This window comes from Microbacterium sp. P03 (genome assembly GCF_043556235.1).
In the GTDB taxonomy this organism is placed as follows: Bacteria; Actinomycetota; Actinomycetes; order Actinomycetales; family Microbacteriaceae; genus Microbacterium.
On the sequence record NZ_JBIGIM010000002.1, the window covers coordinates 1 to 115343 of the forward strand.

Consider the following 115343-nt stretch of genomic DNA (forward strand, 5'->3'; position numbering starts at 1 on the left):
CCCCCCCCCCCCCCCCCCCCCCCCCCCCCCCCCCCCCCCCCCCCCCCCCCCCCCCCCCCCCCCCCCCCCCCCCCCCCCCCCCCCCCCCCCCCCCCCCGCCGTCGTTCGTGGATCGGCGTCCTATGGTGCCGCGATCAGGTCGGACGTGAGTCGGTAGCCGACCCCGCGCACCGTCTCGATGAAGCGCGGATTGTTCGGGTTGTCGCCGAGCTTGCGTCGGAGGTTCGTCATGTGCGCCTCGATGGCGCGCTTGTCGGCGTCGCCCACGAAGTAGCTCGTGACGTACGATTCGCCGCGCAGCACGAGCGTGAGGTCCGCCTTGCTGCGCACCCGACGCTTGGACTCCAGCAGGGTGGCGAGCAGATCGAACTCGGTGCGGGTGAGATCGACTTCGGACGCGCCGATCGTGACGATACGGGCGTCGGGGTCGAGCAGCAGATCGCGGTGGCCGAGCCAGTGCTCCTGACGCACCGGCGGCGCGGCGTGGGTGACCTGCTCCACGGCGCTTCCCGCGTCCTCGTTCGGCGCCGGGTGCACGATGTACGGCGTCGCCGCCGGTCGCGAGGCGGCCGGCGCCGGGACGGTCTGCGCGATGTATTCGATCGGAGGCTCGGCGAGTGCCGGCTCCTCTTCGTACCGCGGCGCCATGGTGGGCATCTGCGTTGTGACCGGGCGCGGCGAGGGGAACGACGGTCCCACCCGCTCCTGAGCGGGCGGCGGCGGGGTGTTGCTTCGGCGTTGACGTCGAAGGGCCGCATCGATGCGCGCGCGGAGCTCGCGCGGCCGGAACGGCTTCGTGAGGTACTCGTCGGCCCCATTGCCGAGAGCCAGGACGACGTCGGCCTCGGATTCGGACCCGGTGAGCATGATGATGTACGTGTCGCTCTCGGCGCGGATGCGGCGGGCCGCTTCGAAGCCGTCGATGCCCGGCATGTTGACGTCGAGCGTCGTGATGAGCGGCTTGTATGTGAGGACGGCGCGCACGCCGTCAATGCCGTTGCCGACGCTCACCGTCGAGAAGCCCGCGCTCTCGAGCACCTCGGCGAGCAGGTGCCTGATGTCGGGATCGTCCTCGACGATCACGGCGGTCTTGAGCGCGTTCTCGTCCGTGTTCATCTGCGGCCCCCCGGCATTTCGGGTCCCCGAGTATCGGTGGGGCAGGATCGGATGCTGCGGCTGGGGACCGAGGCACGACACTGTCAGCCGACCACGGCTGGGGACCATGGTGTGAGGCTCATGCTACAGGTGCACGGATTGCGAGCGTGTGACGCGGGACGAGGCATCCGCGAGTGTCTTCTCGGGCTGCCCGCCGCCCGTTGCCCTGGTCAGCGGGCCGCGCGCGTGAGCTCGATGGCGGCGTCGGGCCACCAGGTGCCGGCCACAGGTCCGCCGTTGCAGGTGCCGTCGCTTTCGCCCGGGGGCTTGATCCACAGGTTGGTGTCGACGACGTCGTCTCCGATCGACCCGCCCGGCTCGCCGACCTCGCGTCCACGCGGATTGCACCACTCGCCGTTGGAGCCCCGGCCGTTGCGCGATGTGTCGATCACGGCGTGGGCGCCGTCGAGCAGGCCGGCCAGTTCGTGCGCGTATGCCACCTCGTCGTCGGTCGCGTTGTAGTTCGACACGTTGGTGGCGAAGCCGCGGATGTTCTGCAGGCCGACGCCGCGGATGAGTCCGGCCATCTCGCCGGCGCTGAGCCAGTCGGAGTGGCCTCCGTCGAGGTAGGTCCAGATACCGGGGCCCGCGAGGCGGTCTGCGGCACCACGCAACTGAGTGGTGCGGGCATCGACGTTGCCGCATTCTGGCGCGAGGGCGAGGCTGTCGGGCTCGAGGATCACGATGCGCTGCAGGTCGGACGCATTGCGCAGTGCGTCACCGATCTGCTGCGTCCACGTCACGTAGGACGCGTCGTCGAGTCCACCGGCCGACAGGTTGCCGCAGTCGCGTTCAGGCAGCCCGTAGACGACGACCGCCAGCGCAGCATCCTGTTCCCGTGCGTCGGCGGCGAGCGCGGCGATGCGGTTCCAGACTTCGTCGACGGGATCCGCTTCGGGGGTGAGCCAGTAGGCGGTGGGTTGCGAGGCGAGGTACTCGGCGGCGGCCTGGGCATCGGAGCCGCCCGTTGCATCCGCTGCCGCCTGCGTGGCTTTGGAGTCGCTCGGCGCGACGATCGTCGTGCCGGGGGCGGGTGGACGCGTGCCCAGGCTCTGGAATGCGTTCATGACCAGACCTCCGACCAGTGCGAGCGTCACGATCACCGCAACGATCACGACGGCCACCAGCGTGATCCACAGCCAGCGTCGCGATGACGGGCGGCGCGGAGAAGGTCGGCGCGATGCCGGCCGGCCTGTCGGTCGGCGGGGCGCCCTCGCCCCGGGCCGCGGCGGCGGCGTGGGCGACGTCATGTCGAGGGCGCTCCGGCCGGATGCGCGCCGACGCGGGGCGTCGTGCACGTCCTCACAGCGGGATCAGTCCTGGGTGAGACGGTGGCGCCGCACGACCGCGCCCACCGCGAGCGCGATACCGGCGAGCACGAGCGCGCCGCCGCCGGCCCAGAGGCCGAGCAGGGAGTTGCTGTCGAGGCCGGTCGCCGGCAGGCCGCTGCCGTCCGTCGACGCGACCGAAGCGGTCGCGGTGCCGCCGGCGGACGTGGCGGAGATGGCGGCGATGTTGTAGGTGCCGGAGGCGTCCTTCGGCAGTGTGATCGCCGTGGCCGGCAGTGAGCCGTCGGTCGCCGACTCGACCACGCCGCTCGCCGTGGTGACGGCGAACTTGACGAATCCGACGGACGCGCCCGCACCGTTCTCGCCGGTGACCGTGATGGTGACGCTCTCGTTGCTCGAGAACGTGGCGGCCCGGCAGGAGAGCGAGAGCGTGCCGCCCGGCGCGGCGGAGGCGGGGCTGACGGTGCAGGACCCCGACGGCGGGTAGATCGAGTCCGCCTGTGCGGCCACGGGGGCGCTCAGGGCGGCCATGCCGATTGCGGCACCCATCGTGATGTTGCGAATGGTGCGGTTCATGTGGAGGGCCCCCCGGCGCGATGACGTGATGGAACGGTCATGCGATCAAGGCTCAGAGCACGCGCGGGACGCTGCACTGAGCGGCGATGCCCGTGGCCTGATTCTACGGGGTCTCGCAGACGGCGACAAGCGACTGCGTGTCGGTTGTGTTAACAGTCGGCGTGGTCCGCGCGATCATCGTGGTCGAGCTCGGCGCCGTGGTCTGCACCGTCGCGGTGGCGGTCGCGGATGCGCCGGGGACGAGGTCGACCGAGAAGCTCAGGACCTGGCGACCGTCGTGGAAGCCTCCGCCGAAGCCGGGAGTGCCGGTCACGTCGGCGTCCACCAGATCGAAGCCCTCTGGCAGATAGATGTATCCGACCGTGCGGATCGTTCCCGGGGGGACCCCGAACGTGCCCCCTCCGGTGATGTAATCCGGCAGGCTCGCGCTATCGGCCGGGGCGTTGTTGGTGAGTGTCAGCGCGAGCTGCGCCTGCCCGGTGGCGGTGCGGTCCGATGCGGGGACGCAGGTCGTCCACTGCACCTGCGTGTCCACGCCGAGGTAGTAGTCCATCTTCGAGCCTGTGCCGTCGTTGAGATAGACCCCGAAGGTCGAGGCGTCGCGGTCGGTGACGGGAAGTCCGCCGGCGAGGGTCGTATCGGCAAGGAGTGCCTGGTCGTCGTCGCGGGCGCTCCAGATGAGCAGGCGGTCCTCGTCGCCGGCGCGGGCAAGGGCGGTGAGCAGGGTGACGGGGTCGACGTTTCCGCTCGAGAGGGCCGTGAAGATGCCGCTGGCGGCCGCCGCGAAGAACGCGTCCTGATCGGCGGGACGCTCGTAGCGCAGGTACACCTCGTTGAGCAGAAGCTGCACCGCGTTGTCAGGCGTGAGCACGTCACCCGTCGGAAGAGTGACGGGTCCGGTGGCAGCAAGCAGGTAGGACAGGGCGACGGGGTCAATCGAGAGCACGCCGTCGACCTCGAGGCCGTCGTGCTCGCGGGCCCACATGGCGCGTGCGGCCTCAGCCGCCACGGTGAAGTCGGGCACCAGGGTGGTGTTCTGCATCCATTCGCCGGGACGGTCGCCGTACAGCGCGCGCACCTCCTCCGAGAGCGGGATGACCGACTCGGGATATTTCGGGAAGCCCGAGGTGGAGTCCTGCGCCGTCAGGGTCATGGTGCCGCCGTCGGTGTGGATCAGCGCCATCGCGCCGGGGTTGCCGCCCAGCGAGCGCAGTTCGGCGTTGTTCTGGAACAGCACGAGGTAGTCGCGCGGACCGTCGGCTCCGAGCATGGCCGGAAGAAGCGCGGTCGCACGCGCGAGGGCACCGGTGGCGCTCTCCGTCTGAGCCAGCAGGTCGTCCACCTGATTCACCGCATCGCGCAAAGGGGAGACGAGTGGTGCACGATCGATGGCGTCGATGGATGCTGCGGCCTGACCCAGACTGCGGGTGCCGGTGGTCGCGGCATCCTGCACGGATTGGAACGACGTGAGATCGATGCGGCCGTTCTGCGGCCGGAGCGCGTCGACCGAGAAGGTCGAAGCCACCTGCGCGAGCGGAGCGAGGGCGGTGCTCGCGACCTCGTCGAGGGCCCCCGCGACGGTCGAGACGGCGGCGAGCTGGGGTCCGACCCAGGGCAGCCCCTCGGCGGCGCGCCAGATCGGGTCGCTCGTGAGCGCATGCGCCTGCTGCGTGTCGGCGGAGAGATCCGCCAGGGCCGTTGCGACCGTGGTCGGATCGGTGAGGTCGGCCCGCACGGAGGCGGCGCGGGACTGCGCGTCGGTGAGGTGGCCGTAGGCGAGGAAGCCGCGGATGCCCACCCACGCGACCACGAAGATCGACAGCAGCACCAACGCGGCGAGCACCCACGCGAAGACGACGCCGGCGGTGCGCGCCGGGCGAGGCAGGACGGGTTCGGACACTCGACCACCCTATGGGGTGTTTCCCCGCCTTCCCCGGGCGGGCGCTGAGCGCGACCTGCGCAGGTTCTGTTCGACCGCCGGACGCGCCGCGCCCGGGATGCCGGCGAGCTCGACGGGGACGGTCGCGGGCGCCGGTTCGGCCGGTGTCGCCGACGCGTATCCCTGGTACTGGTAGCCGTAGTAGCCCGCGTCGCCACCGCGCCGCGTGACCTTGTTGAGGACGACGCCGAGCGGGCGCGCGTGGGCCTTCTCGAGGTTCAGGAGCGCGTGGTTGAGCATGTCGAACGTCGTGCGACCTGCGGAGGTCACGACCAGCGCGCCGTCTGCGCCGGTGGCCAGGACGGCGGCATCGGTGACCGGCAGCAGAGGCGGGGAGTCGATGATGACGAGCGCTTCGGCCGACAGCGTGTGCACCAGTTCCCGCATGCGCTGCGAGCCGAGCAGCTCGCTGGGGTTCGGGGGGATGCGACCGGCGGGAAGCACGACGAGATTGCGCGCCGAATCGGCAGTGTGCACCACATCGGAGATCTCCGCGCGGGCCGCGAGCACGTCCGTCAGGCCGGCGCCATCGGGCAAGTCGAAGATCTTCGAGACCATGGGTCGCCGAAGGTCGGCGTCGATCAGCACGACCTGCTGACCGGCGGCGGCGAGGCTGCGCGCGAGGTTCGCGGCGACGGTCGATTTACCGTCGCCGGGAAGGGGACTGGTCACCACGATCGCACGCGGCGGGTTGTCGACGTCCATGAACTGCAGGTTCGTGCGCAGTTCGCGCATCGCTTCGGCGACGGCCAGCGAGCTGACGTCGGCCTCCGAGAAGCTGAGCACCTTCCGGCCCGTCGTGAACTCCTTGTCGAGGGGGAGTGTCCCGACCACCGAGACGCCCGTCTCACGCTCGATGTCGCGCGCGTTGCGGATACGGCGGTCGAGCACGTTGCGGACAACCGCGTACCCCATGCCCATGGCCAGGCCGACGAGGGCGCCCAGCGCCAATGACAGGCGCACATTGGGAGAGGACGGAGCGGTGGGGAGTCGGGCGGAATCGCCGGGGATCAGGGTGACGGCGGCCGATCCGGCGGTGCCGTCCCCCTCGATGTCGTCGATCGCCGTCACCATGCCGTCGATCCATGCCTCGGCGAGATCCCGCGCAGCCTCGGGGGAGGCGGCGTCGGCCGCGACGTGGATCACGACCGTGTCGTTGGGATTCGTGACGTCGACCTGACCGACCAGCTGTTCGGGGCTGACGTCGAGTCCGAGGTCGGCGATGGCGTACTCGGCGACTTCGCGCCACGTGCCGATGTCGAGGTAGGAGGTGACCTTGTTGCGGGCGAGCTGGTCACCCACCAGCGAAGCACCGGAGTCGGTCTCGGTGCCGGTTCCGGTCGCGACGACATAACCGCTGGCCGAAGCCGAGTAGACCCTCGGCTGCAGCGCGGTCCACCCGAAGGCGACGGCCACCCCGAGGATCGTGAACACGACGATGCCCATCCAGTGCGCTCGCAGTATGCGCAGATAGTCGCGCAGTTCCATCGGGCCCCCTCTGAGTTCGAGGCGACTCTATCCGCGCGGAGGCGGCCGCTCGGGGCTGATCTCGGTAGCCGGCCGCGAACCTCAGTAGTACTGATGACCGCATCTGCGTAGTGCGCCTCGAACCCCAGTAGTCGACGCGCGCAATCGGGTGGCCGTGCGGTTGTGATCGTCTTTTTCGCTGTGTCAGCCTGGCCGTGGGGTCCGCAGACGTGCCTCGCGACGATCATCGGAAAACTACGGCGTGGGGGAACATGTCCGACAACATCCTGGAGCGCGAAGAGCCGCGCTCCCTCATCGAACGACGCACGATCCTGAAGGGCGCGGCCTGGTCCGTGCCGATCATCCTGGCGACCGCGGCGGTGCCCGCGCATGCGGCCAGCAACGTCGATGTCGGGGCGTTCACGCTCACCGGCACGTGCGGGACGCTGGGCCTCATCGGTCCCGGATTCCTGCTCCAGGCCGGTCCGACCGCGCCGCTCCCCGTGGGCACCGTCGTCACCGTCACCGGTACGGGCGTCGCCAACATCGGCGTCTTCTCGGTCAGCGGCGGGACGGCGAGCGTCGTCGTGCTCACCAACCGCAGCCGTCAGATCACCCTGACGTCCGCGTTGCCTGCGGGGGCCACGATCGCCTTCCGCACGACTCTCAGCATCTCTGTGGCGTTCACCCTGAGTGCCGTGGCCACCCTGCCGGAAGGTTACGTCGCGACAGGAGCGAAGTCGGCCGGCACCGTCAACTCCACGCTCGTCCTCTGCAGCGCGTCGTGATGTGGTCGGGGAGCATCACACGGCTCTGATCGCGACCGACGTGGCGTCGGAGGCGTCCGTCGAATCGAGCCTGTTCGTTCTCGCGATCGGCGAGGTCATCCGGATCGACGTCGCGAGGGTCTCGCCCGCTCAGCGCGCCGCCATCGTGGCCGCGTGGGCCGATGCGGTCTCGCCCGGGGGAGAGACCGCACCGGCCGCGACGGTCGTGGTCGAGGCATCCGACGACCTGCCGTCGATGCTCGCAGACCTCTCGCAGCGCGTGACGCTGGCGGCGATCGCGGCGCGCCGAGGCAGGTCGTGGATGCTGCACGCTGCGGGGATCGCCGACGATCGGGGGAATGTCATCGTGCTCGTCGGCCCCTCGGGGCGGGGGAAGACGACGGCGGCGCTCGCCCTCGGGCGGGCGTACGCCTATCTCTCCGACGAGACCGTGGCGATCGACCGTGACGGCACGGTGTGGCCCTACCGCAAACCGCTCTCGATCATCGAGCGCCCGGACGCCCCGAAGGCGCAGCGCGCTCCCTCGGAGCGTGGGCTGCGGCCCCTGCCGGCGGGTCCTCTTCGATTGGCGGGAATCGTCCTGCTCGACCGAGGGATCGATGCGCCGGATGCCGCGTTCCTGGACGCTCTGCCGCTGGATGCCGCGCTCGCCGACCTGGTCGAGCAGTCCAGTCACCTCACCGCACTTCCCGCGCCGCTGAAGACGATCGCACGACACGTGGTCGAAGTGGGAGCTGTCCACCGCGCGCACTATAAAGAGGCATCGTCGCTTCCGCGGGCGATGGCGACGATCTTCTCGGCCGCCGCGAATGGTGACAGCCCCCGCTGTGGCGCCGAACCGGGTGAGGCACACCGCGACGAGGTCGCCGCGACGCCGGCCGCGGGCCGAGCGACGATCGCTCGAGCGCCCTACATCGACACCATCACCCTCGAAGACACGGGCAGCGTGGCGGTCCTGCAACCTCGCCCGGACGGCACCGGGAAACTGACCGTCCTCGCCGGGATCGCGCGCGCCCTCTGGGCGGCAGCGGCCGATGGTGCGTCGATGGCGCGTTTCCTCTCCGCGGCCGAGGCGGCCTACGGCGCGCCCGATCACCAGGAGTCGGCAGTGCGCCTTGTCGAGGCATCCGTGTTGCAGCTGATCGAAGCCGGCATCTTCGAGGATGCCCGGTGGCGTCGCAGGGAGCGTGTCGCGTGGACGGATGACGGCGATCGCGTCGTGGCGCTGTCGCTGACCGATGCCGCGGCCGCCCCGGTTGCGATGGAAGGCCCTGCCGGGGTCGTGTGGCGATGTCTCGAGGTCGGAGAGGCGCGATACGCGGCGGAGGTCGTCCGCCGTGTGGCGACAATGGCGTCGTTGGAATCGATCGACGTCGACGCCGATGTGCGGGTATTCCTGGGGGCGCTCGCGGAGGCGGGGCTGGCCTCGTCCGAGAGGGTCGGGTGAACCGGTCGCGACGGCGCTGGCGATAAGGTCGACGCAGACGTCGGGCCGAGCGGGTTCTCGCTCCGACCCGACACAGGAACATGCGCGGCACCGTCGCAGCGCTGCGAGCGGAGGCAGCGTGACCGAGCGATCAGAGACGGCCGAGGGATCAGAGAGGGTGGAGGCGGGGAGACCTGTTCTCTGGGCGCCTCCGTCGACGGAAGGCCGAGACCTCCGCGGCAAGGTCATCGCCGGCACCCTGCTCACCCTCTATCTCGTTGCGCTCACGCTGATCGCGCTGTGGCCGGTGCCGATCGACAGCGGGTCTGACGACCTCCTCCGGGCGATCACCCGGCGCCTCCCGTGGGTGACGTATCCGCGGATCGAGTTCGGTGCGAACATCCTGCTCTTCGTCCCGCTCGGCTGGCTGCTGGCCGTCCTGCTCGCGCAGTCGAGGTATCTCGTGCTGCCGATCGCGATCGTCGTCACGGTGGCGATCGAGTGCACGCAGGCGCTGCTGCTGGACCGTCGTACGCCGAGTCTGCTCGACGTCGCGGCCAACACCACCGGGGCGTGCATCGGTCTCATCCTCGCCGCCATCGTCGTCGCCCTCCGTCGACGCCGCGCCTGAGGCGAACTCTCACAGCGGGCTCCGAAGCCCGCCGCCTAGCCTGGCGCCATGACCATTCCGCTGGGCGATACGACCTTCTCCGCCACCGTCGCGCAGATGCGGGCGATGCGAGACGAGTTCCAGCGGTTCCTGCTGGAGTACCAGTTCGGGTTGCGTGAAGTCGAGACGAAGATCGACATCCTCCGGGACGAGTTCCTGCACATGCACGATTACAACCCGATCGAGCACGTGTCCAGCCGGGTGAAGTCCCCGGACAGCATCGCCGAGAAGGTGGCGCGCAAGGGGATCGATGCGGACTTCCCGTCCATCAGGGAGAACATCACCGACGTCGCGGGCATCCGTGTGACGGTGAGCTTCGTGGCCGATGCGTATCGGCTGTTCGATCTGCTCACGCAGCAGGACGACCTCACCGTGCGCGTGGTGAAGGACTACATCGCAGAACCGAAATCCAACGGCTACAAGAGCCTGCACGCGATCGTGGAGGTTCCCGTGTTCCTCTCGACGGGCCGGGTGGAGGTGCCGGTGGAGGTGCAGTTCCGCACGATCGCGATGGACTTCTGGGCGAGCCTCGAGCACAAGATCTACTACAAGTTCGACCGTCAGGTTCCGAACGCGCTCCTGGACAGCCTCAAGGACGCAGCAGAGACCGCCGCCGAGCTGGATGCCCGCATGGAGCGTCTGCACAAAGAAGTGCACGCTCCCCAGGCGGAGCCACGTTCGCACCACATCTGAGCCGACTCGCGACGGTCAGGGGTCGGTCCGAGGCGACCTGCGGCTGCGCACAGCCGCGCCGACGAACGACGGGAGTGCTCGCAGCCCTCGGCCCCAGCGTGCCGCTCTGAGGCGCGTTCGACCGACGACGGTGTCGCGACCTTCCGGGTGCGCGAGCAGCAGGTCGCTGCGCGTGGGCCAGATGGCGCGCCCGATGATGACAGCGCGTTCTCTGCGTCCCGACCGGCGAAGGACGAGCAACCAGAAGTAGGCGGGCTGCGATCCAGCTTCCAGACGCCCACGCCATTCGGTCACTCCGGGCGCGACCGCTTCGCTCGGCGATGGAACCGCCGTGACGCCCATCCTCGTCAGCACCGGCGCGAGTGTCACCACGCTGCCAGTCGCGCGGGCAAGCGCCGCGGCCTCGAGGCGTTCGTCGTCGGTGAACGACGCAGCCGCCAGCTGATCGAGCTCGTCCGCGGGGCGCGCGTGGCTGGGATTGCCGCGCAGGGAATGCAGGCCGAGGATGAGCGCGTTGCCGACCCGATCGGGCACGGCGCACGCTCGGTGGGCGAACGCGACCGGCGCCCGTCGCTGCCAGAGGGTGTCGAACACCGCGCTCGGGTCTGCGAGGAAGCCCGGGTAGTGCGTGTGCACGTCGAGATCGCACGGCCACGCATCATGGACCAGGGTGATCGAATGCGTGGGGCGGCGCGCATCGAGGAACGTCGAGGGGCGACGGTGCCAACCCCTGTCGGTCAGTGCCGCGACGAGCTCGTCGACGCCGGCCGGATCGACCAGCACATCCACGTCGGCCGAGGGTCGCTCCGCGCGCAGGCCCTGCAGGTGCAGCGTGGGTCCCTTGATGAAGAGAACCCGGATGCCTCGTACATCGGCCAGCTCCTGCACCAGGGCGCAGCCCAACTCGATCGCCTCCGCGAGGCGCAGGTCGACGGTGGGCACGGTCATGGTGTCAGGGGCGACCCATGCCGACGTACGTCCACCCGGCGGCGCGCCAGGCGGCGGCATCCATGCAGTTGCGTCCGTCGACGAGGATCCGCCCGGCGGTGAGCGTCGACGCGTGCTCGGGCGACAGGTCGCGGCGCCACTCGTCCCACTCCGTGACCACGATCACGGCGTCCGCGTCGCGGAGCGCCTCGTCGCGGTCTTCGACGTAGGTGAGCTGGGGGTGCGCGCGACGCGCATTCTCGATGGCCGCGGGGTCGGTGACGGTGACGGATGCCCCGAGCCCGTGCAGCCGGACGGCCACATCGAGCGCGGGCGAGTCCCGGATGTCGTCGCTGTGGGGCTTGAAGGCTGCACCCAGGACCGTGATCTTCTTCTCGAAGACCGCTCCGCCGAGTGCGCTGACGGTGATCTCGACCGCGCGCTCGCGGCGTCGCAGGTTGATCGCGTCCACTTCGCGGAGGAAGCCGACAGACTCTCCACGCCCGAGCTCCTCGGCGCGTGCTGAGAAGGCCCGGATGTCCTTCGGGAGGCAGCCCCCGCCGAAGCCGATTCCCGCACCGAGGAATCGTCGGCCGATGCGGGCGTCATGCCCGATGGCGTCGGCCAGCTGGGTCACGTCTGCGCCCGACACTTCCGCGATCTCGGCCATCGCGTTGATGAACGAGATCTTGGTCGCGAGGAAGGCATTTGCTGCGACCTTCACCAGTTCGGCCGTGGCATAGTCCGTGACGATGAAGGGCGTGCCCTTCGCGACAGCCGGATGGTAGACCTCGCGCAGGATGTTCGCGGCCTCGCCGTCGGAATCGGCGTCGGGGACGCCGGCCACGAGACGGTCGGGGTCGATCGTGTCCTGCACAGCCCAGCCCTCGCGGAGGAACTCCGGGTTCCAGACGAGCGTCGCGCCGGTGGCGTGGACGCGCGGCGCGAGTCCGGCCGCAGTTCCGACCGGCACCGTCGATTTGCCCGCGACGATATCGCCAGGACTCAGGTGGGGGAGTAAGCCATCGATGGCCGCATTCACGTACGTCAGGTCGGCCGCGTAGCCGTCCTTCTGCTGCGGGGTGCCCACTCCGACGAAATGCACTTTTGCGCCGGCCGCTGCCGCCATATCGGTCGTGAACGACAGCCGTCCCGATGCGATGCCTTCGGTGAGGATCTCGGTCAGCCCGGGCTCGAAGAACGGCGCCTCGCCGCGCGACAATGACGCGATCTTCCGTTCGTCGACATCGATCCCGACGACCTCGTGCCCGATGGACGCCATCGCCGCGGCATGGACCGCTCCGAGGTATCCGCAGCCGATGACAGAAAGACGCATGAAGCTCCTCGGGGTCGGCGCGGGATGACGAGCCGCGCGGGCACTCTCATTCTGTCGTAAGACGGGAGGGTCATCTGACGCAGGGTTGCCGACGGCCCGCGTTACAGGACTGTCAGGGCCACAGGTCACGAGGGAATGAGGCGAGCAGCGAATCGCCATCGAAGTCCGGCGGGCTCTCCCCACCCATGGAGATCGCCTCCTCGACCGTTTCGGCGGTGGTGTAAGACGTGCGCCCCGTCCCGCTGTAGTAGTCGTCGTATTTGAACGCCGGTTCGGCGTGCGAGCGGATGAGGCGGGCGGGGATCCCGAACGACTCAGCGATGACGATGCCGTGCAAGGACGATCCGCAGACGAATGCGCTGCTCGCGATGTCGCTGATCACGGCGTGAGGGAGCCGGAGCGGGTCGACGACCAGGGGCCCGCGGGCTCTTCGGCGATCGTGGAAATTGGGCACCACGGCCACCTCACGCTGGGGTGCACCGCCCGCGCTTCCGGTGTAATGCTCGCGCGGCCAGAAGCGAGACCAGAGGAGAGCAGGGTCTCCGTAGATTTCCGGTACCGCGGTGCCGGCCCCGACCAGCAGGTCGCGCGTGAAGGGCCCACGCACAGAACGGACGTCCAGGTGCGGCGCACCCCCCGTGTCTTTCGACTTCCCATTCACGCCTGCGCCCCACACCGTGTCGCCAGGCCGCGTCAGCTTCATGATCGAACCCACGGCGACAAGACGTCGGTCGTCAGCGGGTTCGGTAAGCCCGAGTTCCGAGACGATCCGCGCGACCAGGAGCGGTCCGATGAGGTCGCCGAAGTTGTTCAACGGAACCCTCGGGAGTATTCGACCGGCTGGTCCGGGGCGTCGGCGCGTCGGGTTGAAATGAACGATGTCAACGGGAATGGCAGGCCTCCTCAGGCGTTCAGCGCCGGATTCTCCGAGCGACGTCCCAGAGCTCGAGGTAGTCGCGTCGGATGGCGGGGACGAGTAACGAGAGGCCGAGATAGCCCCCAATTGCGACGAGAAGAACTGCGAGTTGCAGCCACTCGTTCCACGATGCGATCAGCGTGTAGGACAGCAGGAGGGAGAGCACCGTCATAGGCATGAAGACCACGATGGGACGAACAGCGATCGCCAGGAGGGGACGGCGTTGTAGTCCCGTCTTCGCCATCGGGAAGACGGTCATCAACAACCAGCTCACCGCCTGTCCGGCGGTCAACGCGATGGCGACTCCGATGGGCCCCCAGACGACGCCCACGCACACGCCTGCGATCATCAACGAGCGTGCGATCACGGTCCATCGGAGTTGCAGACCTGTGAGCGCGCGGGAGAGGAACACCCAGTAGTAGACGAAGCCGATGCCCTGGAACACGCCGCCGATCGCGAGTATTGCAAAGATCGGTTTCGCAGGATCCCATCCCGGTCCGAGCATGATGTCGATCGCTGGAACCGACACCGCGGCAAGCAGCAGGAACGTTCCTCCGAAGCAATAGCTCAACACGAGTTGTGCTCGCTGCACGTAGCTTTCGTACCGGGCATCTGCCTGAAGCTTCGAGAGGATCGGCATCGCGACCTTCGTCATCGGCGCTGCGATCTGCAGAAGGGGAAGCCGGAAGAGCTGGTAGGCGCGGTCGTAAAGTCCCAGTGACGAGGCTCCCCACACCCGACCGATCAGGATGCTGTCGATGTTCGATGTCACGTAGGTCAGCAGCTGCACGCCCAGGGTGTTGATGCCGTAGGTGTACAGCGCTCGCATATCCGCGCCTCGGCGCGGCATGCTCGGCAGCCACCGCGCAGCGATCACCAAGATGATCAGCGTGACGGCAGCGATCACGATCTGCTGCACGACAAGTGCCCAATAGCCCAGCCCGCCGGCGGCGACCGAGACGGCGGCGATCAGTGCCACTGCTGACGCCGCGACGTCTGCGGCTGCCAGCCACGTGAACTTGAGCTTCGTGGACACCTCGGCGCGGAACTGCGCCATGAGAGAGTTCAGAAGGAAGGTGAGCGCGAGCCAACGAGCGATGTCTGTGAGTTCCGGCCTGTCGTAGAACGCCGCGATGAGCGGAGCCGCGAAGAACGAACTGAGGAAGAGGACGAGCCCGACGCCCGTATTCGTCCAGAACAGGTTCGATCGTTGCTGTTGGGTGATCGTCTGCGATTGGATCGCTGCCATTGACAGGCCGAAATCGCCCAGCACTGATGCGACACCGATGATCGCGATCACCATCGCGTAGACGCCGAAGTCACTAGGAGCGATCAGTCTCGTCAGGATGACGACGGACAGCAGCTGGATGAGGAAGCGCGCGAGCTGACCGGCCAGTGTGGCGGCTCCCCCTCGGGCGGCGGCGTTGGCGAGACTCAGAACCCGCTCCCATCGACCATGGCTCGATCGTATCGGGCGAGCCGACAGCGCCGGACCTCGACATGTCTGCGCTGACTCGTGCGTCCCCATTCCATCGGCGACAGGGAGGCGACGTCATGCGCGCTGGACGAATGCCTCACCGCCACCTCATGCTCCGCGGTGTTCATCGCAACGCAGAGGTGAACACCGCGGCGTAGGCATTCGCGACGTGAAGCCAGTCGCGGGTGTCGAGAACAGGGTCGATCGCTCTGTCGTGCGATCGAAGGTCATCCATGGCATCCGCGAGAACCTGATCGGTCAGGGGGCCGTCGTACTCGATGACCCAACCCGCGCCGACTTCTTCGGCAAGCATCGTCGTTGTGCAGCTGCGTGGGACGATGACCGGGCGGGCGAGCGAGAGCGCCACCAGCATGACACCCGAGTTGTGCATCTCGCGGTAAGGGAGGACGAGCGCCTCAGCCGCGGTGACCTCCTTGACCATGTCGGTGTCTGTGACGTACGTCAGTCTCGCGGATATGGGGAACGCTTCCGCTCCGCGATCGATCGCTTCCGACAGGGATGCAACCAGATCAGGCACCGGCTTGCCGACGATCCGAAGTTCGTTCACACCTGCTGGTCTATATGTCACGGTGTCGATGAGCTCGAGAAGTCCTTTATAGGGCTCGATGCGGCCGAGGAACAGCAGCCGGCCGGGGATGCTCTCCTCACGGGGTTCTGCTTCGAACCGGTCTCGGTAGTGCGCGTGTCTGATGAGTGTCGCTCGCTGATCGCTCCCGCGAGGAGTGCACTCGTTCAACACGACGTGCTCCGTCACCTGTCGGTCCAGCGCCGCGAGGAGTCGTTCCTCTTCTTGGTCGCCGGGCGTGTGCGGGGACACGTTGTGGACCGTCCGAACCACCGGCAGTCGTTGAAGGCGCAAACGTGCGAGAAGTATCCGAAACAGCGAGCGCTTGACGAACCGGCGTATCGGCCGCACATCACGGATGAGGTGCTCCGGCCAGTGGAAATGAATCACGTCGTAGGAGCTGAGCAGCACGCGTCTCCAGGAGAAGAAGGAGAAGCTCACACTTTCGGGCGCGAAGTCCACGATCTGGTTGATGAACTTCAGCGTGTCTCCCGGCGCCTCAACCGCCTCTAGTACCCGCACAGTCCGCATTTGACCCCCGCGGTCGTCGTCACCTGGCCTGATGCCCGAGCGGGCAATGGTGACCTCCGGCAACGCTGGCAGGTGTCGTTGTCTACCTTAGCGTGGAGCATTCACGAGCTCCGCGCGCAATCTATCCGTGCGCCCAGCTAGGAGGAGGACGGTCAAGCAGCTCGTGAAGGCAGCGAACTCCGCTCGAGTTATGAGGCTTCTCTCTCGCCCATGGGGGTCGCAAGAACAGCCTGGTGGTGCTCATACAATCTAGTTGTGCAGGTTTTTGTGGACGTAGCGGGTCAGGATGACAATCTGGGCGACTCAGTGCTCCGGAGGGGCCTACTCGACGCACTTCGAGCTTCAGGGACGACGCTGCACGTCCACAGTGGAGACAACTCGGAGAGCTACGTGAGTGGCCTGGAGTTGCCAGACGAGGACGTCCAGTACAGCAGTCGACGTGCCTGGCGGAACGCACTCCTGCAGAGCGTTGGTCGCGAAAAGACGAGTCTTGCAATTGATCCGGGCGAGATCAGGTCGGACGCCGAGATGAACTTTGCCGGCCCTCGGGTAATCGCCGCCGCTGCGGCCGTTCGGTTGCGCGGGGGAGCGGTCATCCACTCGGGTATCGGTCTGCGAGCGGCTAGCCATCCCCGAGATAGGGGCACGCGAGTGCTCGCCCGGCTTTCGTCAGTGACGACATGGCGCGATGAACCGTCCCGTGCTCGCGGTGTTCACGGTTACGTCGCTCCCGATTGGGCGTTCGCGACGGGCCCGTCATCTCCGCGGTTCGGCGATCGATCCTGCATTGCCGTGTCGATGCGAGGGGACCGCTCTGTTCCCAATGAGCGGTGGGTAGAGCTGGTAAACGACCTCGCTGAGTCGACCCAACTTACTCCGGTGATATTTGCGCAGGTGAGACGCGACAACGAATTGGCCTCCTGGATTGCGGCTAGGGTTCCGAGAGCCACTGTCGAGATTTGGCCAGACGAGGTGAATCATCACGACCGGGAAATCTGGGTCAGGAGCCTATTCGCGCGGTCGCTGACAGTCGTGTCGGATCGCGTGCACGCTCTGATCATCGGGGCGACCGAGGGGGCTGTGCCGATCGGACTCACTCGGAACCCCGAGAAGCTCACGCGAACATTGTCTGGCGGTGGTATCACCGGGCACACCTTCGACACCTCTGCCGCGACGACTCACTCCGACGCAATACTCGAAGCGAGTCGGCGCGGAGACGAGATACGTGCATCCGTCCAGTCCTCGCGTGCAAAACTCGACGAGCTGCAGCAGCAGATCCGGCAATTGCTCGCAAGATAGAGACGGGAAGCGCCACCCGTCGCGTCCGTGCAACTGGAGGGTCCGCGAGTCGCCGCGTCGGCGGAACGGGCAGCGGCTGATATCTGCCACGTTGTGCTCAATATGGTTCGGGTCGAGTGCGTCCCACCTCGCGGGTCGCCTAGGTGGCGGCCTTGACAAGAGCGTCCGGTCGCCAGGTCTCCGTGGGAGGGGAGCTCGTTGCTGTGGAACGCAGGCCCGCCGCGAGCAGGAGGAGAACGGGCAGGTACACCGGTACCTGCCCGCCCAATGGTCCGCGCAGGATACCGAACATGACGACCGCCATATAGGGCGCGAAGACCGCGAGCTTCGACATGGGGGCGTGGAGCCACGCTGTGTCTAATCGGGAACTTATGTAGCCGAGCGCCGCCATCCCCGCGACTACGCCGATGAGGCCGAACTGCAGGTACATCTCAGCGTGAATGGGGAGTGAGAGGTTGGTGAATGAGTATCCGGCAAACTCTGCAATAGTTCCTCCGGCCGGCTCCGCCTTCGCGGGCCACACCGAACGCGGTACGAAGAAGAGCGCAGCTGACAACCCCTGGATGCCCCAGGTGATGCCGTGCTCCTCGACGTAGGACATGGTCGTCACAACCTGCTGGAAGCCGTCGAAGTCAGCCGAGGCAAAGGTTGATGCCGTGATGTCCCGAAGTTCAGTTCCTGCGTAACGGAAGGAGTTGGCGAGAGGGTAGATGAGCACCCCGGCGAAGAGCGCGATGGCGACGAAGCTGAAGCCTGCCCGCGTACTCCTGGGCTGAAGTAGGAGTAGGAGGACCGATCCGAACGCGGTCAGCGCAATGAATCTGGACTGGGACAGCGGATTCGCGAAGACGCAGATGCCGACGAATCCAATCATCGACGCAAAGACATATCCCCCGCGGACGAAGCGAATTCCTCGCCAACTCATGCGGATGGCATGGAGAGCGAGCAGCAAGATGCTGATCGAGATCGTCATAGGGAGGATCGTGTAAACCGCATACAGGGGGCCACCTAGATCTGAGTACGTGTTCCCACCTTCACCTAGTACTCCGGCCCGCTCGCTCCGACTCACGAAATAGTTCGAGATGCCAGTCACTCGGATCGCCAGCGGAGCAATGACCGCCAGTATCCCTACCAACAACCCGATCACCCATCCACGCGTGCTCGCTACAGCGCCGGAGTTCCTGATACCCCGGTTGCGCCCAAACCTGTCACCCACCCAGAACGAAGCCACGGCTACCAGGGAGAGAAGCAGTGCGGACGAAACCCGGCCCGAGTCCGAGAGAATGGACGAGTCTGCCCAAGCAACCCTGTTGATGCTGATCTGGACGATCGGTCCAACCCCCAGCCATGCGAACCAGAACGTGTAGAACGCCGCAGCAACGGGGCGAAGACCATGGCTTGCTGACTGTATTGCCCCGATGAGCGCAAGCAGCGCACCCGCGGCTGCAACGACAAGAACCCATACGTCTGCAATGTTCTCAGTGAGCAGGAGAACGCCAGCAAGCGCTAGGCAGGCAAGTGGAGGCACGAAGGGGTTAATGCGCCGATCTACCCCACGGCGCACGCCCGCGACGACGTCATGCAGGGCGTGTCCGCGACCTGTCGGCTCGCCCGTCGAAATGTGAGGTGGTTGCCTTGACGCTTTCATCGGGTACGCGCCTCTCTGGGATCGGCCCGATGTTCGCGGGGAGGTTCCTCAGGTTTCTCGCCCGCGCGACTGAACTTCTTCCTCAACCGCTCGCACGGTCTTTCGACCCAATGTCTCATGCCCCACGAGAGCAACACTGCGAGTGCGATGCCGACGACGGCGCCAAGCGCTCCTCCGATCCACTCTTCCCCGAGGACAAGTGCCCAGCGATGCGTGAGGTAAAGGGAGTAGGAGATGAGCCCAACCCAAGCGATCGGTCTCCAGTTGAGTATTCTTCCGATCCACGAACGTGGAGCGAGGATGACTGGAATGAAGATGCCGAAGGCAGCAATGCCCTGGACCGTGAACCCATAGACGAAAGCCCCCGGGAAGCGGCTCGCAGCCCAGAATACGAGTGCTGAGGAAATCACGATCGCCGGTCCGACCCATGGCGGCCGCGGTAGACGAATCTCGCCGTACATCGGATTGAATCCGATCGCGAGGATGGCGCCCCAAAGGAGGGTATCCACTCTTGTGTCGGTCGCGTAGTACAGGCGGAGGTCACTCGCTCCGTGGGCGTGCAAGAAAACGCGCCATCCGAGGATGAGCACGCATAGTCCCGCCAGAAGCGCCACCTGATGCATGCGGTTAGGGAGCCATTTCCGCATCGCGATATACAGCAATGGGAACACCAAGTAGAAGTGTTCCTCTACGGCAAGCGACCAGAACACGCCAAGACCCGCCGGAACGCCTTCGTGCCCGTTGAAGATGATCCAGTAGTTCGTGAAGAAAAGTGCCGTTGACAGAGTGCCGCCAGCGCTCATCACGTTCGGCAAGACGCCAACGAGGGTGAGGGCGACTACCAGGGCGATCACGATGTACATCGGTGGGAATATTCGAAGGACGCGGCGGAGGTAGAACCCGCCCAGTGATATCCGGTCGAAACGGTCCCATTCGGCTCTCAACAACGTCGTAATGAGGTAACCACTCAGGAAGAAAAAGAGCGCCACGCCCATTCCGCCCTGAACGGGGCCGGGCAGCCCTGCATGGGTCCAGACGACGACAGCGATCGCTGCTGCTCTGAGACCATTCAGTGATGGGATGTGGCCGATCTTCGTAGTGACTACTCCAGCAGAAGGCATGAGATGTTCCTTGCGTGGGTTAGCGGTCGTCGCGGCGACGCCGCGCTAGTTGTTCGACGATCGAAATTCGTTTCCGGGAACCTCACAGGCCAGGGTGCTCCCACTCGGACTTCCTCGACCGCCGATAGATTGCGCGAACAACCGCGGGCGCGTATCTGGCCCCGAGAGCGAACGCCGCAGGCTTGAGAGCACCGCGACGGGCGAGCCGGGCTGACGCGCGAATACCCAGACCACCGTTCACGGTGCGCATCGCTAACGCTGCGGCCGGCGACCGATCGTCGAAGCGCCACACCTCCGTCAGGAGGGGGATCGCGATGGATTTCACCCAGAAGAGGTCGAGTTCGAACCGTTTCACCTGGTGGGTCGGGAGCAACCTGTAACTCAACTCAGCCACCCGGATGAGGTCTAGTGGCTTGGCACGCGACGTCGCTATCGATCCTGCGTGGAAATGGTAGGTGTATACCTGATCGGTGATCGAGACGGCTCGGGTGATGCGGGGAAGCACGGTGATCAGCCCGCACACATCCGATTTCGACGGCAGCGAGGGGAAAACGGTGCCGGCGCTGGTTAGCACGTTCCGGAGGAACAGCTTGTTCCACAACTGGCCCTGTATGTCACCGCGAAAGTAAGCGGTCACGAGATCAGAGGAATCAAGGGTGCCCGCGCGCGGCGGCGCAGGGATCCGACTCGACCGCTCTGTTCCCGAGACGATACGGGTGGCCTGTGCGATCACCAACTCGCTCTGCGTGCGCTCCGCCGCGTCGCACATGACGGCCAGGGACCGGGACGTCCAGCTGTCGTCACCGTCCACCATCCACACGTACTTGCCTCGCGCGTACGACAAGGCGATGTTCCGGGCTTCGGCAACGCCGACGTTACGTTCCACGCGTATCAGCAGAGCAGGGAATGCCAAGTCTGCCAGCTCTGCAAGAACGTGCGCTGTCGTGTCGGTAGAGCCGTCGTCCACGAGGACGAGTTCGAACGAGGGGTGCCTGGTGTCCTCCAGCTGCTTGAAGAGCCCCGGGAGGTAGTCATCAGCATTGTGGACGGCCACAACGATTGTGGCGTGGGGTTCGAATGCCGACTGCCAGGCATCCTCTACGCGACGGTCGACCGCGTCAGAGATGGTGATACGGCTGAGGGCAGATGCTTGGCTCACAGTCTCATCACGCTCGAGGATGGCCTGACACCACGGGCGGGGTCAGCACCAACGAGGTTTCGAAGCTGGCGCGCGGTGTCATCCCACGACTGCTCGGGGGGGCCAGCCACCTGGGGAGTTGCCAGCGCCCGGTTCAGCGCGTGGGCGAGCGAGTTCGGATCGGGCTCGGCGACATGGGGGAAGTCGCCGAATATCGATTCCATGCCACTGTCGGAAGTGACGACGGCAGGGATGCCCAGATAGTGGGCCTCGGCGACGGGCAGGCCGAATCCCTCATCGCTCGACACCAGGGCCACGACAGAAGCACCGGATACGAGCCGCTGATACTCCTCGTCGTCGACGAACCCCGGTAGCACGACGCGGCCGGCAACGCCGTTGCGCTCGGCCCGGTCACTCAGCTCATCGCGGTATTGACCCCGCGCGCCCAGAACAACGAGGCGCACACCGGCGTCGGTGAGTCCAGACAGTGCATCGATGAGCAATTCGGGGCGCTTGTTGTTGTGATGGCCGAACGTCACGATGTATCGGTCGGACGAGTCGTGGTCGAATGCGGGCCAGCTCCGGGCATGGTCCCACCCATTTTCGATGACCACCGTCCGAGCTCCAGGAACGTAAGACTGCGTCTCCTGGGCGGCCTTCTGCGAAATGCACACGTTCACTGCAGCCCGTGCAGCCGAGATCTTCCACATCCGCCGATATGCCCGCTGCGCGACAGGGAATTCGTGCGGGTTCTTGATGTGTCGCCAATCGTGCTGGAAGCAGATTGCGCGGTTGGACGGAGCAAGCGGTGACACGATCGGACTGAGCGAGATCAAGACGTCGGCCTTGGTGCGAGCCCGCAACCAAGCGGTATAGACAGCCTGGCCCCACGCGCGCCACACGAACTTCTCATTGTTCAGTACGGAGACGCGGGCACCGACCTGTTCGAACTCCGACTTCGCCCAGGAACCGCCGACGACCAGGACATCATCCTCGGGAAACTGGTTCAGCCAGGAGTTGACGATCTCCGTCGCATGCAGGCGCATACCGCCGGAGCGCTCGGTCGAGCCGAGGATGTCGAAGATGACCCGCATCAGACGGTCCCGAATTTTCGGTCGAGAGACTTGATCATCGGACGCGTCCACGGAGACAGCAGTCGCGGGTAGCGTGAGTAGAACTTCGCCATGGAGGGGATCTCGCGGCGCCAGGGCGCCCATTCGAATCGGGTCGTCTCACGCGCCCACCCGTGCACCCAGGTGATTTTTCCCGACACGATGCGAGGGATGCCGGAGGCCGCCGCCCGTAGGCCGAGGTCGCTGTCTTCGTAATACACGAAGAACCGCTCATCCCATGGCCCGAGCATCTCGAAATGAGCACGCGTTCCGAGCACAGCGGCCCCCATGAACCATACGACCGGCAGATCTTCTCCAGCCGAGGCGAACCGGCGGTAGGTCGAGGCCGCATCGTCGGAACCGAGCCGATTGCGCAGTTTCTCGGCCAAGAACGGGTATCCGCGCCCGTTCGGCTGCGGGGTCCCGTCCGGGTTGACGAGCTGGGGCGCGACGAGCCCTCCGGTCGAGTCGATGACGTTCTGGAGCGGTAGGAGAGATCCCGGGCGAACGGACACGTCCGGGTTGACGAAGCCGACGTACTGCGAGGATGACGACCGGAAGCCGACGTTGTTCGCTCCTCCGAAACCCAGATTCCCCGGCAGGGCGATCACACGGGCGCCGAGCTCACCGGCAACTGCGGCAGAATCGTCGGTTGACGCATTGTCGACCACGATCCACTCGACGTCCGACGCGGGCTCGTAGCCGGCCCAGTATTCGCGCAATGCCTCCGCGCTGTTGTACGTGACAGTGATGAGCGACCAGGTGGGTGCCATGTCAGTGAGCAGTTCCTTTCGGCGCGATGACGGCCTTGATCGTGCGGAGAAGGATGATGATGTCGCTGATCAACGACCAGTTCTCGACGTAGTAGAGGTCGAGCTTCACGGCATCCGCCCATTCCAGGCTGGAGCGCCCGCTGACCTGCCACAGGCCCGTGATGCCAGGCCGGGTGAGCAGCCGGCGGCGCGCGGCATCCGTGTACAACGCCACCTCGGCCGCGATTTGCGGACGCGGACCCACCAGACTCATGGACCCGCCGAGAACGTTGAAGAACTGCGGCAATTCGTCGAGCGAATATTTCCGGATGAAGCCTCCGACTCCGGTGATGCGCGGGTCGTTCTGCACCTTGAAAAGAGGCGTCTGACTCGTCCCCTGCGCGGCCAGCAACTCCGCCAGCTCTGCTTCAGCGCCGACCCGCATCGACCGGAACTTCAGCATGTGGAACGGCTCTCCCTTCATGCCGATTCGCTGTTGTTTGAAGAAGAGTGGTCCGGAGCTCGATGCTTTCACCGCGATAGCGACCGCCAGCAGCACCGGTGAGAGGAGGACCACGAGAACTGACGAAGCTGCGATGTCGAAACCTCGCTTCACGACGCGCTGCCCGCGAGAGAAGCGCGGTGTCTCGACGTGGATGAGGGGCAGGCCTGAAACGGGACGCGTATGGATGCGCGGTCCCGCGATGTCCATGATGCTGGGCGCGAGGACCAAGTGCTGACGACCCGCCTCGAGGCCCCACGAGAGCTCTTTGACCTTGTAGGGCGGCAGTTCGTCGGTGCTCGTGATCGCCACCGTGTCCGCGTGAGTGGCCACGATCGCACGCTCGACGGCGTCGACACTTCCCATCACCGGGATGTCGGTTCCCTCGATCGTGTCCGCAACTTTTCCAGACGGCACGCATGCCCCGACGACTCGGTATCCGGCGTTGGGTGTGCGACTCAGCTCGCGCGCGATCTGCGCGACGGATTCGGCAGATCCGACCAGGAGAACTTTCGCGGAGTACTTTCCCATGGACCGCTGGGCATTGAGCCACTGCCGCCACAGCCATCGCTCGATGATCAACACCGCGATGCCCAACGGCAAGCTGATGAGAAGGAAACCGCGAGCGACGTCGACTCGAAGGAGGAACGCGCCGATCGCGATGAAGCCGAACACTCGGAAACTCGCGTCTGCCACACGCGCGTACTCCGTCGGACCGGTTCCGATCACCCGATCACTACGCGAATCGATCAGCGCGAGTGCGATCATCCAGATCACGACGAGTACGGCTGAGAACGACCAGTATGTGCTGATGGCAAGACCGGATATCTCGACAGGCTCGATGCCGAGCCAGGCGATCTGTGTACCGTAGACGACCCAGATCAACACGAGCAGGTCTGAGACCCACAGGCGACGCATGTAGCGACGGCGCCAGTTGTCGATCGGCTCCTGGCGGGCCGCGGAAAGGAGGTCTGGTCTCCTCGACGCCCGCGAATCCCGTTGAGAGCTGGCCTCCGACGCGGAATGCCGAGAGTTCTCGACGGACGAAACGTCCGGAACCGGACCCGCATCAAGTTGTGTTTCCGACATGAAGTCGAACAACCTTCCTACTGCCCAAGACGTGCCCCACCGATGAGCGTAGCCGGTCCCTGTAACGGACATGTTGCGGAGGTGTCGCAATCGGGTGCGGCGCCCCGCGCGCCGAGGGGCGCCGGCCGTCACGGGACATCGACTCGAACAACGTCGTTGCCCGACCACACGAAGGCGGCGCCATCTACCACTGCCATTGCCACGGCCGCCGAAGGAGACCCTGGGACGCAACCGAGAGACACCGGCATCCCCACGTCGGCGCCCGTGTGCACGGTGATGTTGAGGCCGTCGCAGTCTGCTGTGGCGGCCGCTACATAGACCGAGGGATCGGCGACGGCCACGGCCGCGACATCCGTCTCGGGCAAGGCGCTCCACCGACCGTCGCGAAGTGCGAAGGCCGTCCCCTCACACACGAGCGCGACCGTGGATCCGGCGGCTCGAAGCCCGCGCGCGTCGACGCACGGCGAATCCACGGAGACTCCTGCGAGGCGTACCGTGCTCGCATCTTCGAGATCGATATAGCGGGCTGCGGGGAGCAGGGTGGGGTACGAGTCCCAGAACTGGCCTTGAGTGTAGGTGCGCAACAGATTCACTCCGCATGACCCCGCGAGGCCGGCGACGGCCTCGGCCTCCGTGCTCTGGAAGGCGTCGAGGCCGCCGATCTGAGCGAGGCCGAGATAGCCGGGCGTCACGCTGCGCCATGTCCTCCCCCCGTCCGTCGAACGATCGATGGTGGGCGCGGCCCCACCACACTCGCCGGCGGTCGCCCTCCACATCGCGCCTCTACCGACCGCCAGGAAGCGCTCGGACGCGCGCGGGACGAGAGGGGGAGACACCGCGGCAGCGGGTGTCGGAGGAGGAGCGGCCGTCTCGACCCCTAAAGAGAAGGTCGGAATCGGTGCGGCCGAGCCACCCCCCACGCCTGCTGGATGCGCACGCTGGTAAGCGGTATACGACAGAAAGCCAACAGCAATGGCGAGGATGACAACAGCAGTGATTGCCACCAATGTGGAGCTCGGCGATCGTTCGAAACGTCGGGCGCCCATGAACGATCAGGGAACGGGAGCCGTCGGTGTGCTGCTGCGGCGGGTGCCCGGCGTGTCGTCGCTGCCGGACGTACGCGGACGCAGATCGTCGGCCGCGTGACTGACGGGGGGCGGATCCCCTTCCGTATCGTCTTCGGCGGCGGGACCCGAGCCGTACGTTCCGTACCCGCCGTAGCCGTACCCGTATCCGTAGGCGTACGCGTCGGGTCCTCGGGTCGGCACCATCGTGAGGACGACTCCGGCCACCTTCGCCCCGACGGTGTTCAGCGCGTCGATCGCGCCGCTGAGCTGGTGGCGGTTCGTGCGACCGGCCGAGACGGCGACGATGGCGCCACTCGTGGCTTTCGCCAGGATGGCGGCGTCCGTCACCGGCAGCAGCGGGGGAGCGTCGCAGAGCACGACGTCGAAGTCGCGTTCCAGCACCTCGAGCAGAGTCTGCATTTGCGACGACCCCAGCAGTTCGCTCGGGTTGGGCGGGATCTTTCCGGCGGGCAGCACGTACAGGCTGCGCTCGCCCCACGGGAGCATGACGTCGCTCACGCGCGCGCGGCCGATGAGGACGTCGGTGAGGCCGGCGCCGCCCTCGATGCCGAGATACTCGGCGACCTTGGGCTTGCGGAGGTCGGCGTCGATGAGGGCGACGCGCTTGCCGGCGTCGGCGAGGGCGATCGCGAGGTTGATCGTGGTCGTGGACTTGCCCTCGCTCGGCACGCTCGACGTGATCACGAAGCTCGCGCGCCCGCCCATGTCGAGGAACTGCAGGTTCGTGCGCAGCGCTCGGAACGACTCGGCGCGCGGACTCATCGGGTCGGCGTGCACGATCAACGGACGCGACTTGGCCTTCGGGTCGAAGGCGATCGCACCGATCAGCGGGCGGTCGGTGACGATCTCGATGTCGCGCGGGTTGCGGATGCGTGTGTCGAGTACCGCGCGCAGAACTGCGAAGCCCAGACCGAGTGCAAGCCCCACGAGCCCTCCGAGCGCCAGGTTGAGGGGAACGTTCGGACTGGACGGTGCCAAGGGGGGGATCGCGTCCTTCACACGCGTGAGCCGCACGGGACTGGTGTCGGTGCCGTTCGGCGTCTCGATCGACTCGACGGCGGATGTGAGGCTCGCGGCCAGCGCGTTGGTGATGTCGGCCGCTGCCACCGGGTCCGGGTCGGTCACCGTGATGGTGATGAGAGTCGTATTCGTTGCGCTCGACGCCGTGACCTTCCGGGTCAGCTCTGACGCGGTGATGCCGAGGTCGAGTTTTGCGATGACGGGGTTCATCACGATGGGCGTGGCGACCAGGTTCGTGTACGTCGTGACCCGGGATTGCGTGAAGTTCGAGCCTTGCTGGAGCTCGGCGATGGTTCCGCCCGCCTGAGACGACACGAAGACGGTGCTGGATGCCTCGTACTGGGGTGTGCGGGTGAGGGAGTAGCCGGCCGCAGCCCCCACGCCGAGCAGGGTGGCGATCACGATGATCAGCCAGTTCTTCCGCAGGATGCGAATGTAGTCGCTGAGCTCCATGCTGCCTCTCCGATGGTCACGCGCCTGGGGTGCGCGTGGTCAAGGCCATCTTGTCACAGCCGATTTACAGCCGAGAGAGGGCACGTTTCGGGCAGGTTACGCGGCCTCCGCCAGGGCGTCGCGGAGGACGCGGACGACTTCGCGGGTGGCCGGCTCGAGCTGCGATGCGGAGAGCTGATAAGTCGACCACGAACGTCGATAGGGGTCGATCACGTCGTCGTCCGTGGGATCGTCAGGCGGCAGCACGAGTCCGCGGCGGGACGCGACGAGCGCGGCCACGGCGCGGACGCGGGACGAGGCATCCGGCCCGGCGCTCTCGGCGGCCTCGCGCAGCAGTTCGTCATCGATGTCAGCCGCAAGACGCGCGAACTCGCGCACCGTGAATGTCGATCGCAGCCGTGAGGGCGCGAGTTCTACGATCGCTCGGCGGTGCTCCCGCGTCATGGCGAGGATGAGGTCGGGGTCGGACAGCTGCGCCTCGGTCAGGTATCGCGATCGGTGCGCGCTGCTGTCTGCCGGATCGACGCCCAACTCGGTCGCCAGCCGGAGCGCCTCGGGTGTCATCGGCGCATCGCGCAGGCCCCGGGTGCCGGCGCTCGCGACGTGCACGTCGAGGTCGGACAGGCGCGTGCGCAGGAGCTGCTCCGCGAGCGGCGAGCGGCAGATGTTGCCCGTGCACACCGTCAGAACCTCGATCACGGGGAGCCTCCTGGGGCTGAGAGAAGCGCGGCAGGTAACGTGGGCGCGTGCCCGACCACTCTATAGACGCCCCGGCGGAGGCTCGCGACGCGCGAGAGGCCCGGTCCGAGTCGAGCGCGGAGCATATCGGCCGCCGAGACTGGCGCCTGGGCGGCCGGACCGTCCGCCGGTGGCGCGAGCGGCTCCTGGCGATCGCGTTCTTCTCTCTGGGGCTCGGGCTGCTCGCGGGCGCGCTGCTGATCTCGATGCTGCCCGTCACGTGGGGCCCGATGGCCGCGACCGGGGTCCTGTGGATCGGGATGCTCGTGCCGGTCGTCTGGGCGTTCACCCGGTCGCGCCCCATCGGCCTCCTGCGGCTCCGCCCCGTCGATCTGCTCTACGGTCTCGCCATCGGCGCAGCTCTGAGGATCGCGCAGGGGTGGATCGAGCTCGCCCTCGGCGAGGACGGCGCGTTGCCGTCATACCCCGTCATCGGGGGAAATCTGCCGTCGGGTTGGCTGTTCACCGACGTGGTGTCTCCCGGACTGATCGCGCCGGTGATCGAGGAATTCTTCTTCCGCGCCGTGCTGCTCGTGGCGTTGTTCACGGTGTTCCGACGTCAGGTCGGTTCGCTCTTCGCGGGGGTGATCGCACTCCTGGGCAGCACGGGCGTCTTCGTGCTCGCCCACGGGCTGCAGCCCAGCGAGGGCGCGGGAGTCGTCGGCCTCATCATGCTCGGCGCGACGTGCTCGGCACTCGTGCTGCTGACGGGCAGAATCTGGGGAGCCGTGCTGGTGCACGCGGTCTTCAATCTGAGTTTCGTCGCCCTCGCGATGGCGGGCACTTTCGCCGCCTGAATGCTCGGCCGTTCATCGACTCTTTACATAGGCGAAATACTGCCGCCTGGCGGTATGGGAAACGAACCCGCTAGCATGGCCGATATGGGAAGCCCTCTGGGGGGGTTTGCCGCCTTTGAACAAAGACGACTCACCGCTTCACCAAACCTTTGGAGATCAATCACCATGTTCAAGAAGACTTTCACGGCGCTGGCCATCGCGGCTGCGATCGGGCTCACCGGTGCTTCTGCCGCCAACGCGGACACCTACCCCGCACCGCCCATCACGATCATCATCAACAACCCGACGATCATCATCGGCGACGTGACGATCATCACGATCAACGGTGTCGGCGACTACGCCACCATCATCTTCAGCACGACGGGCGGCGGCGGCACGCTGTCGTCGGCCGCACTCGCCAACACGGCGTCGTCTTCGGTCACCAAGACCGTTGCCAATGGCTCCGCGAGCACCACGTTCACGGCCAAGGCCGCGGGCACCTACACCGTCACGGCCGCTGCGCCGGATGGCACCGTCCTCGGCAGCCGGACCGTCACGGTCACCACTGCGGCGGCCTCGGGCTCGCTGCCCGCGACCGGTGGCGAGGTTCCGACCATCGCCATCTGGGGCGGCGTCGGCGCTGTTGCGCTCGGTGGCCTGGCTGTCGCCGCGGTGGCTGCCCGCCGCCGCGCGACGACCAGCAGCAACTGATCACACGCTTCATGGCGAAGACCCCGGACACGCGTCCGGGGTCTTCGTCTTTTCTCGCGTCGTTCACGCGACCGACCCCGGCGATTGTCGTCCTGACGGTCGCCTTCGTCGTGGCCGCGGTCGTCGGGACGTCCTTCCCCGGGGTAAGCGTGTTCCTCCCGTCGTGGCCGGCTTGGGTCCTGCGCGCACTCGACATCGCGGTTCTCTCGGCGCCTCTCGTGATCGGTGCCGTGCTCGCCGTCCGCGTGGGGACTCGACCTCACGCGTGGGTGCGCGCTCTGCGCCGATGGAGGGTGGGCGACCTGCTGATCGGCGCGTGCGTCGGGGCGCTCGTCCGCGCCGCCGTCGAGCTGAGTGCACCCACCACGGGATCACTCGAGGGCCCGTTCGTCGAGGAACCGAGTTTCAGCCGCTACGCCACGTTGGCCGTCGTCATCGTGACGGCCGTGCTCCTCAGCCCGGTGATCGAAGAGGTCTTCTTCCGCGGCATCGCCCTGCCCGCCCTCGCGAACGGGCTCCGCGGCGCAGGCCCGACGATCGCCGGCACCGTGGCGCTCGTGCTGACCACCGCGGCCTTCGTCGCGCTGCACCTCCTGCCGCTCGGGGGAAGCGCACCGCTCGGTCTGGTGATCGGAACCATCGGAGTGGGCGTCGGATGCGGCATCCTGACCCTCGTCACCGGGCGCCTCGCCGCGGCGCTGGCCGCGCACATCGTGTTCAACACCATCGGTGTTGTTCTCATGCTCGGCTGAGGAGTGCTTCGACTCGCTTCGCTCGCTCACCGACGGGGGCTGAGGGCGGTCGGTGACCGGAGGGATGAGGCGGCGTTTGGCCGCAGCATCCGCATGCCGTAGGCTTGACCCTTGGTGTCTGCGTCTTGCTGGCGTGACACTACGAACGTGAGCCCTCCACTGGCGTGTTCCGTCGGCCTTCAGGTCGGAGAACCACCCCGGAGCGGGATTCACGAACCTCTCCGTTCGATTCAAGAAAGCAGCACTATTGTGACGCGCACGTACACCCCCAAGGCTGGCGAAGCCCAGCGCGAGTGGCTCATCATCGACGCGACCGACGTCGTCCTGGGCCGTCTCGCCTCCCACGCCGCAACGCTCCTCCGCGGCAAGCACAAGGCGACCTTCGCCCCCCACATGGACATGGGTGACTTCGTCATCATCATCAACGCCGAGAAGGTCGCGCTGACCGGCCAGAAGCTCGAGAAGAAGAAGGCGTACCGCCACTCGGGCTACCCGGGCGGCCTGAAGTCGATCACGTACAGCGACTTCCTCGCCAAGAACCCCGAGCGCGCCGTGGAGAAGGCCGTCCGCGGCATGCTCCCCAAGAACAGCATCGGCGCCCAGCAGCTGAAGAAGCTCAAGGTCTACCGCGGCGCCGAGCACCCCCACGGTGCCCAGCAGCCCACGACCTACACCCTCGACCAGGTCGCCCAGTAAGCGCCGTTCAGAAGATTAAGGACATACTCGTGGCGAACATCGAAGAGACCACCGAAGCTCCCGAGAGCTACTCGACCGAGACCCCCGTCGACCAGGAAGCCGTCGCCGTAGAGCGCCCCGTGCTCAGCGTCCCCGGTGCGGCCGTCGGTCGTCGCAAGCAGGCCATCGCCCGCGTGCGCCTCATTCCCGGCTCGGGCACCATCACGGTCAACGGCCGTGCGTTCGAGGAGTACTTCCCGAACAAGCTGCACCAGCAGCTGATCACCGACCCGTTCACCGTGCTCAACCTCACGGGTGCCTACGACGTCATCGTGCGCATCTCGGGCGGTGGCCCCTCGGGCCAGGCCGGTGCACTGCGCCTCGGTATCGCACGCTCGCTGAACCAGATCGACGAAGAGCACAACCGCGCCACCCTGAAGAAGGCCGGCTTCCTCTCGCGTGACGCCCGCGTCATCGAGCGCAAGAAGGCCGGTCTCAAGAAGGCCCGCAAGGCGCCTCAGTACTCGAAGCGCTGATCGGTACCGCTCCGATGCCGCTGTTCGGCACGGACGGCGTGCGGGGGCTGGCCAACGGCCCCCTCACCGCCGATCTCGCACTCACCCTGGCCCAGGCGACCGCCGTCGTCCTGGGCCAGGGCCGTACCGCCGAGGCCCGCAAGGCCTCAGGCCGCCGGCTCACCGCCGTGGTCGCACGCGACCCCCGTGTGTCCGGCGAATTCCTCGCCGCGGCGGTCTGCGCCGGTCTGGCGTCGTCCGGCGTCGACGTCCTCGAAGCCGGGGTTCTGCCGACCCCCGCGCTCGCGTTCCTGATCTCCGACCACGACGCCGACTTCGGCGTGATGGTCTCGGCGTCCCACAACCCCGCGCCCGACAACGGCATCAAGATCTTCGCGCGCGGAGGGGTCAAGCTCCCGGACGAAGTCGAGCGGCGCATTGAAGAGGCGCTCTCCGGACCCAAACTGCAGCCCACCGGCGCGGGCGTGGGCCGCATCCGCCGGTTCTCCGACGCCGAGGACCGCTACGTCCTGCACCTCCTCGCCTCGCTGCCCAACCGCTTGAGCGGTCTGCACGTCGTGCTCGACTGCGCGCACGGCGCGGCATCCGGAGTCTCACCCGAGACGTTCCGCGACGCGGGCGCCGAGGTCACGGTGATCGGCGCGGACCCCGACGGCTGGAACATCAACGACGGAGTCGGGTCGACGCACCTCTCCGTGCTCTCCGAAGCGGTGTTGAAGGCCGGCGCCGACATCGGTATCGCGCACGACGGCGACGCCGACCGATGCTTGGCCGTGGATGCCACGGGCAAGGTCATCGACGGAGACCAGATCATGGCCATCCTCGCGGTGGCGATGAAGGAGCGGGGGCACCTCGTCTCGGACACGCTGGTCGCGACCGTCATGAGCAACCTCGGACTGCACCGCGCGATGGAATCGCACGGCATCACGGTCGAGCAGACCGCAGTCGGCGACCGCTACGTGCTGGAGCGCATGAACGAGGGCGGCTTCTCCCTGGGCGGTGAGCAGTCGGGGCACGTCATCATGAGTGAGTTCGCCACGACGGGCGACGGCCTCCTGACCGGCCTGCACCTGGTCGCCGAGATGGCCCGCACGGGCCGCACCGCCGCCGAACTCGCGTCGGTGATGACCGTGTTCCCGCAGGTGCTCATCAACGTCACAGGCGTCGATCGAACGCGCGTCGCAGACCCCGTCGTCGCCGAGGCCGTGGCCGCCGCGACCGCATCGCTGGGCGACACGGGACGGGTGCTGCTGCGGGCATCGGGCACCGAGCCCCTCGTGCGCGTGATGGTGGAGGCCGCCGACGAGGCTGCCGCCCACCGCTATGCCGAGGGGCTCGCCGAGGTCGTGCGGGGGCGGCTGGCGCTCTGACGGGCGACGGTCAGTCGACCGTCTCGAGGTAGCGCAGGAGCACTCCTTCGCGCAGGGCCCACGGGCTCACCTCGAGCGTGTCGACGTTCAGCGCCTTCATCGCCGCGTGCAGCACGACGGCGCCGCCGACGATCTGGAACGTGCGCTCGGGGGTGATGCCCGGGAGCTGCTGGCGCGCCTCGGCGGGCATCGCCGCCATCCGCGGGATCCAGCTCTTCAGGCTCGCACGACTGAGCAGCAGGCGGTCCTCTTCGGCCCACCCCGGCTGCGTCGTCCCCGCCAGCCGCGCGAGCGACCGGATCGTCTTAGACGACCCCACGAAATGATCGGGCGACGGATGCCCCGCCATCGCCTGCTTCACGGGTTCGAGCTGCTCGTCCGCGTGCGCGCGCAGCGCGCGCAGCTGCGTCTCGGTGGGCGGGTCGTCCGGAAGATATCCGACCGTCACGCGCCCGGCTCCGAGCGGGACAGACAGGGCGACGTCGGGAAGCTCGTTCGCCCCGACCGCGACCTCGAGCGATCCGCCTCCGATGTCGAGCATGAGGATCTCGCCCGCCGACCAGCCGAACCAGCGCCGGATCGCGAGGAACGTGTAGCGCGCCTCGCCGGGTCCGTCGAGCACCTGCAGGAGCACCCCGGTCACCTGCTCGATGAGGGCGATGACCTCGGGCCCGTTCGTGGCCTCGCGCAGCGCGGATGTGGCGATCGTCAGGAACGCCTCGACCCCCTCCGCCTCGGCGACCGCGCGAGCCTGGGCCGCGGCATCCGTCAGCGCCCGCACTCCGTCGGCGCTGATCGAGCCGTCGGCCTCGAGGAAGCGCATGAGGCGCAGCACCCGCCGGAACGACGTCGTGGTGACGGGCCGGACGCCCGGTCGAGCCTCGGCGACGAGCAGATTGACCGTGTTCGAGCCGATGTCGAGGACCCCTAAGCGCACGGCTCGACAGTATCGTGCGCGGGCACAGCCTCATGCACGGAGGCGGGCCGAGGCATCCGCACCCGCTACCATGGGCGCGATGCCTGCCGACGACACCGCCACGACCGACGTGGTGCACTCGCTGTACCGCGAGATCGACCGCGCGGAATGGTCGCGCATGGCCGCGGGCGTGACCCAGCCGCTGACCGAGAACGAGATCGTCCAGCTGCGGGGGCTCGGCGACCGCCTCGACATCGCCGAGGTGCGCGAGGTGTACCTGCCGCTGTCGCGACTGCTGTCGCTCTATGCCGAGGCCAACAAGCGGCTCGGGGCGGACACCAGCACGTTCCTCGGCGAGCAGGACACGACCACACCGTTCGTCGTCGCGGTGGCGGGGTCGGTCGCCGTGGGCAAGTCGACCATCGCCCGACTGCTGCGCGAGCTCATGAGCCGGTGGCCCGGCACGCCGCGCGTGGAGTTGGTGACGACCGACGGCTTCCTCTACCCGAACGCCGAGCTGGAGCGGCGCGGGCTGATGGACCGCAAGGGCTTCCCCGAGTCGTACGACCGGCGGGCGCTCGTCGCCTTCATGACCGATGTCAAGAGCGGGGCTCCCGAGGTGCGGGCGCCGTTCTATTCGCACCTGCAGTACGACATCGTCCCCGATGCGCACGTCACCCTGCGTCGCCCCGACGTCGTGATCGTCGAGGGGCTGAACGTGCTGCAGCCCCCGGCGAACCCGAACGACGTCGCCGTCAGCGACCTCTTCGACTTCTCGATCTACGTCGACGCCGAGACCTCGCACATCACCCGGTGGTTCGCCAACCGGTTCCTGGCGTTGAAGGCGAGTGCGTTCAACAGCCCGACCTCGTTCTTCCGCGGGTTCACCCACCTGAGCGACGAGGAGGCCCTCGACCTGGCGATGGGCTTCTGGAACGACATCAACCTGCCGAACCTCGTCGAGAACGTGCTGCCCACCCGGCACCGGGCGACCCTGGTGCTGCAGAAGGGTGAGGCGCACGCCGTCGAGCGGGTGCTGCTGCGCAAGGTGTAGCCCAGCCGCGGCGGGCGGTCCAGGCGCGGCATCCGTTTCGTTCAGGCGTCTCGCATACCCCGCCTCGTAGCATGAAGAGCATGTGTGGAATCGTGGGATACGTCGGCCCCCGGCCGAGTCAGAGCGTGTTGATGGCCGGGCTGGCGCGGCTGGAGTACCGGGGTTACGACTCCGCCGGAGTCGCCGTGATCAACGGCGACGGCACGCTGGGGATGCGCAAGCGCGCCGGCAAGCTGAAGGTGCTGCGCGATGACCTCGCGATCGACCCGCTCGCCGACGGGACGACCGGCATCGGCCACACCCGCTGGGCGACGCACGGCGGTCCGACCGACGCCAACGCCCACCCGCACCTGGCCGACGACGACAAGCTCGCCGTCATCCACAACGGCATCATCGAGAACTTCGCCGAACTGAAGGCCGAGCTGCTCTCGGACGGCTTCACGTTCCACAGCCAGACCGACACCGAGGTCGCCGCGGTGCTGCTCGGCCGCGAATACCGGGCCAACGGGGGAGACCTGGTCGAGGCCTTCCGGACGGTCGCCGCCCGGCTCGAGGGCGCGTTCACGCTGCTCGCGATGCACGAGGAGCATCCCGGCCTGGTCGTCGGCGCCCGCCGCAACTCGCCTCTGGTCATCGGGCTCGGCGAGGGCGAGAACTTCCTCGGATCCGACGTCGCGGCCTTCGTCGAGCACACCCGCCGTGCGCTCGCCATCGGTCAGGACGAGATCGTCGCCATCACTCCGCAGGGCGTCGAGGTCACCGACTTCACGGGCAACGCCGTCGAGGTCGAGCCGTTCGAAGTGACGTGGGATGCCTCGGCCGCAGAGAAGGGCGGATGGTCGAGCTTCATGGCCAAAGAGGTGTCGGAGGAGCCCGAAGCCGTCGCGAACACCCTGCGCGGCCGCATCCGCGACGGTCATGTGGCCATCCCCGAGCTGGACGGCCTGGACGAGCTGTTCCGCGACATCAACCGCGTGATCGTCATCGCCTGCGGCACCGCCGCCTACGCCGGCCTGGTCGGCAAGTACGCGCTCGAGCAGTGGACGCGCGTGCCCGTCGATGTGGAGCTCGCGCACGAGTTCCGCTACCGGGATCCCGTGATCGGCCCCGACACTCTCGTGGTCTCGATCAGCCAGTCGGGCGAGACCATGGACACGCTCATGGCCGTCAAGTACGCCCGCGAGCACGGTGCGCGCACCCTGTCGATCTGCAACACGCAGGGGGCGACGATTCCGCGGGAGTCCGACGCGATCGTCTACACGCACGCCGGCCCCGAGGTCGCGGTCGCGTCGACGAAGGCATTCGTCGCGCAGATCACCGCGCTCTACCTCCTCGCGCTGCACATCGGCGGCATCCGCGGCGCGCTGAGCCCCACCGAGATCGCGCAGAACGTGCTCGAGCTCGAGGCGATCCCGAGCAAGATCTCGCGCATCCTCGAGCGCGAGCAGGACCGCATCGGCCAGCTCGCGCATTGGATGACCGACACCCGCTCGGTGCTGTTCCTGGGCCGCCACGTCGGCTATCCGATCGCCCTGGAGGGCGCGCTCAAGCTGAAGGAGCTCGCCTACATCCACGCCGAAGGCTTCGCCGCGGGGGAGCTCAAGCACGGCCCCATCGCGCTCATCGAGCCCGGCCAGCCGGTCTTCGTCATCGTGCCGTCGCCGCGGGAATCGGCCGAACTGCACAAGAAGGTCGTCTCGAACATCGAGGAGATCCAGGCCCGGGGCGCCCGTGTGATCGTCATCGCCGAGGAAGGCGACGCCGCGGTGCTGCCGCACACCGACGAGGTCATCCACATCCCGCTCGCCGGCCCGCTCTTCGAGCCGCTCCTGGCGGTCGTTCCGCTGCACATCTTCGCGATGGGCCTCGCCACCGCGAAGGGCCTCGACGTCGACCAGCCGCGCAACCTCGCCAAGTCGGTCACTGTCGAGTAGCCGGCGGGATCGCGGGCACCGCGCGATAGTGTGGCGGATGCTGCAACAGAGGCGCGAGGGGAGCGGCCGATGATCGTCGGGATCGGCGTCGACCTGGTCGACATCCCCCGCTTCGAGCGCTCGCTGGAGCGCACGCCGCGCCTGCTCGAGCGGCTCTTCTCGCCCGCGGAACGAGCACTGCCGCCGCGCTCGCTGGCTGCGCGCTACGCAGCCAAGGAAGCGCTCATCAAGGCGCTCGGCGGCTCGGACGGGGTGCACTGGACCGAGATCGAAGTCACGCCCGAGGCATCCGGCCGCCCGTGGTTCACGCTGTCGGGTTCGACCGCCGACACCGTGGGCGAGCGCGGGATCGCCACGCTGCACCTCTCGATGTCGCACGACGGCGGGATCGCCGCCGCATATGTGATCGCGGAGACGGCCGCATGAGCCGTCTGCCTGCCGGGGTCATGCGCGAGGCAACGATCGACGTCGGCGCCATCGCGGCCAACGTCCGTCACCTGCGTCGTCTGACCTCGAGCGAGGTGATCGCGGTGGTGAAAGCCGACGGCTACGGGCACGGAGCCGTGCGCGCGGCCGCCGCGGCCCTCGAGGGCGGCGCGAACCGACTGGGGGTCGCCGACATCGCGGAGGCGCTGCACCTGCGTCGCGCGGGCATCGATGCTCCGATCCTCGCGTGGCTGCATGCCCCCGGCGCCTCGTTCGCCGAAGCAGCGGGCGCCGGTGTCGAGCTGGGCATCTCGGACTTCGACCAGCTGCTGCGGGCGGCGGCCGCGGCATCCGTCGGTCGCGCCGTCGCGGTGCAGCTCAAACTCGAGACGGGGCTGGCCCGCAACGGCATTCCGCCCGAGGACTACGGCATGGTCTTCGCCGAGGCGGCGCGCCTCGAGCGGATCGGCAAGCTGAGGGTGATCGGGGTGTTCAGCCACCTCTCCAACACCAGCGCCGATGAAGACCGGGCGCAGCTGCGGGCATTCCACGAGGCGCTCGCGGCCGCGGCATCTGCCGGCCTCGCGCCGCCGCTGCGGCACATCGCGGCCACGCATTCCGCGATCGCCCTGCCCGAGACGCGTCTGGGATGCGTGCGCACGGGTATCGGCATCTACGGGCTGTCGCCGTTCGCCGACAAGTCCTCCGCGGACCTGGGTCTGCGGCCGGCGATGACCCTGCGCGGATCGGTCGCGGCCGTCCGCCGGGTCGGCCCGGGACACGGCGTCTCGTACGGATACGACCATGTCACCGACAGCGAGACGACGCTGGCCCTGATCCCCCTCGGATACGCCGACGGGGTGCCGCGGCAGGCATCCGGCGTGGGTCCCGTCCATATCAACGGAAAGCGTGTGTCGGTGGCGGGGCGCATCGCCATGGACCAGTTCGTCGTCGACGTCGGCGACCTCCCGGTGGCCGTCGGCGACGAGGCGGTGCTGTTCGGTGATCCGACGCTGGGGTCTCCCTCGGCGACCGATTGGGCCGACGCCGCCGGCACGATCAACTACGAGATCGTGACGCGTATCGGCGCGCGCGTGTCGCGCCGGCAGGTGTCTTCGTGAGCGGGAAGCCCCACGACGGCGCCGGCGTTGCAGAAGGTATGAGCGAGGGACTGGACGAGCTGGTCGGGGAACGCGACATCGAGTCGCCCGCGGCCATGGAGGCGCTGGGCGAGCAGATGGGGCGGATGCTGCACGCCGGTGACCTCGTCGTGCTCACCGGACCGCTCGGCGCGGGCAAGACGACCCTCACGCGGGGCATCGCGGCGGGTCTGGGCGTACGCGGACCCGTGCAGAGCCCGACTTTCGTGATCGCACGGACGCATCCGTCCCTCGTCGAGGGCCCCCCGCTCGTGCACGTGGATGCCTACCGGCTCGGATCCGCACTCGAGCTGGACGATCTGGACATCGATCTGGACAACTCCGTGGTCGTGGTCGAGTGGGGTCGTGGCATGGTCGCGGGGTTGCGCGACCATTGGTGGGAGGTCGAGCTCGAACGTCCCACCGGAGGTCGTGGCGCCGACACGATGTGCGGCGACATCTCCGCGCACACGCTCGCGCTGGACGACGATGCTCCGCGCACCGTGTCGATCAGCCGCGTGTCGATCAGCCGCGCGTCGTAGCCGCGAGGCCTCGACGAGCGGATGTCGCGGCATCCGCTCGTTCCGGTGTGTCGCTCTTCTCGAGACCGGCCACCGTCGTCCGACGGACGCCCGCGAGGGCGGTGAGGACGGCGAAGGCGGCGGTCGGGCGTTCGACGTGGGCGAAGTGGCCGGCGTCGGCCAGCCGCACTTCGCGGAAGCCGGGGATCAGGCGGGCGAACTCGTCGGCGTCGGACGTGGCCGAGAAGACGTCGTTCTCCCCCCGGAGGGAACCGACCGGGCACACGATGCCTCGCCAGGCGTCGGTGTCATAGGCGGCGGCAAGGATGGCGGCGCGGCGGAACGTCGCGGGGCGGGCATCGGCCGCGATCGCGGCGATGACGCTGCGGTGGACTTCCGAGGGGAGGGCGAACAGGGGCGCGGAGAGGCCGCGGAGGACGCCGACCCGGTCGAGCGTGCGCATCACCGCACGGCCGCCGCGCCCGCGACGGCCCCACGTGGACAGGAGGCGCATGGCGAGCAGCATCCCGGCGAGCGCGGGCAGTCGCAGCCCGCCGCGGAGGGGCCGGCGGGCGGCGTCGAGCACCGCCGCGCCACTCGGCGACACCAGAGCGACGCTCGTCGTCTCGCGCGGATGCCGTGCGGCGATGTCGAGGGCGATGACACCGCCGAGGGAATGACCGATCACCCGCCACGACGTGTACCCGAGTGCCCGGGCGAGTTCGGCGACCGCATCGGACATCTCGCCCACGCTGTCGATGAGCGGGAGTTCTCCGCTTTCGCCCCATCCGGGCAGGTCGGGGACGATCAGGTCGTGCAGCGGGGTGGCCATCGAATCGGATGCCGCGATCAGGGGCGTCCACGTCGTCCAGGACCCCGCCGCCCCGTGGAGCAGGATGGTCGCGGAGCGTCCCGCCGGGCGGGTGCGCCTGCGGGGGACGGGTGGGTCCCCGGCGATGCGCTCGGCGTCTTCGCCCTGCGTGACGCGGGCGACCCGTCCGACGCGCGCGACGACGGGCCCGAGCGTGGTCGGCACGACGACGCGGCGAAGACCCAGCTCGCGTTCGCGCGTGATCAGGGCGGGGGTGCGTCGGGTCGTCGTCGGTCTCACACCCCTCATTCGTCGCGGCGGCGCGGACGGTTTGGGCCGGGCGGGTGGGTGCGGACGCCGAAACGGCTCGCCGCCGCGCGACTACCCTGGAACCTGTGATCCTGAGCATCGACACCTCCCTCGGAACCGCGGTCGCCGTGGTCGAGGACGACGGCGTCGTGCGCGCCGAGATCGCGAATGAGAACGCCCTCGGGCACGCAGAGGCGATCGGCCGGATGCTCACGGAGGCGCTGGCCGCGGCATCCGTCGTCGGGGAGACGGCGAGCGACGTCCGCGCCGCGCTCACGACGGTGGCGGCGGGTATGGGGCCCGGCCCCTTCACCGGGCTGCGGGTCGGCATCGCGGCGGCGCGCACGTTCGCGCAGGGACGCGGGATCCGCGTCGTTCCCGTGGTGAGCCACGACGCGATCGCGCTCCAGGTGCTTCTCGCCGACGCCATCCGAGACATCGAGACGCCCCGTTTCGCGGTCGTGACCGATGCGCGGCGCCGGGAGTTCGCGTACTCCGTATACGACGGGCTCGACGACGACGGGCTGCCCGTCCGCGCCGTCGGGCCGGCGCTCGTCCCCCGCGACGACCTCGACGCGCGTCTCGAGGAGCTCGGCGCACGCCGCCACGATGCGACCGCCGTGCCCGCGGCGATGGTCGGGATCGTGGCATCCCGCGCCCTCGCCGCCGATCGAGCGGTCGGCCCGGACGAAGCGCTGTACCTGCGGTCGCCGGACGTGACGCTGTCGGCCGGACCCAAGCGGGTGACCGCATGACCCTGCGCGATGCCGTGCCCGACGACCTCGGCGCCATCATGGCCCTCGAACGGGCATCGTTCCCGACCGATGCGTGGTCGGACGCGATGATGCGCGAAGAGCTGTCCTCTCCGCACGGGTGGTACATCGTCGACGAGGAAGGCCCTCAGCTGCTCGGGTACGCCGGCCTGCGCGCCCCGCGTGGCTCGAAGGACGCCGACGTGCAGACGATCGCGATCGCCGAAGCGGCTCGCGGACAGGGCCGGGGCCGGGTCATCCTGTCGGCGCTCCTGCACGAAGCCGCGCGACGCCGGGTGCGCGAGGTGTTCCTCGAGGTGCGGGCCGACAACCCGGTCGCGCAGGGCCTGTACGCATCGGAGGGTTTCGTCGAGCTCGGGCGGCGTCCGCACTACTACCAGCCCGACGACATCGACGCCGTGGTCATGCGCCTGGTCGTGGCCGACTGGGTCGCGGCGCGGGAACGGACGTCCGAGCCCGGCCCGACGTCCGAGATCGGCCGGAATGCGGAGCATCCTGCGGGCATCGCTCCGACATCGGGCGGATCCCCGGCTTTCGGCGAGCGCCGGCGGGCGAGCGCGGATGCCGCGTCCCCGGCGTCGACGGAGGTACCCGAGTGAACCGCCCCGAGCTGAACCGCACCGAGCCCCTCGTCCTCGGGATCGAGACGAGCTGCGACGAGACCGGGATCGGCATCGTCCGCGGTCGGACGCTGCTGAGCAACACCATCGCCAGCAGCATGGACGAGCACGCCCGTTACGGCGGAGTCGTGCCCGAGGTCGCCGCCCGCGCGCACCTCGAAGCCATGCAGCCCTCGATCGCTGCGGCGCTCGCCGAGGCAGACGTCACGCTGGCGGACATCGACGCGATCGCCGTCACCTCCGGTCCGGGTCTCGCCGGGGCGCTGATGGTCGGCATCGGTGCGGCGAAGGCGCTCGCCGTGTCGCTCGACCGGCCGATCTACGCGGTGAACCACCTCGTGGGGCACATTGCCGCGGACATCCTCGATCCCGCCGGCGACCCGTTGGAGTACCCGACCGTCGCCCTTCTCGTCAGCGGCGGCCACACCTCGTTGCTGCTGGTGCGCGACCTGACGAGCGACGTGGAGCTCCTGGGCGAGACCGTGGACGATGCCGCGGGGGAGGCGTTCGACAAGGTCGCCCGGCTGCTCGGGCTGCCGTATCCGGGCGGACCGGAGATCGATCGGGCGGCACTGACGGGCGACCCCCGGGCGATCCGCTTCCCGCGCGGACTCTCACGGGCGTCCGACATGGACACCCACCGCTACGATTTCTCCTTCTCCGGGCTCAAGACCGCGGTCGCGCGCTGGACGGAGCAGCAGCAGGCGGCCGGCGAACCGGTGCCGGTCGATGACGTCGCCGCGTCCTTCCGAGAGGCCGTCATCGACGTCCTCGTCACGAAGGCGCTCGACGCGTGCGCCCGACACGGAGTGCCTCGCCTGCTGCTCGGCGGCGGCGTGATCGCGAACCGCCGCCTGCGGGAGGTGGCGCACGAGCGCGCGGATGCCGCCGGGGTGGCGCTGCGCATCCCTCCGTTGTCGCTCTGCACCGACAACGGGGCGATGATCGCGGGGCTCGCGGCCGAGCTCATCATGGCGGGGCACCCGCCGTCGACGCTCGCCTTCGGCGCCGATTCGACCCTCCCCGTCACCGAGATCCAGGTCGCCGTGGACGAGGACGCCGTGGGGGTCGCGGGCGCCATCGCCGCGGGTGACGGCGGGCGCGGAGCGGCAGCGTGACAGATCCGGTCGGACCCGCATACGGCGGGGCATCCGTGCCGCGGAACGAACCGCCGTCGCCCGACATCGCGCCGCCGGCTGCCGAGACCGCGCTGCCCGGAGCGCATCGGGGAGGATTCGCGAGACTGCCCACAGCGCCCGTCGAAGTGACCTCCGCGCCCGCCGACGCAGGCGAGCAGCCCTACGCGCCCGTGCAGTGGGCGGTCGCAGAACCGGCGCCCCCGCGCGGCCTGGCCGGCTGGGCACTTGCTTTCGCGGTGGGCGGCCTGGCGTTCGCGCTCTTCGTCGGCTGGGCCTTCCCTCTCGGCCTCGTCGGGATCGTCGTCGCCGTCCTCGCACTGCGACGACCCTTCGAGAGCCGCGCCGTCGCGGTCTGGGCGCTCGTGCTCGGGCTGCTGTCGGTGCTCTACAGCGCGGGTTGGCTGCTGTGGGCCGCCGGCCGTGCCGACATGCTCAGCTGACCCCGACCGCTAGACGCGATCCGCCAGCAGGGCGACGCGTCTGCCGTCGATACGCGTGACGAAAAGGGTGGCGGATGCGTCGCCCGAGAGCTTCAGTGACTTCCGCAGCACCGCCGGGTCGATGTCGACGCCTCGCTTCTTGATCTCGAGCGTGCCGATGCCGCGCTGGCGGAGGGCCCGGGCGAGTGCCTTGACGTCGGCGGGGAGCTGCTCACGGACGCGGAAGGACGAAACGAATGGACTCGTCAGCGCGGCGTCCGACGTGAGGTAGGCGATGCCGTCCGCGACCATCCCCGCCTGCAGCGCCCGCGCGACGTCGCCGATGAGGCGCGCACGGATGACCGCACCGTCGGGCTCGTGGAGGTAGGCGCCGAGTGCGCGGACGGGTTCGTCCGCAGCATCCTTCGCCGCCGTCAGCTCATGCGCGGAGTCGCCCCGGACCACGAGCGCCGCACGACGCACTCCGTCACGGGCGAGCGTTCCCGACCACAGCACGAGTTCGATGGTCGACCCGTCGGCGCTCACCCATTGCGCCTCCACGTGCGGCGGGAGGGCGCTGCGATCGAATCCCGGACCGAGCTTGATGCCGGTCGGCATCCGCTCCGCGAGCGCGAAAGCCCACTCCAGCGACGGCGTGTAGTCCTCGGGACGCACCCGGGAGGTCTCGCTGTGGCCGGCCGTCCGCCGCGCGGGATCGAGCCACACCGCGCCGCGCTCGCCGGGTGCCGCGAATCGTGCGGCCAGATCCACGTCCTCGGCGCGCGCGTGCTGCACGGTGACCGCATCGCCGAAAGGCGCGAGGTTGTACGCGGCGATGGCTGCCGTCACCTCGTCGGCGTCGACCGCGTGCACCCGGAGGCCCAGCGCGGCGAAACCCAGCGCATCGCCGCCGATACCGCACCCGAGGTCGGCGACCGCCGTCACGCCCGCCTCGCGGAACCGGCCCGCATGCCGTGCGGCGATGGACAGCCGGGTCGCCTGCTCGAGGCCGGCGCGGGTGAACAGCATCCGATCCGCGAACTCGGCGAACTTGCCGCGCGCCTTTGCGCGCAGGCGTGCCTGCCCGACCGCCGCCGAGACGAGGGCGGGGGACCGGCCGTCGGCGCGCAGCCGGGAGACGGCTCGCGCGACGTCGTCGGTCGATTCCATCGGGGGGAGGCTGTCGACGAGCCGCAGACCTTCGGGGGTCAGCAGGGCGCCGAGCTCTGCTGCATCCACGCTGCCAGCCTAGCCCGGGCGCTCCGGGTGCCTCACCTCGACGACGTGCGCAGATCGACGCGGAGTTCGCAGACAGGCGGCGCTGCTCTGCGAAGCACGCGGGATTCTGCGAGCTTCGGCGGCGGCGGCGGCGGCGGCGGCGGCGACGGGGATCGGAGAGGCGGTCGGCGGGCGGGAGCGCGGCGGCGGGCGGGCGCCGCGGAAACCCCGGATGCCGCAACCCCTGACCACCGGAAGCCCACGGCTCGATCCCCCTAAGGCCCCCACCCCCGCCCCCGAAAACCCCCTCCCATGGCGCAGCGAAGCCCGGAGACATCCCCGATGTGGTCGTTTGCGTGCGCTCGTAGCGTGAAGCCACACCACAAATACGTCGGGGCCCTTGACCCCGGGATGGGGAAGAACTCATGGCTGACATCGACACCGAAGAATTCAACGACTCGTTCAACACGGGCACGTGGAACTCGGGCAACACCGAGAACACGGCGAACAGCGCGAACCTGGGCGTCGTGGTCGGAGATTCCTTCAACGAGGACAACTCGACCAACGACAGCGGTAACACCGACCTCGGGATCACGGACTCGTGGAACGAGGACAACTCGACGAACGACAGCGGCAACACCACCGTCGATGTCGCCGATTCGTTCAACCAGGACTCCAACGACATCGACACCGACATCACGGACTCGTGGAACGACAACTCCGACAACTCGGTCGACGACCACTCCGACAACTCGATGAACGACTCGGGCAACGACTGGTCGACGCAGACCACGACCGACTCGTTCAACACCTGGACGGATGCCTCGACCGATGACCACTCCGTCAGCGTCGGCATGCGCGAGTACAACACCGGCTTCGGCGATGTGACGCTCGGCGGCGGTTCTGCCGGTGGCGGCAGCGGCGACACGATGATCAACAACCAGAACACGGTGATCGACCAGTCCTTCAACGCCAACGTCGACGGCGGCGTCTGGGGCGGGGGCGGCAGCAGTGCGGTCGTCGCATCGGGTGACGAGGCGTACGCGGCCGGCGGCGACATCAACCTGTCGACCGACGTGGACTACTCCACCAACATCAGCGGCGGCGGCGACGTGAACATCGGCAACGAGACCACTATCACCAACGTCATCGACTCGAACAACAGCTGGGACGAAGAGACCAACTGGGAGGACAGCTCCACGAACACGAGCATCAGCGACTCCTGGAACGACCAGTCGCAGGACTACACCGCGACCGACTCGTTCAACTCGTCGGAGCTGTGGGACACCACGAACGAGGTCAACCTCGACGTCGACGCGATCGTCGACAGCCACGACGCGGCGATCATCGAGGGCTGACCCACTCGCCCGGCCGTCGGTGGATCCGGCGGCCGGGCATCCACCCCACTGAACTCCCCCGCTTCGCGCGGCGAATGGAAAGAGACCGATCATGGCCGATTACACATCCACCGAATTCAACGACTCGTTCGACACCAAGGTGAAGGATTCGTTCAACACCAGCAACACCACGAACACGACCAACCTCGCCGTCGATCTCGACGGCGTCGGAAACACCGACGACTCCGTCAACGGCAGCGGCAACGTCGACACCGAGGTCACCGGGTCGGGCAACACCGACGACTCGGTCAACGGCAGCGGGAACTACGACGTCACGCTCGATGACGTGGGCAACGTCGACTCGCACGACCAGACCTGGTCGGCGGACGGCTCGTTCAACGACAACAGCGACAACTCGACCGACGACAACAGCGACAATTCGATCAACGGTTCGTACAACGACCACTCGTCGGACGTCGTCGAGGGATCGTTCAACTCGCACGTCGACGCGTCGACCGACGACCACTCGATCGAGGTCGGCACCCGCGACTACAGCACCGGATTCGGCAGCCTCGGACTCGGCGGCGGCGCGGGCGGCGACGGTGACCTCTGGGTCAACAACCAGAACACGATCGTCGACCAGTCCGTCAACGGCAACTTCGAGGGATGGGGCGAAGGGTCGTTCGAGGGCAGCTCTGCGGTCGTGGCATCCGGTGATGGATCCATGGCGGCCGGTGGCGACCTGAACCTGAGCCAGAGCGTCGACCGCTCGACCAACATCGACGCCGGCGGCGACGTCAACATGGGCAACGAGACGATGATCACCAACGTGGTGGGCTCGTACAACGACCACACGTCGACGTCCACCTGGACCGACTCGTCGACCAACTCCGACGTCGCGGACTCGTACAACGACATGTCGGAGAGCTACTCGGCCGACTCGTCGTTCAACGAATCGCTGGAGGTCGACACCGCCAGCAGCTGGAACGTGGACGCCGACGTGATCTGGGGCAGCGACGATGCCGCGATCGCGACCGATGTGCCCATGGAGTCCGCGGACTTCGACGGCTCCTGACATCCGATCGGGCGCGCGTTCCGAACAAAACACGTGAGAACACAGACCTCGGGCGAGAGCAGTCCGAGGTCTGTGTTCTTCGTGCGGCGCGATCTCGCACGCACGCCGTGACCGCGGCGGCGACGCGATCCTGATCGGATGCCGCGAACAAGGGAGTTCCTCATGACCGATACCGCCCGTCCTGCGGAGCGCGCAGCCACGGCAGGGGACGACCTCGCGTCCTCCTCGCTGGCTCGCCAGCGATCGCCCATCGTCGCGCTCGTCGACCAGGCCACGGCGTTCTCGACGTCGGTCGGTCGAACGGACCTCGTCCAGAGACTCCAGCAGACCAGATCGCGTTTGATGGATCCCTACGTGCGCGTCATCATCGTCGGGCAGTTCAAGCAGGGCAAGAGCAAGCTCGTGAACGCTCTGGTCAACGCGCCCGCGTGCCCCGTCGACGACGACATCGCCACGAGCGTGCCGACCGCCGTGTCCTTCGCGGCGGAGCCGGCCGCCTTCGCCCTCCTGCGCAAAGACGAGGGCGTGGAGTCGTCGATCGAGCGGGTGCCGATTCCGCTCGCCGACCTCGCCGACTACGTCTCGGAGAGCGGCAATCCCGACAACGAGCGGGATCTGGTCGGCGCCGAGGTCATGCTGCCGCGCGAACTGCTCAAGGGCGGGTTGCGGCTCGTGGACTCCCCGGGAGTGGGCGGCGTCGAGTCGACCCGCTCGGTGAGCACCCTCGCCGCGCTGTCGACGGCCCACGCCGTGCTGCTGGTCTCGGACGCCTCGCAGGAGTACACCGAGCCGGAGGTGCAGTTCCTCCGCCATGCGCTGCGCGTCTCGCCGAACGTGGCGGCGGTGCTGACGAAGACCGACATCTATCCGGCCTGGCGGCACATCGAGCACATCGACCGGTCGCACCTCGGCGACGTCGGCGAGATCCCCATGTTCGCGGTGTCGAGCGATCTGCGCATGCTCGCGGCGCAGGAACAGGACCGCGAACTCAACGAGGAATCCGGCTTCCCCGCGCTCGTCGCGCACCTGCGGCGCGACGTGCTCGGCAAGGCCGAGATCGTCCACCAGCGCGGTGCGGTGCACGACCTCGCGTCGGTCGCCGACCAGCTCGCGATCACCGTGAGCACCGAGCTCAACGCCCTGCTTCATCCCGAGGACACCCCCAGGATGATCGCGCAGCTCGAGGAGGCGAGGACTCGTGCCGACGAGTTCCGCAGCCGTTCTTCGCGGTGGCAAGTGTCGCTCAGTGACGGCATCGCCGACCTCATCGCCGACACCGAGCACGATCTGCGCGACCGCCTCCGGAAGGTGCAGCGCGAAGCCGAGGTCGCGATCGACGAAGGCGATCCGGGCCCCATCTGGGACCAGATCGCCGAATGGCTCGACCAGCGCGTCTCGGCCGCGGTGTCCGAGACCTTCGTGTGGACCAACGAGCGCTCGCGGTGGCTGTCGGAGCGCGTGGCGGAGGAGTTCACGGCGGGGGAGTCGACCATCCCATTCATCGATGTCGGCGACACCGACGGTGTGCTCGCTCCGGTGGAGCAGCTTCAGGGGATGGACGAGGGCAGGCTCGGGGCGGCCGAGAAGATCTATATCGGCGTCCGCGGGTCGTACGGCGGCGTGCTGATGGCGGGGCTCGCCACGAGCCTGGTGGGACTGACGCTGATCAACCCCCTCTCGCTGCTGGTCGGAGTGCTCGTCGGCCGGCGCGCGTACCGGGAGGACATGTCCTCGCGGCTCTCGCGGCGGCAGGCGGAGGCGAAGAATCTCGCACGTCGCCACATCGAGGACGTCGTGTTCCAGGTCGGCAAGCAGCTCAAAGACAGACTGCGACTCGTGCAGCGCGTCGCGCGGGACCACTTCGGCGCGATCGCCGACCAGCTGCATCGTTCGCTCGCCGACTCGGTCCTCGCCGCCAAGCAGGCCGCGACCGTGTACGCCTCCGATCGCGACGGGCGCATCGCAGAACTGCGGGGACAGCTCGCGCGCATCGAGGCGTTGCGGTCGAAGATCCCGGCGCCGGCGGCGCTCGACGCGGGCGTCCCCTCCGCGGGAGCGCTGACCTCCGGGGCGCGCCGATGATGCGTGGCGGCCTCGGCGAGCTGACCGGTCTCCTCGACGGGACGCGGGAGCTGTACGCCGACGACACGTCCGCGATCGCCCAGCTCGACCGCTGGCAGCAGCGGCTGCGCGAGCCGCTCCGCCTCGCCGTCGCGGGCATGGTCAAAGCCGGCAAGTCGACGGTTCTGAACGCGCTGATCGGCGAGCAGATCGCCCCGACGGATGCGGGCGAATGCACCCGGACCGTCACGTGGTACCGCTACGCCCGCACCGCGCGCATCACCGCCCGTCTCGTCGGTGGGGGCGAAGTGCGCCTGCCCGTGACCAGGTCGGACGGCGCGCTGGTGATGGATCTCGGGGGGAGGCAAGCCGAGGACGTCGCCCGCATCGACGTCGAATGGCCTTCCGAGAGCCTCCGCTCGACCGTGCTGATCGACACGCCGGGCATCGCCTCGATATCCGCCGATGTCTCCGAGCGGTCCGTGCGCTTCCTTACACCGACGGATGCCCCGTCCGAAGCCGACGCGATCCTGTATCTGCTCCGGCACATCCATGCTTCCGACGTGTCGTTCCTCGAGGCCTTCCGCGACGCCGCGGCGGGCTCGTCGCAGACGATCAACGCCGTGGCGCTGCTGTCGCGCGCCGACGAGATCGGGTCCGGTCGCATCGACTCCCTGCTGTCGGCTGCGCGCATCGCCAGCCGTTACCGGCAGGACGGCGCTCTGCGCTCGCTGGCACTGGGGTGCATCCCGGTAGCCGGCCTGTTGGCGGAGGGAGCGCGCACTCTGCGCGAGAACGAGTTCTCGGCGTTCCAGGAGCTCGCGGGCTTGGATCGCAGCATCCGCGATCGGATGCTGATCTCCGTCGACCGCTTCACGCGGCCGGGGGAGCAGACCACGCTGAGCGTCCAGCGCCGAGCGGCGCTCCTCGACCGGTTCGGCATCTTCGGCGTGCGCCTGGCCGCGGCACTCGTACGCGGCGGCGCACGCTCGTCGTCCGCGCTGTCGGAACGGATGGTCCAGCAGAGCGGGCTCATCGAGGTTCAACGTTTCGTCGCCGAGCAGTTCCGCTCGCGGGCGACCGCGCTCAAGGCCCGAGTGGTCGTCGAGGGAGTCGAAGCACTCCTGAGGGATGACCCGCGGGCAGGTTCCGACCGCGTCCTGGCCTCTCTCGAGCGGGTGACGGCCAACAGCCACGACCTGCGCGAACTCGATCTCCTTGCGAGCCTGCGCACCAGCGGATCCGATCTCTCGGACGATGATGCCGTCCAGGCCGAGCGCATCGTCGGGGGAGCCGGTACCCCCGCTCTCTCGCGATTGGGGCTGCCGGATCTCGCGACCACCGTGCAGATCCACGATCGCGTCGAAGAGCTTCTCGCGCGGTGGCGGTCTCTTGCGGAGGCCCCCCTGAGCGACCGGCGGACCGTAGAGCTGTGCCGTGTCGTGGTGCGCAGCCTGGAGGGCGCTGCCTCAGAGCTGGGTGTCGGCCGCCGGAGCGATCGGTCCGCGCCGGACGTCGTGCTTGCGGGCGGTCCACCGCAGCGCCTGGGGTAGGACGCTGACCAGAAGTCCTGCCGTCGCCGCGCCGATCTGCAGCAGCATGATCTGCTCGAGGGGCATCCCGCGTTCACCGAACGCGACGAGTTCGCGCGCGATCAGGAAGACGCCGACCTGTGCCAGCAGTGACCCGAACTGCCACCACCGCACGTTCGGCCGCCGGTTCGAGAACGAGACCTGGAACACGATCTGCAGCAGGACGATCGCGACCGTGGGGGCGAAGATCGACCAGAACACGATGTCGGCCGCAGCGGTGTAGGTCTGCTCGGCACGCGTCCCGTCGACGGTGCGGACGAGTTCCGCGATGTCGGGGAGCTGCGCCTGCCGGATGACGAACATGTAGACGATGGCAGCCGCGCCCAGCAGAAGACTGACGATCCAGAACAGCTGGCTGACCCGGACGAAGAACGGCGGTGGCAGCTTGACGAGGACCGGCGGGGCGTCGGTGCTGCGCAGCGGCGGCCGGGCGGGGATCGCGGCGCGCTCGACGCTGCGTCCGCTTCCCTCGTCGGGTTGTGCAACGGCGCCGCCCGTCACGGCGGTCGAGGAGGTGACGGATGCCGCGGCTTCGGGGGCGGCATCCGTCACGGTCTGATCGGTCTGCGTTCCGGCTTCCGCGGCTGTGTCCGCATCAGCCGGCTCGCCGACGGCCCCGGAATCGGAGTGCCGGGAGGGGGTGAACAGGCGCATGGCCTAGAACTGGTCGTCGGCCGCGGGCTCGTCGCCCATGACCGTGTCGGTGCTGCCGTACAGGTCGGTCGAGTCGGCGTCCGACTCGAGCTCGGCGTACTGCGCCGCGGAGTCGACCGGCGCCTCCACGGAGGCAGGTTCGGCATACTCCTCGACGGGGGCCTCCTCGGCGGGGGCTTCCTCGGCGGGGGCTTCATCGATGGGCGCGTCCTCGCCGCCTTCCGCCGGCGCGGCACCGTCGGCCGGCACGACCGTCGGGTCGGCGTCGAGCGAGGGATCGTCGACGACGTCCACGATGACGGTCGAGTCGGTCGTGGTGGTGACGTCGGTGTCCTGGTTCAGCGACCCGTCGACGGTCGTCGTGGTCGAGTCGTCGTTGAACGACCCGTCGACGTCGGTGTCGGTGGAGTCGTCGTCCGTCGTCGCCTCGTCGGTGTCGACGTTCAGCGAGTCCTCGATGACCGACACATCGGTGTCGTTGCCGATGTTGACGTTGCCGTCGGCATCGATGGTCGTCGACTGATCGAGCGTCTTGTCGACGTCCACATCACCGGCGGCGGCGATCGCTTCGTCGCCCGATGCCACCGTGGCTTCGTTGTCGAAGGTCTGCGTGACATCGCCGTCGGCCCAGATGTTCTGGTTGACCGACTGGTCCACGATCGTGTCGCGGTCATCGACCCACTGGAAGTGGGTGGTGACCTGCTTGATCTCACGGACGACGGGATTGTCGTGCGAGTCGTGCGACTCGGAGCGCACGTACACCGCCTTGGGCACGGCGACCTGAACGACCTGGGTGCGCTCGATCACGACCGGGGCCACGGCCGCCACATCCGCCGCAGTGGCGTGGCTGAGTCCGCGGTGCAGCAGCGCGGCATCCGGATCCTCGTCGAACTCCGCGGCGGCGACGGGGTCGCGCAGCAGGCTCAGGATGAATTCGATCAGGGCTTCGGCGACTGTTGCGAGCGTAAGGCTCATGCTCGGCTCCTCAATGTGTAGAACTTCTTCTGACGGTAGGTGGTGGCACGTGCGCCGCGCGTCGGGGTAACCCCCGCATCAGGCGGTGGGGGACTAGGGGTTTGAGGAGGGAGGCGTCATGCCGAGGCCCGCTTGCGGCGCGGCTCGGCGGACGACGTCGACGACTCAGCCGCGCTCTCGTCCCGCTCTTCGGATCCCGCCTCCTCGAGGACGGGCCGCAGCTTGGCGATCAGGTCGGATCTGTTGGTCGCCCCCAGACGGCGGCGGATGCGGGCGATGTGGTGCTCCGCGGTGCGGGGCGAGATGAAGATGGATGCTCCGATCTCGGCGTACGTCTTTCCCTGAACGACCAGGGCCGCCACCTCGAGTTCGCGGGTGCTGAGGTCGCTGTGCGCACGCGGCTGAGCCGACACCGGCGCGGGCCCCGTGTCTTCCAGCGCGGTGGGACGTCCTTCGTCGCGGGGGTGCAGCTGTCGGGCGCACGCGAGGAGGCGCGAGATCTCCCGCCTGTCCTCGGTGCGCGCGGCGCCCTGCCCTGCGAGGCGAGCGCCGTCCCATGCGAGGCCGACCGTGCCGAGGCCGAGCGCGGCGGTCTCGATCGCTTCGACGTCGACGGACCCCGCGAGGACGGCGGTCCACACGCGACCGGCCTGCGCCATCATCGCGGCGAGCCGGTTGTGAGGGGCGGCCGCAACCAGGGCGCGGGCATGGGGAGTGAGGTCGGACGGACGGGCACGCAGGATTCCCTGCTGGATTCCGGCCCAATGCAGGTGGGATGACCACAGGGGCGGTGCCCCGAGTCGCTCGATCTGCGCGCACGCCTGCGTGAAGTGCGGCCGGACGCGGTCGACGTCGCCGACGCGGGCGGCGGCCACGACGAATTCGCCCAGCGGCAGCAGGCTGAACACGTCGAAGCGTGCCCGCAGCAGGCTTTCGCGAGCAGCACGCCAGGCCGACGCGAGCGCCGCCGAGTCGTGGTAGCGCCGCGCGATCGCGACCGACAGTGCGTCGAGCAGCAGCTTCTCGCGAGGATCGAGCGAGCGCGACTCGGGCACGATCGCCTGCAGCGCGGTCTCGACCTCGTGAGCGCGCTCCTGCTGGAGGGCGACCCACGCCCGCCACAGCAGGAGGCGCCGCGACGCCCACGCGCCGCCGTGGCCGCTGTGCACGGCCTGATCGAGCACGGAGTGAGCGACGTCCGGTTCGCCGACGTTCAGCGCGGCGACGGCCGCGATGACGGCGGGGAGCTCCGGTATCGCGTCGGAGCTGCCGGAGGCGCTGTACATCTCGGCCGCGCGCACCAGCTCGTGCAGGGCCTCGTGAGCCGAGCCGGTGAGTGTTTCGCGCATGCCGCGGGTCAGCAGGTCCATCGCGACGGTCAGCGTGGACGGCATCGTCTGCGCGGGCGGAGCCACTGCGTCCGACAGGAGCGCACCGCGGTCCGCCACCGCCAGCGCCACGATCGCGGCGCGAGCCGACGTCTCGGCTGTGCGGGGGACCGAGGAGCGGTAGACCGCGTCGCTCATCGGCATGAGCCCGCGCGCTGCCCAGATCGCCGCGCCCACATCGGCGGCGCGGTCGTGGTCGGGGTGTTCGGCGGCGATCGCGACACCGTCCAGGAAGACGCTCGCCGCGTCGATCCGGCCCAGCGACCACTCCACCTGCGCCTGGCGGATCGCGACCGTCGCGGCGTCCGCGCCGGCGTCGCGTGCGCTGCGGTACAGCTCGCGCGCTCGTACGGGGTCGTTCTGCCGAGCGGCGTCGGCGTGGCTCTGCAGCACGCGGGCCACCCGCGGATCGCGCACACCTCCGAGGAGCTGGCGGACGGATGCCTCGTGGGCGGAGTCGCCCGCGACGGTGGCATACAGCGCGATGACCCGATCGAGCGGCAGCGTGGCACGCACCGCCGCGCGGACGGCCGGAACGGGTTGGCCGCTGCGGAGCAGGAGACCAGCCGCGTAGGCCGACCCGAGCAGAGCGTCGTCGGCCGCGACGGACGGGGAGTGATCGTCGGGGGCGGTGCAGACCGCCTCCACCACGGCGCGCGTCGCCGGGTCCAGGGCGCGCAGGCGGTGCGCGATGACGTCCTGCAGCGCATCGCCGATGGCTCCGTGCGCGCCGTCGCCTGCGCACTCCCCGCTGTCATGGACGGACAGCGACTCGGCGACCAGCCACGACATCCCCCCGGTGAGCGCGAGGATGTCGTCGACGCAGGCGCGAGGCATCCGTCGATCCCGTTCCTCCAGATGCACCTGCACATCGCTGCGGGAGATGTGGCCGAGGACGATCGCCGACTGGGCCCGCTCGAGGGTGTCCGCGATCTGCTGCAGGGTCGGCGGAAGCGGCCCGGGTCGGGTGGCGATGACGACAGCCGCCGCCGGATCGCCCGTGCGGCTCTGCACGGCAGCGATTTGGGCGGGGGTGAGCAGGTGGGCATCGTCGATCATCAGCACCGTCGAGGCGGGAACGGCGGCGATGTCCGACTCGCCGCGCGCCAGCGACGTCGCGGTGCCCTGGGCGGTCAGAGCGCGGCGAAGGTGTCGCATCACGCGCGACTTGCCCGAGCCGGCGGGGCCCACCACCAGCGCCCGGGAGGGGGCGGTGCCGGCGGCGATGCCGTCCACGTGAGCGCGGGCCAGACGTGTCCAGAGCAGGGGAGTGTCGGCGATGCGCAGAGCGGTTTCGGTATTCAGGGACATGAGATCACCGGTCCGTTCCGTCGGCGTCGGTGCGGGGGAACACCACGACGACGTCGTTGTCGGGGGCGGGCGTCAGCAGCGGGGACGAGGGGTTCGTCGTGGTGGGTGCGGGATCGGTGTCGGCCGCCTCGTCGGCCGGGTCACCGGCGGCGGGGTCGTCGACGGTCACCGCGGGACTGTCGCTGACGCTCGGCGATGTTCTTTCGGGCGCACCGGAGTCGCCCAGCGTCTGCGAGACGAAGATACCTCCGGCCAGGACGAGGGCCCCGGCCGAGATACCGGCGACGGTGACGATCCGCCCGATCCGCGACGGGCGCTCCCGCACCGCGTCCTCGGGCGCTTCACGGTCTGCCTCGGGCGCCGCAGGCCGATCCGCCGCCGCGTCGCGTGCCGGCCGGCTGCCGCCGAACAGCACACGCCGTTGTCTGGGCGGGCGCGCCGACGTGCCGTGGTGATGGGCAGTGGATCGGTCGGGATCCCCGATCGAGGGGGAGTCTGATGCCGCGTCGCCGGCAGCTTCGCGTGCGGTCGCGATCTCGGCGCACATCCGTGCGGCCCCGAGGGCCATGATCGCCTTGGGGTCGCTGTCGACGGCGATCGGCCGATCGAATCGTTCGGAGAGCAGCTGTGCGATACGCGGGATGCGCGAGGATCCGCCCGTGAGGAGGACCGCCTCGATCTCCGCCGGAGCGACCTGTGAGCCCGCGATCGCCTCGGCGAGAGCATCCACGGTGTCGACGATGCCCGCTTCGATCATGTCCTCGAACTCGGAGCGGGTCAGCCGGACGGTCACCGAGCGTCCGCCGAGCATCACCGGGATGACCGCCTCGGAATCGAACGAGAGCGATTCCTTGGCCTCGATGCACTCGCGCCGGAGGGCAGTGAGGGCCATCCGCGACTCCCGGTCGTCCCCGAGGTCGGCGGCAGTCAGCCCGGCCGCTTGCACCGCGTGCCGGACCACGACGTCGTCGAGATCGGCGCCGCCGAAAGAGGAGAGGCCCTGTGGCTGCCCGAGCACATCCACATGACCGTTCCCGACGCGCAGCACCGCCGCATCGAAGGTGCCCCCGCCCAGGTCGTAGAGCGCGAGGACTCGTTCACGTGCCAGAGGGCGCTCGGCGACGTAGTGACGGGCCGCGGCCTCCGGCTCGGTGAAGAGTACGGCGTCGCGCCATCCTTCGCGTGAGAGGGCGTCCCGGACCAGCTCGCGCCGATAATCGCCCCACCCGAGCGGGACGGTGACGGCCACCCCGGACGGCTCGCGCCCCTCGCGTTCGGACACGGTGTCGACCACCCAGGCGACGGTCCGCGCGTAGAGCTGCTCGGGGGTGAACCGCTGATCGCCCGCGCGGATCGGAACGTCGTCGCCGATGCGACGCGTGAACTCGCGGACGAGTCGCTCGGGTTGCACGATGCCCCGACGGATCGCGGCATCCGAGAACAGCAACTCGCCCTCCGCGACGAAAACGGCCGTCGGAGCGCTGGCGAGGTGCCTGCCGAGCGGGAAGCCATCGACGTGCACGGCGCGATCGGCGCCGTAGCGGGCTGTGGCGGCGGCGGTGCGGCTCATGCCCACATCGACGGCCAGATAGTACGGCGCTGTCATCATCCGACTCCCCAGTCGATCCTGCTCGCAGGCCGGGCGCCACGGGGGCAGCGCCTTTGCCTACACCAGCGATTCGGCGTCGGCGCGGATTCGGATTGGAGTGCGACCGAGATTGGCACTCGCGTTGCATGAGTGCCAGCTGTTCCCTAGACTGGGGTTAGCACTCTCAGGGTGAGGGTGCTAACCAGTCTTAGTTTCCAGGTTTCAAGAAAGAGGTAGACCGTGTCGGTTTCCACTCAGGTTTCCATCAAGCCGCTCGAGGACCGCATCGTCATCCAGCAGGTCGAGGCGGAGCAGACCACGTCCAGCGGTCTTGTGATCCCCGACACCGCCAAGGAGAAGCCCCAGGAGGGCGAGGTCGTGGCCGTCGGCCCCGGTCGCATCGACGACAACGGCAATCGCGTTCCGATCGACGTCGCCGTCGGCGACCGCGTGATCTACAGCAAGTACGGCGGCACCGAGGTCAAGTTCGGCGCGGACGAGTACCTCGTGCTCTCGGCTCGCGACGTGCTGGCGGTCGTCGTCCGCTGATCGGATCTTTTTCGAGAAGGGCCCGGATGCTTCGGCATCCGGGCCCTTCTTTCGTCCTGAAGGCAGACGGGGTATCCGCCGGTGGCAGGATTGCGCGGCTGAACGGCAGGCGACGGATGCCTCGACCCGGCCTCGACGGCGGTCGTGACCCCGCTCGGTCCTAGGGTGGATGAGTGACCTCGAAGAATGCCGAAACCCCCGCCGCGGCATCCGATGTCCCTTCGAACAGCGAGGCGGAGGCCGCACGCCAGCGCACGCTGGGAGGCGTGTATGCGTTCGGCGCCTACCTCCTGTGGGGCTTCCTCCCGCTCTACTTCGTCATCCTCGCGCCGACCGGCCCCTGGGAGCTCGTCGCGTGGCGCATCCTGTTCTCGCTCGTCTTCTGCGTGCTGCTGCTGACGGTGACGCGGGGGTGGGCGGCCCTCGGGCGTATCGTCCGCAACCGCCGCCTGCTGGGCTGGACGGCCGTCGCAGGCGCGCTCATCTACGTCAACTGGCAGGTCTTCATCATCGGCACCCTCAGTGGGCACGTGATCGAGACGAGCCTGGGGTACTTCATCAATCCGATCGTGACGGTGCTGCTCGGGGTGCTCGTGCTCCGCGAGCGCTTGCGCGTTCCCCAGTGGATCGCGATCGGACTGGCCGCTGTCGCGGTGATCGTGATCGTCGTCGGGTACGGCTCCTTCCCGTGGATCGCCCTCTCGCTCGCGTTCTCGTTCGGTCTCTACGGACTGGTGAAGAAGCGGATCGGGCCCGCGGTCGACGCCGTCAGCGGTCTCTCGCTCGAGACGGTGTGGCTCGCCCCGGTGGCCGTGGTGCAGCTCATCGCGGTGAGCGCGACGACGGGCCTGACGATCGGCAACGTCTCCCTCGGGCACACGATCCTGCTCGTCCTGACCGGGGTCGTCACGGCCGTCCCGCTGCTGCTGTTCGCCGCGGGGGCGCGTCGCGTGCCCCTCACCGTCATCGGGCTGCTGCAGTTCATCGCCCCGATCATGCAGTTCATCTTCGGCGCCTTCGTGCAGGGCGAGCCGATGACACCCGAGAGGTGGGTCGGCTTCGGGCTCGTCTGGCTCGCGCTCATCCTGCTGAGCGCGGATTCCGTCATCTTCTCCCGCCGTGCGCGGGGGGCCTCGGACGTCGCCGCCGTCGTGTGAGCAAGCGCGGCTTCCGGATGCCGCGGACCCAGGCCTCATAACGATTTGACGGCGTTACAAACCGTTAACGAACGGCAACATCGCCGAGACCCTACCGCGGTTAGGTTGGGGACACTGGGCAAACGCATAAGTCTGCCCGCGTTTCTACACAGCAAGGAGCACCATGAGCGTTTTTACCCGAGGTAACGCCTCCCGATCCCGCGTCCGAGCGGTGATCGGCGGTCTCGCCATTGCCGGCGTCAGCGCCCTCGTTCTGGCAGGATGCGCGGGCGGAGGCACCGCCGCCGAGCCCTCCTCGTCCGGAGGAGCACCCGCGGAGGACCTCACCCTGAAGATCGGCACCGTCCTGCCGCAGACCGGCAGCCTCGCATTCCTCGGCCCGCCCGAAGAGGCCGGCGTGCAGTTGGCCATCAACGAGGTCAACGAGGCCGCAGCCGGCGTCACCATCGACGCCACCTTCGGCGACTCGGGCGATGCCGACAACAAGGCGTTCGAGACCACCGTCCCGAAGCTGCAGAGCGAAGGCGTCTCGGCCATGATCGGTGCCGCCTCGTCGGGCGTCACCAAGCTCTTCCTCGACAGCAACGTCAGCGAGGGCATCATCACGTTCTCGCCGGCCAACACGTCGCCCGACTTCACGACGTGGGATGACGACAACCTGTACTGGCGCACGGCTCCCAGCGACTTGCTCCAGGGCGAGGTGCTCGGCAACCTGGTCGCCGAGGACGGTCACAAGAACATCGGCATCATCTACCAGAACGACGCTTACGGCACCGGTCTGTACGGCGTCGTGAAGGACGTCTTCGAGTCCACCGGCGGCACCGTCGTGGCCGAGGCCTCCTACAACGACGGCGACGCATCCTTCGACGCCCAGGTGGCGACGATCGCTGCGGCGAAGCCCGACGCGATCGTCCTGATCACGTTCGACCAGTTCGCGACCATCGCGCCGCTGCTGGTCAACGCGGGTGAGGATGCCGCGAACTTCTACCTCGTCGACGGCAACCTCAAGCAGTGGGGTGCAGACGTCAGCGTCAGCCTCGAGGGCGCGAAGGGCACCACGCCCGGCCCGGTCCTCTCGGACGACTTCCAGGAGCGACTGAACACCGCCTGGACGGCTGAGGGCAACGCCGCGCTGGAGGACTTCTCCTACGCAGCCGAGTCCTACGACGCGGTCGTGCTCCTCGCACTGGCTTCGCTGTCGGCCGGGTCGACCGATGCCGCCGACATCGCCGGCAAGCTGCAGGAAGTCTCGGGTGGAACCGGTGACGGCGAGAAGTGCGAGAACTTCGCCGACTGCGCCGCGATCATCAACGCCGGCAACGTGCCCGACTACGACGGATACTCCGGCGGAGTGGCGTTCGACGACGCGGGCGACCCGACGGAGGCCACGATCGGTGTCTTCCAGTACGGTGCCGACAACACGCACACGCGCATCAACTGAGCGCAACCGCATGACGAAGGGCCCCGGAGCGATCCGGGGCCCTTCTGCGTAGCCCGTCCTCGACCGACGTCGAGAGCCGACGAAAAGGAGGAGCGGATGCCTCGGCATCCGCTCCTCCTTTTTCGTCGTGGACCTACTCGTCCTCGGCGCCGAGGGTGCCCAGGTACAGGCCGATGACCTTGGGATCGTTGAGGAGCTCACGACCGGTGCCGTGGTACGCGTCGCGACCCTGGTCCAGGACATAGCCCCGGTCGCAGATCTGCAGACAGCGGCGGGCGTTCTGCTCGACCATGATCGTCGTCACGCCGGCCTTGTTGATGTCGGAGACGCGGATGAACGCATCGTCCTGGCGCACGGGGGAGAGGCCCGCCGACGGCTCGTCGAGCAGCAGCACGGACGGATCCATCATGAGTGCGCGCGACATCGCCACCATCTGACGCTCGCCGCCCGAGAGCGATCCCGCGCGCTGCTTGAGACGCTTGCCCAGCTCGGCGAAGATGCCGGTGACGAACTCCAGACGCTCGGTGTAGATCTTGGGGTTCTGGTAGAGCCCCATCTGCAGGTTCTCCTCGATCGAGAGCGAGGGGAAGACGTTGTTGGTCTGAGGCACGAATGCGACACCGCGCTTCACGAGCTTGTCGGCCTTGAGGCCCACGATGCTCTCGCCCTTCACGGTGATGTCACCGCCCCGCACCTTCACCAGTCCGAAGATCGCCTTGAGGAGCGTCGACTTGCCGGCACCGTTCGGGCCGATGATGCCGATGAGCTCACCCTGGCGGGCGATGAGATTCGTGTTGTTCAGGATGTTGACGCCGGGCAGGTAGCCGGCGACGAGGTCTTTCACCTCGACGACGACGTCGTCCGTCTTGGCCACGGAGCGCACGCCCGCGTGGTCGACCTCGGCGGGTGCTCCCGATCGGGGGGCGGACTCGCTCATTTCGCCTCTTCCTGCTTCGCGTTCGTGCTGCCACCGGCCTCGGCGATGGACTCGCGCTCGGCCTCCTGGATCTCGGCGAGCAGTTGCTGTGCCTCGGCGTCGACGACGCCCTCATGGCGTCCCGTGATGATGCCGAGGTCGACGTCCTGGTGACTGCCCAGGTAGGCGTCGATGACGGCCTTCTCCTGCATCACCATGTCGGGCGGGCCCTCGGCGACGACGCGTCCCTCGGCCATCACGACCACCCAGTCGGCGATGTGGCGCACCATGTGCATGTCGTGCTCGACGAACAGGACCGTCATCCCGAGTCCCTTGAGGTCGAGGATGTGGTCGAGGAGCGATTGCGTCAGGGCGGGGTTGACACCCGCCATGGGCTCGTCGAGCATCACCAGGGTGGGATCGCTCATCAGTGCACGAGCCATCTCGAGCAGCTTCCGCTGACCGCCGGACAGCGAGGCCGCGAAGTCGGCCTCCTTCGCGTCGAGCTTGAACCGACGGAGCAGGTCGCGGGCCTTGTCTTCGATGTCGGTGTCCTGCGCACGCCAGAAGGCGGGGATGAAGCTCGTCCAGAACCGCTCGCCCCGCTGGCCGGTGGCGCCGAGCTTCATGTTCTCCAGGACGGTCAGGAGCGACAGCGCCTTCGTGAGCTGGAAGGTGCGCACCTGGCCCATGCGCGCCACCTTGAAGGCGGGGATGCCCGAGAGGGTCGTGCCGTCGAAGGACCACGTCCCGGTGTTGGGCTTGTCGAATCCGCAGAGCAGATTGAACAGCGTCGTCTTGCCGGCGCCGTTGGGTCCGATGAGCGCGGTGATCGCGCCGCGCGGGATCTCGAGGTGCTCGACGTCGACCGCCGTGAGGCCGCCGAATCGACGCGTCACGTTGTCGACGACCATGATCGGGTCGACTTTCGCGACCCCCGGAGCGGGTGTCCCCTTGGTCAGGCCGGTGGTCTTCGGTCGGCGGATGCTGGCGGTCGAGGTGGGTACGGGGTCGACCCATTCCTCGCCATCTGGGTTACTTGACAAAGGTCATCTCCCTCTTGTCGCCGAGGATTCCCTGCGGGCGGAAGATCACGAGCAGCATCAGGGCGACGCCGACGAGGATGTAGCGCAGCGTACCGGCCTGGATGTCGGTCATGGGCAGGATGCCCTCACTGGCCAGCTGCGGCAGCAGGTTGCCGAGCAGCGCGAGCACCATCCAGAAGATGATCGCCCCGAGCGACGGTCCGAGGATCGTCGCGGCGCCGCCGAGCAGCAGGATGGTCCAGATGAAGAACGTCAGCGACGTCGTGTAGCTGGAGGGGACGACCGCGGAGGGGAGGACGTAGACGATTCCACCCATCGCGCCGATGACGCCACCCACGACGAGGGCTTGCATCTTGTACGCGAACACGTTCTTGCCGAGCGAGCGGACGGCGTCCTCGTCTTCGCGGATGCCCTTCAGGACGCGACCCCACGGGCTGCGCATGAGCGACCAGACCAGCAGGACGGCGATCACCAGCATCCCCAGTCCGAACACCCGCGTCCACAGCACCGTCTCGTTGGACTCCCACGGGCCGAAGCCGTACGTGCCCGGGGGGAACGGGTTGGCGGCGCGGAAACCGGCGTGGTAGCCGCCGAGGCCGTCGGCGGAGTTGGTCCACTTGTCGAAGACCTGCGTCGTGAAGAGTAGACGCACGATCTCGGCCGCGGCGATCGTCACGATCGCGAGGTAGTCGGCGCGCAGCCTCAGCGTCGGGATTCCCAGGATGATCGCGAACAACGCGGCCAGGATCAGTCCGATGATCATGCCGAGCCACCAGGGCCAGCCGAAGCTCAGCACCGAGATGGCGTAGCCGTAGCCGCCGAGGGCCATGAAGCCCGCCATACCGAAGTTGAGCAGCCCGGCATAGCCGAAGTGCACGGCGAGGCCGGTCGCAGCGAGCGCGTAGGCGATCGTCACGGGGCTCAGCAGATAGCCGAGCGTGTTCGAGAGAATTGATCCCCAATCCATGGCCGCTAACCTAATCTCTCTCTACGGCCCAGCAGACCCTGTGGTCTGACGAGCAGAATCAGAATCAGCACGACGAGCGCGCCGGCGTACTTCAGGTCGGAGGGAATGAACAGCGTCGAGGTCTCCACGACGATGCCGACGATGAGGGATCCGAGAAGAGCGCCGAATGCCGTTCCCAGCCCGCCGAGGGTGATCGCCGCGAAGATGAGCAGCAGCATCTGCGTGCCCATGTCCCACTTCACGCCGGGGCGGAAGTAAGCCCAGAGGATGCCCGAGAGCCCGGCGAGGATGCCGGCGAGCACCCAGACGATGCGCACGACGCGATCGACGTTGATTCCGGATGCCGAGGCCAGCTGAGGATTGTCCGAGATGGCACGCGTCGCCTTGCCCACCCGTGTGCGCAGCAGGAAGTAGGCGACGCCGAGGATGACGACGATGCTCACGCCCATGCTCACCAGGTCGATGTAGGACAGCGAGATCGGGCCGAACTGGATCGGCGCGGGGCTCGCGCCGGGCAGCTGATAGGTCTTGCCTCCGACGAAGAACTGGTAGAGGTACCGCAGGGCCAGGGACAGGCCGATGCTGACGATCATCAGCTGGACGACGCCGATGCCTCGTCGCCGGAGGGGTCGCCACAGTCCCGCGTCGAGCGCCAGCCCCAGCACACCGCCCAAGATCACGGCGATGATGATCCCCAGCCAGAAGGGCATGGCCCAGAACGAGGTGAGCACGAGCGCACTCAGCGCGCCGAAGGTCACCATCTCGCCGTGCGCGAAGTTCGAGAGCCCCGTGGTGCCGTAGATGAGCGACGCCCCCATCGCCGCCAGGGCGAGGAGCAGACCGAAGTTGAGGCCGTTGATGAGGCGCACTGCCAGTTGATCGACGAAGGATTGCGTGACGCGCTCCCCCTCACCGAGGAAGAGATTGACGATCTTCGACCCGGTCAGGCCGAACTCCACCTCCTGCGAGGCGGAATCCCCGTCGACGATCACGCCGTCGGGCAGCGTCGACTCGTCGACCGTCAGCGTGTAGGTCTCCTTCTCGGGGACGTACAGACGCCAGCGACCGTCCGTGTCGGTGACGGTCTTCGCCTCGAACCCGCCGCCGGAGATGGTCAGCGTGACGTCGGGCACGCCCTTCTCGTCGAAGGTGATGACGCCGCCGAAGTAGTAGTCCGTCGCCTCCTGGTCGCCGCCCGGTGTGTCCGGCGCCGCGGCGTACGCGCCGGGGGCGCTCATGAACATCATCGCTGCGGCGAGCAGCGCGCCGAACAGCGCGACCAACCATGGTTGGACCCGCCGAACGCGTGTAGTCGAAGGACTCACGAAACCTCCCAGTCCGCCGTCCGCGCACCGAGCTTCGGGTCGCGGCAGCGCCGATCACGACGGTACGAGCGTAATGTGTCCAACTTGTTTCGCCTACAACACTCTTGTGATTCCGCGCGGCGCGTCGCGGAAGGAGCGCACGGCCCCCTCGAGCTCCCTCGCACGGAATGAATCCGGGGCCGCGCGCCTTAGAATCTGTATCGGAGCGGGCGACCGCACCGGCCGTCGTCGTCCACTCGAGCAAGGCGCCGCGCGCGCAGGAGAACCCACATGGAGCAGCACGATCCCTTCGGCTTCGTCGGACTGACGTACGACGATGTCCTTCTCCTCCCCGGTCACACCGACGTCATCCCCAGCGAGGCCGACACGTCGTCACGGGTGACCCGCCGCATCACGGTCGCCACCCCGCTGCTGGCCGCGGCGATGGACACCGTGACCGAGTCGCGAATGGCCATCGCCATCGCGCGCGAGGGTGGCCTCGGCATCCTGCATCGCAATCTGTCGATCGAGGATCAGGCCGCGCAGGTCGACCGTGTGAAGCGCAGCGAGTCCGGCATGATCACCGACCCGATCACCACGACACCGGATGCCACGATCGACGAGGTCGACACCCTGTGCGCGACGTATCGCATCTCGGGTCTCCCCGTCGTCGACCCCGACGGCGTGCTCGTGGGGATCATCACCAACCGCGACATGCGGTTCGTCTCGGGTTTCGAGCGCCAGACCACCCTCGTGAAGGACGTCATGACGACGGAGGGGCTCATCACAGGTCCCGTCGGCATCAACGCGAACGACGTGATCGCCACTTTCGCGAAGCACCGCGTCGAGAAGCTCCCGCTCATCGACGACGAGGGCAAGCTCGCCGGCCTCATCACGATCAAGGACTTCGACAAGAGCGAGAAGTACCCGCTCGCGACCAAGGACGACCAGGGCCGTCTGCGCGTCGGCGCAGCCATCGGCTTCTTCGGCGACGCGTGGGAGCGCGCCGAGGCGCTGCGCGACGCGGGCGTCGACGTCCTGGTGGTCGACACCGCCAACGGCCAGTCGGCCGGCGTGATCGACATGGTCACCCGTCTGAAGAGCGACCCCACGTTCGCGCACATCGACATCATCGGCGGCAATGTCGCGACCCGCGAGGGCGCGCAGGCGCTCGTCGATGCGGGCGTGGACGCCGTCAAGGTCGGCGTCGGTCCGGGTTCGATCTGCACGACGCGCATCGTCGCGGGCGTCGGCGTGCCACAGGTCACCGCGATCTGGGAGGCCTACCAGGCGACGCGTGAAGCCGGCATCCCCGTGATCGCCGACGGTGGTCTGCAGTACTCCGGCGACATCGCCAAGGCGCTCGTCGCCGGGGCCGACACGGTCATGCTCGGCTCACTCCTCGCCGGCACGGACGAGTCGCCCGGTGAGATCGTCTTCCAGGGCGGGAAGCAGTTCAAGCAGTACCGCGGCATGGGGTCGCTCGGGGCCCTGCAGACGCGAGGAAAGAAGACCTCCTACTCGAAGGACCGGTACTTCCAGGCCGACGTCCCGAGTGACGACAAGCTCATCCCCGAGGGCATCGAGGGCCAGGTCGCCTACCGTGGGCCGGTGTCGGCGGTCGCCTACCAGCTCGTCGGCGGCCTCCGGCAGTCGATGTTCTACGTCGGCGCCCGCACGATCGACGAGCTGAAGGCCAAGGGGCGGTTCGTGCGCATCACGGCGGCGGGTCTCAAGGAATCGCACCCGCACGACGTGCAGATCGTGGTCGAGGCGCCCAACTACAAGCGGTAGCGGTTCCGGGTCGCCTCCTCGCGCCGCCGCGACGGCCGAGGGCCCGCGCTTCGCTCCTGCCCTCCCTCCCCGCATCCTGCGGCCCCTACCGGCATCCCGCCGACCATTTGCGTTCACGAACTTCGCAGACCGGCGCGAATCTCACAGACTTCGGTGCCTGACCCGCGAAGTACGTGCCGATCTGTGATCGTGGCTCGGTCGAGCAGGCTGAGGACGCGGCGCCGGCCCGGGCGCAGCATCCGTTCCTCCACAGCGCTCGGGGCCCCGCGCACTTCGCCCGTGTCGTCGCCCTTCGCGAACATGAACGGGCGCCGTGGACGACCCTCGATGCATGAGCGACGTCCGCGACTGGATCCGAGGTCGGGGCGGGATCGCGCATCGCCACGATGCCGTGCGCGCGGGGCACTCGCTCGCGGCTGTGCGCGCAGTCATGCGGATGGCGGGGGTCGCGGTTCTTCGTCGCGCCTGGATCGCGCTGCCCGAGGCGCCTGCTGACCTCGTCCTCGCAGCACGTGCGGGTGGCAGGGTCGGGTGCATCTCGCTGGCGCGGCGCCGGCAATGGTGGATGCCGGAGGACGTCGAGCATCGGACCCACCTGCACGTGCTGCCCGGATCGGGATCGAGCGGGCACGACAGCACCGAGCCGGTCCACCGTCACTGGACCATTCCTCTCGCTCCGATACCGACTCCTGGCCTGCTCTCCTCGGTGGAGGACGCGTTGTCGCACATCGCGCAATGTCTTCCGTACGACGCGGCACTCGCCGTGTGGGAGTCGGCGATTCGCGTGGAGAAGCTGCACGTCGACGCGATACGGACCATCCCGTGGCGCACCCTCGCGGCGCGCTCGCTCGCCGAAGACGTGCAGGGCCTCGCCGATTCCGGGTTGGAGATGCTCGTTGTGATCCCGCTGCGGAGATCGGGGCTGCGCATTCGTCAGCAGGTCGTCATCGCACGCCGACCGGTCGACGTCCTCGTGGGTGAACGGCTGGTCATCCAGATCGACGGCTACGAGTTCCACTCATCGTCCGCGCAACGCGCGAAGGACATCGCGCATGACGCGGAACTCCGCCTCCGGGGCTACACGGTCCTCAGATTCAGTTACGCGCAGATCGTGCACAACTGGCCGGCTGTGGAGGCAGTCGTCCGGCGTGCGGTGGCGGCGCGCCTCCACGCATCGCGCTGAGCTCAGGCAGAGCTGTGTGCCGGGCGGATGCTGCGGCCGAGGCATCCGCTTCTCCGGTCCGCCCGCTCATCGACGTCAGGGGCACGGGACGCACACGAAGTGCGCAGATCGGCGCGTACTTCGCAGATGGTCGGCGAAAGTCTGTGATGTTCACGCCCATCTGCGAACGTCGTCACGCGCTCAGCGTTGCGCGGCGGATGTGCCGGACGGATGATGCGGCCGAGGCATCCGTCCCTCCGGTCGTCGACACCGCCGGGTAGGCTGGAACGGTGAGCATGGAGATCGAACTGGGGCGCGCCAAGCGTGCACGACGCGCCTACACCTTCGACGACATCGCGGTGGTGCCCTCGCGGCGCACCCGCAACCCGGAGGACGTCTCGACCGCGTGGACGATCGACGCCTTCCAGTTCGCGATCCCCGTGCTCGGGGCGCCGATGGACTCGGTCGTCAGCCCGCGCACGGCCATCATGCTCGGGCAGCTGGGCGGGCTCGGCGTGCTCGACCTCGAGGGCCTGTGGACGCGCTACGACGATCCCGACCCGCTCCTGGCCGAGATCGCCTCGCTCGACACCACTCGCGCGACCCTGCGGATGCAGGAGCTCTACTCCGAGCCGATCAAACCCGAGCTGGTCACCGCCCGCCTCGCCGAGATCCGCGAGGCCGGCGTGGCAGTGGCAGGCTCCCTCACCCCGCAGCGCACCCAGGAGCTGTACGAGACGGTCGTCGCGGCCGGCGTCGACATCTTCGTCATCCGCGGCACCACGGTGTCGGCCGAGCACGTCTCGTCGGCACTGCAGCCGCTGAACCTCAAGAAGTTCATCTACGACCTCGACGTGCCCGTCATCGTGGGCGGCGCGGCGACGTACACGGCCGCACTGCACCTCATGCGCACCGGCGCGGCGGGCGTGCTCGTCGGCTTCGGCGGGGGAGCAGCCTCCACCACCCGCGTCACGCTGGGATTGCACGCGCCGATGGCCACGGCCGTCGCCGACGTCGCCGGTGCTCGCCGCGACTACCTCGACGAATCGGGCGGACGCTACGTGCACGTCATCGCCGACGGCGGCGTGGGAACGTCCGGCGACATCGTCAAGGCGCTCGCGATGGGAGCCGACGCGGTCATGCTCGGGGTGGCGCTGGCGCGGGCGACGGATGCGCCCGGCCTGGGCTACCACTGGGGACCGGAGTCCCACCACCCCAAGCTGCCGCGCGGTCACCGCGTGAAGGTCGACCAGGTCACCGACCTCGAGTCGGTCCTGTACGGTCCCGCCCCCGTGGCGGACGGCACCGCGAACCTGATCGGCGCGCTGAGGAAGTCGATGGCGACGACCGGATACTCCGACCTCAAGGAATTCCAGCGGGTCGAGGTCGTCGTCGCCCCGTACGGCCGGGGATGACCCCCGACCCGCAGACCGGCTCGGGCGACGCAGCCTCGACGGGTTCCGCGACCGGCAGGAAAGGACAGGCGGATGCCGCGGCATCCGTTGCTCCGGTGATCTTCCCGCCCACCCTGCGTGAAGTGATGCTGCGCCCCCGGTGGATCGCAATGCTTCTACTGTGCCTGGTGATCGCCGGGGTGTTCGCGTGGCTGGGGCAGTGGCAGCTCGGCCGGGCCATCACCACCCCCACCACCGAGCCCGGTGCGACTGAGCAGGTGCAGCCGATCGCCGATGTCGTCGCCCCGGGCGATTACCTCGATGGGCCGCTCGTCGGACAGCGCGTCACGGCCTCAGGTACGTGGGTGTCGGACGATTTCCTCGTCGTCGCCTCGCGCTTCAACGACGACGTCGAGGGGTACTGGGTGACCGGGCAGCTTCGCATCACCCCCGGAACGATCGGAGACACGACCCAGCCCACGTCGCTCGCCGTCGCGATCGGGTGGGCGCCCTCCGAGGCCCGAGCGCTCGCAGCGGCGGAGGAGCTGCAGTCGCGCCTCGATTCCGGTGAGGATGCGCAGGTCGAGGTGACCGGCCGCATCATCTCGGACGAAGGTCCCGCGACGCCCCCGCGGGGTGCCGATCCGCTCACGATGACACGGATGTCGCCGGCGGCCCTGCTCAGCCGATGGCACGACGTGCAGGATCTCGACGTCTACCGCCCGTACCTCGCCGCGGAGGTCGCCCCCGGCTCGCTCGAAGACATCGCCTCGCCGGCGCCGAACGAGGGATCGTCGGTCAACTGGCTCAACATCTTCTACGCCATCGAGTGGGCGGTGTTCGCCGGCTTCGCCTTCTACCTCTGGTACCGCCTGGCACGCGATGCCTGGGAGAAGGAAGTCGAAGACCTCGAGGACGCCGACGCGGGCGAAGCGTAGGCGTCGCGCGACGACTCGGGTCGGACGACGCCCGGAACGGCCGCGGGTAGACTCGACTCATGCCCGCATCCCCGAAACTCGCATCGTTTCCGGCGATCCGAGGTGCTCTGAAGTTCTACCAGATCGCGTCGCTGATCACCGGCACCATGCTGCTCCTGTTGGTCGCCGAGATGGTCGTCAAGTACGCCTTCGCCCACGAGCTCTTCCTCGGTGGATCGGGCGGCTTCCTGTGGTTCGCTCCCGTCATCGAGGGGCCGAACGGGACGGAGTCGACCGGCGACGGACTCAACGTGTCGATGTCGATCCTCGTCGCGCACGGATGGTTCTACGTCGTATACCTGTTCGCCTGCTTCCGCGTCTGGAGCCTGATGCGGTGGAAGCTGATGCGCTTCCTGCTGCTCGCACTCGGAGGCATCGTGCCGCTGCTGTCGTTCTTCATGGAGGTGCGCGTCGCCCGAGAGGTGAAGCACTACCTGGAAGAGCGTGAGCGCGCCGCGTCCGCTGCGCAACGCCCCCCTCTGACCGACGCGATCCCGACGGAGAACACCCGGTGACCGAACAGACCGAGACCGACCAGCGACCGGTGCTGGTCGTCGACTTCGGAGCGCAGTACGCGCAGCTCATCGCGCGGCGCGTGCGCGAGGCGGGTGTCTACAGCGAGCTCGTGCCGCACACGGCGACGGCCGCTGAGATCGCGGAGAAGAATCCCGTCGGCATCATCCTCTCCGGGGGCCCGTCGTCGGTCTATGAGCCCGGCGCCCCCTCGCTCGATCCTGGCGTCTTCGAGCTCGGTGTTCCGACCCTCGGCATCTGCTACGGCTTCCAGGTGATGGCGAAGACCCTGGGCGGCGAGGTCGCGAACACCGGGCTGCGCGAGTACGGGGCGACGGATGCCGCGCTCAGCGGCGACGGGGGAGTGCTGCTCGGCGGCCAACCCGTGCAGCAGAACGTGTGGATGAGTCACGGAGACCAGGTCTCGCAGGCTCCAGACGGCTTCACGGTGCTCGCGTCGACGACGGCGACGCCCGTCGCCGCGTTCGCGAACGACGAGCGTCGCCTGTACGGGGTGCAGTGGCATCCGGAGGTCAAGCACACCGACCACGGTCAGCGTGTGATCGAGAACTTCCTGCACAAAGCGGCGGGGCTTCCTGCGGACTGGAACAGCGGCAACGTGATCGCCGAGCAGGTCGCGAAGATCCGCGCGCAGGTCGGCGACAGCCGGGTGATCTGCGGGCTGTCGGGCGGCGTCGACTCGGCGGTCGCGGCGGCGATCGTGCACGAGGCCGTGGGCGACCAGCTGGTCTGCATCTTCGTCGACCACGGACTGCTGCGAAAGAACGAACGCGAACAGGTCGAGCAGGACTACGTCGCCTCGACGGGCGTGCGGCTGGTGACGGTGGACGCCCGGGAGCAGTTCCTGACAGCGCTCGCCGGTGTGAGCGACCCCGAGCAGAAGCGCAAGATCATCGGGCGGGAGTTCATCCGATCGTTCGAGGCGGCGGAGAAGCAGCTCGTCGCCGAGGCGGCGGCCGACGGCGAGCCCATCCGGTTCCTCGTGCAGGGCACGTTGTATCCCGACGTCGTGGAGTCGGGCGGGGGCAGCGGCACCGCCAATATCAAGTCGCACCACAACGTGGGCGGTCTGCCTGAAGACCTCCAGTTCGAGCTCGTCGAGCCGTTGCGCACCCTCTTCAAAGACGAGGTGCGAGCCATCGGACGCGAGCTGGGCCTCCCTGAGGTGATCGTCGGACGTCAGCCGTTTCCGGGGCCCGGTCTCGGCATCAGGATCGTCGGTGAGGTCACCGCTGACCGTCTCGAGATCCTGCGTGAGGCCGACGCCATCGCGCGCGACGAACTGACCCGCGCCGGCCTCGACGACTCGATCTGGCAGTGCCCCGTGGTGCTTCTGGCCGACGTCCGGTCGGTCGGTGTCCAGGGGGACGGGCGCACGTACGGGCACCCGATCGTGCTCCGCCCCGTGTCGTCCGAAGACGCGATGACCGCCGACTGGACCCGCCTGCCGTACGACGTGCTCTCGCGCATCTCCAACCGCATCACGAACGAGGTGCGCGATGTCAATCGCGTGGTGCTCGACGTGACGAGCAAGCCGCCGGGAACCATCGAGTGGGAGTGAGCTGACTGCTGCGCGCGGCGGGCGCGGGGCAGGATAGGCGTATGAGCACGTCGCACCCCCACCCGTTCCCCGAGGCGGAATACGTCATCCTCTCGAGTCGGCTGATCCCCGACCGTGATGGCGGCTACACCTTCGCCACTCTGGCGCGCGCGCGGCAGATGGCGCGCGCCGGTGTCCATGATGGCGCGGGCCCGCTGCTGCTGACCGTCGATCCCGGCACCCCGGCCGAGCACGCGCAGCAGCGTGCGGCATTCGCCGGACGCGACCTCGTGCTCGATCCCACGCGTATGCGCAACCTCTTCGACGAGGCGATCGGCGCGTCCGGCGGTGCCGCACCCTGGCTGATCGAGGCCTCCCACGTCGGCGACGCCGATCCCGCACTCGAATACCGCGAGGTGCCGGATGCCGCGGGCAGACCTGCGATCCGACTCCCGGTCATCGTCGGGGATCCGGACTGGCACATCAGCTCGGCGCCGGTGACCGTCCACCGCGCCGACGGCTCGCTCGCCGGCATCGTGGACGGGTTCGGTGCGCTGTACCGCGCGTGGCTCGATCATGTGGTCGCGGGACTCCGCGGCGGCGACGTCGGACGACCCGTGGTCGTGCTCTGCGAATCCCGCCAGCTCGGCGAGCTGCTCGTCGGGTGGGACGACGCCGACGCGCGCCTGGTCCACACGATCCACACGACGCACCTCGAACCGCCGTTCACCCCCGACGCCACGGTGAACGCCCTGTGGTCCCGCTGGCTGCAGGTCGCCGATCGGTTCGACGCGGTCCTCTGGCCGACGGCCGCGCAGCGCGCGGACGTGCAGAACCGGTTCGGCGCGTCAGAGGTGCACGTCGTGGTTCCGCAGGCGGTGGATGCCGCGGCATCCGTCGTCGCTTCCTCCGACCGCGTCCGCGGACGCGTCGTCATGCTCAATCGCCTGGCGCGCGGCAAGCGCGTCGACCACGCCATCCGTGCCTTCGCGGGTGTCGTCGCCGCCGACCCCGATGCCACGCTCGACGTCTACGGCGACGGCGCGGAACGTGGCGCCCTGCAGAAGCTCATCGACGAGCGGGGCCTCGGGGGCAGCGTGACCCTGCGAGGCGCGACGACGGATCCGGGCGGCGTGCTCAGCGAGGCGTCCGTCTTCCTGTCGACGTCGGCCTTCGAGGGGCAGGGACTGTCGATCGGGGAAGCCCTCGCGCACGGGTGCCCGGTCATCTCCTACGACGTGCGGTACGGGCCGCGGGAAGCGCTCGCTGCCGGCGGGGGGATCCTCGTGCCGGACGGCGACGAGCGGGCACTCACGGCGGCGCTCATCGCGGTGCTGCGCGACCCGGGAGAGCGGGAGCGCCTGTCAGCCGAGGCTCTCGAGTCTGCGCGCAGGCTCGCCTCCGACGAGGTGATGGACGCCCTGGCGGCTGTCGTGCGAGAGAGCCTCTCTCGGCCGGCGCGCCGCTGACCCCTGCCTCAGTCCCGGCCGGGCCACTCCCTGCCCGCCCAGGGATCGTAGTCCGCGACCAGTGGCTCATCGGTCGGACGCTGCTCGTCGGGCACGTGCTGGAGGTTCACCCGCACCCGATACCAGAGGGAGCTCGAGCCGCGCATGCCGTCCAGCATGACGTCGGCGGGGTGCAGGAGCGCCGCGACCTCGGCGTGCCCGGACTTCCACTTCTCCAGCGCGTCGAGCGCCTCGGGTTTGGTTTTGGTGCGCGCGACCTCGATCAGGGGCATGGTGGAGACCCGGCGCCCTGAGCCGTCGTCGCCCTTCGGCGGCTTCTCGGCGGGCCCGAGCTGGTCGGCCAGCGCCAGCAGGCCGTCGAGACTTCCGACGGCACTGTCGATGCCCTCGTGCGGATCGCCGATGTCGGCGAACCGGCTGGGGACGGTGAGGACGGTGAACTCGTCAGGACGCCGTTCGCGCACCTCGTCCCACGCCAGGGGCGTCGAGACGCGGGCGTCGGGCAGGGGTCGGATGGAATACGCGGATGCCACGGTGCGGTCTTTCGCGTTCTGGTTGAAGTCCACGAACACGCTCTCGCCGCGCTCCTCCTTCCACCACCGCGCGGTGGCGAGGCCCGGTGCGCGGTTCTCGACCTCACGGGCGAGCGTCTCAGCGGCGAGACGCACCTGCCGGAAGTCCCATTCGGGGGCGATGCGCACGAGGATGTGCAGACCACGGCTGCCGCTCGTCTTCGGCCAGCCGACGAGCCCGTGGTCGTCGAGCACGTCGCGGACGACCATCGCGACGTCGACGATCTGCGACCATTCCACTCCCGGCATGGGATCGAGGTCGACCCGCAGCTCGTCGGGATGATCGAGGTCGTCGGCGCGCACGGGGTGCGGGTTGAGGTCGAGGCAGCCGAGGTTGATGACCCACGCCAGGCCCGCGGCATCCCGGATCACCGTCTCTTCGGCCGAGGTGCCGCGCGCGTAGTGCAGTGTGGCGGTGTCGATGAAGTCGGGGTGGTTCTCGGGGACGCGCTTCTGGAAGAACGCCTCGGCGCCGATGCCTTTGACGAATCGCTTCAGGACCATCGGCCGGCCGGCCGCTCCGCGGAGCGCTCCCTCGGTCACGCTCAGGTAGTACTGCACGAGGTCGAGCTTGGTCAGCCCCGGCTCGGGGAAGACGACCTTGTCGGGGCTCGAGACGCGCACCTCCTGCCCCTCCACATCGAGGAACACTTCTTTGCGGGCCGCCATGCGTACACCGTATCCCGGGGCGGGGACGTCGGGCCGGGCGGGCGGCGACATGCAGAACGGCCGCCCGGAGAACCGGACGGCCGTTCTGGTGTGGCGGAGGTCAGTTGCTGCCGCGGGCGATGGCCAGGATGCGGAGGATCTCGACATAGAGCCAGATGACCGTGACCATGATGCCGAAGGCTCCGAGCCACGCGTACTGGCGCGGTGCGCCGTTGCGCACGCCCTGCTGGATCTGATCGAAGTCGAGCACCAGCGAGTACGCGGCCATGATGATCACGAAGACGCCGATGAGGACACCCCACGGGATGCCGAACAGGAAGCTGGGCTGGCTCGACAGACCGAAGGCGCCACCGGCGATCGGGACGTTGAAGATCATGAGGCCGATGTTCACGAGCGAGAAGACGAGGTAGCCCACCATGGCCACGAGAAAGATCTTGGTGGCCTTCTTCGACGCGCGGATCTTGCCGCTCGCGAAGAGCGCGAGCGTGACGCCGACGACCACGAGGGTGCCGAGCGTTGCTTGGAAGACGATGCCGCCGTACAGGGCCTCGAAGAACGCCGAGATCCCTCCGATGAACAGACCCTGGAACGCGGCGTACGCGAAGATCAGCGCGGGGCGGATCTTCTTGCGCGACGTGAAGATGACGACCATCGAGAGCACGAAGCCGACGAGGGCGCCGATGATCCACGGCGTGGGGTTGATGGCCTCGGTGATGTTGAGGCCGCCGAAGGTCCAGATCCATCCGACGACGGCGCCGACGAGCAGGATCGCGAACAGGCCCAAGGTCTTGAAGACGGTGTCTTCGACCGTCATGCGGTTGGTCTCGACCGCGCCGGCGGGAGGAGCGGCGAAGGCGCCCTCGAGCTGCGCGTGGGCCGCGGCATCCGTTGCCTGCGCCTGCGCGGCGGACGTCGCGGTGCGGGTGCCGCCGGGGAAGCGCTGACCGGCCTGCGGCTCTTGGAACGCCGGGTTGTTGAATGCGGGGTTGTTGAGGGCCATTGCTCTCACACTCCAAAGTCGGGATTTCTCAGCCTCGTGCTGTACCCCTACGATAGCCGACCGCCGTGTGCGCAGTGGAGATGGTCCTGTGAGTGGGCCATGAGGTCGCCGCGTGACGCTGAGCGTCGCCTACGGCCGCCGATATCCTGGCCACGTGCCCCGTCGATCCCCCCTCGTGATCGGCCACCGCGGCGCCCCGGGATATCGCCCCGAACACTCCCGCGCGTCCTACGAACTGGCGCTCGCGATGGGTGTCGACGCGGTCGAGCCCGACGTCGTCGTGAGCAGGGACGGCGTGCTGGTCGTCCGTCACGAGAACGAGATCTCCGGGACGACGGATGTCGCCACCCGTGCCGAGTTCGCCGGTCGGCGCACGACGAAGTCCGTCGACGGCACGAGCCTGTCGGGGTGGTTCGCGGAGGATTTCACCTGGGAGGAGCTCTCGACCCTGAGATGCCGGGAGCGCCTCCCCGCACTGCGGCCCGGCAGCGCGGATTTCGACGACACCCAGCCCATCCTGCGCCTGCGCGATGTGCTCGACCTCGTGCGGGACGCATCTCCGGCGGGCGCCCGCCGGAGGGGCGTCGTGCTCGAGATCAAGCACGCCACCTATTTCGCGTCGCTGGGCTGGAACGTCGCCGACCTGGTGGCGGCTGAACTGGGCGCCGCGGGCTGGGCGGACGGCACACCGCCGCTCACGATCGAGTCGTTCGAGCCGACGGTGCTCGCCGAGCTCAAGGGACGCGGCATCCCTGGCACGTACGTGTATCTGCTGGAGGCGACCGGTCGTCCGTTCGATCTGGTCATGCGACTCGGCGCCGACGCTCCGACATACGCCGCCACCGCGGAGCCGCGCGGCCTCGATCTCCTCGTCGGGGCGGTGGACGGGATCAGTGTCGACAAGCGCATGATCCTGGCGCCGGATCGGAGGGGACGGGTGACGGGCCCCTCACCCGTCGTCGCGGACGCGCACGAGCGTGGTCTGAGCGTGTTCACCTGGACCTGTCGGCCGGAGAATCGCTTCCTGCTCGGACCCTTCCGGACGAGAGGCGGTCCGGGGGCGTTCGGGGACTACGAGGGCGAGTGGGCGGTGATCCGGGATGCGGGGGTCGACGGTGTCTTCGTCGATCACGCCGATTTCGGGGTCGATTTCTTCCGCGGATGAGGCGCGACGACGCCGGTGAAGAACGCAGCCACGCCCGTGACCCCTCGCGCCCGACGAGATCACGACCTGACGCGAGGGGGCCGGCTCAGCGGATGTGAGCGATTTCCCCAGGTGCCGACACGGTGATAGCCCCAGATCGGTGTGCCGAACACGAAAACCATAACTCCGATATGCCGTTCTTGTCCACCAAATGGGGGACAAGAACGTAAGATTGAAGACGACGCCCCGTCGTGGTCGTCCGGCCCCCGACGCGTTTGTTCTCCCCCGCGCACATCGTCGTCGGGGGCCGTCTTCTTCTTCCGGCCCGTCGCTCAGGTGACCGCCGACTTCTCACGCCGCACCGGCCGCTTCGACGGGATGTCCCGCGAGAAGAGCAGAGACAGCAGAGTGATGAGGATCAGCCCGAAGAAGGCGACCCGCAGCGAGGAGAGCTGGGAGTCGCGGTAGATGGTGGCGAGACTGCTCGCCTCCTGTTCGCTCAGCCCCGCCTGCTCGGCGATGCCGGCGACATCGGAGGCGGGGACGATCGCGACTCCGCGTTCGGTTGCGGTCGCCACAAGCGTCTGCGCCGAGTCGGGCAGCGTGCTGTTCGCGACGCCGGAGGCGAACGACGTCGACAGTGCACCGATCAGGATCGAGCCGATCAGCGCCGTACCGAGCGATGAGCCGAGGTTCTGGAAGACGCCCTGCAGGCCGCCGACCTCGCTGGTCTCCTTCTCGGTGACGGCCGACATGTTCACGTTTCCCAGTTGCGAGGCGAGCAGGCCCAGGGCGCTGCCGGCCAGGAACATCCCCGCGCCGAACAGGATGCTGCGCAGATCCTCGGTCGCCGTCCCCAGGAGCAGCACGGCGCTGACGACGAGGATGAGCTGCCCGAGCCGCACGATCCGCCGCGGCGACCAGATCTGCGACAGGCGCGTGCCGACGATCGAGAACAGGATCAGTGAGATCGACAGTGGGAAGATCCGGATGCCGGTCTGGAGGGCATCGAGCCCGAGCGTCATCTGCAGGTACACGGGCACCATGAAGAAGAGGCCGGCGGTGACGGCGTACTGCGCGCCGAGCACGGAGAGTCCGCTGCGCAGCTGCGCGATCGAGAACATCTCGACGTGCACCAGCGGGGATCGTCCTGCCCGCACCAGCGATTGCTGCCGACGGACGAAGAACAAGAGTAGGGCGGCTCCCAGCACGACGAACCAGGCGGTGAGCGAGATGCCGAGCGGGGCGACCTCCCTGCCGCCGACCACGGGCGAATGCAGCGGAAGGATCCAGCCCCACGTCTTGCTCTGCAGCATTCCGAAGACGACCAGCACGAGTCCGACCGCCGAGAGCAGCACGCTGAGGACGTCGATGCGGGTCGGCTGCGGTGCGGTCGCATCGGTGATGACCCGCGCGCACAAGATGACCGCGATCATGATGACGACCTCCGCCACGAAGACGTACCGCCACGAGAAGTACGTGGTGACGAAGCCGCCGATGAGCGGCCCGGCGGCGACCGCCGCGCCCGACACCGCGCCGATGATCGCGTACGCCGTGATGCGATCCCGACCCGTGTAGTTGTCGGCGACGAGGGCGGCGATCGCCGGGATCACCAGCACCGCGCCGAGCCCCTCGATGACCGACCACCCGACGAACAGGAAGGCGAAGCTGGGGCTGAAGGCCGTCACGAGCGAACCGACCGCGTAGACGCACGATCCGATGACGAACGCGCGCCGCCGGCCCCACACGTCGCCCAGCTTCGCTCCCAGCAGCATGACGGCGGCCATGGTGAGCGTGTAGAACGTGATCGCCGCCTGCATGGCTGCGACGGTCGTGTCCAGATCGATGACGACCGTGGAGATCGACACGTTCATCACGGTGCCGTCCAGCACCATGACGAACTGCGCGAGCCCGAGGACGATGACGACGGCCCATTTCTTCATTCCGCTACCTGCTTTCTCTTGGGTGCGGAGAGGATGCGCGCGATGGCGATCACCAGGAAGAGCTGACCGGTGATGGCCTCGACGACCGCGACGGTCTGCACGCCGGGGGAGACCGGCACGAGATTGCCGTATCCGACCGTGGTGAGCGTCGTGAAGGAGAAGAACAACTGGCTCGTCAGGGAGTCCACCGTGCCGTCGCCGAACACCGGCGACGTCGCGAGCAGCGCGAGCAGGTTGTAGACGAAGGTGAAGGCCATGCCGATCATCACGTACGCGGCGATGGCCGCCAGCAGGGCTTCGACGTCGGCGCGGCGGCGACGGAACTGCTGGGCGAGGATCGCGACGGGAGCGATCAGGAACGCCGCTGCCGATGCCGCGGACAGCACGACATCGAGCACCAGGCCCTGTGAGCCGAGGGCGGCCACGCCGATGGTCGCCGCGCCCGCGACGGCCAGGGTCAGCCATCCTGCTCGCTGCGCCGCGGGCGGCACGTCCGCCACGCGCAGCGTCACGGCTACGGTGACCAGCTGCACGAGGAACGCGGCGGCGCTCGGGTCGGCGCTCGTCTGTACGGCGCACAGCGCGTACGAGACCACGACCAGTGCGAAGACGACGCAGTATCCGCGCACGCCCCGGAGGAGCTGCGAGGGTCGGGGCGGTCGCTGCACGACGTCCTCCGCCCTGTCGAGCCCGACCACGGGATGCGGTCGTTTTCGATGAGCATAGAGCGCAGCATCCGCTCGGCGCACGGTCCGCTCGACGTGCGCACGAGCGAGACCTGACAGAATCCCCTCATGCCGAGCTGGCTCCTGTTCACGATCGTCGTCCTGGTCTTCTCCCTCGTCGCGGCGTGGATCGTGCGGCGCCTGCTCGATGACGAGGTCGGCTGGATCCGCGCGTCGCTGACGGCGCTGGTGGTCTTCGCGCTCGCCTCGCCGGCCGCCGTGTGGTCGCTCACCGAGGCGGACGTGTACCGTGACGGCCGCTTCGTCGTGTCGGGGCCGGTGGCACTCGGCGTCGTCGCGCTCACCGTCGGGTGGATGCTCGCCGCGGTGTTCATCGTGGTGCTCACGCTCGAGTTCCTGTGGCCGTCGCGCCGCTGGCGCAACCCGATCACCGTCGTCCGCGAGGCGCTTCGCCGGCGGGACCGCGCACGGCGCTACGCGCAGATCGTCGCGATCGGCTCGCGACACGGGCTGACGTTCTACGAGAGCCGTCGGAGGGGGAACGAGGGTGAGCTCCCGGCGGCGCTGGTGTCCGCCATGAACGAGGCGGGGGTTACCTTCGTGAAGCTCGGTCAGGTTCTCTCCTCGCGCGAAGACGTGCTGCCGCCTCCGCTGATCGCGGCGCTCTCGACCCTGCAGATGGATTCCACGCCGATCCCGTGGTCCGAGGCCGAGGCGGCGATCGTGCATCAGCTCGGCAGGCCGATCGGAGAGGTGTTCGCCGAGATCGATCCGACGCCGCTGGCCGCGGCATCCGTCGCCCAGGTCCATGCCGCACGACTGATCAGCGGCGAAGAGGTCGTGGTGAAGATCCAGCGCCCTCGGGCGCGCGCGCAGGTGACGACCGATCTCGACATCCTCGACCGCCTCGCGAGGGACGTCGAACGTCGGATGGAGTGGGCGCGCGACTACGGTGCGCATGCCCTCGTCGAGGAGTTCTCGCGGGGCCTGCGGGAGGAGCTGGACTACCGCATCGAGGTCGGCAACAGCAAGATGCTCAGTGCGACCGTCGCGGCCTCCGGATCGTCACGGCTGCGTATCCCGCGGGTGTTCGGCGAGTACTCCACGCCTCAGATGATCGTGCAGGAACGCGTGGTGGGCACGCCCCTCAGCAATGTGCGGCCGGGGGCGTTGACGCCGGAGGAGGCGACGGACGTCGCCAATGCGCTGCTGGATGCCATCGTCGAGCAGGTCGTGGTGCGGGGCATCTTCCACGCCGATCTGCACCCGGGCAACGTCATCCTCGACGCCGGGGCCGACGGGGACGGAGCGGGTGGCGCGACCCGCGGCACCGTGACGCTGATCGACTTCGGCGCGGTCGGCGTCCTCGAGGCCAGCATGCGGCGACTGCTGCTTCCCCTCCTCATCGGCATGGCCAACGAGGACGACATCGCGGTGACCGACATCGTCCTGCTCATCTGCGGTCCGCCGTCGGAGGACTTCGACGCGGTGACGCTGCAGCGCGACCTCGGTGTGATCCTCACGCGGCTGCACAACTCGGCGACGGAGGACAACATCTTCCGGCTGCTGCTGGACGTGCTGCGCAGAAACCGGCTGGCGCTGCCGCCCTCGCTGCTGCTGGTGTTCCGCACGCTCGCCTCGCTTGAGGGGACCCTGCGCAAGCTCGTGCCCGACTACGACATGGTCTCGCGCGCCCTCGAGATCGCACCGGGGATCGCTCGGTCGCTCATCTCGCCGCGGGGCGTCATGCTGACGGCGCAGACGTGGTCGTCGCTCCTCACCGAGCAGATGCTGCGGCTGCCCCGTCGGGTGGAGAACGTCACGCGGGCCCTCGACGAAGGCACCCTGTCGGTGCGGCTGCGCAGTCTCGAGAGCCCTGATGAGCGCGGGTGGATCGATGGGCTGCTCGGTCGGGTGACGACCACGGCGATCGGCATCAGCCTCGTCATCATCGGGGTGGTACTCAGTGTCGACGGCGGCGGACCGCTCGTGACGGACGACGTCGGGGCGTTCTCCCTGCTCGGCAGCCTGGTCGGATTGGGTGGTCTGCTGCTGGTCCTGCGGAGCCTCCGCACGGCGCTCAAGCGCCGCTGACCTCAGGCGCGACGGGTGCCGCCGTAACTCGCCGCGAGGCGCCGGAGACCCTCGTCGATCGACACCTCGGGTGTCCAGGCCAGCGCCCGTCGCGTCTCGGTCTGATCGAACCAGTGGGCGGTCGACAGCTGCTCGGCCAGGAAGCGGGTCATCGGCGGCTCGTCGGCGCCGGGCCGGAGCGCCCAGGCGCGCTCGATGAGCGAGCCTGCGGCCCGGCCGAGCCCGGCGGGCACACTCCATCGCGGCGGCCGTACCCCTGCCGCGAGGCAGATGCCCGCGAGAAGGTCGCCGACCGGGCGCGGCTCACCGTTCGTCAGGACGAACGCGCGGCCGTGGGCGTCGTGCGCTCGGTGCAGAGCGGCGACGATACCGGAGGCGGCATTGTCGACGTAGGTGCTGTCGATCAGCGCGGTGCCTCCGTTCAAGAGGGGCAGCCGCCCCCGCCGTGCACGATCGACGATGCGGTCGACGAGCTGCGTGTCGCCCGGGCCCCACACCAGGTGGGGACGGACGGCGACCACGTGCATCGCCGTCGAATCCCGCGCGAGGCTGAGGAGCTCGGCCTCGGCCTTCGTGCGCGCGTAGTCGCCCCGCGCGCGAACCGGGTCTGCCGGGTCGGCGCCGGCGCCGGCGATCGCAGAACCCGTGTGAGCGACGGAGGGTGAGGAAACCTGCACGAAGCGGGTGACGCCTGCGCGCTCGGCGGCATCCAGCAGAGACCGCGTCCCGTCCACGTTCACGGCGGTGAACTCGCGGGGAGCGCCCGCGAGCGAGACCTTGGCAGCCAGGTGGACGACGCCCTCGGCGCCGTCCACGGCGCGGGCGACGAGGTCGTCGTCGGTGAGGGAGCCGAGCACATCGGTCGCGCCCGTGACACGGGATGGCCGGCGCTGCATCGTGCGCACCTCGTGTCCGGCGCCCACGAGCTCTGCGGCGACGGCGCGCCCGAGGAACCCGGATGCCCCGGTCACGAGCACGATCACGGCGCCGTCGGCTTCCGGCCGGCGAGAATCCCCTCGGCCCACCTCGCGAGGCGCGAGCGGTCGATCTTCGAGTTGTGCCGGATGTCGGTGGGCAGCCGGGGGACGACCAGCACCGCCGCGAGCGGCAACGGCGTGCTCGCGCGGATCTCCGCCGCAAGCTCCGGGCCGGCGAGTGCCGCCCGAGCGGACGGCGGCACGGTTTCGACGATGGCGACGACCTGCTGAAGCCCTCGTGGCCCGATGCCGACGATCGCCGCGCGGCGGACCGCCGGGACGGTCTCGATGTCCTGCTCGGCGCCGACCGGGGCGACCGGCCCGGTCGCGGTCACGATGACATGCGGCAGGCGTCCCTCCACCCAGAGGCGGCCTCGGTCGTCGAGGTGACCGACGTCGCCCGTGCGGTGCCACCGTTCATCGGGTGACCGAGTCTGCGGTGTGTCGCGCTCGGCGGCGCGGTCGGTGGCCCACAGACGGTCGTACCCGGTCTTCAGGTGTCGAGCCGAGACGACGATCTCTCCGAGCACGCCGGGACCGGCGTGGGGGGAGCCGGTCGCGCGTCCATCGTGGTCCAGCGCACTGACGAGGACTCGGTTCGATCCGATGGGAGTACCCACGCACACACCGTCGTCGGGCTCGGTGGCGGCGGATCGGATGCCGCCGAGGGTGATGTCCGTCAGCAGGAGGCACTCGGTCATGCCGTACGGCGTGTGGGCTGTCGCGTTCGGCATGAGCTCGCCCGAGGATTCGAGAAGCGAACGGCCGATCGGCGCCCCCGTCGACAGGAACGTCTGGACGCCACCCAGGGCTTCCCGGTCGCCGGCCGTCAGCTCCCCGGCGGTCGCGACGACGTTCAGGATCGCCGCGGGGGAGAGGAACACGATCCGCGCGTCGGATGCGCGGACCGCCGCGGCGACGGCGGCAGCGGTGAGTGTGCGCGGAGAGGAGACATCCATGTCGGGGGTGACCGAACGGGTGCCGAGCGCCGGCCCCAGGAGCGCGAAGGGGGCGAAGCCCGTCACGAGGCCCGTGTCGGCGGCGATGTCGAAGTGCGCCGCGAGCACGTCCCGCAGTGCAGACAGCTGCGCATGGGTGTACACCACGCCCTTCGCCGGACCGGTCGACCCCGACGTGAAGAGGATGGCCGCCGTGTCTCGCGGTCCGGGTGCGGGCAGGATCTCGTCGGGATCGCCCAGCGCGGCGACCTCACCGAGGCTGTGCGACACTCCCAGGGCGGCGCGGACGGGCGCGGACAACCCCTCGGCGGCGATCCGGACGCCCGGCCAGCCGAGCGCGCGCGCGGCCGCAAGACCACGCGTCTCGCCGATGAGGAAGTCGGGCCGGGCTCCGCGCACGGCGCGGGTGAGGCCACGGACCCCGAGACCGGCGTCGGCCACCACGACGACCGCACCGATCCGCAGGCAGGCGTAGACCACGGCGGTCAGGGTGGGGCCGGGAGGGACGAGGAGTGAGACGCGGTCACCCGGGCGCACTCCGATGCGCGTGAGACCCGAGGCGATGCGTCGCACCCGGTCGTCGAGCCGGCGCCAGCTCACACGCCGCGGCGCCCGACCGGCTCCGGTCGCCATGTCGATCACGGCGGCGTCGTCGTCCTCGCGTCGATCGTCGAGTCGCCGCCACAGAGGGGTGAAGGATGCCTCTTCCTGCCCTTCACCTGCTTCTTCGCCGTGACCGTCTTCGGGCGAGGAGACGTCGGCGTGCGTCAGGCGGTCGGCGTTGTCGTCCAGCCAGGTGAGCACCGTCTCCTGGTACGGGCGGTCTTCGGCCAGGAGGTGACCCGCGCCTTCGAATCGGTGGACGTCGGCATGCGGCATCCGCCCGATCAGGTCGTCGAGGTAGCGGTCGCCGAAGATCGGGTCGCGCGGTCCCCAGAGGAACAGTGCCGGCACCGTCAGTGCGGCGACGCCGGCCGAGATGCGTTCGAGCTCGGCGAAGCTCTCGTGACCGGGCCCGACCGGGATGTCCGCGACGAATCCGCCGATGCCCTGGCGGCGTCGCGCCGTCCGGTAGGGAGCGCGGTACGCGTCCTTCACCGCGGGTGCGAGCGCGGGTGAGGCCAGCGCCAGGGTGGTGTCGAGGAAGGCCGTGCTCCGGACGGTCGACGCCGACAGCATCCCGCGGGCGCCGGCCAGACGCAGCGGCGCCGGGATGGGGACGCCGTCGGGGTGGTGGACGGCGGTGTTCAGCAGAAGGACGCCGGCCAGCAGGTCGGGATGGTCGACGGCCCAGCCGAGGGAGACGACGCCGCCCCAGTCATGGCCGAGCGTGACGACCGGCCCCTCGATGCCGAGTTCGTCGGTGAAGGCGGCCAGGTCGCGCACGCGCTGGGCGAGCGTGCGGTGAGCGCCCCCGGTGACCGAGACGCGCTCGGAGAAGCCCATGTCGAGCTGGTCGACGGCGATCACGCGCCACGCAGGGGCGCCGGCCTGCGCGGTGTCCACCGATCCGGCGACCAGCCTCCGCCAGAGGTAGGACCAGGTGGGGTTCCCGTGGACCGCGAGGATCGTGCCGGTGACCGGGATGCCGCGTTCCGCGAGTGCATCGCGGTTATCCAGGTAGTGCCACTCGTGGCTCGCATCACGATCGCCGCCCACGGGGACGCGCAGGGTACGGCTGAACCGGGGATCGAGCTCGGGGAGGTCTTTCGGTGGAAGTGAGGCTTTCGCCATCACGACGTTGCTCGCGCCGCCGGATGCCGGGTCACCACGCGAGCTCCATCATCGCCGTGTTCAGACCCGACCCCACGCCCATGAGCAGCACGCGGTCTCCGCGACGCAGTGTCGCCTGCTCCTCCACGAGCGTGATCGGAATGGAGGCCGGTCCGACGTTGCCGAACTTCGGGAACGTCGTGGGCACGCGGCTGCGGTCGAGCTTCGCCGCCTTCACGATGGCGTTGGTGTGCACCGAAGAGACCTGGTGGGTGATGTAGCGGTCCATCGACGACCAGTTCCACTCGGTGGACGCTTCCCTCCACGCCGATACGACGAGGTCGAGCCCGCCCTTCAGCAGGGCCTTGGCGTCGGTGAACATGCCGTCGACGCTGCCGACGCACAGTTCGTGGAACTGGGTGGCGGCACGAGTGACCCCGCCCAGGATGCGATGACCGTCGGGGTGCTCGTCGGTGCGGCCGAGCACGGCCGCGGCCGAGCCGGAGCCGAGCGTGAGGGAGGCGAACTCGCTCATGAAGCCGTCGCGGTCGACGTCCTCATGGAGGAGCCGCTCGATCGTGTTGACCTGGATGTCATCGGCGTCTTCGCCGTTGACGACCACGGCGTAGCGGATCTGTCCCGAATCGATCATGCTCGCCGCGAGACTCATGCCGCTCACGAACCCGAGGCACGCGTTCGCCACATCGAAGTTGATGGCTGAACTCGGCAGTCCGAGTCCGTGGTGCAGGCGCACGGCGACGGAGGGCTCGAGGTGCTTGCGGGTGACGGAGGTGTTGATCAGCAGCCCGACCTCCGAGGGGTCGACGCCCGCTTCGGCGAGAGCTCGTCGGCCCGCCGAGACGGTGGCTTCATCGGACGACTCGCCCGCGGCCCAGTTGCGGCGTTCGAGCACGCCGGCCACCCGCTCGAGCAGCGCGCCGGGGAGTTTGAGACGGGCCAGAGCAGCCGAAAGACGCTGCTCGATGTCGATGGACGTCGTCACCCTGCTGGGTAAAGTGCTCGCAACCGACAACAGGGAGACGTTGCCATAACGAGTGGTCGCATTTCCGGCCACGAAACCTCCGTCGAACGAGCCACGGGGCTCGCGATATCAAGGGATCCACCTTACGCCTTCGTCCTGTGGTCGCCGATGCGAGGCCGCACTGTGATATCGCACGCGCCGTTTCCTGGCCTCAGCACACTGATGGTTCGGACGCAACCCCCCGGTGAGGCCGACTCATCCGGCTTAGCGTCGCCGACATGAATGCTTCAGAGATTCGCTGGAATGATGCCGCGCGCGAAAAGATCCTCCAGGACTCCGACCGGGTTCTGCGAGAAGCCGTTCTCGACATCGCGCAGAACGGCGGCGAGCTGTCGTCCGACGAGGCCTTCGCCGAGATCAACAGCCGTATGAAAGGCCGCTTCATCGATTACGAGCCCGGCCCGGACGTCCGCAAGTACGCCGACGCCATCGTCGCGGGCGAGTTCTCCGACTGAGTCGGCGCGAACAGATCAGACGCGACGGCGGGAGTCGAACCCGCCACGCTGCCGGGTATGAGCCGGAGCCCGGGACCGCCCGGATCGCCGCGATGACTCGACGCTATCTCCGGCGACCGACAGCCACGCCCGTGTGACGGAGCGTTGCAGAACATGACGCCGTGTGCCGCGGCATCCGGACGGTGTGGTGGTCGGGGAGGAGCCGACGCCTCGGTCACGATTGAGCGGCGATGGTTCACAATCGCAACATAGGCGACACATAGGGGGCGTAACGTCTGCTCATGGCAACCGATGCGGCACAAGACGCCCCCCAGCGCAGCGAGCTGAAACGCTCGATCACGGGAAAGCAGCTCTACTTCTACGTCGTCGGCGACGTCCTGGGGTCGGGCATCTACGTGCTCGTCGGCCTCGTCGCCGCGGCGGTGGGTGGTGCCTTCTGGATGGCGTTCCTCGTCGGCGTCGCGATCGCCACGGTCACCGGCCTCGCGTACGCGGAGCTCGTCACCAAGTACCCGCAGGCCGCCGGCGCCTCCCTGTACATCAACAAGGCGTTCCGCAGCCCCATCCTCACGTTCTTCATCACCATCTGCATGCTGTCGGCCAACATGGCCGCGGTCGGCTCGCTCGCCTCCGGCTTCGTGCGCTACTTCAGCGGACTCGTGGGAATTCCCGAAGACGCGGTGTGGGCCAGCGCGGGAATCGCCGTCGCGTTCGTCGCGCTCATCACGGTCATCAACCTCATCGGCATCACCGAGTCGGTGGTCGCGAACGTCGTGATGACCTTCATCGAGCTCAGCGGCCTCGTCATCGTCGTGATCATCGGGGTCATCGCCCTCGTCGAGGGCGTGAACGACCCGTCGGTCCTCCTGCAGTTCAGCGTCTCGGGCGGGGGCGGGTCCGAGATCCTCGCGATCCTCGCGGGAGTCTCCCTGGCCTTCTTCGCCATGACCGGCTTCGAGAACGCCGCGAACGTCGCCGAGGAGACGATCGATCCCTCCAAGGCATTCCCGCGCGCCCTCATCGGCGGCATGATGACGGCCGGAGTCGTCTACGTGCTCGTCTCGATGGCCGCTGCGCTCGCGGTGCCGATCGAGACCCTGGCGGGCAACACCCTGCTGGAGGTGATCCGCGCCGACCTCTTTTTCATCCCCGCGTCGATCATGCTGGTCGTCTTCGGCATCATCGCCATGATCGCGATCAGCAACACCGCGCTGGTCACGGTGGTCGCGCAGTCGCGGATCCTCTACGGGATGGCGCGTGCCGACGTCGTGCCGGCCGTGTTCGCCAAAGTGCACCCGGTGCGTCGCAGCCCCTATGTCGCGCTCATCTTCGGCGGACTGGTCGTGGCCGCGCTGCTGCTGATCGGCGCGGCGATCAAGTCGAGTCAGTCGGGGCTGCCGGCAGATGAACAGCTCGATGTCGTCGATCGTCTCGCCACCATCACCGTGGTGTTCCTCCTCTTCATCTACGCGCTCGTGATCGTCGCGTGCCTCAAACTGCGGGGCAAGGACGAGGGGCCCGAGACCTACCGGGCGAACACGCCGCTGCTGTTCTTCGGCATCGTCGGCAACCTGGCCGTCCTCGCCTACACGCTGATCGACGACCCCGAGTCGCTTCTGTGGGTCGCGGGGCTGCTGGCCCTGGGTCTCGTGCTGTACCTGCTCGAGAAGTTCTTCGGCAAGAAACGCCTCCGGCCCGACGGCGCCCAGCCCGGCGACCCCGATGTCATCGCGAGCAAGGAGCTCTGAACCATGCACGTCATCGTCGCCACCGACGGATCGCTCTCATCGCTCGTCGCCGCACGCCAGTTCAAGTGGATCGCCGACTCCCGCGAGATCACGGACGTCACCGTCATCGCGGTCGTGAGCCCGTACGCCGCCGCCCCCTTCGCGAATGAGATCGGACCGGCCCGCTCGTCGAAGATCTCCGACGTCAGCTACTCCGCGGATGCCGAGGTCGCCGTCGACACCGTGGCCGCGGAGTTCGACGGCTGGGGTCCGAAGATCCACAAGCAGGTGCGCAGCGGGTCGCCGGCGCAGGAGATCATCCGCGCTGCGGAAGACCTCGACGCCGACCTCATCTCGATGGCGGCGGGAAGCCGCGGGCTGACGCGCACGATCCTCCTCGGCAGCACAGCCTCCCGCGTGCAGCACTCGGCGCCGTGCCCGGTGCTCGTCTGCCGCCCCACGCCGCACAGCGAGCGCGCGCTGGCCTGACGTGGGCGCGGCGCGCCCGCGGCCCTAGGATCTGTCCATGGCATCGGCGGCGCGACGAGGGATCGTCGTCGCCGTCACGTTCCTGGTGCTCGTCGTTCTGGGCGCCGGCGTGTCTTTCGTCATCGGCGACGCGCTGGGCATCCGGTCCGAACCTGCTCCGCAGATGTCGTCGGCGGCGGTGCCGCCCTCGGCTGCGGCATCCGCGGTCTCCCCTCCGCGGCTCACGGTGGACGCGCCGGAGGGTGTGCGGACACGTCTCGCGATCGAAGAGCTGACGGATGCCACGGCATCGGCGGGCTCGACGACCGGCGTCGCCACGCTCACAGTGACCGCCGGCGGAGGAAGTGACGCAGACGACGGATATACGCTCACGGGCACGTCCGACGCGCTGCGCATCGAGGCAACGAGCGAGACGGGTGCCGTCCGCGGCATCTACGACATCGCCGCACAGATCCGCGCCGGCCGGCCCATCGTCGAGCATCTGGGGGAGTCGGTCACCTCGAAGCTCCCGCTCCGGATGGTCGATCTCGGCGCCGTCGGTGTCGCCGCCGATCCGGCCGAATGGGAGTCGGGCACGAACTACTCGCACGCGTCCGGCGCCTTCGAGGACGCGTACCTCCCCGCCGCGCCGTACATCGACGAGAGGGCACTCGAGGCGGACTACGCGGAGTGGGACGATTTCCTCCGGCACAGCGTCGCGCTCGGATACAACGCCGTCGCATGGCCGGGCTTCATCGAATACGTGACGTTCGCCGGTGCTCCCGGGGGCGGCGTGTACGCCGAGGGCGACGAGCACATCGCTCGCGCTGAGGCGCTCGTGAAGGCGTTCTCCCCGTTCTGGGATCGAGCGCGCGAACTGGGCGTCAAGGTGTACCTGCGCACCGACATGCTGGCACTCACTCCGCAGCTCTCCGACTACTTCGACGCGCGGTTCGGTTCGGCCGACACCTCGAACCCCGAGCTCTGGAGCGTCTACACCTCGGCACTGGAGCAGCTGTACGAGCAGCAGCCCGGTCTCTCCGGCGTGCTGATCCGCGTCGGCGAGGGCGGCAGCATCTACCAGGAACCCGGGTGGGACTACTACTCCGCGCTCGCCGTCCGCAGCGTCTCCGCCGTGCAGACCATGCTCGACGCATTCCTCGCCGGGGCCGAGGCATCCGATCGCGAAGTGATCTTCCGCACGTGGAGCGTCGGCATCGGGGACGTCGGCGACATGCACACCGACCCGGTCTCGTACGACGCGGTGTTCGAGACGGTGTCGTCGCCGCGGCTCATCGTCTCGACGAAGTACACGCTGGGGGATTTCTACAGCTGGCTGCCCCTGAACAACACGTTGGAGATCGGCGATCAGCGGCGCATCATCGAGTTCCAGGCGCGGCGCGAATTCGAGGGCTTCGGGGCTTTCCCGAACGACCTCGGACCCGAGCTGCAGGGGGCGCTGCAGAGCCTGCTCGCGGAGAACCCCCGCATCGAGGGCGTGTGGACCTGGACCCAGGACGGCGGACCGTGGCGAGCCGGGCCGATGTCGCTCTACCTCAAGACCGGGTTCTGGCAGCTCTCCGAGCACAACACCCTGACCGCGGCGGCGCTCGCCCGGGATCCCGCCGCCGACCTGGACGAGATCACACAAGGATGGGCGCGAAGATACTTCTCGGAAGACCCTGCCACGGTGGACGCGATCGTCCGGGCGATGGCGTCGTCGCGCGACGCGATCAGGCAGGGCCTGTACCTGCAGCCCTTCGCCGAGAACCGCGTGTTCGCCGTCGGCCTGGAACCGCCGCCGCAGATGTGGCTGTTCGAATGGGACATCCTGACCGGGGATTCAGCGACCCCCGACACGATGTACTCCATCGTCGGCGACCGCACCGACGAGGCCATCGAGCTCGGTGAGCAGGCCGTCGCGACGGCCGAGGGCATGCGCGACGGTGTTCAGGCGACGGATGCCGCGACCTGGCGGGACCCCGGGATCAGGGCTGCGTTCACCGCTGCGCTGGAGTACGAGGTCGACACCCTCCGGCTGCTCTCGACCTACCGCACGATGTTCCTGCGCCAGGCCCAATGGCACGACGACGGATCTGCGGAGTCGTACGCGCGATGGCAGGGGGCTCGCGACGAGTACGTCGCCCAGGCCGCGGCACATCTGGCCTCGTACGAGGGTGATGTCGCCCACCCGGCGTGGAACCTCACCGCCGCGACGCTGGGCGTCGATCGCGCAGACCGCGACCTGGCGATGTCGTGGTCGGCCCGCATCCTGCTGGTCTTCGCGCTCGCCTGGGTGGTCATCGGGATGCTCTCCGCGCGTACGAGACTGGTCGGACGACCCGGTGCGGGAGCGGCCCGAGCCACCTGGCTCGCCTCGACACGTCCGTGGCGGGCTCGGGAATCGACGCTGGGTATGCGTCCCCTCGATCGCGGGCTCGCCATCATCGTCCCCGGTGCACTGCTGGTCGCGACCCGCGGCGTGCAGACCTCGTTCCTCGCACCCGCACATCTGCTCCTCACGCTCGGCGCGTGGCTGGTCTTCGTCGTGACGATGCTCCTGCTGCTGCGGGGGCGATCGGCGTGGCCGGTCATCACGGCGGTCGCTGGAGTCACGATGCTGCGGTGCATCCTGACCCTGCTCGCCCTGTCGTTCACCGGGCCGGGGGGCTACTGGTTCGGGTTCTGGACCGACCCGGCCCGTCGCACCGCGTACGTATCGCTCGCCGTCGCCGCGTTCCTCTGGACGTTCGTCGCCGCCGGCTGGGCGTACTCGTCTCAGGTGGGCGCGCGTCGCGCGACCGGCTCGGTGCTCGCCGCCGTCGGCGCGGGGCTGGCCGTTCCCGCGGCGATCGTGGCCGTGATCGGGCTGGAGCCGGCATTGACGGTCTGGAACGACCAGATGGGGCTGCTCCCGTGGGGACTCGCGCGGATCCTGGGTATCACGACGTACCTCGAGATCCCCGCGTCGAGCGCCGGGTGGGCCGCAGCCCTCGGGGGGTTCATCTGCGCGGTGGGCCTGGCGATGGCGCTGACCGGCCGGGCCGATTCGTCTGGCGTCGTCGGTCGGCGCAGCGATCGAGGCGAAGAGCCTCGGCTCAGGGGACGGTGACCCCGCCGCGGGTTCCCGACACGATCTCCTTGCCCAGCGGCATGAGCGAGATCGGCACGAGCTTGAAGCTGGCGATGCCCAAGGGGATGCCGATGATCGTGATGCACATCGCCACACCCGTCAGGATGTGGCCGATCGCCAGCCAGATCCCCGCGAGGACGACCCAGATCACGTTGCCGAGGAAGGATCCGACGCCGGCCGTCGACTTCGACACGATCGTCTGGCCGAACGGCCAGAGGGCGTAGCGCCCGATGCGGAACGATGCGATCGCCCACGGGATCGTGATGATCGGGATGCACAGGATGACGCCGGCGAGCATGTAGGCGAGGAACATCCAGAAGCCCGACAGGACCAGCCAGATGACGTTCAGGACGGTGCGCATACGCCCATCCTGGAGCATCGCTCCTGCGAGAACGCCCCTCACCCCCACGGCAGCACTGTCGGCACCCCCGCGTAGACTTGCGTGGTTATGACCGAAGCCTCCACGCCCCTCGTCGTCGGCGGCGATCATGGTCCCCTCGGTGGGGGGCCGGCCGCGGCATCCGCACGTCCTGACGAAGACCTGCTCGCCGGGCTGAACGCGCCGCAGCGGGCCGCCGTCACCTACCGCGGCCCTGCTCTGCTGATCGTGGCGGGGGCGGGCTCGGGCAAGACGAGCGTGCTGACCCGCCGGGTCGCGAGTCTGCTGCGCACGAAAGAGGCGTGGCCCAGCCAGATCCTGGCGATCACGTTCACGAACAAGGCCGCGGGCGAGATGCGCGACCGCGTGCACCAGCTCATCGGCGACCGCGCCCAGGGCATGTGGATCTCGACGTTCCACTCCGCGTGCGTGCGCATCCTGCGCCGTGAAGCAGAGCAGTTCGGGTTCACCAGGTCGTTCACGATCTACGATTCGGGCGACTCGCGCGCGCTCATCAAGCGCCTGGTGAAAGAGCACGAGGCGGATGCCTTCGGTCTCACTCCGGGCGGCGTGCAGAGCCGCATCTCGAAACTCAAGAACGAGCTGTCGGATGCCGAGGCGTACGCGCGCTCGGCGAACATGGAGGACCCCGCCGAGCGGGTGTTCGTCGAGGTCTTCGCCGAGTACCAGCGAGCTCTCCAACGGGCCAACGCGTTCGACTTCGACGACCTCATCGCCCAGACCGTCTTCCTGTTCCGCGCGTTCCCGCACGTGGCGGACGTCTATCGACGGCGCTTCCGTCACATCCTGGTGGACGAGTACCAGGACACCAACCACGCGCAGTACGCGCTGATCCACGAGCTCACCCGAGCACCGGGGTCGGACGCGAAGCCCTTCGAGGCGGCCGGCGGAATGATGATCTTCGAACCCGAGCCTGACCCGGGAGGCGAGGACGCCGCGGCATCACTCACCGTCGTCGGCGACTCCGACCAGTCGATCTACGCGTTCCGTGGCGCCGACATCCGGAACATCACCGAGTTCGAGCGGGACTACCCGGGGGCGAAGGTCGTGCTCCTCGAGCAGAACTACCGGTCTACGCAGAACATCCTCAGCGCGGCCAACGCGGTGATCTCCCACAACTTCGACCGCAAAGACAAGAAGCTGTGGACCGACGTCGGCGCGGGCGAGAAGATCGTCGGGTTCACCGGCTACTCGCAGCACGACGAGGCGCAGTTCATCGCCGACGAGATCGAGAAGCTCCGCAAGACCGGAGTGGCCTATTCCGCCATCGCCGTCTTCTACCGCACGAACTCCCAGTCCCGCGCGCTGGAGGAGATCTTCATCCGCTCGGCGATCTCGTACAAGATCATGGGCGGCACCAAGTTCTACGAGCGCGCCGAGATCAAGGACGCGATGGCGTACCTCGTCGCGATCGCCAACCCGGCCGACGAGATGGCCGTACGTCGCATCCTCAACAAGCCGAGGCGCGGCATCGGCGACGTCACCGAGACCGCCATCGCCCGCTACGCCGCAGACGAGGGCATCACGTTCCGAGACGCGCTCGCCAATTCCTCCGCCCTGGGCGTGGGGCCGAAGATCCAGGCGGCCATCGCCCAGCTGGACGCAGTACTCGTGGAGGCGGCCGCGATCATGCTGCCGCCCTCGGGCGAACTCGCCCCCGCCACCTCCGTGGCCGAAGGGCTCACCGTGCTGCTGAACAAGAGCGGCTACTTCGATGCGCTGCGGCGCAGCAAGGACCCGCAGGACGAAGCGCGCCTCGAGAACCTCGACGAGCTCATCGCGGTGACGCGCGAGTTCGCCCGGAACAACCCCGAGGGCACGATCATCGACTTCCTCACCGAGGTCGCGCTGGTCTCGGATGCCGACGACCTCGAAGATGCGTCGGGCTCGGTGTCGCTGATGACCCTGCACACCGCGAAGGGACTCGAGTACGACGTCGTGTTCCTCACCGGAGTCGAGGAGGATCTCATCCCGCACCGCATCTCGGCGGGCGAGCCCGGCGGGCCGCAGGAGGAGCGCCGGCTCTTCTACGTCGGCATCACGCGCGCCCGCCAGCGCCTCTACCTGTCGCTGGCCATGACGCGCGCCCAGTTCGGCGAGGTGACGGTGGCCATGCCGAGTCGTTTCCTCCAGGAGATCCCGGTCGACATCATCGACTGGCGGCAGTCGCCGGGCGACGTCAACTCCCGCGGCGGTACGCAGTCGCGCGCGCTGAACGCCCGGAGGCCGGGCGGCGGAGGTTCGAGCGGCTCGCGGTACGGTGAGGCGCTCGTGCCCACCTCGACGTCGATCGACCGCTTCCCGAACCGTGTGCCCGCGAGGGTACGAGACAACGGAGATCTCGAGCTGGCGTCGGGCGACCGCATCCGTCACGAGGACTTCGGCGACGGCAAGGTCGACGCCGTCACCGGCGACGGAGCGAAGCGCGTGGCGCACGTGCGGTTCGACAAGGTCGGGCCGAAGAAGCTTCTCATCAAGATCGCACCCATCGAGAAGCTGTAGACGGCTTCGCCCGGTGCCGGGCGTCGATGGGCGCGGGCGACGGGAGCGCGTTCCGTGCGCCGGGTTAGGCTCGGTTCATGGCACTCTTCTCGCGCGGAAAGCGCGCCGCCGACCAGGCAACGACGCCCGACTCGAACGGGTCGGAGGCCACCGAGACGGATGCCGCCGCCACGCCGGCTACGGAATCACCGCTCACCGGTGGTGCCGGTGGAGGCGAGGCATCCGTCGCCACCCCGACGGAGGATCTTCCCACCGTCGGGATCTCGATGTCGTCCTTCCAGGGTGTGGGGGCGGCTCCGGCCGAGACACCCGCGGCGCCGTCGACGCCCGCGCCCCGACCCGCACAGGCGACCCCGCGCACACTCGCGCCGGCGGAGGCTCCCGAAGCGAAGGAGACCGTCCCGGGGCTGCGTGACAACGCACTGCTGAGGCAGGCCCTCGCCGCGCTGTCCGACACCCCGGCGCCCCCCGACGTGGCGAATGTCGCGCGCCAGTTGCTGCAGGGCAGCGTCTTCCTCCGCGTGCACGGCGACGCCCGGACTCTGCTGGCGGAAGGCCAGGACCTTCCCCTCGCGATCGCGACGCAGGGCGACGCGCAGTTCGTGCTCGTCTTCAGCGGTGGCGAGCCGCTGCAGGCAAGCGTGCGCGCCGACGGCCAGACCGACACGTCGGCGATGGGGCAGCCGGTGCTCGCCGTCATCCGGCACGTCCTGGACGGTCCTTTCGCCGGCATGATCCTCGACCACGCGTCGGTGCCCGGGCGCGTGCTGTTGCCGCGTCAGCTGCTGCAGCGCGCCGTCGACGAGGCCGACCCCGAGCTGACCGTCAAGTCGATCCTGGCAGCACCCCGCACGGAGGCGACCGCGAGCGAGATCGTCGCCGCCCTCCCCACGGCCAAGTTGTGGATCGCGGCGGGGAAGCCCGAGGGCAGTGACGCATTCGGCATCGCCGAGTCGCGCACACCTGAGGGGGATCGCTACCTCGAAGTGTTCTCACACCCCCTCGAGATCGTGGCACTGGGCCGGTCCGACTCGCCGCTGCCGGTGACCGCCGCCCAGCTCGGTGGGGCACTGAAGTCCGACGAGGGCATCTCGGGGCTGCTCGTCGACCCGGCCGGACCGTGGATCCGTCTGCAGCGCGATGACCTGCTGCCGGTCATCGCCCTCGCGGGCTGAGGCGGTCGAGGAAGAGGGTCCCACCCCCGATTCGCCTGTTCCCGTCGACCTCGGTGCTCGCGGGGAGGGTTCGCCACCGACGCGAGCCACCGTCGAAGGCAGCATGCTCATCGCCCGGCATGAGCGTGCGGGTGCCGCATCGCGCTCACCGGCCCTAGTGTCGAGACCATGGCGAGCGAGTTCACGATGCTGACCGTGCCCGGGCCCGACGGCGACAGAGAGGTCAGGCTCTCGAGCCCGAGCCGCGTGATCTGGCCCGAGCCGGGCATCACCAAGCTCGAGCTCGCGGAGTACTTCGTCGCGGTGTCGGGTCCGTTCCTCGCCGCCAACGGAAACCGGCCGGTGTCGCTGGAGCGGTTCGGCGACGGCGTCGACGGCGACAGCTTCTTCTCGAAGAATCCGCCCAAGGGGGCCCCCGCGTACGTCGAGGCGGTCACCGTGACCTACAACAGTGGGCGCAGGCATCCGCAGCTCGTCCTCACGGAGCCTGCCGCCGTCGTCTGGGCGGCGCAGATGAACACGCTCGTCTTCCACCCGTGGGCTTCGCTCGCCGGTGACACCGACAACCCCGTGGAGCTCCGAATCGACCTCGACCCGCAACCCGGGACGGACTTCGCGGATGCCGCGGCCGTCGCCCCGGCTCTGCGAGACGTGCTCCGCGAAGCGGGTCTGGAGGCGTGGATCAAGACGAGCGGCAACCGCGGGCTGCACGTCTTCTGCCCGATCGAGCCGACCCACGAGTTCCTCGACGTGCGTCACGCGGTCATCGCCGCGGGACGCGAGCTGGAACGTCGGATGCCGGATCTGGTGACCATGAACTGGTGGAAGGAGGAGCGCGGCGAACGCATCTTCATCGACTTCAACCAGGCCAATCGGGATCGGACGATGGCCGGGGCGTACAGCCCTCGCGCGCTCGCCGCCGCGACCGTCTCGACCCCCATCGGGTGGGACGAGCTGGTCGACGTCGACCCGACCACTTTCACCATCCGGTCGGTGCCGGAGCGACTCGCGACGGTGGGGGACCCCTGGGCGGAGATCGCAACGTCGCCGGGTCGCATCGACACGCTGCTGGGATGGTGGCAGCGAGACCTCGACGACGGTCTGGGCGAACTCCCGTTCCCGCCGGAGTTCCCGAAGATGCCCGGAGAGCCGCCGCGCGTGCAGCCCAGCCGGGCGAAGAAGGACGGCTGAGACCTGTCCGCCGACGCCCCGTCGTCGCGCAGACGGTCAGTCCAGGACGTCGCCGAGGTCGTAGGCCGAGACCGACTCGAGCTGATCGAAGCGGCAGGACGCGGCATCCCGATCGGGTCGCCAGCGGTCGAACTGCACCGTGTGGCGGAACCGGTGTCCCTCGAGCTGGTCGTACCGCACCTCGAGGACGCGCTCGGGGCGCAGGCGCACGAACGAGGAGTCGCGGCCCGCGGCGGAGAAGCGGGACTTCTCACCGTCCCCCGTGAGCGTGTTGCCTGCGGCATCCGTCTCGACCAGTGGGGCGAGTTCGTCGATGAGCTCGAGCCGGCGGGCGTCGCTGAATGCCGAGACCGCTCCGACGTTGTGCAGTTCGCCGTCCTTCGTATGCAGACCGACCAGCAGCGAGCCGACGCCTGCGCCGGACTTGTGGATGCGGTACCCGAGGGCGACCACGTCGGCGGTGCGCGCGTGCTTGATCTTGAACATGGCGCGCTTGTTCGGCGCGTACGGCAGATCGAGCGGCTTGGCCACCACGCCGTCGAGGCCGGCGCCCTCGAACTCGGCGAGCCACCGCTCGGCCAGAGCAGGATCGGTCGTCGTCCGCGTCATGTGCAGCGGATGCGGCACGTCTGTCATGAGCGCTTCGAGCCGCTCCCGCCGCTCGCGGAACGGGGCGTCCTGCAGATCCTCGTCGCCGAGCGCGAGCAGATCGAACGCGATGAACATGGCCGGGGTCTCTTCGGCGAGTCTCTTCACGCGGGATGCTGCGGGGTGGATTCGCTGCGTCAGTGCATCCCACTGCAGCCGCTGCGGATCGCCGAGCGCCACCACGATCTCGCCGTCGAGCAGGCAGGGCCGAGGCAGGAGCCGCGAGAAGGCGTCGACCAGTTCGGGGAAGTAGCGGGTGAGCGGCTTGGCGCCACGGCTGCCGATCTCGACGTCGGCGCCATCCCAGGATATGAGCGCGCGGAAGCCGTCCCACTTCGGTTCGAAGCTCAGTCCGCCCGGAGATTTCTTCGGGTCGGGGATGGCGGGCACGGCCTTGGCGAGCATCGGCGCGGGGATCTCGTAGGGCATGGGTCCATCCTGCCTCCGACGGGCGACACCCGCATCGGCTACGCCTTGGCCAGTTCCTTCTTCTTCGGGCGGGCCCAGCGGACGGGCTTGTTCGGGCCGTCCCAGACCTGGATCACGCCCCAGGCAGCGGCCGTGATCGGCACAGCGAGCACGGCGCCGACGATGCCGCCGAGAACCGTGCCGACTGTCAGGGCGACCAGGATGACGAAGGCGTGCAGCTTCATCGACCGGCCCATCAGGACGGGCTGGAGGAAGTTTCCCTCGAGCTGGTTGACGAGGACGACGACGCCGACCACGAAGAGGGCGTTGACGAGTCCGTTGGAGACCAGGGCGACGAGCGCGGCCAGGATGCCGGCCAGGGTTGCACCCACGATCGGGATGAACGCCAGGAGGAAGACGAGCACGGCGAGAGGGATCGCGAGCGGCACCTGCAGGATGAGAAGACCGATGAGGATGCCGACGGCGTCCACGAAGGCGACGGCGGCGGTGCCGCGCAGGTACGAACCGAAGACGGTGACCGTCTTGTCGCCGATGCGGTGCGCGCGCTCGTAGTTCTCGCCGCGGAAGGGGCGCAGCAGGAACTCCCACATCTGCGGTCCGTCCTTCAGGAAGAAGAAGAGGACGACCACGAGCAGCACTGCACCGGTCACGAAGTTGGCGATGGCGCCGACCCCCGCGAGGGCGCCCGAGCCGAACTGGGAGCTCGTGAGGAAGTCGGTGAGCTGGCCGGTCCACTCCTGAAGCTGATCGCTGCTCGGGGCGAAGGGGAGGGTCTGCACCCACTCGATGACGTGCTGGAAGCCCTCCTGCGCCTGCGACGCGAGATCGCCCCACTGGTTGCGCACGGCGCCGACGATGAGCCAGCCGACGCCGCCGAGGACGACCGCGATCGCCAGCAGTGTGGCGATCGTCGCGAGGATCGACGGCACACCGCGCCGTCGCATCCACGACATCACCGGCGCGAAGGCGCACGCGATGATGAGCGCGAGGGTGAGCGGGATCGTGACGACCGTCAGCTGCTGGATGCCGAGGATGATCGCCGCGGCGACCACCACCACGAGGATGATCTGAAGCGCGCGCACCGACAGGCGGCCGAAGCCGTCGGCCCACAGACTCCAGGGGGCGCGTCCGGCTTTCAATTCGAGGTCGGAGGCCTCGAGCCGAACGCGCGTCGGCTCATCTGAGCGGAAGAATCCCATGGGTCGAGGGTACCGGGGTCGCGCGGATCGCCACTCGAGCCTTGCGGTCGAACCGCGGGTGCCGTATGCGCACCCCCGGGAGGCTCAGACGAAGGCGCTCATCCCCGTGATGTCGCGGCCGATGAGCAGCGCCTGCACGCTCTCGGTGCCCTCGTAGGTGTGGATGGCCTCGATGTCGGCCATGTGCTGCATGACGCCGTTCTCGAGCAGGATGCCGTTGCCGCCGAGCAGATCGCGCGCCGTCGAGGCGATGCGGCGCGCAGCGCGCGTGTTGTGGTACTTCGCCAGCGATGCCTGCGTCGGACGCAGACCGCCCGATGCCTCCAGGTCGGCAAGGTGCCGGCAGAAGAGCTGCATGGCCGTCAGCTCCTCGAGCATCTGAGCGAGTCGCTCCTGCACCATCTGGAACTTCGCGAGCGGTCGGCCGAACTGGGTGCGCTGCTGGGCGTAGGCGAGCGACGCCTCGTAGCAGGCGGTGGCGTGGCCCAGCGCCGACCAGGCGACACCGGAGCGGGTGGAGTACAGCACCACGGAGGCGTCCTTGAAGGAATGCGCGCCCGGGAGCAGCGCATCGTCCCCGACGCGCACGCCGTCCAGGACGATGTGCGCCTGGTGGATGGCACGGAGCGACGCTTTGCCGGTGATGACGGTGCCGGTGTAGCCCGGGGTCTGCTGCTCGATGAGGAAGCAGCGCACGGAGCCGTGCTCGGGCGCGGGCTCATCGTCGATCCGCGCCCAGACGAATGTGACGCCGCCCGATGCGCCGTTGCCGATCCACTTCTTCGCTCCGTCGAGCACCCATCCATCGCCGTCTCGCCGGGCGACGGTCTCGAGCGACACGGAGTCCGACCCGTGGTCGGGTTCGGTGAGCGCGAAAGCCGCGGGCACCTCACCGCGCGCGATGGGCCGGAGCCAGCGGGCCTGCTGCTCGTCGCTTCCGAACAGGGCGAGCGTGCGCAGCGCGAGACCGCCCTGCACCGCCACAACCGTACCCAGCGACCCGTCGCCGCGAGAGATCTCCATGTTCACGAGCCCGGCCGCCAGGGGCGAGAACGGCGTCAGCTCGGGGTGCGAGATGCCGTCGTTGAAGAGGTCGAGCTCGCCCATCCGCATCGCGATCTCGATCGGATACTCCGCGGCATCCCACGCCCGCTGCATCAGCGGGCCGACCTCGTCGACGTACGCCTGTGCGCGCTCCCACACCTCGCGGTCGGTCGAGGGGATGTCGGCGAACACCTGGTAGTAGTCGGTGCCCAGCCGGGCGGTGACGTCGTATCCCTCGACCCGCTGGCCGGGGCGTTCGCGGAAATCGGCGGTCGGGGGAGTGCTCATGATGCTCCTGGAGTGCTCGGGTCGGTCGTCGTCGGCGTGACCCCAGGATACCGCCGGTGCGGTATCGAGTGCCGCGTCTTGTGAGACCCGGTCTCAGCTGTCGAGGCGTGCCCGAAGCTGGCGGGCGACCTCGGCGGCCGGCATCCGTCGCGGGAAGACGGCGATGGCGATGTCATCGGGCTCGGCGGGCGAACCGTCGGGGTGCACCCCGAAGCGCCGCATGGCGTCGTCGAGCGCACGCCGCAGGACCGTGAGGGGGACGCGCCTGGGGCTGCGGATCAACTGGCGCAGCACGTGGTTGTGCACGGCGGTGACCAGCGCCGCGAAGCCGACGGCGTCGAGGGGGTCGAGTCCGGGCAGCGCCTCCCGCAGGTACTCGTCGAAGAGGCGCTCGTAGCGGAAGACGGTCACGATCTCGCGGTCGCGGAGCGCGGGAACCTGGCGGACGACGCGGTAGCGGTGGCGTGCCAGTTCCGGGTCGGCCGCGAAGTGCGAGAAGACCTGCACGGATGCTTCGCAGACGGCTGCCCACGGGTTGTCGTGCGGCATGCCGAGGTAGTCGCGCAGCTGGTCCAGCAGCAGTTCGTGATCGGCGAAGACCACGTCCTCCTTGCCCCCGAACTGGCGGAAGAACGTGGAGCGCGACACCCCGGCGGCCCGCGCGATCTGCTCGACGGACGTCTGGTCGAAGCCGTTCTCGGCGAAGAGATCGATCGCGGCCGCGACCACCGCGGTGCGGGCGGCGGACGGGGAGGGGATCTCGCTCATGGCGCGAGCCTACCGGTGGGGTATCGGCCGTCCGCAGGTGCGGCCCTGCGCTCGGACGGAGACGGCGGACGGCGCTGTCAACCCGTTTGCAGTGACCCGTCGCAGGGAGTGGACTCGCACTCATGCAGCCACACATGCAGCCTCTCTGGAAGAGGGACGCCGTGCCCGTCGCCGGTACCCCGTTCGAGCCGGATGCGCGACGGGACGCGCTCGTGATCGGTGCGGGCATCACCGGCCTGGTGACGGGGCTGCTGCTCGCGCGGGCGGGCCTCGACGTCGCGGTGGTCGAGGCGGGAGACGTCGCGGAGCTGGCGACCGGTGCCAACACCGGCAAGCTGTCCCTTCTGCAGGGAAGCGTCCTCTCGACGCTCAGACGCCATCACCCGGCGTCGCTCGTGCGCGCCTACGTCGACTCGAACCGTGACGGTGCGGAGTGGGTCACCGCCTTCGCCGATGCGGAGGGGGTGCCCTACACGCGACGGATCGCCTACTCGTACGCGCAGTCCGCCGACGGCGTCGGAACGGTGCAGGCCGAAGCTGCTGCGGCGCACGAAGCAGGGCTGGAGGTCAGGCGGGTCTTCCCCGATGCGGCATCGCCCCTGGGCTTCCCGATGGTCGACGCGGTGGCGCTCGACGACCAGGTCGCGATCGATCCGCAGACTCTGGCGACGGCCATCGCCCGCGCGTTCCTGGCCGCGGGGGGAACCCTGCACACGCGCACGCGCGTCACCCGGGTGCGCGCTCTGCCCCACGGCCGGATCGAGACCGACCGCGGAGCCGCATTCGCCGAGAACATCGTGCTCGCCACCGCGACGCCGATCACCGACCGAGGGCTGTACTTCGCCAAGACGCATGGACTCCGTTCCTCCTCCGTGGCGTTCGAGCTGCCCGGCGACGTTCCCGACGGCATGTACCTGTCGGTCGACGGCCCGGTACGTTCCCTCCGGTCGGTGACGCCGCAGGACGGCCCGGCCGGATCCGCGCGACTCATCGTCGGCGGGAACGGGTATCCGGTCGGCCGTACGCTCTCCGAACGAGGCCGCCTCGACGACCTCATCCACTGGACCGCACGCCACTTCCCCGGCGCCGTGCCGGTGGCCGAATGGTCGGCGCAGGACTACGAATCGCACGACCTCATTCCTTTCGTCGGCGCGATGCCCCGCGGCCTCGGGCGCATCCGCTTCGCGACGGGGTACAACAAGTGGGGACTCTCGAACGGACCGGCGGCCGCTCTGCGCCTGACCGCTGAGATCACCGGGGTTCCGCGGAGCGAGTGGCCTGACTGGATGACCACGATCTCGCGACGCATGACGGTGCCTGCCGATATCGGACGCGGCGGACTCGAGAACATGCGGGTCGGCTGGGAAGCGGCATCCGGGTGGATCGAGTCGCAACGTGCGGCGGTGCCCGTCGCGCGCCCCGCCGAGGGCGAGGGCGTGGTCGCCCACCGCGCCGGCCGGCCGGTCGGCATCTCGACGGTCGACGGCCGCACCCGCGCGGTCAGCGCAGTGTGCCCGCACCTGGGAGGGGTGCTGGCCTGGAACGACGCCGAGCGCTCGTGGGACTGTCCGCTGCACGCATCGCGCTTCACCGCGGACGGTACGAGGATCGAGGGACCCGCGGTCTGCGATCTGGCGCGGCTGCCGCGGACGACCGGAGAGACGATCGAGGCCGACGACGTGGAGACCTTCTCGATCTGACACGCGCAGGTCGCGGCATCCCGCCCACGCAGCGGGAACAGCCGACCGGCTTCCCCTCGGGTCTCGTTCGGGGCTCGCGGGCGGGAGTAGTAGGCTGGGGGATTGGTCCGATATCTCGATATCGAGACATTTCCGGCGCCCCGAGCGCCTTCCCCGACCAGTCGCCCCAGCGGAGGATTGCACTGTGGATCTGTACGAGTACCAGGCACGAGACCTTTTCGAGAAGTACGAGGTGCCGGTTCTCGCCGGCATCGTCGCAGACACTCCGGAGGAGGTCCGCGCAGCAGCCGAGAAGATCGGCGGTGTCGTCGTCGTCAAGGCGCAGGTCAAGGCCGGAGGCCGCGGCAAGGCCGGTGGCGTGAAGGTCGCCAAGTCCGCCGACGAGGCGTTCGAGCTCTCGAAGGCGATCTTCGGCCTCGACATCAAGGGCCATATCGTCAAGCGCGTCATGGTGGCGCAGGGCGCCCGCATCGACAAGGAGTTCTACTTCTCGGTGCTGCTGGACCGCGCGAACCGTTCCTACCTGAGCCTCTGCAGCGTCGAGGGCGGCATGGAGATCGAGGAGCTCGCGGTCGAGCGCCCCGAGGCCCTCGCGCGCATCCAGGTCGACCCCCTCACCGGCATCGATCAGGCCAAGGCCCTCGAGATCGCGAAGGCCGGCGGCTTCGACGACGAACTCGCACCGAAGGTCGCCGACGTCTTCGTCAAGCTCTACGACGTCTACACGGGCGAGGATGCCACGCTCGTCGAGGTGAACCCGCTCGTGCTCACGGAGGACGGCGACGTCATCGCCCTCGACGGCAAGGTCTCGCTCGACGAGAACGCCGACTTCCGACACCCGGATCACGAAGAGCTCGAAGACAAGGACGCCGCCGACCCGCTCGAGGCCAAGGCGAAGGCGAACGACCTGAACTACGTCAAGCTCGACGGCCAGGTCGGCGTCATCGGAAACGGCGCGGGTCTGGTGATGTCGACCCTCGACGTGGTCGCCTACGCCGGTGAGCGACACGGCGGGGTCAAGCCCGCGAACTTCCTCGACATCGGCGGCGGGGCGTCGGCGGCGGTCATGGCCGCGGGCCTGGACGTCATCCTCGGCGACGAGCAGGTCAAGAGCGTCTTCGTCAACGTGTTCGGCGGCATCACCGCGTGCGACGCCGTCGCGAACGGCATCGTGGGCGCCCTGCAGACGCTCGGCGACACGGCTTCCAAGCCGCTCGTCGTGCGACTCGACGGCAACAAGGTGGAAGAGGGCCGCGCCATCCTGCGCGAAGCCAACCACCCGCTCGTCACCCTGGCCGAGACCATGGACGAGGGCGCCGACAAGGCCGCCGAGCTCGCGAACGCCTGATCAGGCTCGAGAAAAGGATTCTGAAGCAATGTCGATCTTCCTCAACAAGGACTCCAAGGTCATCGTCCAGGGCATCACCGGCGGCGAAGGCACCAAGCACACGGCCCTCATGCTCAAAGCCGGCACCCAGGTCGTCGGTGGCGTGAACGCCCGCAAGGCCGGCACCACCGTCTCGCACACCGCCGCCGACGGCTCCACGGTCGAACTGCCCGTCTTCGCATCGGTCGCGGAGGCCATCGAGAAGACCGGAGCGGACGTGTCGATCGCGTTCGTGCCGCCCGCCTTCACGAAAGACGCGATGGTCGAGGCCATCGACGCCGAGATTCCGCTGCTCGTCGTGATCACCGAGGGCGTTCCCGTCGGCGACACCGCGGAGGCGTGGGCCTACACGCAGTCCAAGGGCAACAAGACCCGCATCATCGGCCCGAACTGCCCCGGCATCATCACGCCGGGTGAGTCGCTCGTCGGCATCACCCCGGCGAACATCACCGGCAAGGGTCCGATCGGACTCGTGTCGAAGTCGGGCACCCTGACCTACCAGATGATGTACGAGCTGCGCGAGATCGGCTTCTCGAGCGCGATCGGCATCGGCGGCGACCCCGTCATCGGCACGACGCACATCGACGCGCTCGCCGCGTTCGAGGCCGACCCCGAGACGAAGGCGATCGTCATGATCGGCGAGATCGGCGGCGACGCCGAAGAGCGCGCGGCCGACTACATCAAGGCTCACGTCACCAAGCCGGTCGTCGGCTACGTCGCGGGCTTCACGGCCCCCGAGGGCAAGACCATGGGTCACGCCGGTGCGATCGTCTCCGGCTCGGCAGGTACTGCGCAGGCCAAGAAGGAGGCCCTGGAGGCCGCCGGCGTCAAGGTCGGCAAGACCCCCAGCGAGACCGCCGAGCTCATGCGCGAGATCATTTCGGCTCTGTAGCCGGACGCTTTTCGAGAGGGGCGGATGCTGCGGCATCCGCCCCTCTCTGCGTTTCCCCGCCCGGACGCGCGCCGGACCCGTCATCTGCGTGCCGCTGACCGCAGGCATAGGGTGAAGTCATGCCGCTCACCGGAGAATACAAGCCCAGCACCAACGCGTGGGCCCGTACCCAGGCCGAGAAGTTCGAGGCTTCGGGGGGCACGGAGGAGAACACGCTCCGCGGCGTCCCGATCATCGTGCTGACGACGGTCGGCGCGAAGTCCGGCGGGCTCCGCAAGACGGCCCTCATGCGCGTCGAGCACGATGGCCGCTACCTCGCCGTGGCTTCCAAGGGCGGGACGCCCGAGCCGCCCGCCTGGTACTGGAACATCGTCGCCGAGCCGCACGTCGAGCTGCAGGACGGTGCGCTCACGCGCGACTACACGGCGCGCGAGCTCCAGGGCGACGAGCGCGCCGAGTGGTGGCAGCGCGCGACGGCGGTCTGGCCCGACTACGACGAGTACCAGAAGAAGACCGACCGGCAGATCGCGATCTTCCTCCTCGATCCGTTCGACGAGTGACACCCTGATCCCAGGCTGAGCGGATGCTGCGCCGGGCGTGGCCGCCGGGGAAGGCGTCCTCCCGGTAGGTAGGGTCGATGAGGCATGAATCGCCTCCTCATCACCCTCCTCACCGCTTTCGACGCCGCCATCGCGGCCGCCGCAGGCATCGCGGTCGTGCTCGCGCCGCTCACACTGCTCTGGGTCTTCGGACTCGGCGGTCAGGCGGACTGGGCGGCGCTCTGGCCGGTGGCGGCGACGATCTGGCAGTTCGGTCACCTCGTCCCGCTGGCGATCACCCTGCCGGATGACTACCTGGCCGCCACCGGGATCACCGCGGACGCGGCATCCTTCACCCTGTCGTTGGCACCCCTGGCCTTCGCGGCCTTCACGGTCATCTTCGCCGCGCGTTCCGGTGCGCGTTCCTCCCGGGCCGATGGCTGGGTGACCGGGGTGCTCGTGGGCACCGGCTCGTTCGCCGCGCTGGCGGCGCTGATCGCCTGGACCTCCTCGACGGCCGTCGCGACGGTCGAGACGTGGCAGGCGGTGCTCTTCCCGACGCTGCTGTTCGCCATCCCCGCCCTGGCAGGCGCGATCGTCACGGAGTGGCGGGAGGCGGGGGCCGGTGTGATCGCCCGTGCTCGCGACCGCATCGAGCGACAGCTCCACGGCTGGGGCGAGGTACCGGGGCTCGCCGTGCGCGGTGCCGCCGTCGTGATCGCCGGGCTGACGGCCGTCGGAGCGCTCGGGGTCGCCGTGGCGCTCGTGGGGGGAGGCGCGCAGATCATCGCCCTCTTCGAGGCGGGGCACGTGGATGTGATCGGCGCGACGGTGACGACGCTCGCGCAGCTCGCCTACCTCCCCACACTGATCGTGTGGGCCCTCTCCTACGTCATCGGGCCCGGGTTCGCGATCGGTCCCGGCACGGTCGTATCGCCCGCCGGCACGCAGGTCGGCGTGCTCCCCGGCATCCCCGTGCTCGGTGCACTTCCCGGGTCCATCTCGCCGTGGATGCTGCTGCTTGCTCTGTTTCCGGTCGCGCTCGGCGCCTTCGCCGGATGGGTCGTCCGCTCCCGTCTGCTGCAGGTCCCTGCCATCGAGCCCGGCTCGACGGCGCGTCCCGGCGCATCGGTGCCGTGGGCCACGGCCGCGCTCGACGGGCTCCTCGCCCCGACCGCCGTCGAGCCGGCCGCCGCATCCCCGCAGGCCGCGCACGAGGAGAAGGACTCCGTCGACGAGCCCATCGGCGCCCGACTCACGATCGCGGTCGGCATCGCCGTCATCGTCGCGGGGGCCGTGGCGCTGCTGGCGTGGTTCGCGTCCGGCTCGATCGGTCCCGGCACGCTGTCGGCGGTCGGCCCGAGCGTGGGTCCGGTCGCTCTCGCGGTGGGGCTGGAGGTACTCCTGGGCGCCTCGATCCTGCTGCTCTCGCCGCGCCCCCGCCGTCGGCGCGACCGTCGGCGCGACCAGGGCCTGACGGAGAGCTCGTGGGATGACGCGATCGCGCGTTCGTCGACGGATGCCTCGGTCATCACGTACGCGGAGCGATGGACGTCCACTCCCTACGACGCGGACCACGCGCCGGCGGAGAAGGACGCGGCTGCCGAGGTCGACCCGGGGGTGCGGGCGACCGACCGGACGACGAAGAAGAGCCGCACGAACGCTCCGAAGAAGGGACGCACCGCCCGGAAGGACCCCGGCGGTGCGAGGAAGGGTGCTGACCGTGCCGCGGACGCCGCGGCTGAGGCCGCGCCCGAGTCCGTGCCCGTGCCCGTCCCCGAAGAACCGCCTCCGCCCCTCGTCCCCCGCGAATCCCAGCCCGGTGACGCCCCGGCCCCCCGTCGTCCCGCGCCGCTGCCCCCGGTAGACTGACCGCGTGCTCACGGTCGCGGTCCTCATCTCCGGAGCCGGCTCCAATCTGAGGGCCCTCCTCGAGGCGGCCGCCGAGGCCGACTTCCCCGCCCGGGTGATCGTCGTCGGAGCCGATCGCGAGGCCGACGGCTTCGCGCACGCCGAGGCATACGGCATCCCCACCTTTCTCGTCCCGTGGCGCGAGTTCGAGTCGCGCGACGAATGGGGCGCCGAGGTGGGAGCGCAGCTCGAGGTCTGGAAGCCCGACCTCGTCGTGCTGAGCGGCCTCATGCGACTGCTGCCGTCGGGACTGGTCGATGCGTGGGCCCCTCGCATCATCAACACCCACCCCGCATACCTGCCGGAGTTCCCCGGTGCGCACGGAGTGCGCGACGCGCTCGCCGCCGACGCGACCCGCACCGGGGCGAGCGTGATCATCGTCGACAACGGCATCGACAGCGGCCCGATCCTCGCCCAGGAACGAGTGCCCGTGCTCGCCGGCGACGACGAGCACAGCCTGCATGAGCGCATCAAGCCGGTCGAGCGTCGGCTGCTGATCGACGTCGTGCGCCGCATCGCCACCGGCGAGCTCGACCTCGCGGCGCAGACCGCCCCCACCACGTCCTAGAGCCCCTTCCCGCCCCGATCCGTCAGGAGCCCCCATGGCCGGTCCCCGCCACGATCCGTCCCTCTACCGCGACCGCGACGTCGTGCCGATCCGCCGCGCGCTCGTCTCGGTGAGCGACAAGACCGACCTGCTGCGCCTCGCCGAGGCGCTCGCCGCGGCCGACGTCGAGATCGTGTCGACCGGTTCGACGGCTGCCACCATTCGCGACGCCGGTCACGCGGTCACCGACGTGTCGGCTGTCACGGGCTTCCCCGAATCCCTCGACGGGCGAGTCAAGACGCTCCACCCCGGCGTGCACGCGGGGCTGCTGGCAGACCTCCGCCTCGAAGACCACGAGCGGCAGCTGCAGGAGCTCGGCATCGAGCCCTTCGAGCTCGTGGTGGTGAACCTCTACCCGTTCGTCGAGACGGTCGCCTCCGGTGCCGAAGGCGACGACGTCGTCGAGCAGATCGACATCGGCGGGCCCGCGATGGTGCGAGCATCCGCCAAGAACTTCGCCAACGTCGCGATCGTCGTCTCTCCCGAGTCCTACCCTTCGGTGATCGAGGCGGTGGCAGCGGGCGGCACGACGCTCAAACAGCGCCGCGAGCTGGCGGCGCGCGCGTTCGCGCATACGGCGGTCTACGACCGGGCGGTCGCGACCTGGTTCGCGGAGGGGACCCTGGCGGCGGGGAACGACCTGCCCGAGCACCTGACGATCCGCGCCGAGCGGCTCGAGACCCTGCGCTACGGCGAGAACTCGCACCAGCGCGCGGCGATCTACACCCGCACCGGAGGGCATGGCATCGCGCAGGCTACGCAGCTGCAGGGCAAGGAGATGTCCTACAACAACTACGTCGACGCCGACGCCGCCTTGCGGGCGGCGTTCGACATGGTGAAGCCCGCGGTGGCGATCATCAAGCACGCGAACCCCTGCGGCATCGCTGTGGCGGCGCCGAACGCCCGCGACGAGATCGCCAGCGCCCACTTGCGTGCCCACGAGTGCGACCCGGTGTCGGCCTTCGGGGGAGTGATCGCGGCGAACCGCACGGTGACGCTCAAGATGGCCGAGAACCTGCGTGACATCTTCACCGAGGTGATCGTCGCGCCCGGCTTCGAGCCCGAAGCACTAGAAGTGTTCGCTCTGAAGAAGAATCTGCGTGTCCTGCTCCTGCCCGCCGACTGGCAGCAGGAGACGATGGACGTGCGCCTCGTCTCGGGTGGGCTGCTGCTGCAGGACGCCGACCGCTTCCCCGACGACATCGAATCGGTCGCGAAAGACTGGCAGCTCGTCTCGGGCGAGCGCCCCGCCGAGGCCGACATGGCCAACCTCATCTTCGCGTGGAAGGCGTGCCGCGCCGTGAAGTCGAACGCGATCGTCCTGGCCACCGGATCGGCCACGGTCGGAATCGGCATGGGTCAGGTCAACCGCGTCGACTCCTGCCGCCTGGCAGTCGAACGCGCCGGAAATCGCGCGGCCGGATCGATCGCGGCATCCGACGCCTTCTTCCCGTTCGCCGACGGGCCGCAGGTGCTTCTCGACGCCGGGGTGTCGGCCATCGTGCAGCCCGGCGGCTCGGTGCGCGACGACGAGGTCATCGCCGCGGCGCGTGCCTCCGGAGTGACGATGTTCTTCACCGGCGAGCGGCACTTCTTCCACTGAGGCCGCCCACGGCGGACCGGCAGCTCACGCGGTGGGGCGGCCGTATTCCTCGAGCCATCGCAGCCAGACCTCGCTGACGGTCGGGTAGGACGGCACCGCGTGCCAGAGGCGCTCGAGGGGGACCTCGCCGACGATCGCGATCGTCGCGGAGTGCAGCAGCTCGGCGACATCCGGTCCGACGAAGGTCGCGCCGATGAGCACGCCGCGATCCTCGTCGACGATCGCGCGCGCCTGCCCCACGTAGTGATCGGCCACGCTGCTCGACCCGGCCACCCACGAGAGGTCGTAGTCCAGGACGCGGATGCGGCGCCCCGCCGCTCGCGCGGTCTTCTCGGTGACACCGACCGAAGCGACCTCGGGATCGGTGAAGGTCACCTGGGGGACCGCGTCGTGGTCGGCTGTGGCCACGTGGACGCCCCACGGCGCGTCGTCGACCTCGGCGCCGTTGGCGCGTGCGGCGATGACGTCTCCGGCCGCGCGCGCCTGGTACTTGCCCTGATGGGTGAGGAGCGCACGGTGGTTGGCGTCGCCCACCGCGTACAGCCAGTCCGTGCCCTTCACGAGCATCGTGTCGTCGACGTCGAACCACTCGCCCGGAGTGAGCCCGACGCTGTCGAGCCCGAGGTCGCCCGTGACGGGCGTGCGGCCGATCGCGACGAGCACCTCCTCGGCCTCGACCGTCGTTCCGTCCGACAGCTGCAGCGACGCGGTCCCGCCGTCGCGCCGCGCGGAGGTCACCTCGACCCCGTCCCGGATGTCGACGCCGAGTTTCTCGAGCGAGGCCGTCACGAGTTCACCCGCGAACGGCTCCATGTTCTGCAGCAGCCCGGAGCGCAGCAGCAGAGTGACTTTCGTGCCGAATCCCGCATAGGCCGTCGCCATCTCGGCGGCGACGACTCCGCCGCCGATGATCGCGAGCGAGCCGGGGATGCTCTCGGCCGAGGTGGCCTCCCGACTCGTCCACGGAGCGATGTCGCGCAGGCCGGGGATGTCGGGCAGGAGGGCCGCCGAGCCGGTGCAGGCCGCGACGGCGTGGCGCGCGACGAGGTCGGTGGTCGAGCCGTCGCCGGCGGTGACGCGAACGGTGTTGCGACCGGTGATGCGCGCGTGACCGCGGACGAGGTCGATGCCCGCACCCTCGAGCCACTTCACCTGCGAGTCGTCGTTCCAGTCGTGGGTGGTCTTGTCGCGGCGGCGCAGCACGCCGGCGATGTCGACCTCGCCGGTGACGGCCTGGGCCGCTCCGTCCACGTCGCGGGCGGCGCGCAGGACGGCACCTGCCCGCAGCAGGGCCTTCGACGGCATGCACGCCCAATACGAGCACTCCCCGCCCACCAGTTCGGCTTCGACGATGACGGTCTTCATCCCGCCCTGGACCGCCCGATCCGCCACGTTCTCGCCGACGGCGCCGGCCCCGATCACGATGACGTCGTACGTGGTTTCGCTCATGTGCCCACGCTAGCGTCGCCGTGCCCGCACCGCTCGGGCTTGCGCCCAGGTCTTCACCGTGGCATCCGTGACGCCTCCTCCCTCGGTGCCGGCACCTGCGCGGCCGCACTCAGGCGACCCTCGGAGATCAGGCTGATCCCCCGCGAAGCGGCCCGACTCCGGCTGATCGCCGGATTCGGGACGGAGTCGAGCCCGTGGGGCGGGAGTCGGCCCGGCGACGCCGGCATCCTGGTGTCCGATTCCCGCCAGCCGGTGTCCTCGGTCCGTGTCAGGCTGGGGGCATGACCATCGCCGCCGCTCGCCCGTCGATGACGTTCGATGAGCGCTATCGCGCGATCGACTCGCGCGACACGCGCTTCGACGGGCAGTTCGTCACCGCGGTGCGGACGACCGGCATCTACTGCCGCCCGAGCTGTCCGGCGCGCACCCCGAAGCCCGCCAACGTGAGCTTCTTCGCCACGAGTGCGGCCGCCCACGAGGCGGGCTACCGCGCGTGCAAGCGGTGTCTGCCCGAGGCCGCGCCGGGGTCGCCCGAGTGGAACCTGCGCAGCGACGCCGCCGGCCGCGCGATGCGACTCATCGCCGACGGGGTGGTCGAGCGCGAAGGGGTGCCCGGGCTCGCCGCCCGCCTGGGCTACTCGACGCGACACCTCACTCGACTGCTCACCACGGAGGTCGGGGCCGGTCCTCTCGCGCTCAGTCGCGCCCATCGCGCACACACGGCCCGCATGCTGCTCGTCGGCACCGACCTGCCGGCGGCCGATGTCGCGTTCTCAGCCGGGTTCCGGAGCATCCGACAGTTCAACGACACGGTCCGCGAGGTCTTCGGCATGACCCCGCTCGAACTGCGCGCCCGTCGACGCGGTGAGAATCCGGCTCCGGGACGGATCGACCTCGTCCTGCCCCACAGAGGGCCGCTGGACGACGTCGGTCTGTTCGGCTGGATGGCCGCGCACGCGGTCGGGGGTGTGGAGGCGGGGACGGCCTCGACCTTCGCGAGAACCCTTCGGCTCCCCGGCGGTCCCGCCTGGTTGGAGCTGCGCGTCGACGACGGCGGCCGAGTCCGACTGAGGGCGGAGCTCTCCCGACTCTCGGACCTGTCGCTGATCGTCGCCCGGGCGCGGAGGCTCTTCGACCTGGACGCCGACCCGGTGGCGGTCGATGAGGCGCTGGCGCAGCATCCGGAACTCGCCCCCCTGGTCGCACGCGTTCCCGGCGTCCGCGTGCCGGGCGCCGTCGACGCCCACGAGATGCTGATCCGCGCGATGGTCGGCCAGCAGATCTCGGTCGCCGCCGCTCGTACGGCGATGACCCGACTCGCGGAGGCGCTGGGGGAGCGCATGGACACCCCGGGGGGTGACATGCTCCTCTTCCCCACGGTCGCGGCCATCGCCGAACGCGGGCACGAGGTGCTGCGCGGCCCCGCGGCCCGTGTGCGGTCGGTGATCGCCGCGGCGGCGGCGCTCGCCTCGGGCGACCTCGACCTCACCCCGGGAGACGACCCGCACGAGCAGCGTGCGGCCCTGATCGCGATGCCGGGCATCGGTCCGTGGACCGCCGACTACGTGCGCATGCGCGTGCTCGGCGACCCCGACGTGCTGCTGCCGGGTGACGTGGCGGCGCGGGCGGGTGCGGCCGCCGCCGGGGTTCCCGCCGATGCCGTCGGCCTGACGGCCTGGGCGACGCGCGCCGCCCCGTGGCGCAGCTATCTCATGGCGCACCTCTGGTACGCCGCCCCCGTGACCGCCTCGTGGCGCACGCCACCGACACCGGAAGATTCACCATGACCCTCCTCACCTCGCCGACCCGCACCGGCCTCGCCCGGGCCGCTACCCTCCAGACGATCGCGACGCCCGATGGTCCCTTCACGATCGTCGCCGACGGACGCGGTCGCGTGATCGCCTCGGGGTGGACGGCCGACCGCGAGGCCGCGCTCGCGCGTATTCCGCGCGCCATCGCCCCCGACGTGGTGCAGGAGGGGGAGACGGATGCTGCGGCCGCCGTCGGCGCTTATTACGAGGGAGACCTCGCCGCGATCGACGCCGTCGAGGTCGCCCAGGCGGGCACCGCGATGCAGCTGCAGGGGTGGGCGGCGCTCCGGGCGATCGCGCCCGGCCGGCCGTTGTCGTACGCGGAGTTCGCCGCCGCCCTCGGACATCCGCGCGCCGTCCGGGCCGCGGCATCCATCTGCGCCCGCAACGCCCCTGCGCTCTTCGTGCCGTGCCATCGTGTCCTGCGCGGCGACGGCAGTCTGGGCGGCTTCGCGTGGGGAGTCGACGTGAAACGCGGGCTCCTCGCGCGCGAGTCGACGGTCGCCGCGGTCTGATCGGACGGGTTTCGCTCCCCGCTTGCACGAATCGTCGACCTGGGCATAGCCTGGAAAGCTGTCAGCCGCACACGCGGATGCCCCGCCCAGAGGAGGATGCCATGAACCCGAACGTGATCACGTCGGTCGCCGCCATCCTTCCGAGCCGCACGCTCCGCCTCTCCTGAGGTCCGGCGGCCACGCGCCGCCCCGCGTTCGTCTCCGTCGGCGTCATCCGTCGCTGTTGCGCCTTCCGGCGTCCACTTCCCTCTCCTCGCACCACTCACGCCGACATCCCACAAGGATCATGACTTCCACCGCCGAGAACCCCCGGTCCGATCTCTCCACCTTCCGCGCGCTGGCGCGGCTCTACCCGTTCGCCCGACCCGTGGTGGGTCGGCTCTCGCTCGGACTCGTCAGCGCGCTGCTGGCGAGCCTCGCGGCGCTGGCCATCCCTCTGGTGCTCGAGCAGATCGTCGCCGGTCCCATCGCCACGGGCGACCCCGGCCAGATCACGTGGGGCGCCGTCGCGATTCTCGTGCTCGGGCTCATCGAAGCCGCGCTCGTGTGGGCGCGGCGCTGGTTCGTGCTGTCACCCGCGACGAAGGTCGAGTACGACCTGCGCACCAGCTTCTACGCGCGCCTGCAGCGCCTGCCCGTCTCCTTCCACGACCGGTGGCAGTCGGGTCAGCTCCTCAGTCGCATGATGCAGGACATCAGCATGCTGCGACGCTGGCTGGCGTTCGGGCTGGTGCTGCTCATTGTCAACCTGCTCACGATCCTCATCGGTATGGCGCTGCTGTTCAGCTGGCACTGGGCGCTGGGCCTCACGTTCCTGATCTGCTGCGCGCCGCTGTGGTACTCGGGCTACCGGTTCGAGAAGACGTACGGCGCCCTGACCCGGCAGAGTCAGGATCAGGCCGGCGACCTCGCGACCTCGGTCGAGGAGAGCGTGCACGGCATCCGCGTCCTGAAGGCGTTCGGGCGGGGCGCCCACGCGCTGCGCAAGTTCACCCGCCAGGCTGAGACGCTCCGTGAGACCGAGATCGACAAGGCGCGGTCGGTCGGCTGGATCTGGTTCTGGCTGGTGCTGCTCCCCGGCGTCGCGTTCGCGCTGTGCCTGGGCGTCGGCATCGTGCTCGTGCAGCTCGGGCAGCTCGGCATCCCCGCCCTCGTGGCCTTCTTCGCGATGGCCACCGTGCTGAGGTGGCCGATGGAGTCGATCGGATTCCTCTTCTCGTTCCTCCTCGATGCACGCACCGCGACCGACCGCCTGTTCGAGGTGTTCGACGAGGAGAACACGATCGTCGATCCGGAGAACCCGGTGACGATCGCCTACCCCCGTGGCGCTCTCGTGTTCGAGGACGTGCACTTCCGATATCCGGATGCTGCGGCATCCGAACGCGATCTGGTCGACGGGGTCGACCTCGTGCTGCGTCCGGGCGAGACGATGGCGCTCGTCGGGCTGACCGGCTGCGGCAAGACCACGCTCACGACTCTGCCGACGCGCCTCTACGACGTGACGGCCGGGAGGGTGACCCTCGACGGCGTCGACATCCGCGACCTCACGCTCGACGAACTGCGCACCCACATCGGCATGGCCTTCGAAGACGCCACCCTGTTCTCGCAGACCGTGCGCGAGAACGTGCTCCTCGGAAGAGAGGAGCTGGAGGCGGGCAGCGCCGAGGCCGACGAGGTGCTGCGCGAAGCCCTCGCCGTGGCCCAGGCCGCGTTCGTCTACGACCTGCCGGACGGCGTCGAGACGGTCATCGGAGAAGAGGGGATGAGTCTTTCCGGCGGCCAGCGCCAGCGGCTCGCGCTCGCACGGGCGGTCGCCGCGCGCCCCGCCGTGCTCGTGCTCGACGACCCGCTGTCTGCGCTCGACGTCGACACCGAGGCGCTCGTGGAGGATGCGCTGCGCGAGGTCATGGCGTCGACCACGGCGCTCATCGTCGCGCATCGGCCGTCGACCGTGACCCTCGCCGACCGCGTGGCGCTCATGGAGGCCGGACGCGTCACGGCGGTCGGCACCCACGCCGAGCTCCTCGCCACGAGCGACCACTACCGCTACGTCATCTCGAGCCTCGAGGGCGAGCAAGCCCGCATGCGGGAGAGGGAGGTGAACCTGTGAGCGCCCCCACCGTCTCAGGCACCAGCGGCGAAGACCGCTCCGACTACACGCGCGCCGAGAGCCGTTCGATCCGTCAGCGTTCGCTGCGGCTGCTGGGCTCGCTGCTCCTGCCGCTGCGCGCGCGGCTCGTGCTGGCCGCGGCGGTCCTGATCGTCTCGACGGCGCTGCAGGTTCTCGGCCCGCTGCTGATCGCCTACGGCATCAACTCGGCCCTGCCCGCGGTGATCGATCAGGCGAACTGGATGCCGACGATCGGCGTCGTGGCCGTGTATCTGGTCTCCGCGATCGGCGGTGCAGCCCTCATCGGCTGGTACGCCGTCGTCACCGCGCGCCTCACCCAGGCGGTCATGCTCGAGCTTCGCCGCCGCATCTTCCTGCACACGCAGCGCCTGAGCCTGGAGTTCCACGAGTCTTACACCTCGGGGCGCATCATCTCCCGCCAGACGAGCGACCTCGACACCATCCGCGAACTGCTGGACGGCGGCCTCAACGAGCTGGTGTCGGGTCTGCTGTACGGCGCGTTCACG

The 115343-nt window shown here is 68.9% G+C and carries 97 protein-coding genes and 1 tRNA gene (1 of these 98 running past the window's edge); 54 read left to right on the top strand and 44 right to left on the bottom strand.

The window, feature by feature from the left end:
• Positions 1-120: 120 nt before the first annotated feature.
• The 5 genes from ACFXOO_RS07310 to ACFXOO_RS07330 all read right to left on the bottom strand — a co-directional run bounded on the left by ACFXOO_RS07310 (position 121) and on the right by ACFXOO_RS07330 (position 6447).
• Positions 121-1116 (bottom strand): response regulator transcription factor, encoded by a 996-nt coding sequence (locus ACFXOO_RS07310; RefSeq protein ID WP_378841475.1) that lies wholly within the window; start codon positions 1114-1116, stop codon positions 121-123.
• Positions 1117-1325: 209 nt separating this feature from the next.
• Positions 1326-2279, bottom strand: coding sequence for a glycoside hydrolase family 6 protein (locus tag ACFXOO_RS07315; protein WP_378853396.1), 954 nt, complete (start codon positions 2277-2279; stop codon positions 1326-1328).
• A gap of 189 nt (positions 2280-2468) precedes the next feature.
• Entirely contained in the window at positions 2469-3020 is a 552-nt protein-coding gene (locus tag ACFXOO_RS07320) for an LPXTG cell wall anchor domain-containing protein (protein WP_378853398.1), read from the bottom strand.
• Between the two features lie 103 nt (positions 3021-3123).
• A complete protein-coding gene (locus tag ACFXOO_RS07325) occupies positions 3124-4920 on the bottom strand; it encodes a DUF4012 domain-containing protein (protein ID WP_378841469.1) in 1797 nt (598 codons plus the stop codon).
• A gap of 9 nt (positions 4921-4929) precedes the next feature.
• On the bottom strand, positions 4930-6447 hold the full coding sequence (locus ACFXOO_RS07330) for a polysaccharide biosynthesis tyrosine autokinase (RefSeq protein WP_378841467.1): 1518 nt from the start codon (positions 6445-6447) through the stop codon (positions 4930-4932).
• Between the two features lie 251 nt (positions 6448-6698).
• On the opposite strand from ACFXOO_RS07330, the gene ACFXOO_RS07335 reads away from it, so the two are divergent.
• The 4 genes from ACFXOO_RS07335 (at position 6699) to ACFXOO_RS07350 (ending at position 10003) form a co-directional block, all read left to right on the top strand.
• The gene (locus ACFXOO_RS07335) at positions 6699-7214 is read left to right on the top strand and encodes a hypothetical protein (RefSeq protein WP_394563238.1); all 516 of its coding nucleotides are present in this window, start codon (positions 6699-6701) and stop codon (positions 7212-7214) included.
• Position 7215: 1 nt separating this feature from the next.
• Complete coding sequence (locus ACFXOO_RS07340) at positions 7216-8661, top strand: ATP-binding protein (protein WP_394563239.1); 1446 nt, start codon at positions 7216-7218, stop codon at positions 8659-8661.
• 118 nt (positions 8662-8779) lie between these two features.
• A complete protein-coding gene (locus ACFXOO_RS07345) occupies positions 8780-9271 on the top strand; it encodes a VanZ family protein (RefSeq protein ID WP_394563240.1) in 492 nt (163 codons plus the stop codon).
• A gap of 48 nt (positions 9272-9319) precedes the next feature.
• A complete protein-coding gene (locus ACFXOO_RS07350; RefSeq protein WP_394563241.1) occupies positions 9320-10003 on the top strand; it encodes a GTP pyrophosphokinase family protein in 684 nt (227 codons plus the stop codon).
• 15 nt (positions 10004-10018) lie between these two features.
• Here the strand turns inward: ACFXOO_RS07350 and ACFXOO_RS07355 are convergent, their stop codons facing one another.
• The 5 genes from ACFXOO_RS07355 to ACFXOO_RS07375 form a co-directional block, all read right to left on the bottom strand.
• Positions 10019-10951 (bottom strand): nucleotidyltransferase family protein, encoded by a 933-nt coding sequence (locus ACFXOO_RS07355; RefSeq protein WP_394563242.1) that lies wholly within the window; start codon positions 10949-10951, stop codon positions 10019-10021.
• A 4-nt stretch (positions 10952-10955) separates the two neighbouring features.
• Complete coding sequence (locus ACFXOO_RS07360) at positions 10956-12266, bottom strand: UDP-glucose dehydrogenase family protein (RefSeq protein ID WP_394563243.1); 1311 nt, start codon at positions 12264-12266, stop codon at positions 10956-10958.
• Between the two features lie 112 nt (positions 12267-12378).
• Positions 12379-13080 carry a polysaccharide pyruvyl transferase family protein gene (locus ACFXOO_RS07365; RefSeq protein ID WP_394563244.1) on the bottom strand — a complete coding sequence of 234 codons (702 nt, stop codon included), beginning with the start codon at positions 13078-13080 and terminating at the stop codon, positions 12379-12381.
• Positions 13081-13177: 97 nt separating this feature from the next.
• Positions 13178-14710 carry a lipopolysaccharide biosynthesis protein gene (locus ACFXOO_RS07370; RefSeq protein WP_378841452.1) on the bottom strand — a complete coding sequence of 511 codons (1533 nt, stop codon included), beginning with the start codon at positions 14708-14710 and terminating at the stop codon, positions 13178-13180.
• A 73-nt stretch (positions 14711-14783) separates the two neighbouring features.
• On the bottom strand, positions 14784-15767 hold the full coding sequence (locus ACFXOO_RS07375) for a glycosyl transferase (protein ID WP_394563245.1): 984 nt from the start codon (positions 15765-15767) through the stop codon (positions 14784-14786).
• A 264-nt stretch (positions 15768-16031) separates the two neighbouring features.
• Here ACFXOO_RS07375 and ACFXOO_RS07380 point away from each other — a divergent pair, with 264 nt between their 5' ends.
• Complete coding sequence (locus tag ACFXOO_RS07380) at positions 16032-17075, top strand: polysaccharide pyruvyl transferase family protein (protein WP_394563246.1); 1044 nt, start codon at positions 16032-16034, stop codon at positions 17073-17075.
• Positions 17076-17214: 139 nt separating this feature from the next.
• Here ACFXOO_RS07380 and ACFXOO_RS07385 read toward each other — a convergent pair whose 3' ends face one another.
• The 9 genes from ACFXOO_RS07385 to ACFXOO_RS07425 all read right to left on the bottom strand — a co-directional run bounded on the left by ACFXOO_RS07385 (position 17215) and on the right by ACFXOO_RS07425 (position 27697).
• Entirely contained in the window at positions 17215-18603 is a 1389-nt protein-coding gene (locus ACFXOO_RS07385; RefSeq protein WP_394563247.1) for a hypothetical protein, read from the bottom strand.
• 116 nt (positions 18604-18719) lie between these two features.
• Entirely contained in the window at positions 18720-19844 is a 1125-nt protein-coding gene (locus ACFXOO_RS07390; protein ID WP_378841444.1) for an acyltransferase family protein, read from the bottom strand.
• 82 nt (positions 19845-19926) lie between these two features.
• Positions 19927-21003 carry a glycosyltransferase family 2 protein gene (locus tag ACFXOO_RS07395; RefSeq protein WP_394563248.1) on the bottom strand — a complete coding sequence of 359 codons (1077 nt, stop codon included), beginning with the start codon at positions 21001-21003 and terminating at the stop codon, positions 19927-19929.
• Positions 21000-22076: a glycosyltransferase gene (locus tag ACFXOO_RS07400; protein ID WP_394563249.1), complete on the bottom strand. Its 1077-nt coding sequence runs from the start codon at positions 22074-22076 to the stop codon at positions 21000-21002. Before ACFXOO_RS07400 ends, ACFXOO_RS07395 begins: the two co-directional genes overlap by 4 nt.
• Positions 22076-22867: a glycosyltransferase gene (locus ACFXOO_RS07405; RefSeq protein ID WP_394563250.1), complete on the bottom strand. Its 792-nt coding sequence runs from the start codon at positions 22865-22867 to the stop codon at positions 22076-22078. Before ACFXOO_RS07405 ends, ACFXOO_RS07400 begins: the two co-directional genes overlap by 1 nt.
• A gap of 1 nt (position 22868) precedes the next feature.
• Positions 22869-24266, bottom strand: coding sequence for a sugar transferase (locus ACFXOO_RS07410; RefSeq protein WP_394563251.1), 1398 nt, complete (start codon positions 24264-24266; stop codon positions 22869-22871).
• Positions 24267-24565: 299 nt separating this feature from the next.
• Positions 24566-25483, bottom strand: a complete 918-nt coding sequence (locus tag ACFXOO_RS07415) for a hypothetical protein (protein ID WP_394563252.1) — start codon at positions 25481-25483, stop codon at positions 24566-24568.
• A gap of 6 nt (positions 25484-25489) precedes the next feature.
• Complete coding sequence (locus tag ACFXOO_RS07420) at positions 25490-26998, bottom strand: polysaccharide biosynthesis tyrosine autokinase (protein ID WP_394563253.1); 1509 nt, start codon at positions 26996-26998, stop codon at positions 25490-25492.
• 96 nt (positions 26999-27094) lie between these two features.
• Positions 27095-27697, bottom strand: a complete 603-nt coding sequence (locus tag ACFXOO_RS07425; RefSeq protein ID WP_378841430.1) for a low molecular weight phosphatase family protein — start codon at positions 27695-27697, stop codon at positions 27095-27097.
• Between the two features lie 47 nt (positions 27698-27744).
• Here ACFXOO_RS07425 and ACFXOO_RS07430 point away from each other — a divergent pair, with 47 nt between their 5' ends.
• The 6 genes from ACFXOO_RS07430 to glmM all read left to right on the top strand — a co-directional run bounded on the left by ACFXOO_RS07430 (position 27745) and on the right by glmM (position 32556).
• Positions 27745-28533, top strand: a complete 789-nt coding sequence (locus tag ACFXOO_RS07430; RefSeq protein ID WP_394563254.1) for a CPBP family intramembrane glutamic endopeptidase — start codon at positions 27745-27747, stop codon at positions 28531-28533.
• Between the two features lie 165 nt (positions 28534-28698).
• Complete coding sequence (locus ACFXOO_RS07435) at positions 28699-29223, top strand: LPXTG cell wall anchor domain-containing protein (protein ID WP_378841427.1); 525 nt, start codon at positions 28699-28701, stop codon at positions 29221-29223.
• A gap of 11 nt (positions 29224-29234) precedes the next feature.
• Complete coding sequence (locus ACFXOO_RS07440) at positions 29235-29975, top strand: CPBP family intramembrane glutamic endopeptidase (RefSeq protein WP_394563255.1); 741 nt, start codon at positions 29235-29237, stop codon at positions 29973-29975.
• Positions 29976-30224: 249 nt separating this feature from the next.
• Positions 30225-30671: a 50S ribosomal protein L13 gene (rplM, locus tag ACFXOO_RS07445; protein ID WP_378841422.1), complete on the top strand. Its 447-nt coding sequence runs from the start codon at positions 30225-30227 to the stop codon at positions 30669-30671.
• A gap of 29 nt (positions 30672-30700) precedes the next feature.
• Positions 30701-31186, top strand: coding sequence for a 30S ribosomal protein S9 (gene rpsI, locus ACFXOO_RS07450; protein ID WP_378841420.1), 486 nt, complete (start codon positions 30701-30703; stop codon positions 31184-31186).
• 14 nt (positions 31187-31200) lie between these two features.
• Positions 31201-32556: a phosphoglucosamine mutase gene (gene glmM / locus ACFXOO_RS07455; RefSeq protein ID WP_378841418.1), complete on the top strand. Its 1356-nt coding sequence runs from the start codon at positions 31201-31203 to the stop codon at positions 32554-32556.
• Between the two features lie 10 nt (positions 32557-32566).
• On the opposite strand, the gene ACFXOO_RS07460 is transcribed toward glmM, so the two are convergent.
• Entirely contained in the window at positions 32567-33493 is a 927-nt protein-coding gene (locus ACFXOO_RS07460; protein ID WP_378841416.1) for a Ppx/GppA phosphatase family protein, read from the bottom strand.
• A 79-nt stretch (positions 33494-33572) separates the two neighbouring features.
• Here ACFXOO_RS07460 and coaA point away from each other — a divergent pair, with 79 nt between their 5' ends.
• The 5 genes from coaA (at position 33573) to tsaE (ending at position 38567) form a co-directional block, all read left to right on the top strand.
• Positions 33573-34526 carry a type I pantothenate kinase gene (gene coaA, locus ACFXOO_RS07465; protein WP_378841414.1) on the top strand — a complete coding sequence of 318 codons (954 nt, stop codon included), beginning with the start codon at positions 33573-33575 and terminating at the stop codon, positions 34524-34526.
• Positions 34527-34606: 80 nt separating this feature from the next.
• Positions 34607-36460: a glutamine--fructose-6-phosphate transaminase (isomerizing) gene (glmS, locus tag ACFXOO_RS07470; RefSeq protein WP_378841412.1), complete on the top strand. Its 1854-nt coding sequence runs from the start codon at positions 34607-34609 to the stop codon at positions 36458-36460.
• A gap of 69 nt (positions 36461-36529) precedes the next feature.
• Entirely contained in the window at positions 36530-36886 is a 357-nt protein-coding gene (locus ACFXOO_RS07475) for a holo-ACP synthase (protein ID WP_378841410.1), read from the top strand.
• Positions 36883-38007, top strand: coding sequence for an alanine racemase (gene alr, locus ACFXOO_RS07480; protein WP_378841408.1), 1125 nt, complete (start codon positions 36883-36885; stop codon positions 38005-38007). Before ACFXOO_RS07475 ends, alr begins: the two co-directional genes overlap by 4 nt.
• A 38-nt stretch (positions 38008-38045) precedes the next feature.
• Positions 38046-38567: a tRNA (adenosine(37)-N6)-threonylcarbamoyltransferase complex ATPase subunit type 1 TsaE gene (gene tsaE, locus ACFXOO_RS07485; RefSeq protein ID WP_378841406.1), complete on the top strand. Its 522-nt coding sequence runs from the start codon at positions 38046-38048 to the stop codon at positions 38565-38567.
• Here tsaE and ACFXOO_RS07490 read toward each other — a convergent pair.
• A complete protein-coding gene (locus ACFXOO_RS07490; protein WP_378841404.1) occupies positions 38551-39657 on the bottom strand; it encodes an alpha/beta fold hydrolase in 1107 nt (368 codons plus the stop codon). The two genes, tsaE and ACFXOO_RS07490, sit on opposite strands and share 17 nt — an antisense overlap.
• A 95-nt stretch (positions 39658-39752) precedes the next feature.
• Here ACFXOO_RS07490 and tsaB point away from each other — a divergent pair, with 95 nt between their 5' ends.
• From tsaB to ACFXOO_RS07510, 4 genes are read left to right on the top strand one after another with little or no spacing between them, the layout of a single operon-like run.
• Entirely contained in the window at positions 39753-40421 is a 669-nt protein-coding gene (gene tsaB, locus ACFXOO_RS07495) for a tRNA (adenosine(37)-N6)-threonylcarbamoyltransferase complex dimerization subunit type 1 TsaB (protein WP_378841402.1), read from the top strand.
• Positions 40418-41038 carry a ribosomal protein S18-alanine N-acetyltransferase gene (gene rimI / locus ACFXOO_RS07500; protein WP_378853420.1) on the top strand — a complete coding sequence of 207 codons (621 nt, stop codon included), beginning with the start codon at positions 40418-40420 and terminating at the stop codon, positions 41036-41038. Before tsaB ends, rimI begins: the two co-directional genes overlap by 4 nt.
• Positions 41039-41049: 11 nt before the next feature.
• On the top strand, positions 41050-42177 hold the full coding sequence (gene tsaD / locus ACFXOO_RS07505; RefSeq protein WP_378841487.1) for a tRNA (adenosine(37)-N6)-threonylcarbamoyltransferase complex transferase subunit TsaD: 1128 nt from the start codon (positions 41050-41052) through the stop codon (positions 42175-42177).
• The gene (locus ACFXOO_RS07510) at positions 42174-42638 is read left to right on the top strand and encodes a hypothetical protein (protein WP_378841398.1); all 465 of its coding nucleotides are present in this window, start codon (positions 42174-42176) and stop codon (positions 42636-42638) included. The genes tsaD and ACFXOO_RS07510 overlap by 4 nt, the downstream gene beginning before the upstream one ends.
• Positions 42639-42647: 9 nt before the next feature.
• Here the strand turns inward: ACFXOO_RS07510 and ACFXOO_RS07515 are convergent, their stop codons facing one another.
• Entirely contained in the window at positions 42648-43856 is a 1209-nt protein-coding gene (locus ACFXOO_RS07515; RefSeq protein ID WP_394563256.1) for an SAM-dependent methyltransferase, read from the bottom strand.
• A 404-nt stretch (positions 43857-44260) separates the two neighbouring features.
• On the opposite strand from ACFXOO_RS07515, the gene ACFXOO_RS07520 reads away from it, so the two are divergent.
• The 4 genes from ACFXOO_RS07520 to ACFXOO_RS07535 all read left to right on the top strand — a co-directional run bounded on the left by ACFXOO_RS07520 (position 44261) and on the right by ACFXOO_RS07535 (position 49861).
• Positions 44261-45193: a hypothetical protein gene (locus ACFXOO_RS07520; protein ID WP_378841394.1), complete on the top strand. Its 933-nt coding sequence runs from the start codon at positions 44261-44263 to the stop codon at positions 45191-45193.
• A gap of 91 nt (positions 45194-45284) precedes the next feature.
• Positions 45285-46247, top strand: a complete 963-nt coding sequence (locus ACFXOO_RS07525; protein ID WP_378841392.1) for a hypothetical protein — start codon at positions 45285-45287, stop codon at positions 46245-46247.
• Positions 46248-46409: 162 nt separating this feature from the next.
• Complete coding sequence (locus ACFXOO_RS07530; protein WP_394563257.1) at positions 46410-48329, top strand: dynamin family protein; 1920 nt, start codon at positions 46410-46412, stop codon at positions 48327-48329.
• Positions 48326-49861 (top strand): dynamin family protein, encoded by a 1536-nt coding sequence (locus tag ACFXOO_RS07535; RefSeq protein WP_394563258.1) that lies wholly within the window; start codon positions 48326-48328, stop codon positions 49859-49861. The genes ACFXOO_RS07530 and ACFXOO_RS07535 overlap by 4 nt, the downstream gene beginning before the upstream one ends.
• Here the strand turns inward: ACFXOO_RS07535 and ACFXOO_RS07540 are convergent.
• The 4 genes from ACFXOO_RS07540 to ACFXOO_RS07555 all read right to left on the bottom strand — a co-directional run bounded on the left by ACFXOO_RS07540 (position 49778) and on the right by ACFXOO_RS07555 (position 55837).
• Positions 49778-50554: a hypothetical protein gene (locus ACFXOO_RS07540; RefSeq protein ID WP_394563259.1), complete on the bottom strand. Its 777-nt coding sequence runs from the start codon at positions 50552-50554 to the stop codon at positions 49778-49780. The genes ACFXOO_RS07535 and ACFXOO_RS07540 overlap by 84 nt on opposite strands.
• Before the next feature lie 3 nt (positions 50555-50557).
• Positions 50558-51529, bottom strand: coding sequence for an IniB N-terminal domain-containing protein (locus tag ACFXOO_RS07545; RefSeq protein ID WP_394563260.1), 972 nt, complete (start codon positions 51527-51529; stop codon positions 50558-50560).
• Positions 51530-51645: 116 nt separating this feature from the next.
• Positions 51646-54228 carry a LuxR C-terminal-related transcriptional regulator gene (locus ACFXOO_RS07550; protein ID WP_394563261.1) on the bottom strand — a complete coding sequence of 861 codons (2583 nt, stop codon included), beginning with the start codon at positions 54226-54228 and terminating at the stop codon, positions 51646-51648.
• A 4-nt stretch (positions 54229-54232) separates the two neighbouring features.
• A complete protein-coding gene (locus ACFXOO_RS07555) occupies positions 54233-55837 on the bottom strand; it encodes an Hsp70 family protein (RefSeq protein ID WP_394563262.1) in 1605 nt (534 codons plus the stop codon).
• Between the two features lie 219 nt (positions 55838-56056).
• Here ACFXOO_RS07555 and groES point away from each other — a divergent pair, with 219 nt between their 5' ends.
• The 3 genes from groES (at position 56057) to ACFXOO_RS07570 (ending at position 58963) form a co-directional block, all read left to right on the top strand.
• Positions 56057-56365 (top strand): co-chaperone GroES, encoded by a 309-nt coding sequence (gene groES, locus ACFXOO_RS07560; protein ID WP_378841378.1) that lies wholly within the window; start codon positions 56057-56059, stop codon positions 56363-56365.
• 173 nt (positions 56366-56538) lie between these two features.
• Positions 56539-57522 carry an EamA family transporter RarD gene (gene rarD, locus ACFXOO_RS07565; RefSeq protein WP_394563263.1) on the top strand — a complete coding sequence of 328 codons (984 nt, stop codon included), beginning with the start codon at positions 56539-56541 and terminating at the stop codon, positions 57520-57522.
• A 163-nt stretch (positions 57523-57685) separates the two neighbouring features.
• A complete protein-coding gene (locus ACFXOO_RS07570; protein ID WP_378841374.1) occupies positions 57686-58963 on the top strand; it encodes an ABC transporter substrate-binding protein in 1278 nt (425 codons plus the stop codon).
• 133 nt (positions 58964-59096) lie between these two features.
• On the opposite strand, the gene ACFXOO_RS07575 is transcribed toward ACFXOO_RS07570, so the two are convergent.
• The 4 genes from ACFXOO_RS07575 to ACFXOO_RS07590 form a co-directional block, all read right to left on the bottom strand.
• Complete coding sequence (locus ACFXOO_RS07575) at positions 59097-59900, bottom strand: ABC transporter ATP-binding protein (protein WP_378841372.1); 804 nt, start codon at positions 59898-59900, stop codon at positions 59097-59099.
• Positions 59897-60793, bottom strand: a complete 897-nt coding sequence (locus tag ACFXOO_RS07580; protein ID WP_378841485.1) for an ABC transporter ATP-binding protein — start codon at positions 60791-60793, stop codon at positions 59897-59899. The genes ACFXOO_RS07575 and ACFXOO_RS07580 overlap by 4 nt, the downstream gene beginning before the upstream one ends.
• A 121-nt stretch (positions 60794-60914) precedes the next feature.
• Positions 60915-61892 carry a branched-chain amino acid ABC transporter permease gene (locus ACFXOO_RS07585; RefSeq protein ID WP_378841370.1) on the bottom strand — a complete coding sequence of 326 codons (978 nt, stop codon included), beginning with the start codon at positions 61890-61892 and terminating at the stop codon, positions 60915-60917.
• 5 nt (positions 61893-61897) lie between these two features.
• Positions 61898-63130: a branched-chain amino acid ABC transporter permease gene (locus ACFXOO_RS07590; protein WP_378841368.1), complete on the bottom strand. Its 1233-nt coding sequence runs from the start codon at positions 63128-63130 to the stop codon at positions 61898-61900.
• 357 nt (positions 63131-63487) lie between these two features.
• Here ACFXOO_RS07590 and guaB point away from each other — a divergent pair, with 357 nt between their 5' ends.
• The 7 genes from guaB to ACFXOO_RS07625 all read left to right on the top strand — a co-directional run bounded on the left by guaB (position 63488) and on the right by ACFXOO_RS07625 (position 72066).
• The gene (gene guaB / locus ACFXOO_RS07595; RefSeq protein WP_394563264.1) at positions 63488-64990 is read left to right on the top strand and encodes an IMP dehydrogenase; all 1503 of its coding nucleotides are present in this window, start codon (positions 63488-63490) and stop codon (positions 64988-64990) included.
• A gap of 331 nt (positions 64991-65321) precedes the next feature.
• Positions 65322-66173 carry an endonuclease domain-containing protein gene (locus ACFXOO_RS07600; protein WP_394563265.1) on the top strand — a complete coding sequence of 284 codons (852 nt, stop codon included), beginning with the start codon at positions 65322-65324 and terminating at the stop codon, positions 66171-66173.
• A gap of 275 nt (positions 66174-66448) precedes the next feature.
• Entirely contained in the window at positions 66449-67567 is a 1119-nt protein-coding gene (locus ACFXOO_RS07605; protein ID WP_394563403.1) for a GuaB3 family IMP dehydrogenase-related protein, read from the top strand.
• Between the two features lie 125 nt (positions 67568-67692).
• Positions 67693-68484: an SURF1 family protein gene (locus tag ACFXOO_RS07610; RefSeq protein ID WP_378853669.1), complete on the top strand. Its 792-nt coding sequence runs from the start codon at positions 67693-67695 to the stop codon at positions 68482-68484.
• Positions 68485-68543: 59 nt separating this feature from the next.
• On the top strand, positions 68544-69038 hold the full coding sequence (locus ACFXOO_RS07615; protein ID WP_378841362.1) for a DUF3817 domain-containing protein: 495 nt from the start codon (positions 68544-68546) through the stop codon (positions 69036-69038).
• Positions 69035-70618, top strand: a complete 1584-nt coding sequence (gene guaA, locus ACFXOO_RS07620) for a glutamine-hydrolyzing GMP synthase (protein WP_378841360.1) — start codon at positions 69035-69037, stop codon at positions 70616-70618. Before ACFXOO_RS07615 ends, guaA begins: the two co-directional genes overlap by 4 nt.
• A gap of 41 nt (positions 70619-70659) precedes the next feature.
• Entirely contained in the window at positions 70660-72066 is a 1407-nt protein-coding gene (locus ACFXOO_RS07625; RefSeq protein ID WP_378853442.1) for a glycosyltransferase, read from the top strand.
• A gap of 8 nt (positions 72067-72074) precedes the next feature.
• On the opposite strand, the gene ligD (ACFXOO_RS07630) is transcribed toward ACFXOO_RS07625, so the two are convergent.
• Together ligD (ACFXOO_RS07630) and ACFXOO_RS07635 are read right to left on the bottom strand one after the other, a co-directional pair.
• Positions 72075-73307, bottom strand: a complete 1233-nt coding sequence (ligD, locus tag ACFXOO_RS07630; protein WP_378841356.1) for a non-homologous end-joining DNA ligase — start codon at positions 73305-73307, stop codon at positions 72075-72077.
• A 100-nt stretch (positions 73308-73407) separates the two neighbouring features.
• Positions 73408-74307, bottom strand: coding sequence for a Bax inhibitor-1/YccA family protein (locus ACFXOO_RS07635; protein ID WP_378841354.1), 900 nt, complete (start codon positions 74305-74307; stop codon positions 73408-73410).
• A gap of 154 nt (positions 74308-74461) precedes the next feature.
• On the opposite strand from ACFXOO_RS07635, the gene ACFXOO_RS07640 reads away from it, so the two are divergent.
• Entirely contained in the window at positions 74462-75472 is a 1011-nt protein-coding gene (locus tag ACFXOO_RS07640; protein ID WP_378853444.1) for a glycerophosphodiester phosphodiesterase family protein, read from the top strand.
• Between the two features lie 311 nt (positions 75473-75783).
• Here the strand turns inward: ACFXOO_RS07640 and ACFXOO_RS07645 are convergent, their stop codons facing one another.
• Together ACFXOO_RS07645 and ACFXOO_RS07650 are read right to left on the bottom strand one after the other, a co-directional pair.
• Positions 75784-77394, bottom strand: coding sequence for an MFS transporter (locus tag ACFXOO_RS07645; protein ID WP_378853446.1), 1611 nt, complete (start codon positions 77392-77394; stop codon positions 75784-75786).
• Complete coding sequence (locus ACFXOO_RS07650) at positions 77391-78092, bottom strand: potassium channel family protein (protein WP_378853448.1); 702 nt, start codon at positions 78090-78092, stop codon at positions 77391-77393. The genes ACFXOO_RS07645 and ACFXOO_RS07650 overlap by 4 nt, the downstream gene beginning before the upstream one ends.
• Before the next feature lie 96 nt (positions 78093-78188).
• Between ACFXOO_RS07650 and ACFXOO_RS07655 the strand changes: the two genes are divergently transcribed.
• The gene (locus ACFXOO_RS07655; RefSeq protein ID WP_378853450.1) at positions 78189-80174 is read left to right on the top strand and encodes an ABC1 kinase family protein; all 1986 of its coding nucleotides are present in this window, start codon (positions 78189-78191) and stop codon (positions 80172-80174) included.
• A gap of 2 nt (positions 80175-80176) precedes the next feature.
• On the opposite strand, the gene ACFXOO_RS07660 is transcribed toward ACFXOO_RS07655, so the two are convergent.
• The 3 genes from ACFXOO_RS07660 to ACFXOO_RS07670 are packed head-to-tail and all read right to left on the bottom strand — an operon-like array spanning position 80177 to position 84898.
• A complete protein-coding gene (locus tag ACFXOO_RS07660; protein WP_378853452.1) occupies positions 80177-81157 on the bottom strand; it encodes an NAD-dependent epimerase/dehydratase family protein in 981 nt (326 codons plus the stop codon).
• Positions 81154-83844, bottom strand: coding sequence for an alpha/beta fold hydrolase (locus ACFXOO_RS07665; RefSeq protein ID WP_378853454.1), 2691 nt, complete (start codon positions 83842-83844; stop codon positions 81154-81156). Before ACFXOO_RS07665 ends, ACFXOO_RS07660 begins: the two co-directional genes overlap by 4 nt.
• A gap of 31 nt (positions 83845-83875) precedes the next feature.
• Positions 83876-84898: a 3-oxoacyl-ACP synthase III gene (locus ACFXOO_RS07670; RefSeq protein ID WP_378853456.1), complete on the bottom strand. Its 1023-nt coding sequence runs from the start codon at positions 84896-84898 to the stop codon at positions 83876-83878.
• 185 nt (positions 84899-85083) lie between these two features.
• On the opposite strand from ACFXOO_RS07670, the gene ACFXOO_RS07675 reads away from it, so the two are divergent.
• Positions 85084-85320, top strand: coding sequence for a hypothetical protein (locus ACFXOO_RS07675; protein WP_378853458.1), 237 nt, complete (start codon positions 85084-85086; stop codon positions 85318-85320).
• Between the two features lie 19 nt (positions 85321-85339).
• Here the strand turns inward: ACFXOO_RS07675 and ACFXOO_RS07680 are convergent.
• A tRNA-Met gene (locus tag ACFXOO_RS07680) sits at positions 85340-85412 on the bottom strand.
• Positions 85413-85601: 189 nt separating this feature from the next.
• Between ACFXOO_RS07680 and ACFXOO_RS07685 the strand changes: the two genes are divergently transcribed.
• The 3 genes from ACFXOO_RS07685 to ACFXOO_RS07695 are packed head-to-tail and all read left to right on the top strand — an operon-like array spanning position 85602 to position 90627.
• The gene (locus tag ACFXOO_RS07685; RefSeq protein ID WP_378841337.1) at positions 85602-87068 is read left to right on the top strand and encodes an APC family permease; all 1467 of its coding nucleotides are present in this window, start codon (positions 85602-85604) and stop codon (positions 87066-87068) included.
• 3 nt (positions 87069-87071) lie between these two features.
• Positions 87072-87536, top strand: coding sequence for a universal stress protein (locus ACFXOO_RS07690; RefSeq protein ID WP_378841335.1), 465 nt, complete (start codon positions 87072-87074; stop codon positions 87534-87536).
• 37 nt (positions 87537-87573) lie between these two features.
• Entirely contained in the window at positions 87574-90627 is a 3054-nt protein-coding gene (locus tag ACFXOO_RS07695) for a hypothetical protein (RefSeq protein ID WP_394563266.1), read from the top strand.
• Here ACFXOO_RS07695 and ACFXOO_RS07700 read toward each other — a convergent pair.
• On the bottom strand, positions 90614-91009 hold the full coding sequence (locus ACFXOO_RS07700) for a YccF domain-containing protein (protein WP_378841331.1): 396 nt from the start codon (positions 91007-91009) through the stop codon (positions 90614-90616). The genes ACFXOO_RS07695 and ACFXOO_RS07700 overlap by 14 nt on opposite strands.
• 87 nt (positions 91010-91096) lie before the next feature.
• Here ACFXOO_RS07700 and ACFXOO_RS07705 point away from each other — a divergent pair, with 87 nt between their 5' ends.
• From ACFXOO_RS07705 to ligD (ACFXOO_RS07715), 3 genes are all read left to right on the top strand, one after another.
• Positions 91097-93550, top strand: a complete 2454-nt coding sequence (locus ACFXOO_RS07705; protein ID WP_378853462.1) for an ATP-dependent helicase — start codon at positions 91097-91099, stop codon at positions 93548-93550.
• 77 nt (positions 93551-93627) lie between these two features.
• The gene (locus ACFXOO_RS07710) at positions 93628-94725 is read left to right on the top strand and encodes an SseB family protein (protein ID WP_378853464.1); all 1098 of its coding nucleotides are present in this window, start codon (positions 93628-93630) and stop codon (positions 94723-94725) included.
• 168 nt (positions 94726-94893) lie between these two features.
• Positions 94894-95916, top strand: coding sequence for a non-homologous end-joining DNA ligase (gene ligD, locus ACFXOO_RS07715; RefSeq protein WP_378853466.1), 1023 nt, complete (start codon positions 94894-94896; stop codon positions 95914-95916).
• 36 nt (positions 95917-95952) lie between these two features.
• Here ligD (ACFXOO_RS07715) and ACFXOO_RS07720 read toward each other — a convergent pair whose 3' ends face one another.
• From ACFXOO_RS07720 to ACFXOO_RS07735, 4 genes are all read right to left on the bottom strand, one after another.
• Positions 95953-96993, bottom strand: a complete 1041-nt coding sequence (locus ACFXOO_RS07720; protein ID WP_378841323.1) for an ATP-dependent DNA ligase — start codon at positions 96991-96993, stop codon at positions 95953-95955.
• A 38-nt stretch (positions 96994-97031) separates the two neighbouring features.
• Positions 97032-98192: an AI-2E family transporter gene (locus tag ACFXOO_RS07725; protein ID WP_378853468.1), complete on the bottom strand. Its 1161-nt coding sequence runs from the start codon at positions 98190-98192 to the stop codon at positions 97032-97034.
• An 84-nt stretch (positions 98193-98276) separates the two neighbouring features.
• A complete protein-coding gene (locus ACFXOO_RS07730; protein WP_378853470.1) occupies positions 98277-99524 on the bottom strand; it encodes an acyl-CoA dehydrogenase family protein in 1248 nt (415 codons plus the stop codon).
• Between the two features lie 93 nt (positions 99525-99617).
• Positions 99618-100292 carry a TetR family transcriptional regulator gene (locus ACFXOO_RS07735; RefSeq protein WP_378841316.1) on the bottom strand — a complete coding sequence of 225 codons (675 nt, stop codon included), beginning with the start codon at positions 100290-100292 and terminating at the stop codon, positions 99618-99620.
• A gap of 134 nt (positions 100293-100426) precedes the next feature.
• Between ACFXOO_RS07735 and ACFXOO_RS07740 the strand changes: the two genes are divergently transcribed.
• From ACFXOO_RS07740 to purH, 7 genes are all read left to right on the top strand, one after another.
• Positions 100427-101992, top strand: coding sequence for an FAD-dependent oxidoreductase (locus ACFXOO_RS07740; RefSeq protein WP_394563267.1), 1566 nt, complete (start codon positions 100427-100429; stop codon positions 101990-101992).
• A gap of 184 nt (positions 101993-102176) precedes the next feature.
• A complete protein-coding gene (gene sucC, locus ACFXOO_RS07745) occupies positions 102177-103340 on the top strand; it encodes an ADP-forming succinate--CoA ligase subunit beta (RefSeq protein ID WP_378841312.1) in 1164 nt (387 codons plus the stop codon).
• Between the two features lie 28 nt (positions 103341-103368).
• A complete protein-coding gene (sucD, locus tag ACFXOO_RS07750) occupies positions 103369-104271 on the top strand; it encodes a succinate--CoA ligase subunit alpha (protein WP_378841310.1) in 903 nt (300 codons plus the stop codon).
• A 119-nt stretch (positions 104272-104390) separates the two neighbouring features.
• Complete coding sequence (locus ACFXOO_RS07755; RefSeq protein WP_378841308.1) at positions 104391-104831, top strand: nitroreductase family deazaflavin-dependent oxidoreductase; 441 nt, start codon at positions 104391-104393, stop codon at positions 104829-104831.
• 84 nt (positions 104832-104915) lie between these two features.
• The gene (locus tag ACFXOO_RS07760) at positions 104916-106682 is read left to right on the top strand and encodes a DUF6350 family protein (protein WP_378853474.1); all 1767 of its coding nucleotides are present in this window, start codon (positions 104916-104918) and stop codon (positions 106680-106682) included.
• Positions 106683-106686: 4 nt separating this feature from the next.
• Positions 106687-107289 (top strand): phosphoribosylglycinamide formyltransferase, encoded by a 603-nt coding sequence (purN, locus tag ACFXOO_RS07765; RefSeq protein WP_378841304.1) that lies wholly within the window; start codon positions 106687-106689, stop codon positions 107287-107289.
• A 34-nt stretch (positions 107290-107323) separates the two neighbouring features.
• The gene (gene purH, locus ACFXOO_RS07770; protein WP_378841302.1) at positions 107324-108931 is read left to right on the top strand and encodes a bifunctional phosphoribosylaminoimidazolecarboxamide formyltransferase/IMP cyclohydrolase; all 1608 of its coding nucleotides are present in this window, start codon (positions 107324-107326) and stop codon (positions 108929-108931) included.
• A 24-nt stretch (positions 108932-108955) separates the two neighbouring features.
• Here the strand turns inward: purH and ACFXOO_RS07775 are convergent, their stop codons facing one another.
• Entirely contained in the window at positions 108956-110380 is a 1425-nt protein-coding gene (locus tag ACFXOO_RS07775; protein WP_378841300.1) for a dihydrolipoyl dehydrogenase family protein, read from the bottom strand.
• Positions 110381-110661: 281 nt separating this feature from the next.
• Here ACFXOO_RS07775 and ACFXOO_RS07780 point away from each other — a divergent pair, with 281 nt between their 5' ends.
• From ACFXOO_RS07780 to ACFXOO_RS07795, 4 genes are all read left to right on the top strand, one after another.
• Positions 110662-112167, top strand: coding sequence for an AlkA N-terminal domain-containing protein (locus ACFXOO_RS07780; protein WP_378853478.1), 1506 nt, complete (start codon positions 110662-110664; stop codon positions 112165-112167).
• Positions 112164-112706, top strand: coding sequence for a methylated-DNA--[protein]-cysteine S-methyltransferase (locus tag ACFXOO_RS07785; RefSeq protein WP_378841296.1), 543 nt, complete (start codon positions 112164-112166; stop codon positions 112704-112706). Before ACFXOO_RS07780 ends, ACFXOO_RS07785 begins: the two co-directional genes overlap by 4 nt.
• A 286-nt stretch (positions 112707-112992) precedes the next feature.
• On the top strand, positions 112993-114816 hold the full coding sequence (locus tag ACFXOO_RS07790; RefSeq protein ID WP_394563268.1) for an ABC transporter ATP-binding protein: 1824 nt from the start codon (positions 112993-112995) through the stop codon (positions 114814-114816).
• A protein-coding gene (locus ACFXOO_RS07795) for an ABC transporter ATP-binding protein (RefSeq protein ID WP_378841291.1) crosses the window boundary here: on the top strand, positions 114813-115343 show its beginning. Its footprint extends 1287 nt past the window's final position; the window shows 531 of its 1818 coding nt (coding positions 1-531); it begins with the start codon at positions 114813-114815; its stop codon lies beyond the right edge, outside the window. Before ACFXOO_RS07790 ends, ACFXOO_RS07795 begins: the two co-directional genes overlap by 4 nt.

Coding starts and splice junctions, on each gene's coding strand:
- ACFXOO_RS07310 (WP_378841475.1), bottom strand. CDS start 1,116: ATGAACACGGACGAGAACGCGCTCAAGACCGCCGTGATCGTCGAGGAC.
- ACFXOO_RS07320 (WP_378853398.1), bottom strand. CDS start 3,020: ATGAACCGCACCATTCGCAACATCACGATGGGTGCCGCAATCGGCATG.
- ACFXOO_RS07330 (WP_378841467.1), bottom strand. CDS start 6,447: ATGGAACTGCGCGACTATCTGCGCATACTGCGAGCGCACTGGATGGGC.
- ACFXOO_RS07335 (WP_394563238.1), top strand. CDS start 6,699: ATGTCCGACAACATCCTGGAGCGCGAAGAGCCGCGCTCCCTCATCGAA.
- ACFXOO_RS07350 (WP_394563241.1), top strand. CDS start 9,320: ATGACCATTCCGCTGGGCGATACGACCTTCTCCGCCACCGTCGCGCAG.
- ACFXOO_RS07355 (WP_394563242.1), bottom strand. CDS start 10,951: ATGACCGTGCCCACCGTCGACCTGCGCCTCGCGGAGGCGATCGAGTTG.
- ACFXOO_RS07360 (WP_394563243.1), bottom strand. CDS start 12,266: ATGCGTCTTTCTGTCATCGGCTGCGGATACCTCGGAGCGGTCCATGCC.
- ACFXOO_RS07370 (WP_378841452.1), bottom strand. CDS start 14,710: ATGGGGACGCACGAGTCAGCGCAGACATGTCGAGGTCCGGCGCTGTCG.
- ACFXOO_RS07390 (WP_378841444.1), bottom strand. CDS start 19,844: ATGCCTTCTGCTGGAGTAGTCACTACGAAGATCGGCCACATCCCATCA.
- ACFXOO_RS07400 (WP_394563249.1), bottom strand. CDS start 22,076: ATGCGGGTCATCTTCGACATCCTCGGCTCGACCGAGCGCTCCGGCGGT.
- ACFXOO_RS07405 (WP_394563250.1), bottom strand. CDS start 22,867: ATGGCACCCACCTGGTCGCTCATCACTGTCACGTACAACAGCGCGGAG.
- ACFXOO_RS07410 (WP_394563251.1), bottom strand. CDS start 24,266: ATGCGTCGCCTGTGGGTCTCAGACCTGCTCGTGTTGATCTGGGTCGTC.
- ACFXOO_RS07415 (WP_394563252.1), bottom strand. CDS start 25,483: ATGGGCGCCCGACGTTTCGAACGATCGCCGAGCTCCACATTGGTGGCA.
- ACFXOO_RS07420 (WP_394563253.1), bottom strand. CDS start 26,998: ATGGAGCTCAGCGACTACATTCGCATCCTGCGGAAGAACTGGCTGATC.
- ACFXOO_RS07435 (WP_378841427.1), top strand. CDS start 28,699: ATGTTCAAGAAGACTTTCACGGCGCTGGCCATCGCGGCTGCGATCGGG.
- ACFXOO_RS07440 (WP_394563255.1), top strand. CDS start 29,235: ATGGCGAAGACCCCGGACACGCGTCCGGGGTCTTCGTCTTTTCTCGCG.
- glmM (WP_378841418.1), top strand. CDS start 31,201: ATGCCGCTGTTCGGCACGGACGGCGTGCGGGGGCTGGCCAACGGCCCC.
- coaA (WP_378841414.1), top strand. CDS start 33,573: ATGCCTGCCGACGACACCGCCACGACCGACGTGGTGCACTCGCTGTAC.
- glmS (WP_378841412.1), top strand. CDS start 34,607: ATGTGTGGAATCGTGGGATACGTCGGCCCCCGGCCGAGTCAGAGCGTG.
- ACFXOO_RS07475 (WP_378841410.1), top strand. CDS start 36,530: ATGATCGTCGGGATCGGCGTCGACCTGGTCGACATCCCCCGCTTCGAG.
- alr (WP_378841408.1), top strand. CDS start 36,883: ATGAGCCGTCTGCCTGCCGGGGTCATGCGCGAGGCAACGATCGACGTC.
- tsaE (WP_378841406.1), top strand. CDS start 38,046: ATGAGCGAGGGACTGGACGAGCTGGTCGGGGAACGCGACATCGAGTCG.
- rimI (WP_378853420.1), top strand. CDS start 40,418: ATGACCCTGCGCGATGCCGTGCCCGACGACCTCGGCGCCATCATGGCC.
- ACFXOO_RS07520 (WP_378841394.1), top strand. CDS start 44,261: ATGGCTGACATCGACACCGAAGAATTCAACGACTCGTTCAACACGGGC.
- ACFXOO_RS07525 (WP_378841392.1), top strand. CDS start 45,285: ATGGCCGATTACACATCCACCGAATTCAACGACTCGTTCGACACCAAG.
- ACFXOO_RS07530 (WP_394563257.1), top strand. CDS start 46,410: ATGACCGATACCGCCCGTCCTGCGGAGCGCGCAGCCACGGCAGGGGAC.
- ACFXOO_RS07535 (WP_394563258.1), top strand. CDS start 48,326: ATGATGCGTGGCGGCCTCGGCGAGCTGACCGGTCTCCTCGACGGGACG.
- ACFXOO_RS07540 (WP_394563259.1), bottom strand. CDS start 50,554: ATGCGCCTGTTCACCCCCTCCCGGCACTCCGATTCCGGGGCCGTCGGC.
- ACFXOO_RS07545 (WP_394563260.1), bottom strand. CDS start 51,529: ATGAGCCTTACGCTCGCAACAGTCGCCGAAGCCCTGATCGAATTCATC.
- ACFXOO_RS07550 (WP_394563261.1), bottom strand. CDS start 54,228: ATGTCCCTGAATACCGAAACCGCTCTGCGCATCGCCGACACTCCCCTG.
- ACFXOO_RS07555 (WP_394563262.1), bottom strand. CDS start 55,837: ATGATGACAGCGCCGTACTATCTGGCCGTCGATGTGGGCATGAGCCGC.
- ACFXOO_RS07570 (WP_378841374.1), top strand. CDS start 57,686: ATGAGCGTTTTTACCCGAGGTAACGCCTCCCGATCCCGCGTCCGAGCG.
- ACFXOO_RS07575 (WP_378841372.1), bottom strand. CDS start 59,900: ATGAGCGAGTCCGCCCCCCGATCGGGAGCACCCGCCGAGGTCGACCAC.
- ACFXOO_RS07580 (WP_378841485.1), bottom strand. CDS start 60,793: ATGGTCGTCGACAACGTGACGCGTCGATTCGGCGGCCTCACGGCGGTC.
- ACFXOO_RS07585 (WP_378841370.1), bottom strand. CDS start 61,892: ATGGATTGGGGATCAATTCTCTCGAACACGCTCGGCTATCTGCTGAGC.
- ACFXOO_RS07590 (WP_378841368.1), bottom strand. CDS start 63,130: ATGAGCGCCCCCGGCGCGTACGCCGCGGCGCCGGACACACCGGGCGGC.
- guaB (WP_394563264.1), top strand. CDS start 63,488: ATGGAGCAGCACGATCCCTTCGGCTTCGTCGGACTGACGTACGACGAT.
- ACFXOO_RS07600 (WP_394563265.1), top strand. CDS start 65,322: ATGAGCGACGTCCGCGACTGGATCCGAGGTCGGGGCGGGATCGCGCAT.
- ACFXOO_RS07605 (WP_394563403.1), top strand. CDS start 66,449: ATGGAGATCGAACTGGGGCGCGCCAAGCGTGCACGACGCGCCTACACC.
- ACFXOO_RS07610 (WP_378853669.1), top strand. CDS start 67,693: ATGCTGCGCCCCCGGTGGATCGCAATGCTTCTACTGTGCCTGGTGATC.
- ACFXOO_RS07615 (WP_378841362.1), top strand. CDS start 68,544: ATGCCCGCATCCCCGAAACTCGCATCGTTTCCGGCGATCCGAGGTGCT.
- ACFXOO_RS07625 (WP_378853442.1), top strand. CDS start 70,660: ATGAGCACGTCGCACCCCCACCCGTTCCCCGAGGCGGAATACGTCATC.
- ligD (WP_378841356.1), bottom strand. CDS start 73,307: ATGGCGGCCCGCAAAGAAGTGTTCCTCGATGTGGAGGGGCAGGAGGTG.
- ACFXOO_RS07635 (WP_378841354.1), bottom strand. CDS start 74,307: ATGGCCCTCAACAACCCCGCATTCAACAACCCGGCGTTCCAAGAGCCG.
- ACFXOO_RS07645 (WP_378853446.1), bottom strand. CDS start 77,394: ATGAAGAAATGGGCCGTCGTCATCGTCCTCGGGCTCGCGCAGTTCGTC.
- ACFXOO_RS07655 (WP_378853450.1), top strand. CDS start 78,189: ATGCCGAGCTGGCTCCTGTTCACGATCGTCGTCCTGGTCTTCTCCCTC.
- ACFXOO_RS07665 (WP_378853454.1), bottom strand. CDS start 83,844: ATGGCGAAAGCCTCACTTCCACCGAAAGACCTCCCCGAGCTCGATCCC.
- ACFXOO_RS07675 (WP_378853458.1), top strand. CDS start 85,084: ATGAATGCTTCAGAGATTCGCTGGAATGATGCCGCGCGCGAAAAGATC.
- ACFXOO_RS07685 (WP_378841337.1), top strand. CDS start 85,602: ATGGCAACCGATGCGGCACAAGACGCCCCCCAGCGCAGCGAGCTGAAA.
- ACFXOO_RS07690 (WP_378841335.1), top strand. CDS start 87,072: ATGCACGTCATCGTCGCCACCGACGGATCGCTCTCATCGCTCGTCGCC.
- ACFXOO_RS07695 (WP_394563266.1), top strand. CDS start 87,574: ATGGCATCGGCGGCGCGACGAGGGATCGTCGTCGCCGTCACGTTCCTG.
- ACFXOO_RS07700 (WP_378841331.1), bottom strand. CDS start 91,009: ATGCGCACCGTCCTGAACGTCATCTGGCTGGTCCTGTCGGGCTTCTGG.
- ACFXOO_RS07705 (WP_378853462.1), top strand. CDS start 91,097: ATGACCGAAGCCTCCACGCCCCTCGTCGTCGGCGGCGATCATGGTCCC.
- ACFXOO_RS07710 (WP_378853464.1), top strand. CDS start 93,628: ATGGCACTCTTCTCGCGCGGAAAGCGCGCCGCCGACCAGGCAACGACG.
- ligD (WP_378853466.1), top strand. CDS start 94,894: ATGGCGAGCGAGTTCACGATGCTGACCGTGCCCGGGCCCGACGGCGAC.
- ACFXOO_RS07720 (WP_378841323.1), bottom strand. CDS start 96,993: ATGCCCTACGAGATCCCCGCGCCGATGCTCGCCAAGGCCGTGCCCGCC.
- ACFXOO_RS07725 (WP_378853468.1), bottom strand. CDS start 98,192: ATGGGATTCTTCCGCTCAGATGAGCCGACGCGCGTTCGGCTCGAGGCC.
- ACFXOO_RS07730 (WP_378853470.1), bottom strand. CDS start 99,524: ATGAGCACTCCCCCGACCGCCGATTTCCGCGAACGCCCCGGCCAGCGG.
- ACFXOO_RS07735 (WP_378841316.1), bottom strand. CDS start 100,292: ATGAGCGAGATCCCCTCCCCGTCCGCCGCCCGCACCGCGGTGGTCGCG.
- ACFXOO_RS07740 (WP_394563267.1), top strand. CDS start 100,427: ATGCAGCCTCTCTGGAAGAGGGACGCCGTGCCCGTCGCCGGTACCCCG.
- sucD (WP_378841310.1), top strand. CDS start 103,369: ATGTCGATCTTCCTCAACAAGGACTCCAAGGTCATCGTCCAGGGCATC.
- ACFXOO_RS07755 (WP_378841308.1), top strand. CDS start 104,391: ATGCCGCTCACCGGAGAATACAAGCCCAGCACCAACGCGTGGGCCCGT.
- ACFXOO_RS07760 (WP_378853474.1), top strand. CDS start 104,916: ATGAATCGCCTCCTCATCACCCTCCTCACCGCTTTCGACGCCGCCATC.
- purH (WP_378841302.1), top strand. CDS start 107,324: ATGGCCGGTCCCCGCCACGATCCGTCCCTCTACCGCGACCGCGACGTC.
- ACFXOO_RS07775 (WP_378841300.1), bottom strand. CDS start 110,380: ATGAGCGAAACCACGTACGACGTCATCGTGATCGGGGCCGGCGCCGTC.
- ACFXOO_RS07780 (WP_378853478.1), top strand. CDS start 110,662: ATGACCATCGCCGCCGCTCGCCCGTCGATGACGTTCGATGAGCGCTAT.
- ACFXOO_RS07785 (WP_378841296.1), top strand. CDS start 112,164: ATGACCCTCCTCACCTCGCCGACCCGCACCGGCCTCGCCCGGGCCGCT.
- ACFXOO_RS07790 (WP_394563268.1), top strand. CDS start 112,993: ATGACTTCCACCGCCGAGAACCCCCGGTCCGATCTCTCCACCTTCCGC.